Genomic DNA, 114,138 nt, shown 5'->3' on the forward strand with positions numbered 1-114,138 from the left:
GCCTACAAAGCGGGGCTTTATGGCCTCGACGATCAGCAGGGTTTCCTGGGCCTGATCGGCACCCGCGACGGTCAGGCCGCACAGCGCATCGAATCATTCAGACCGGACAGGGAACACTTACTGGAGTATGAAATCAGCCACCTGATCAGCCAGTTGCTCCACCCCACCCCTCCTGTTATCGGACTGCTATCAGGGCTGCCGGCAGGAGAGCTGATCGAGCCGCTCGTGCAAGAACTGCGTGGCCACTTTGACCTTATCGAGTTGGAGTCGAGTGCCCACCCTATCCCTGCGCGTATCAAAACCCTGATGCTTGTGCACCCGCGCATGCTGTCCGAACAAACCCTTTACGCGGTAGACCAGTTTGTACTGGGAGGCGGCAAGTTATTGATGTTTATCGATCCACTGAGCGATATGGATCCAGAGCCCCCCCCCACTGCCTCCAGGCTTGACGGGCTGCTTGTTGCGTGGGGTATCCATATGCAAAGCGACAAGATACTGCTCGATCGTACCTACGCCTCATCGGAGCATGAACCCGGCCTGCTGACGCTGCCGCGAGAAGCGATGAACGAGAGCGACGTCAGCACCTGGAAACTGGAATCGGTGACGGTGTCAAACAGCGGTGCCCTTCTTCCCCTGGACAACAGCCGGACCACCTTCACCCCGCTGTTGCAAAGCTCCAAGCAATCAGCCTTGCTGGAACCGGGCGCACCGGACAGCGAAATCGTCCCACCAGGCGAACATCACGTCATCGCGGCTCGCATTGAGGGGGCGGCTTATTCGGCGTTTCCTGACGGCATTGACGGGCGGCCACCCGGACTGCAAAAAGCCGCCCAGATCCATGTCGTGGTGGTTGCCGACACGGATGTACTCAGCGAGGAAATCAGCAGTTCGGCACCACACGGCAACAGCCTGTTTGTACTGAACACCCTGGATAACCTGGCAGCCCCTTCTGTACTTGCGGACATTCGACCACGCGTGATGACGCGTTCGTTGCAAACACTGGCCAACCTGCGCGAAACCACCGCACACGCCTATCAAACTCGGGCGAACGATCTTGAGCGACGACTGGCGCAAACCGAAAAGGAATGGCAGCGCCTGAACCCCGAGGCGACGGCCCTCGGCACCGAGGTGGTCGATACCAATACCCAGTTGCAAGCACTCAACAAAGAGCGCTTGCGCTTACCGATGGAACTGCATGCGCTGAGGATGGAGGCCTACGCGCCGCTGCATCGCCTGGAGCGCAAGGTGAAATGGTTGGTGATAGCACCCATGCCTGCATTGCTCTGCCTGCTTGCCGCGGGGCTGTTTCGATGGCAGCGTCGCCATCGGCCGATACCTGCCACCGCGCTGTACTGAAGGCTCAACGGCGCGCAATCAGGCCTTGTCGTGCAATGCGCGTCAACTGGCGAATCACCTCGGCAGCGTCGCCAGCAGTGGGGGCCTGGATCACCGCAAGGTCAAAACTGTTGTTGGCGAAGCGTGCGAGGGAATCGCCATCTTCGACAAATTGGATCAGGAATGCCGAAGGCCGGCCGGTGCGACGTGGCCAGCCGTCCAGGTAACGCAATAGCGTCGGCTGGTGCTTACCGCCCAGGAGTATTTTTGGATTGCGTTGGGTGAGGTCCGCGGTGATCGGGGCCAGGCGTATGAGGGGGCGTAGTGCATTCATCGTGTCGAGTCTCTGCCTCAAAAGTCTGCGGGCAGGTGAGAGGCAACACCGAACCAGCGCTTTAGCGGTATTTCGAAGCACGCTCCTTGAATGAGAGCTGACTTCTGTCGGGCTGCATCGAGTCCCAGTGGCGCCCCGCAATTAGCTGTTTAAATCGGCGCATGGGCAGCATCCTAGAGAAGCCGGTGGGGCGGTGTCAAGAATCCCAGGCAACGAAAAGGCCCGCACAGGCGGGCCTTTCCAGGGTTTTGCGCAAGGATCAATGGGCGATGGCGCGGTCGGCAGACAGTTTGCCAGCGCCTTCCAGCAGCACCGCCAGCGAGCCGCCCAACAGGGCCAGTGCGAACTCATAACCGTTGTTGGCCATGAACAGACCGTTGTGGATATGCACCGAGAAGATCGCCACCAGCGACAGGATGGTCAGGCCCAATGCCGCAGGGCGTGCCAACAGGCCAATGATCAACGCCAAGCCAGCGAAGAACTCGGTCCCTCCCGACAACAGCGCCATCAAGGTGCCTGGCGCCAGGCCAATACTTTCCATCCATTGGGCAGTGCCCGCCAAGCCGTAGCCACCGAACCAGCCAAAGAGCTTTTGCGATCCGTGGGCGGCAAAGATGATGCCGACGACGATGCGTAGAATGGTCAGGCCATAACCGGCACGGGTGGACAGGAGGTTTTTGATCAGTGGGCTCATGGTGCGAATCCTTTTTAAAGTAGGGGTTGGTTGGCCGCTATATTAATCAGTTTAGGCAATGATAAAAGCCGAAAAAATGCCTTATAAATATCGATATATTCGATTATTTTCGTGAGGCGATTTTTGGCCCCGACGGCTCCAGGGACTCCCGTTCCCGATCAAACGCCAGGTAGTACTTATTGACGCTATTAACATAGCTGACGCCGCTCATCCCCACCTGCTCCATGGCAATGCGTTCAACCTGGAAGAACCACTGGTTGGGGTTAAGCCCCCGGCGTTTCGCCTCGGTGCGCATGCCCTGCACCCGCTCCGGCCCCATGTTGTAGGCCGCCAGGACAAAAGCCATGCGTTCGCGCTCGTTAAGCTTGGGGCTGGCGAAAAACTTGCGGCGGATCATCGCCAGGTAGCGCGCCCCCGCCTGCACGTTGCTGTCGAGGCTTTCGATATTATTGACCCCCACCCGCTGCGCCGCCGAAGGCGTGATCTGCATCAACCCCGTGGGCCCGCCGCTGTTACGCGCGCCCGGGTCGAGTGCCGACTCCTTGAAGGCGAGTGCGGCGAGGTTCAGCCAATCCATGCCCTGCTCGCGCGCGTGTTTTTGCAGGATGGGGCGCAGTTTCTCCAGGCGCTGGCGGTCGATCCGGGCCAATGGGTTACGTACTTGATAAAGGCGACGATAGATCCGTTGGAACGCCACATCCTGATCGGAAGGGGTTCGGTAGCTCTTGAGGAAACGATCGATACTCGCCCGCAGCATCGAAGCATCCTGGCGCACGAACCAGTACTCATCACCCGGCTCGTTGATAACCACCTGTTTGTCGAAGCGCAATTTGGGCAGGATCTTTGACCAGCGCTCGGCAATCGGCTTCTCGACAATGGTCAGGTGGAATATCCCGGCCTGGACCATCTCCAGCACATCCTCCACGGCCAGCGTCGGGTCGACCCATTCCACCTTGATCGGCGGCTGCTTGTGCAGGGCCAGTTTCTGATTGACCTGGCTGATGGCATCCGCCGCTGCACTGCCGGTGGTCAGCGCCAGGGTGCGCCCGGACAGTTGCTCCAGCTTGGTAAACCGTCGCTCGCCCTTCACCCCGACCAGCCACAACGGCACACCGCTGGCGATCGGGTCACTCGTACTGATCCTGTGGGCCGCCTTCATATCCAGCAACTCACCTGGCGCCACCAGGTCGCCTTCGCCACGCGCCAGCGCACCGAGCAGTTGATCCTTGGCCTTGGGGATGATCTTGAGGTTGATTTCCTGGCCGTCACGGGCATGGCCATTGAGGTATTGCTCGAAGGCGCGCAGGCGATGGTATTCGACACCAATGGCCTGGCCCTGAATCTCACCGGAACTGTTGCGGCTTTGGTTGACCAGCACGCGCAGGGTGCGACTGGAGCGAATCTCCGCCAGGTCGCGGACCTTGCTGGGCTTGGTCACTTCCAGCGGCCCGTCCAGACGCGCGACCGCCGCCATGGGCAGCAGTAACGTCAGGCACAATATAAGCAACGCCGAGGGTCGGATCATCCGCTCTCCGGAAAGAATACTGGCCAGCACCTTCGCGAAAAACGCAGGACTGGAGGTCAGAAACAGAGCGCTTTATGCGCTGGCAAGGCACGCAACGGCGGCATCAGGCAGGGCGACTCGCCAACCACAATGTCGCTTGCGACGTTCAAAGACAGCTATAACTCGTTGTAGTTCTTCGTTTTTCTTATAAATCTACAGCTCTGATATGCTTTCCGGCCGCAGGCGGAGATAGCACCATGCAACTCATTGATATCGGCGTCAACCTGACCAACCCCAGTTTCGACGAGAAGCACCAGGCCGTTCTTGACCGAGCCTATGCCGCTGGCGTGCAACAATTGGTGCTCACCGGCACCAGCATCGAGGGTAGCGAACAAGCGTTGGAGCTGTGCGTAAAGCTCGATGAAAGCGGGCAACGCCTGTTCAGCACCGCCGGCATCCATCCCCACGCCGCCAGCGATTGGAACGGTGATAGCGACCAGCGCCTGCGCGGCTTGCTCAACGAAACGCGCGTTCGCGCCGTAGGCGAATGCGGGTTGGATTTCAATCGTGATTTTTCCCCGCGCCCGCAGCAGGAGAAAGTCCTGGAGGCGCACCTGGCCCTGGCCGTCGAACTGAAGTTGCCAGTGTTCCTGCACGAACGTGACGCCAACCAGCGCCTGCTGGACATCCTCAAGGACTACCGCGACCACCTGACTGCCGCCGTGGTGCATTGCTTTACCGGCGAACAGTCAGCGCTGTTCAGCTACCTCGACCTCGATTTGCACATTGGCATCACCGGCTGGATCTGCGACGAGCGCCGTGGCACACACCTGCACCCACTGGTCAGGGAAATACCCCGAAACCGCCTGATGCTGGAGAGCGATGCGCCCTACCTGCTGCCGCGCACGCTGCGCCCCAAGCCAAAAAACGGTCGCAATGAACCGGCCTACCTGCCAGAAGTGCTGCGCGAAGTTGCCCTGCACCGCAACGAAAGCATGGAAGACCTGGCCCGACACAGCACCGCCTGCGCCCGCGCCTTTTTCGGGCTGCCTGTCGTGGATTGATGCGGCGCATTGACCCACGTCAAAATGATTTTCCTCAATAGCGGCACTATAATGGCACCTTGCCAATGCTGTTTCCGCTATCAGAGAAAACCTTCCATGGGTGCCTGGCTTAGCAATATCTCGCTGAAGTACAAATTCTGGGCCGTCAACGCGGTCGCCTTTATCACCACCCTGCTCCTGGTGCTGTATGCAGTGCATCTGGAACAGCAGTCGCGCAGCCATGCATCCCAAGCCGCGGCACAAACCGAGGCGCGCCTGCTCGGTGCGTGGCCAGCCGACAAGGCGCTGCCCAAGGGTGAGTCTTGGCTGACATTTGCCCGTGGCCAAGCCCCACAAATGGCCGATCAAGACCTGTCAGCCCTGAACAGCGCCAGCGGCTGGGTCGAACTCAATCACCTGCCATTGTTCGGCGAAAACCCACTGATGGGCGCCGAAGTCATCACGCGCGCCGATGGGCAACAGGTCGCCGTGCTCGCCTACGCACCGAGCCTGAGCCAGGTGTTCAGTGAACGCTTCGCCAACTACGCCATCGCCGTGCTGATCCTGATGCTGGCGATGCTCTGCGCCTCGCAGTTGCTGATTCGCTTCCTGCTCAGCCAGCTCAACACCCTCAAGGATGTGATGCTGCACGTCGAAAAGACCGGCGACCTCTCAGCCCGCGTGCCTCTGGCCTGCAAAGATGAAGTCGGCCAGATGGCCAGCGCCTTCAACGCCATGCAAGCCGGCTACCAGCGGGTGGTCAACACCGTGGCGCGCACCGCCAAGCTCCTGGACGACGGCGCCGCACGGTTGGCCAGCAGCATGAACGAGGTGCAGCACGGCATGCTCGGCCAGCAAAGCGAAACCGACCAGGCCGCCACCGCGATCAACGAGATGACCGCCACCGTCTACCACATCGCCCAACATGCCGGCGCGACCCGTGACCTGTCCCAGACCGCCGACACCCTCGCCGGCAGCGGCCAGGAAGTCGTGACCCGGGTGCAACACTCGATTGCCGGGCTGTCCAGCGGCGTGCAGCAGACCGCCGAGATGATCCAGAAACTCGCCGAAGACAGCCAGAAGATCAACAGCGTGGTCGGCGTGATCCACAGCATTGCCGAACAAACCAACCTGCTCGCCCTCAACGCCGCCATCGAAGCCGCCCGCGCCGGTGAAATGGGCCGGGGTTTCGCCGTGGTCGCCGACGAAGTGCGTAACCTGGCCAAGCGCGTGCAGAGTTCCACCGACGAAATCACCCGCATGGTCTCGGCCCTCCAGGCCGGCACCCGCGACGCCGTAGACTTTATGCAGGAAAGCTCGTTCAAGGCCGACGACTGCGTACAGCAGGCCCAGGAAGCCGGCGCAGCACTGGCCGAAATCACCGGCGCCGTGGCGCAGATGCGTGAAAGCAACACCCAGATCGCCGTTGCCGCCGAGCAGCAAAGCCATGTGGCCGAAGAAATGAACCGAGCGGTAGTGAGCATTCGTGATGTGACCGAAAACACCGTGCAACAGACGGTGGATTCGGCGACCACCAGCAATGAGCTGGCGACCTTGGCTGGGGAGTTGAGCAAGGCGATTGGGCAACTGAAGCTGTAAGGCTTCTCCACCTGTAATCCGACTCCTACGATCGACTCCCCGTTTACCCGAAGTTTTGGCGAACCCTCCTAGCCGTCCTGGCGAATAGCGCCGACTTCTTTACCTGACGAACCTCTCCAAAGTCTCTCGCCTGATCATTCAGTGCGAGGGACCGCCGATGTACCCACCCGTTAATGCCCCGGTTGTCGGGGCTGCCTCTTGATTCCCGTCATTGCCAGTTTTGTCCTGGCCCCCATGGATGCCGAGGCGCCGGACGTTGAGCGCGTCTTTCGTGACTTGCGCGGTTGCCTGAACACCTTTGATGAGTGGGCCGAGAGCTTCTGGAGCGTTTCGGCACTGGCAGTGGAGCAGGTGTTCAAAGTTGGGGAAGAGGTGGCGTTGGTGGCGCCGGCTTCTTCCAACGCCCCAAGTAAAACGGTCGCCATGTGCAATACCCAGGGATCGTTGACTCTGGTGCATATGTTCGAAAGCACTCGGTTTGTGCCGATCGGCAATACGCCGGTGATGCTGCAAGCCATTACCCAGGACGGCGGCCCGCTCGGCGCACCACTCCATCGAACCATCGGTCCCAGCGGCATCCTCGAAATCACCGAGTGTGATCGCAACCAGCAGTACCAAATCACCTTCTATCCCAACGTTTCCAAGGATCACGTCAAGGCGCTGTATGCGTCTTATCAGTCGGTGATCGCGGGCTTGGAAGGTCACCTGCGTGACGAATGGACCAAGACCTTCCAGCCCCAGTGGGACGACTTCGCCAACGCTACGCGGTTCGAGCGCAGCGCGATGCAGCGCTTGGCCTTTTCCACCGGGATAGCCAAGGCGCTCTACAACCTGTGGGACAACATTACGCAGCTGTATGACTTGCTGGCGAACCTCAAAGCCAACGGCGAGAAATTGCTGCAGTACATCACCCAGGCCGAACTTGATGAACTGCTGAGACTGGGCAACGACACCCTCGCAAAGGGGCTGTTGGTGCTCAGCGATGAGCCGCTGCTGTTTATCTACGTGTCGGCCATGGTCAGTTGGATACGCCTGCTACCACCGCCCGAGATGTATGAAGTGCTGGGCGAGATCACCGGCGAGGTGTTGATCAATCTATTGCTGATCTGGGCGACCCGTGGCATGGGCGTGCAGATTCGCCTGGGCGCTCAGGTGCTGGGGCATATCAAATCCGGACGAGCGCGCCAGTGGCTGGAGATGCTGGCCGATCAGTTGCTGGGGCCAAAGTTGGACGCGCATGCCGAGGCGTTGAAGCCTTTGCTGCTCGGTGGCCCGGCGACAGCGATCAAGACTGTACCGGTTGCGCCGTTGAAGGCTGGGGAGCACGTGGTTTCGAACCCGGTGCCGGCGGTTCGTAACAAGACACAGAAGACCGTGTTGGTCAGGCAGGAGCCTGTCGATGATGTGCCTGTTTCGGGGAAAAACCCTGCGGGGGATGCTGCCGCGTCTTCGGACAAGACCGTCACCAACGGCTGCCCGGTGTCGATGTTGACGTTTTTCGCGAGCAAGCTCGCTCCTACAGAAGGCGATGTACGCTTAACTGAACGGCATTAGGGCAAGCCCGCTCGCCACAGTTACAGCGTGTCTCCTTAACTGACCGGCATTGGCGCTTGCCACCGGTTCAGTTGTCCATCCTAGCGTTTGACCTGTTTCAGTGTTTCGGCAATCAGGAACGCCAGCTCCAGCGACTGATCGGCATTCATCCGTGGGTCGCAGTGGGTGTGGTAGCGATCCGACAAGCCATCCTCGGTAATCGGCCGCGCACCGCCGATGCATTCGGTGACATTCTGTCCGGTCATCTCGATATGAATCCCGCCGGCATAGGTGCCTTCGGCTTCATGCACTTGGAAGAACTCCTTCACCTCACCCAGGATCTGCGCGAAATCGCGGGTCTTGTAGCCGCTGCTGGCCTTGATGGTGTTGCCGTGCATCGGGTCGGAGCTCCACAGCACCTGCTTGCCTTCGCGCTGCACCGCACGCAGCAGCGCAGGCAGGTGGTCACCGACCTTGTTGGCACCCATGCGCGCGATCAGGTTCAGGCGGCCGGGGTCGTTGTCCGGGTTGAGGATGTCGATCAAGCGGATCAGGTCATCCGGGTTCATGCTCGGGCCGACCTTGACCCCGATCGGGTTGTTGACCCCGCGCAGGAACTCGACATGGGCGCCATCCAACTGGCGGGTGCGATCGCCGATCCACAGCATATGGGCCGAGCAGTCGTAGTAATCGTTGGTCAGGCTGTCACGGCGCACAAAGGCTTGTTCGTAATTGAGCAGCAGGGCTTCGTGGGCGGTGAAGAAGCTGGTTTCGCGTAATTGCGGCGAACTGTCCATGCCGCAGGCGCGCATAAACGCGAGCGTTTCATCGATGCGGTCCGCCAGCTGACTGTACTTCTCGGCCAGGGCCGAGTTGGCGATAAAGTCCAGGTTCCACTTGTGCACCTGGTGCAGGTCGGCAAACCCACCCTGGGCAAATGCACGCAGCAGGTTGAGGGTGGAGGTGGACTGGTGGTAGGACTGCAGCAGGCGGTCCGGGTCCGGCACACGGCTTTTTTCGTCGAAGCCGATGCCGTTGACGATATCGCCACGGTAGGCGGGCAGGGTGATGCCGTCGATGGTTTCATCGTTGGATGAGCGCGGCTTGGCGAACTGGCCGGCCATGCGCCCGACTTTCACCACCGGGCAACCGGCGGCGAAGGTCATCACGATCGCCATCTGCAACAGCACCTTGAAGGTGTCGCGGATTTTCGCGGCGGAGAACTCGGCGAAGCTCTCGGCGCAGTCGCCGCCTTGCAGCAGGAATGCACGACCCTGGGTCACTTCGGCAAACTGACGGCGCAACTCGCGGGCTTCCCCGGCGAACACCAGCGGCGGGTAGCTGGCCAGGTTCTGCTCCACTTGCAGCAAGTGTGCGGCGTCCGGGTACTGGGGTTGTTGCTGGATCGGCAGGGCGCGCCAGCTGTCGGGGCTCCAGGGTTGGCTCATCATGAACTCGATTGGCTGATTGACGGTCGGACGCCAATGTTATCAGCAATTAGTGCGTGACCTGTTGCCGCCGGTTGGCTGACAATCGCGCCTTTGCCATGCGGTAAACCCTTTTAGGAGTAGTGATGACCGAGGAGCGTGTCGAGCGCCTGCTGGCCGAAGTCCATGATGATTTCGGCATGATCCGTGTGCTCGAAGTGGCCGATTACCGTTTTCTCGAGTTCGGCGATGCCATCGAGCAAAGCTGTGTGTTCACTGCCGACCCGAGCTGGCTGGAGTACGACTACACCCGCGCGATGCTGATTGGCGCGTTGTGCCATGAACAGCCGGAGAGCGCGTTGTTCCTCGGTTTGGGCGCCGGTACGTTGACCCAGGCCTGCCTCAGGTTCCTGCCGCTGGAGGATGTCGAAGCCATCGAGCTGCGCCCCGATGTGCCGCGCCTGGCCATCGAGTTCCTGGGGCTGGACGATGACCCGCGCTTGTACATCCGTATCGGCGATGCCCTGGAGTTGCTGGATACTGCCGAAACGGCAGACCTGATTTTCGTCGACCTGTACACCGATGTCGGTCCAGGTGTCGGGCACCTGGCCTGGACGTTCCTGGAAAACTGCCAGAAGAAACTCAACCCCGGCGGCTGGCTGGTCATCAACCAGTGGGCCACCGACGATGGCAAGCCGCTGGGTGCGGCCTTGCTGCGTGGGTTGTATCACCGGCATTACTGGGAACTGCCGGTGAAGGAGGGCAATGTGATCCTGCTGGTGCCGTCGGAGCTGGATCAGGCATTGGACATCGACGCACTGACGGCCCGCGCCGAAGCCTTGGCGCCGCGCTTGGGGTATTCGTTGCAGCCATTGATCAAGGCGATTCGGCCCGCGACGTAGTTGTTTGTACCGACGCCATCGGGGGCAAGCCGAATCGTCACACCACCCTCCCACATTTGAAATGAGTTCCAAATGTGGGAGGGGGCTTGCCCCCGATGGCGTCGCTACTACCAACTCAAATGCCCTTGAACACCCCCGGCCGCTTCTCGACCATCGCCCGCACGCCTTCCTTGGCGTCTTCACTGTTGAGTAGCTTCTCGACCATCGGCGGTAACGCAGCCGCCGCCACGGTTTCGCCTTCCATCCGCGCCAGGCGTGCCGACATCAAGGTGGCCTGCACGCCGAGCGGTGCCTGGCGCGCAATACGGCTGGCCAGTTCAATGGCGCGGGGCAGCAGGTCTTCGCTGGCCATGACCTCTTGCACCAACCCCAGGCGCAGGGCTTCGTGGGCGTCGAACTCATCGCCGGTGAGCAGCCAGCGCATGGCGTTCCCCCAGCCGGCGATCTGATGAAAGCGCAACGTCGCACCGCCAAAGGGAAAGATCCCCCGCTGGACTTCCATCTGCGCGAAGCGGGTGTTGCTGGCGCAGAGATTGATATCCGCTGCCAGCATCAACTCGATACCGATGGTCAGGCAGTAGCCCTGCGCGGCGACGATCACCGGTTTGCTGACCCTGGGGCCGGCGAATACCCCCCACGGATCACAGCCCCCCAGCGGGGGCTGCCAACCCCCCGCCATCACGCCGCTGACATTGGCTAGGTCCAGCCCGGCGGTGAAGTGGTCGCCATGGGCAAAGACCACCGCCACCCGAGCCTCATCGTTTCGATCAAATTCGCCATAGGCCAGGCTCAGCTCATTGAGCAGATCCAGGTCAAAGGCGTTGCGCTTGGCTACCCTGTCCAGGCCTAACAGCAGGACATGGCCCCGGAGTTCACGGCTGACGCGGCTGCTGCTGGCTTGATTCATCGGGTGTGCCCTCGGGCGCAGGGAAAGGTTTCAGACCAAAGGTCTCACGGGGGAGGTGAACCGTTTAAGTGTTCTGGCCAACAGGGCCGGGCCTTTGAAAAATAGACCCTGCCGCACTTAACTGCAAAGGCTGTGACGCGGTGCGGTTTATCGGCGCTTGGCGATAAAAAAAGCTCCCTTTTTCAGCTATTTCCGGTATAGTGCGCGCCGGCCTTTAACCGGGCCGCGTTTAGGTAGCGCAATTCCCCGAAGTCAGCTTCGGCTGCACGTCCGCACAGCGGACTCTTCCTTGACGAATCTTTTTCATTCATTCGTTTTCGCAAATCCCCGCCGACAAAGCAGCCAGGGCGACTCTTGAGTCTCAACACGGCATGCGCAGCTTTGGAGCATGGGTCTTTGCGGATGCACTTAGAGGCAGACCCATGACCCAGGAAACCGGCGGCTTCGCCGCTTTTAATCTTAACCCGAACATTCTTGCTGCCGTCATTGCGACCGGCTACGAAGAACCTTCGGCGATTCAGCAGCAATCGATCCCGATCATCATGGCCGGCCAGGACATGATTGGCCAGGCGCAAACCGGTACCGGTAAAACCGCCGCGTTCGCCCTGCCTATCCTGCACTGCATCGATCCTGCCAAGCGCGAACCGCAAGCCCTGATCCTGGCGCCAACTCGTGAGTTGGCGCTGCAAGTAGCAACCGCTTTTGAAACCTACGCCAAGCAAATGCCGGGCGTTACCGTTGTGGCCGTCTATGGCGGTGCGCCAATGGGCCCACAACTGAAAGCTATCCGTAATGGCGCACAGATCGTTGTCGCCACCCCGGGTCGCCTGTGTGACCACCTGCGTCGTGACGAGAAAGTCCTGTCGACCGTGAACCACCTGGTTCTGGACGAAGCTGACGAAATGTTGAAGCTGGGCTTCATGGATGACCTGGAAGTCATCTTCAAGGCGCTGCCACCGACCCGTCAGACCGTACTGTTCTCGGCCACCCTGCCACAGTCGATCCGTGCCATTGCCGAACGCCATCTGCGCGATCCGCAACACGTTAAGATCCAGACCAAGACCCAGACCGTTACCGCGATCGAACAGGCTCACCTGTTGGTTCACGCTGACCAGAAGACCTCGGCTGTATTGAGCTTGCTGGAAGTCGAAGACTTCGACGCCCTGATCATGTTCGTGCGCACCAAGCAAGCGACCCTGGACCTGGCCAGTGCCCTCGAAGCCAAAGGCTACAAAGCCGCTGCGCTGAACGGTGACATCGCCCAGAACCAACGTGAGCGCGTGATCGACTCCCTCAAGGATGGCCGCCTGGACATCGTTGTGGCGACCGACGTTGCTGCCCGTGGCCTCGACGTTCCACGTATCACCCACGTGTTCAACGTTGACATGCCTTACGATCCAGAGTCCTACGTTCACCGTATCGGCCGTACTGGCCGTGCCGGTCGCGAAGGTCGTGCACTGCTGCTGGTGACTCCGCGTGAGCGCCGCATGCTGCAAGTGATCGAGCGTGTCACCGGCCAGAAGGTTGCCGAGGTCCGCCTGCCGGATGCCCAGGCCGTTCTCGATGCCCGCATCAAGAAACTGACCAACAGCCTGGCGCCGCTGGTGGCTGACGCTGAATCGACCCACGGCGACCTGCTGGACCGCCTGACCGCCGATATCGGTTGCACCCCGCGTGCCCTGGCCGCAGCCCTGCTGCGCAAGGCCACCAACGGTCAGGCCCTGACCCTGGCAGCCATCGAGAAAGAACGTCCACTGGTTCCGAACAGCGCGCCACGCGGTGATCGTCCAGAGCGTTCGGGCGACCGTCCAGACCGTGGTGATCGTGGTGATCGTGAGCGTCGTGCTCCGGTCCCATTGGCTGAAGGTCGTGCTCGTTGCCGTACCGCGCTGGGCGCGCGTGACGGTATCGCGGCCAAGAACCTGCTGGGCGCTATCCTCAACGAGGGTGGCCTGGCACGTGAAGCCATCGGTCGCATCCAGGTCCGTGACAGCTTCTCCTTGGTGGAACTGCCGGAAGACGGTCTGGAAAAACTGCTGACCAAGCTGAAAGACACTCGCGTTGCCGGTAAGCAGCTCAAACTGCGTCGCTACCGCGAAGATTGATCCGCCCTTGGGCTGATTGATCGCACATAAAAAATCCCCGACTGGTTCGGGGATTTTTTTTGTCATGTGGAAAAGGGGTGGGCCCCCACATTTAGATCTCCATCAGCCAAAGCGATAGATGTCCATGCCCAGGGCCCCCAGGGTGAAGCCCTGGTGCGCCACGCTGAACGGCCCCCCGGCACCCCGCGCGAAGTACAGGGGCAACAAATGCTCATCGCTGGGATGGCTGCGCACTGCATGGGGCGCCTGGCGGCGATAATCGTGCAGCGCGGCTTCGTCATTGGCAGCGAGCTTGTCCACCACCCAATCGCGGAACTCCCGCGCCCACGGTTCGATGCTCTCGGGGCCGGCGTGCCAGTTCAGTTCACCCAGGTTGTGGGTGATGCTGCCGGAGCCGATCAGCAGCACACCTTGTTCGCGCAGGCTGGCCAGAGCATGCCCGACTCGTGTCTGCAGGGCAGGGCCCATGCGACTGGGGAGGGAGACCTGTACCACTGGAATATCCGCCGCCGGGTACATCAGCGACAACGGTACCCATGTGCCATGGTCGAACGGGCGATGCTCGTCGATGCGGGCATTCAGGCCATCGGCATGCAACAGTTCGACAATTTCGGCGGCCAGTTGCGGATCGCCCGGCGCTGGGTATTGGACCGCGAACAATTCGCGCGGGAAGCCGCCGAAGTCATGCCAGGTTTCGGGGGCGGCGCCGCCGCTGACCAGTAGTTCCTGGCTCTCCCAATGCGCCGACACCACCACGATCGCCTTGGGCCGTGGCAGCTCAGCGGCCAGGCGCTGCAGGGCCGGGCCGCTGGCACCCGGTTGCAGGGCGAGCATGGGCGAACCGTGAGAGATAAATAGGCTGGGGAACATAGGAGGGATCCTGAGCGTTAATATGGCGCTATCTTCAATCAGATCATTGATCTAAATCTAATATAAGTTTTAGCGCCTTTTGATCGAATTTTCAGGGTGATTTATGGAGCCTACATTTTGGCGGGAGCGCTGGGCGCGCAATCAGATCGGCTTTCACTTGCCGCAGGTCAATCCACATCTGCAACGGCATTGGCCGCAACTGGGTTTGGCGGATGGAGCAAAAGTGTTGGTGCCGCTGTGTGGCAAAAGCCTGGACCTGGTGTGGCTGGCCAGCCATGGGCACCCCGTGCTGGGGGTGGAGTTATCGGAGCAGGCGGTGCAAGCCTTCTTCAGCGAGCAGGGGCTGACGCCACGTATCAGCCAGCACGGCGTGTTCAGCGTGTATCAGGCTGATGTGATCGAGGTGTGGTGCGGCGACTTCTTCGCCCTCGATGCTGAGGCCGTGGCCGATTGCTGCGCGCTCTATGATCGCGCGGCGTTGATTGCACTGCCGCCGCTGATGCGGGCGCAATACACCGAGCATCTCAATCGCCTGCTGGGTTCGGGCTGCAAGGGGCTGCTGATCACCCTCGATTACGATCAGACGCAAAAGGCCGGCCCGCCCTTTGCGGTCACCGATGAAGAGGTGAAAGTATTGTTGGGCGCACATTGGACCTTGGACATCCTCGAGGAGCAGGACATCCTGGGCGATAGCTGGAAGTTCGTTCAGGACGGCGTCACGCGCCTTGAAGAGCGTGTCTATCGCTTGACCAAGGGGTAAATCGCACGCACAAAAAAAGGGCGATCAGATCGCCCCTTTTTGCGTGACTGCAGGTTATCAGCCGCGACGACGCAGTGCGTCGATCCGCTCTTCCAGCGGCGGGTGGCTCATGAACATGCGTGCCAGGCCCTGCTTGATACCGCCGTTGATGCCGAATGCGGTCAGGCTGTCCGGCATATGCACCGGCAGGCCCTGTTCGGAGCGCAGGTGTTGCAGGGCTGCGATCATCGCCCCGGTACCGGCCAGGCGGGCCCCCGCTTCGTCTGCGCGGAATTCGCGTTTGCGCGAGAACCACATCACGATCGCGCTGGCCAGGAAGCCCAGCACCACTTCGGCGAAGATGGTCGCCACGAAATAGGCAATGCCACGGCCTTCTTCGTTCTTGAAGATCACCTTGTCGACAAAGTTGCCGATGATCCGCGCGAAGAACATCACGAAGGTGTTCACCACGCCCTGGACCAGCGCCAGGGTGACCATGTCACCGTTGGCCACGTGGCCGATCTCGTGGGCCAGTACCGCCTTCACTTCATCGTACGAGAAGCGTTCCAGCATGCCCTGGCTCACTGCAACGAGCGCGTCGTTCTTGTTCCAGCCGGTGGCAAAGGCGTTGGCTTCATAGGCCGGGAAGATCCCGACCTCGGGCATCTTGATGCCTGCCTCGCGGGACAACTGCTCAACGGTTTGCAGCAGCCATTGCTCGTGGCGGGTACGTGGCTGGGTGATGACCTGGGTGCTGGTGCTCATCTTCGCCATCCACTTGGAAATGAACAGCGAGAACAGCGAGCCGGCAAAACCAAAGACCGCACAGAAAATCAGCAGCTGATTGAGGTTCAGATCAACCCCGTTGGCCGCCATGAACCCGTTGAAGCCGAAAAGGCTCAGGGTGATGCTGGCAATCAGCACGACCGCCAGGTTAGTGGCCAAGAACAGCAGGATGCGCATCATGGTTGTAGAGTTCTCCTCATGCTTAATATGTCGCGTACTGCGGGGTATATAAGGTGCGGCCTGGGGTGATTCAACCGAGCGACTATTTCAAACTGTGTCCTACAGCCTGAATGTAAAGCCTTGAAAGGATTTTCCGACAAGAAATCTCGCATGTTATCGGTCTCCCATCCCCTTGCCGCCCTGTAATTACAGGGGGTAGATGCTTTGCAGGGGGCAACGGACCTGCCGGGGAGAATGAAGGCAAAGAAGTGTTGCCAGATAATCGCTGTACGACCGAATGCCGGTCGTACAGCGCCATGGCCCTTACTGGCGATAGGACTTGAGGAAGTTGCCGATACGACCAATGGCCATTTCCAGGTCATCCACACGTGGCAAGGTCACCACGCGGAAGTGATCCGGCCACGGCCAGTTGAACGCAGTGCCTTGCACCACCAGCAGCTTTTCCGACAGCAGCAGGTCGAGCACGAACTTCTCGTCGTTGAGAATCGGGCAGACCTTCGGGTCGATCCGCGGGAAGGCATATAGCGCGCCCATTGGCTTCACACAACTGACTCCCGGGATATCGTTGAGCAGTTCCCAGGTACGGTTGCGTTGTTCGAGCAGGCGGCCCTGGGGCAATATCAGGTCGTTGATGCTCTGGTAGCCACCCAGCGCCGTCTGGATCGCGTGCTGGCTCGGTACGTTGGCGCACAGGCGCATATTGGCCAGCATATCGATGCCTTCGATGTAGCTCTGGGCATTGTGCTTGGGACCGGAGATGGCGATCCAGCCGGAGCGGAAGCCCGCCACGCGATAGGACTTGGACAGGCCATTGAAGGTCAGGCACAGCAGGTCCGGCGCCAGGGACGCGGTGCAGATATGCACGGCGTCGTCGTAGAGGATCTTGTCGTAGATCTCGTCGGAGAACACTACCAGGTTGTGCTGGCGTGCGAGTTCGAGCATGCCCTGCAACACTTCCCTGGAGTACACCGCGCCAGTGGGGTTGTTCGGGTTGATGATCACCAGGGCCTTGGTGTTCGGGGTGATCTTGGCCTTGATGTCGGCCAGGTCCGGGAACCAGTCGGCGCCCTCGTCGCATAGGTAATGCACCGGATGGCCACCGGCCAGGGTCACCGCAGCGGTCCACAGCGGGTAGTCGGGCGCTGGCACCAGCACTTCGTCGCCGTTGTTGAGCAAGGCCTGCATCGACATCACGATCAGCTCGGACACGCCATTGCCCAGGTAGATGTCTTCAATGCCAACACCTTCGACCTGCTTCTGCTGGTAGTACTGCATGACCGCCTTGCGCGCACTGAACAGTCCCTTGGAGTCGCTGTAGCCTTGGGCGGTGGGCAGGTTGCGGATCACATCCTGGAGAATTTCGTCCGGTGCTTCGAAACCAAAGGGCGCCGGGTTGCCAATGTTCAGCTTGAGGATGCGATGGCCTTCCTCTTCCAGGCGCTTGGCGTGCTTGAGCACTGGGCCGCGAATGTCGTAGCAGACGTTGGCGAGCTTGTTCGATTTGCTGACCTGCATGGCGATGTGATCCTGAAAATGAACGATCCAGACGGTGCGGAGCCTACCGTGCCGGGAATCCTGCGTTGGTGCACCCATAAATACGTTTGAATGCCGCTAACGCGGGTGCCAGACTGGCGTGTTGAAGAGGCGCAATCATACGTGCCGCCTGGTTCATGGAAAAGACACAGATCAGGCTTTTTAAGTTGCCGAGGTGTATCGATGGAAAAGTTGCAAAAAACGGTTGAAGAGTGGAAGGCAATGCTCGATCCAGAGCAGTACAACGTGTGCCGGCTCAAAGGCACCGAGCGGCCTTTCAGCGGTAAGTACAACGACACCAAGACGGACGGCGTGTACCACTGCATATGCTGCAATGAGCCACTGTTCGACTCCAAGGCCAAATTCGACTCCGGGTGCGGCTGGCCGAGCTTTTATGAGCCGATCGCCGACAGCGCGATGATCGAGATCCGCGATGTCAGCCACGGCATGATCCGCACCGAAGTCACCTGCGCCAAGTGCGATGCGCACCTTGGGCATGTGTTTCCCGACGGTCCGCCGCCGACGGGCCTGCGTTATTGCATCAACTCGGTGTGCCTGGACCTGGTGCCACGTTGAGCGTGAGGCGTCCCTGCGATGTCGGCAGGGACGATCTATGGCGAGGTATCAGTCCGATCAATTAAATTGCACGCAATTGAATTGAGCGCTATGTTTTCGCTTCTCTCCCGATTCGAGGCACTGCCATGAGCGACAACCTGCTGAGTATCCCTTGCACCACCATCAAGGGTGAGCAAAAGACCTTGGCCGATTACGCCGGCAAGGCCATCCTGGTGGTCAATACCGCCAGCAAGTGCGGTTTTACCCCGCAGTACAAGGGTCTGGAGCAGCTTTGGCAGACCTATAAGGACAAGGGCCTGGTGGTGCTGGGGTTCCCCTGCAACCAGTTCGGCAAGCAGGAACCGGGCAACGAAGGCGCGATTTCCGAGTTTTGCGAGCTGAACTTCGGCGTCAGCTTTCCACTGTTCAAGAAGATCGATGTCAACGGCAGCGCGGCCCATCCCCTGTTTGTGCAGTTGAAAAAACAGGCGCCGGGCCTGCTGGGCTCCAAGGGCATCAAGTGGAACTTCACCAAATTCCTGATCGGCCGCGACGGTCAGGTCGTCAAGCGCTTTGCCCCGACGACCAAGCCGCAGGACTTGACCCAAGAGATCGAAGCCCTGCTCAAATGACTGGCGTACCTTCCGTGTCCCTGGCCCTGGACGACCAGCTGTGTTTCAAGCTCTACGCGGCGTCGCGGGCGGTGACACGCGCCTACAAGCCGATGCTGGACCAGTTGGGCCTGACGTACCCGCAATACGTTGTGATGCTGGTGCTGTGGGAATGGCATGACGCAGCGGCGACCCAGGCCACGGTCAAGGCCCTGGGTGAGCGCCTGATGCTCGATTCGGGCACCTTGACGCCGTTGCTCAAGCGCCTGGAGCAGCTTGGCGCCGTGAAGCGCCAACGCAGCCTGCGCGATGAGCGTGAAGTGCATTTGAGTCTGAGCGAAGCCGGGGTGCAATTGCGCGGCCAGGCCCATCAATTGAAAACCCGATTGCTGTGCGACAGCGGCGTCGACCTCAACCAGGCCGACGCCCTGCGCGACGGCCTGGACCAATTGCTGGCTCAGATCAGAGCGTTGTCGCCTTAGGCACCCACAGGTCCAGCAGGGCGTTGAGTTCTTCCCGGCGGAACGGCTTGGCCAGGTAATCATTCATTCCCGCGGCACGGCAACGCTCGCGCTCTTCCGACAGCGCGTTGGCCGTCAAGGCGACAATGGGCAGGTCTGGCCAGCGTCCGCTGCGGCGAATCTGCCGGCTGGCTTCGTAACCGTCCATCACCGGCATGTTGCAGTCCATCAGCACCATGTCGAAGGGGCGTTCTTCGAGGCACTTGAGCGCCTCGCCACCATGGGCGGCGACGATCACTTCGCAACCCAGCTTGCTCAGCATGCCCTTGGCCACCAGTTGATTGACCGGGTTGTCCTCCACCAGCAGGATCCGCGCGCGGTTTGCAGGCGGCGCGGCGTCGAGCGGGATGGACTCAAGGATCAGTTGTGGATCACTGCGCAGGTTGCGTTGCAGGATCTGGTACAGCGCGGTACGGCTCAACGGGCGAGCCTGTTGCTGTAATGGCGCCAGCGCCGCGACTTCTTCGCTGGGCATGAAATTGCCATAAGCGGTCACCAGCAGGATCGGCGCCGTGATCGCCGGCCGCAGGCGAAACAGGCACTCCGGGCAGTCGGTGATCAGCAGGTCCGGGGCTTGCCCGCTCAAATCATCATCCAGGGCACGACAATGGGCGGTCAGCCCCCAGTGGGGCAGCAGGGTGGTGAGCAGTTCCGTCAGGCCGCTGCCGGCGTTGGTAATGACCAGCACTTCACCTTTGAGCGGCGGTTGCCGGGTGGCGGGCAAATGGGCTGGCAGGGGCAGGTCGGCGCAGAACTGGCTGCCAAAGCCGACCTCCGAACTGATGCTCAACCGCCCCTTCATTGCCTCGCACAGGTTATGGGTCAGTGCCAGGCCCAGGCCGGTGCCGCCAAACTGCCGGGTAATCCCCGCGCCGGCCTGGGTGAACGGTTGGAAGATCTTGACCTGTGCGTCCTGGGCAATGCCGATACCGGTATCGCATACATCAATTTTGACCCGGCCATCGTGGGCGCTGAGGCGAACATCCACACGGCCAAAGCGCGTGAACTTGAGGGCGTTGGACAGCAGGTTACTGACGATCTGCCGCACGCGCGTCGGATCGCCGAGCACCTGGGCCGGAAACTGCGGGTCGATCAGGCACGTCAGTTCGACACTGGGCGCGGCGTTCTGCGACAGCAGGTTGGCGGTGTCTTCCACCAGCGAGCCCAGGTCGAAGGGGATGCGTTCCAGCTCCAACTGGCCGGCGTCGAACTTGGACAGGTCGAGAATATCGTTGAGCAATTCCACCAGTACTTTGCCGGAGTCGTGGGCGATCGACAGTTGTTGGCGCTGTTCGGCGGTCAGCGGGCTGTCCAGGGACAGAGCGATCATGCCCAGCAAGCCATTGAGCGGTGTGCGGATTTCGTGGCTCATATTCGCCAGGAACGCCGCCCGCGCCTGGGCCATGTTCAGGGCGGTCAGCTTTGCCGCCTGCAGTTCCTCGTTGGACTGGCTCAGGCGCTGGTTGCTGGCCTTGAGCTCAAGGGTGCGGGCGGAGACGATGTCCTCGAGTTGCCCCAGGTACTCGGTGAGACGGTCCTCGGCGTGGCGACGCTGCTGTATCTCGGTTTCCATGTTTTCGAATTGCTGATTGGCGACGTTGACCAGCACACCGATTTCATCGTGTTCATGCCCTGGCGGGCAGTCCAGGCGTGCCTGTTTACGGGTGCTCAGCTCACGAATGATGCGCACCAGGGGCTGGGTCAGCATGGTGTAGAACAGGCCCAGCAAGATCCCCGTCAGCAGCAGGCTGCGCGCGAAGCCGTTGAGCAAGGTGATTTCGGCGCGACGCAGGAAGCGACTGCCAAAAGCGTAGGTGTCAACGTCCAGGCGCAACACGCCCAGGGCTTCGTTGGGCATATGGCTGAGGAAAAGGCGGTCTTCAAACTGGCGGTTGGCGCCGAACAGGAAGTCGCTGACGGGCCGATACGGGCTTTCCTTGCGCGGTCGGTCGACGTCGGCCAGCACCACGCCGTTGTTGTCGATCAACTGTGCGTGGATGATAGCGGGGGAATGCAACAAACCCAGGGTCAACTCCTGGGCCAGTTCGGCGTCAATGTTGTAGGCAATACGAGACGCGGGGTTATGGCTGATTTCGATCAGGGAACGAATTTCACGGTTGATGGATGCGTCTTCGCTGGCATAATCAATGCCGATTTGGATAAGGCTGAGCAAGGTTCCCAAGACGAAACCGACCAGCACCGTCAATCTGGCTTGTTTATAAGACAAGCGGTGGGCGAACTTGATATCCATCGAGTGTTGAACCACTTCACGTGTCCCTTCGCCCGGCAAGCATAGCTGAACATCCACAGGCTCTGGCTTGCCCGGCACGAATCGTTAGGTTTTATGGGGGCAGCCCCCAGCAGTCAGCCGTAGGGTTGCCAATACGCCATCTTTTGCAAGAACTTGCCAGAGGAATAGTCGTGGATTCTCGATTGAATGCCTTTCTTGAGCGTGCCGACGCTGTGCTCGCTCGCCTGGAACCCTTGTTACCCGCTCCGCGCCAAACCATCGACTGGAACCAGTGCCTCGCCGCCCGGTGGCAGCGTGACGGTCGCAGCGGCTTTTTGCTGCCCCTGGACGTGAGCCTGGACATGCGCTTGTCTGACTTGATCGGCGTCGACAAGCAGCGTGAACAACTGGCGCGCAACACCCAGCAGTTTCTCGACGGCTTGCCGGCCAACCATGCGTTGCTGTGGGGGTCGCGCGGCACCGGTAAATCGTCCATGGTGCGGGCCTTGCTCGCCCAGCACGCCAAGGCCGGCTTGCGCCTGATCGAGATCGAACGTGATCACCTGGCTGACCTGCCGCGCGTGGTCGAGCAATTGCTCAAGTTGCCGCAGCGTTTCATCCTGTTCTGCGATGATTTGTCGTTCGAGGCTGGCGAAGGCGACTACCGCGTACTCAAGAGCGTGCTCGACGGCTCCCTGGAGCAGGCCCCGGAGAACGTGTTGCTGTACGCCACGTCCAACCGTCGTCACCTGGTGCCGGAAAACCAGAGCGACAACGACAATTGGAAGCGCGTGGATGGCGAGCTGCACCCCAGTGAAGCGGTGGAAGACAAGATCGCCTTGTCCGACCGTTTTGGCCTGTGGTTGTCGTTCTACCCGTTTTCCCAGGAACACTTCCTTAACGTGGTCGAGCACTGGATCGGTGAGCTGGCGAACAAGGCCGGCTTGCCGTGGCAGCGCGATGAAGCCCTCGACATCCTCGCCGTACGCTGGGCCACCGGGCGTGGCAATCGCAACGGCCGGTGCGCGTATCAGTTCGCCCGTTACTGGGTGGGCCTTAAATTGCTGGAGCGTCAACCATGATCGATTTGCAACAGGCCGGTACCGGTCTGGATGGCTATGCCCTGTTGTGCGCGCAGCTGGAGTCGCTGCTGGCCGATGAGCGGGATTTCATCGCCAATAGCGCGCAGTTTTCTGCGTTCTTGTTCAACCAGCTGGACGACCTGAACTGGGCCGGCTTTTACTTCAACCGCAATGATGAATTGGTGCTCGGCCCGTTCCAGGGCCAGATCGCCTGCGTGCGTATCCCCTTCGGTCGTGGCGTATGTGGGGCGGCCGCGGCAACGCGGCAAACCCAGCGAGTGGAAGACGTGCACGCGTTCCCCGGGCATATCGCCTGTGACAGTGCCTCGAACAGTGAGCTGGTGGTGCCGCTGGTCAAGAACGGCCAACTGATTGGCGTCCTCGACCTCGATAGCCCTTCGCTGGCCCGCTTTACCGTGCAGGACCAGGCCGGTATCGAACAGTTGGCGGCGATTTTCCTGCGGTTGACCGACTGCTGATAGGTGGCGGCAGGCGCGAGCGGTCAAGCTCGCGTCTGCCTATCCCGATGAATTCAGGCTGTTGAGCTGCATGTGCAGCATTCTCTCCATTTCCAGCATGCATTTCTCCAGGGCCTTGATACCGGTTTCGATCACGCGGTGGTCATCGCCTCGGGCGCATGCCTGTTCCAGCGCTTCGCACTGACCGGCCAGCCCGACGGCCTGCACGATGCGGGCGGCGCCCTTGATCTTGTGGGCTTGCTCGATGATGTCCTGGGGCGAGGCCTGTCGAACCAACATCGCGACGAGTTCCTGGCGGTCATGGGCGCTGCTGCTCAATAACTCCTCAAGTAGGCGTCGACTCAACTGTGGGTCGCCTCCCGTCAGGGCATCGAGGCTGGTGAGGTCCAGCTGCATGGCCGGCCGTTGTGGCTCGATCTGCGCCAGTTGCCGCTCCAATGCCGTGAGGCTGATGGGCTTGAACAGGCAATCATTCATGCCCGCTTCGGCGCAGCGCAGTTTCTCTTCGGGCTGGGCATTGGCGGTAAAGCCCAGCACGACACAAGCGGGCAGTTGCTCTCGCTGCTCATATTCGCGGATCGAGCGGCAGAGCTCATAGCCGTTCATGATCGGCATGTTGCAGTCGGCGATGACCAGGTCGAAGTGTTCCTGGCGCCAGGCCTGGAACCCGGCCGCGCCGTGCTGGGCGGCGGTGAACTGATGGCCGAGGTAACCGAGTTGCTGGCACATCAGCAGGCGGTTTGCGGGGTGATCGTCCACCACCAGCACATTGAGCACCGGCGCCGGTGCCGCTGCTATGGGCTTGGATTCGTCCGCGGCCTCGACCGGCAGCAGGCGGTTCATCTTCAGGCTGACATGCACTTGGGTGCCCACCATCGGCACGCTGCTCAGGCTCAGTTGCCCGCCCATCATTGAACACAGGCTACGGCAGATGACCAGCCCAAGACCCGCGCCACTCCTGGCCAAGTGGCCGGAATTGTCGGCCTGGGCGAAGGGCTCGAACAGGCGTAGCTGGTCGTCCCGGCTGATGCCGATGCCGGTGTCCTCGACCACCAGCTTGAGCTCGACCTGCTGGGGCATTTCGGTGGCTTGAACGTCCACCTTGATCTTTACCTGGCCACGTTCGGTGAATTTGATTGCATTGCTCACCAGGTTGGACAGCACCTGCTTGAAGCGCAGTGGGTCGATCAGCACATCGGTGTCTTCGAGTTCAGGCTTGAACTCCAGCAACAGACTCAAGGTTTTCTGACGCGCCAGGCCGTCGAACACGCGGACCACCGATTCGATCACTTCCTTCAGGTTGACCCGCTCGGGGGCCAGGCTCAAGCGGCCGGATTCGATGCGCGCGATGTCGAGGATGTCGCCGATCAGCTCCAGCAAGTCCTTGGCCGAGTTGTAGGCGACCTCGATGGCCGGTCGATCGAGGTGACCCTGGTCGGCGCGCTTGAGGGTCAGCTCCAGCATGCCGATCACCGCGTTCATCGGCGTGCGGATTTCGTGGCTCATGGTCGCCAGAAACGTGCTTTTGGCCCGGTTGGCCTCGTCGGCCTGCTCCTTGGCGGCGCGTAGTTCATCGAACAGTTGGCGCCGTTCGCTGATGTCGATCCAGCCACCGATAATGCCTTGCACCTCACCGGTTGAGTCGCGGTAGGGCAGGATCCAGTGGTAGATCGTCAGTTTTTTTCCACGGATGTGCAGCGGGCGATCCAGGATCATTGGGTCGCCCTGTGCCACGACGCGCAAATAGTCCGCATGGTATTGCGCGGCCTCCGTTTCCAGCGCCGTACCGATCTGCACCACACTTTTGCCGATCACGTCCTCGCGCTTGGCGTCGAACACCTGCAGGTAGCTGTCGTTGCAGGTCTGCAGCAGGCCGTTGCGGTCGCGTACATAAATCGGGTGGGGCGTTTCGTTGACCAGCGCGCGCATGAACTCGAACTGATCGTTAAGGGCGCGCTCAGCCATTTGGCGGTGCTTGATCTGGCGACGCATGTAGGCGTTCCAGGTCAGGGAAATCAATAGCAGCAAGCCGGTGCCGATGATGATCTGGGCGATCAAGTGGTGGTAATTGCGCCAGTAGCTGTCGGAGGCCGCGGTGTAGCCCCGCCAGCGACTGTTGATCACGCCCAGTTCATCCGGGGCGATACTCAGCAGGGCCTTGTCGAGGATTGAACTCAGTTCGGTGGCATGGCGTGAGGTCGCCAGGGAAAAGGTGGCCGGAAGAGTGCCGATGCTGGTGCTGATTTGCAGTTTGTCCTGGAACATCGGCGATGACAGGAAATAGTTGGCGATCACCAACGAATTCACCGCACCCTCCACCTGGCCCTGGGCGAGCAGCTCCGAGGCTTTGAAGGTGTCACTGGTCTCCACCAGGCGGATCAGTGGAAAGTCCCTGCGCAGGACCGCATGCAGCGGGTTGCCCTGGGTAATCGCCAGGCGCTTGCCTGCCATCTGCTCCAGGTTCGAGGGGGCGCCGGGCTCTTTGCGTGTCAGCAGCACGTAGGAGTTTTCCAGGTAGGGCCGGCTGAAATCCAGTTGCGCTTCCCGTTCGACACTGGGCGTCATGGCCCCGATGATGTCGGCGTCGTGGTTGCTGACCTGTTCGATCATCGCGTGCACATCCCGCCCGCGCTGGATCTCGAAGCGCAGGCCGGTGCGCAGGCGGATCAGCTCCAGGAGGTCGGCGGTAATGCCGCGAAAATTGCCGTCCGCGTCGAAAAAGGTCAGGGGCGCGAAGGTTTCGTTCACCAGCACTTTCACCACGGGATGCTCTTTGAGCCAGCGCTCCTCGCGCGGGGTCAATTGCAGTTTCTTGTCGGTCAGCAAAATATCGCTGCCGGCGCTCCAGCGCTTGGCGATGCTCTCGCGTTCGTTGGTGGGCACGGCCGCCAGCACTGCGTTCACAATGCCCAGCAACACGTGCTGGTCTCGGCGCAGGGCAAAACTGAAGCCATAGGCTTCATGTTTGCCGAAGTTGGCCATGTGAATGTTCTTCAGGTAGCCCTTGTTGATCATGTAGTGGGTCGAGATGGTATCGCCGAGAAACACGTCTGCCTGGTCGAACGCCACCGCATTCAGGGCATTTTGATAAGAGGGATAGGTGCTGATGATTGCATCGGGGTACAGCTTCTCCACTTCGCTCAGGGGCAGGTAATGGTAGACCAGGCTCAGGCGCAGCCCAGCCAGGGCCTCGCTGAGGCTGCGTGTCTCACCCTCCCGAGTGACCAGCACCGGTTGATCCACGGCATAGGGGGCTGATAGGACCAGGTTCGGATTCGCGGCCTCGAAGCCGTTGGAGGAGCCCAACAAGTCAATCTCGCCTGCTTCGAGGGCCTGGATGGACTTTTCCCGTGACGGGTAGCGCATCACCTTGATCGGCAAGTCCAGCGCTTTGGCCAGCAACCCGGCGTAGTCGGCAGTCAGCCCTTCGTAGTCGCGACCACTGGAGGTGAGGTCGAAGGGCGGGTAGTCAGGTGCCGCAGTGCCTAACACCAGTTCGCGTTTGTTCTGTAGCCACTGCCGCTGGGCAGTGTCCAGTTGGGAGTCCAGTTGAACGCCGACTGCGCGACTCAACAAGGTGAAGTGTTCCGGTTCTGTTTGAACGGCGAGCACGGCGGTGCTCAAGCACATGCCTGCGCTCAATATGATCAAATAGTCCTTTATACGCCTGGGCATCCGCTTTCTCACACTAGCGCGTTTCGTTTTGCCAACTCGATAAGTTCTACCAAGGACTTGGCTTTGAGTTTTTGCATAAGCCTCTTTTTATAGGTGCTGACGGTCTTGTTACTTAGAAACATGCCTTTGGCGATTTCTTTATTGGTGCGGCCTTGTGCAAAAAGTTGCAAAACCATTAATTCCCGGTCATTAACGGCCTTGAACAGTTCCAGCTCTTCGGAATTACCTTCCGAGCCGCAAGCGTTCAATGCCTGGCTCGGGAAATAGTTATAACCCGATAATACCGCGCGAATCGCACTCAGCAATTCACTCAGGTCGCCCTCCTTGCACACATAGCCGTCGGCGCCAGAGCGCATACAGCGGGTGGCAAACAGGGTTGGGCATTGTGCCGTCAGGATGAGGGTTTTCATCGGGGTGTTCATGGCGTTGAAGCGACAGAGTACTTCGAGGCCATCAAGTTTCGGAATACTGATATCCAGAATGATCAAATCCGGAAGGCATTCGCGAACCATTTGTATCGCATCACAACCATTATCCGTTTCGCCGACGACCTTATAACCTTCATGTTCCAACAACATTCGAATCGCCAGCCTGATAACAGGGTGGTCATCGATGATGAAAACTGTGTTCATAATCACATTCCATGCAAGTGCAAATAAAGCGGGCACATTAGCTCAGAAGCTGAGGAAGGAGCATGAAGCTCAAGGGGAATAGGTACAAAACAGGAAAAATCCTACATTAAAAAAGGTATCGTCTTACGAGTTGCTGAGGCTTTGTGGGTGTTTGTGTCTGAGCATGGGGAGCGACGGGGCTCCTGTCGCTGCCAATGTTTTAGTAGCCGGGTTGTTGTAAGTTTTTCTTATATGAACATGTTTAGATTCCTACATTTAGAGTGGCGGGTATCAAGTCGATCAGTTCGTCGCGGTTTAACGGCTTTGCCAAGTAACCCAGCAATGGCAAGTTACGTTGCAGGGCTTGGGTATTCAGGTTTTCCAGTTCGAGTGCGGGCAAGCCGCTGAGCAAGATGGCTCCCACGATAAAACCTCCGCGACTGGCGATTTCGACCAACTCCAGCCCTGGCAGGTCGGGCAGGCATTGGTCGCACAGCATCAGGTCGAAGGGCTGTTCGCACTGCGTCATCAGCCGGATCGCCTGTTCGGCGTTTTCAGCCAGGGTCAACCGGTCGAAACCGAAGCTGTTGAGCAGGCACTGGGTCGCCAGCAGCTGAAAAGGGTGATCCTCCACCAACAGGAGGCGAAGGCGATATCTAGGCATAAGAAGGGCACACGGTGAGTCAAGCGGCGATTGGGCGGGGCGTAGGAACGTCTCGCCATGCCCCCTAAGAGGGTGCGTGATTATTCATCGGCGGTTTGTACGAATTCGATCAGGCCGCTCTGTTCCCATCGTAGGGAGATTCTTTTCAGGGAACAGACGCGTGATCGAAAACATTATTGAGGGCTTGAGCGCCCGGTCATTTCCCGCGCCATCTCAGTGGCGTAGCTGTCGGTCATGCCGGCGATGAAGTCAATCATTCGCAGGAACGAGGCGTGCAGCGACCAGGCCGGATCCGGTGCGCTATTGCCGAGCAGATCGAGGATGCGTCGGTTCTTGAACGACGGCGTGCGCCCGCCATGTTGCTCAAGGGCTGCACCACAGAAGGCGTTGAGGAGAATTTCCAGCGTGGTGTAGGCGCCGATTTCATGCAGGGTCTTGCGCTTGTCCTGGAAGATCTTCTTGCGCGCCATGTCTTTGGCATCCAACACACAACGCTTGGCGGGGCCGTGCATATGCTCGACCAAGTCACCAGGCAGCATGCCGGCCAGCAGGGCGTCCTGCTGTTCGACAAAGGCCCGCGCCGCCGCATTGGTCAGGTGTTCGATGGCCTTGCCGCGCAGGATCGCCAGTTTGCGTCGGCGCGAATCCTGGGCGCCGAGTTGCCGATAGGTCTGCGGCAGGTCGTCGCCCACCAGGTCGAGGAGCAGCGACTCGACCTCGGCGTATTGCAGCAAGTCCATTTCCAGGCCGTCTTCCAGGTCGATCAAGGCGTAGCAGATGTCGTCCGCCGCTTCCATGAGGTACACCAGCGGGTGGCGGGCCCAACGTTGTTCTTCGAGTTGCGGCAGGCCGAGCTTGTGGGCGATCTGTTCGAGGATCGGCAGTTCGCTTTGATAGCAGCCGAACTTGTGCTTCTTGTAGCCCAACGAGTCCGCGTGGCGCGCGGTCCAGGGGTATTTCAGGTAAGTGCCCAACGTGGCGTAGGTCAGCCGGGTACCGCCGTCGAACTGGTGGTATTCCAGCTGCGTGAGTACCCGAAAGCCCTGGGCGTTGCCTTCGAAATTGAGGAAGTCGTTGCGCTCGGCCGTGCTCATGTCGTCCAGCCAGCCGCGCCCGGCCGCCTGCTGGAACCAATGGCGAATCGCATCTTCGCCCGAATGCCCGAACGGCGGGTTGCCGATGTCATGGGCCAGGCAGGCTGATTGCACCACCATGCCCAGGTCGCTCGGGTCGCACCAGTCGGGCAGGGCGCTGCGTAGCGTTTCGCCCACGCGCATGCCCAGTGACCGTCCGACGCAGCTGACTTCCAGTGAATGGGTCAGGCGCGTGTGGATATGGTCGTTGCTCGACACAGGGTGCACTTGGGTCTTGCGGCCCAGGCGGCGAAACGCGCCGGAGAAAATGATGCGGTCGTGGTCTTTGTGAAACGGGCTGCGGCCCAGTTCTTCCGGGCTGTGCAGCGGTTTACCAAGACGTTCGCGGGTCAGCAGGGTGGGCCAATCCAAGGCGGGTACTCTCCGTGCGGTGAATGACCCGCCCAGCTTCCCGGTTCCGCCTTGGCGGGGCAAGTAAAAATCTACAGGCCGGCCGCGTCGATATCGATCAACAGCAAGCGCTGGCCATTATCGAAGAATTGTCCGGCGGTCAGGCAATACTGGTTGGTGGTGGCATCGCGGTAGGTCGAGGACAGCGTCAGGCGCCGCTCCTCCCAGCCTTCAGCCAGCAGATGATAGAAGTATGGGCGCCACGACCAGTTGTGGCCCAGATAGCGGCTGTCGGCTTGCCAGGCGTCCTGGCGCCATTCGAAGTTGGGCGTCAGTTGGGTGCCATGGCGGTCGCATTGGTAAAAGCGCAACAACCATGGATAGTCCGGCAGTTGCGGCAGCTGGCTCAGTGGCGCCTGGCCCTGGGCCCAGGCCTGCAGGATGCTCATCAGCTCGGCCAATTGCCGGCGCAGTTGCATGACGCGCCCGCGCTCCGCCAGTTTCTGCTGGACGTACGCGGCACGCAGTTGGGCAAAGCGCGGCACGAAGGCATCGGTGGCAAACCAGTCCAACTGGGCCTGGGCGAACAGATAACCCTGCACATAACGCGAGCCACACTCCAGGGCGAAGCTCAACTGCGCCTCGGTTTCAACCCCCTCGGCGATGATCCAGCAGCCGGTTTTTTCCGCCATTTGCGCCAGGGCGCGCACCACTTCGCTGCTGGGGCCTCCGCGGGCGGCTTCCTGGAACAGGCGCATGTCCAGCTTGAGAATGTCCGGCTGCAAGGCCAGTACCCGGTCGAGCTGGGAATAACCAGCGCCGAAGTCATCGATGGCAATGCGCGCGCCGGCCTCGCGATAGCGCGCCACCACATCGGCCAGGCGCTGGATATCGCCGCCCAGTTCAGTGATCTCGAACACGATACGGGCCGGGTCGACGTCATGGGCTTTGAGCTGTTGCAGGCTGGGCAAGGCCTGGCCGACGCGCAAGCGGTTGATCCAGCGCGGCGAGATGTTCAGGCTGAGGAACCAGTCCTGCGGCACCTCATGCAGGCGGCTCAAGGCGTTGTCACGAATCTGCCGGTCCAGGCGACGCAATGCTCCGCCTGGGGTGCGCGGGTCGGCAAAGAGCGGGCCGACGGAGAGCAGGCGGCCATCAGCCTGGCGCAGGCGGCCGAGGGCCTCAACGCCGGCAATGCGTCCGGTGGCGGTGTCGATAAACGGCTGGAAGCAGGCGAGCGGTTGCCCGTCAATCACGGGGCCTCCTTAAAAGCGTTGGCGAAAAAAGACCCGGCCCTCGCAGGAGGGCCGGGTCGTTTCTGTTTGCAAGAATGCAGCCAGCAGGGCTCAACCTTTGCGTGAAGCGCCTTGCATGGCCAGTTTGATCAGTGGAATCAAGCCAGCGCCCAGTCGCACCAGGCGGGTCAGGCTACTGATGCTGCCGCCCTTGGCACCCTTGCCGGTAAAGAAGCCGATCAGCGTCACCGCCGCCACGCCCCACAGCGGCGCGTGCTTGATGCCGAGGCTGTCCTGCCAGTTATGACTCATGTTGCGCACCTTAGTCAGGGGCAGCATCAGTTGCTGGGACTCGTGGCGGATTTCCTGGCGATGCATTTCCATGCGCAGGCGGATCAACGCCTTGCGCATTTCCCGACGGGTCGTGGAGGGCGGGATTTCATTCAGGCTCATGGCAACAGGCGCTCCCGATCATTGGCCAGCTCTTCGAGCGTGGCGTGGAACGGCGTGGACTCATCGAACACCGCTGCTTTCAGGCGCACGCCGCAAAAGGCTGCCGCCAGGGTATAGAACACGCAGAGGCAGACGATCCCGGTCAGGCGGTAGCCGGTGTCCCACACCAGGATCATCACCAGGGTCGACAACCCCACCAGCAACAACAGGGCAAACACCAGCGCCAGGCCGGCAAACAGCAGCAGGCTGACCGTGCGCGCCTTCTGTTCCTGCAATTCGATACCAAACAGTTCGACATGGCTGTGCAGCAAGCCCAGTACAGCCGCACCCAGGCGCCGTGAGGTAGAACTTGGGCCCGTTGACGAGCCGGATTCGCCGATAGACATGATTTAGCGCCTTGTAGCCAACAGGCCGATCAGAAAGCCCACGCCGGCGGCAATGCCCACCGACTGCCAGGGGGTGGCCTGCACGTAATCTTCCGTTGCCGTGACGGCGGCCTTGCTGCGCTCGCGCAGGGAATCTTCGGTCAGTTGCAGGGTTTCGCGGGCCTTGAGCAGGCTGTCGTGGATCTTGGCGCGCAGCTCGTCGGCCTGGTCGCCGGCCAGGATGGCGGTGTCGTCGAGCAACTTTTCGGTATCGCTGACCAGGGTTTGAAAATCCGCCATCAGTATTTCTTGAGCCGTCTTCGTCGTTTTGCTGGCCATGGTTATCTCCGTGAGTGGCTGATCTATGCGTGTGGTTTCGAGTCACCGGTGTCGGTGAAGGTTCATTGCAATTGTGTGGTACAGCTTTTGCTTTGCCTTGGTGCGCCTGCCCCTGGGCCTGCGCTGAATCTGGGCGGTCGGGGCTCAAGCCCACAAAAACCTTACCCAAAATAACTGAAACTCGCGGAAAAACCCTGTCGGGGATGGCCCGTTGTGCTGATCGCTGCGCTAAAGCGGTTCACACCCTCGCAAGAGGGGTGGGGCCGCTGGTGCCAATTTAGTGCGCGATTCGCTGGCTTGAACCGCTTTGGTGCTTTTTGCCTTTAATGCAGGCCTGCCAACCTCCATGGAAAATTTGCAAAGCGCGGTGGACACTCTTGTCCATAGCTCCAACACTCTGTTCATCCTGATTGGTGCGGTCATGGTCCTGGCCATGCATGCCGGTTTCGCCTTCCTCGAAGTCGGCACCGTGCGCCAGAAGAACCAGGTCAACGCCCTGTCGAAGATCCTCAGCGACTTCGCCATCTCGACCCTGGCCTATTTCTTTATAGGCTATTGGATCTCTTATGGCGTGAGTTTCATGCATCCGGCCGCGGTGATCAGTGTCGATCATGGCTATGGCCTGGTGAAGTTCTTCTTCCTGCTGACCTTTGCCGCCGCGATCCCGGCGATCATTTCCGGGGGCATTGCCGAGCGTGCAAAGTTCGCTCCGCAGTTGTGCGCGACGGCGTTGATCGTAGCCTTCATCTACCCGTTTTTCGAAGGCATGGTGTGGAACGGCAATTTCGGCCTGCAAGCCTGGTTGCTCGCGACCTTTGGTGCCCGCTTCCATGATTTTGCCGGGTCGGTGGTGGTGCATGCCATGGGCGGCTGGCTGGCGCTGGCGGCGGTGCTGTTGCTGGGGCCGCGCAATGGACGTTATCGCGAAGGGCGCCTGGTGGCGTTTGCGCCGTCGAGTATTCCGTTCCTGGCGCTGGGCTCGTGGATTCTGATCGTCGGCTGGTTCGGCTTTAACGTGATGAGCGCACAGACCCTGGACGGGGTCAGCGGCCTGGTGGCGGTCAATTCGTTGATGGCCATGGTCGGTGGCACCGTGGCGGCCCTGGTGATCGGTCGCAACGACCCCGGCTTCCTGCACAACGGCCCGCTGGCCGGGCTGGTGGCGATCTGCGCCGGTTCCGACCTGATGCACCCGGTGGGCGCTCTGGTCACGGGGGTGGTGGCCGGTGGCCTGTTTGTGTGGTGCTTTATCGCCGCCCAGGATCGTTGGAAAATCGACGATGTACTGGGCGTGTGGCCGCTGCATGGCCTGTGCGGCGTGTGGGGCGGCATTGCCTGCGGCATCTTCGGCCAGGCGGCCCTGGGCGGTTTGGGCGGCGTGAGCCTGCTCAGCCAGTTGATCGGTACGGCCCTCGGCGTGGTCGTGGCGCTGGGCGGCGGCCTGCTGGTGTATGGCGTGATCAAGCACGTACATGGGCTGCGCCTGAGCCAGGAAGAGGAGTATTACGGCGCGGACCTGTCGATCCACAAGATCGGCGCAGTCAGTCAGGATTGATCGGCGCCTCTTCGTCAGTGCCCGGGTGCGAATAAAAGCCATGCAGCAGGCGGTAGCGGTTATGTCGCACTTCATCCACCCGCGCCTGCACCTGATGGTCCGGCAGGCCCAGCAGGATCAAGGCGTGGGAGGCGAGCATCAGGCTCGACTCCAATAGCTCCGGCACCACTTCGCTGGCGCCGGCGGCTTTCAGCTCGGCCAGTTGGCTGTCGTCGCGGGTGCGCACCAGGATCGGTACCTGCGGGTTGATCCGGCGCGCCTCCTTCAGCACCGCCAGGGCCACATCGGTATTGTCCACCGCGATCACCACCAACCGCGCCCGCTCCAGGCCGACCGCGCTGAGCAAGGCGCCACGGCGGCAGTCGCCGTAGTGCACGCTGCTGTCTTCGGTGGCGGCTTCCTGCACCCGTTCCGGGTCATCATCCAGGGCGATGTAAGCCTGTTGTTCCCTACGCAGGAAGCGCCCGATGGATTGGCCGACCCGCCCGTAGCCACAGATCACCGCATGCCCGTGCAATTGGGCGTTGAGCGCGGTGATGGCTTCCAGTTGTACTTGCTGGTTGGGTTTACGGTGCAGACGCAGGGCGATGGCCGGTGCGGCGCGCAACAGCAGTGGGGTCAGCAGCATCGAGCAGAAGGTCGCGGCGAGCAGCAGGCCGTTGAATTCATCGGGTATCAGCCGGCCCTGTTGCATCTGCGCCATCAATGCAAAACAAAATTCGCCGCCCTGGGCCAGGGCCAGACCACTGCGCCAGGCGGTTTCGCTGTCGCTGCCACGCAGCTTGACCAGTGCGGCCACCACACACCCTTTGACCAGCATCAGCGTGAGGGTCAGGCCGAGGATCAGCAGGCTGTGGCTAAGGAACAGTTGCAGGTCGATCAGCATGCCGATGCTGACAAAAAACAGCCCCAGCAGGATGTCGCGAAATGGCCGGATATCCGCTTCGATCTGGTGCCGGTAGTGGCTTTCTCCCAGCAGCATGCCGGCCAGAAAGGCGCCGAGGGCAGGGGAGAGCCCAAGCAAATGGGTGAGCCAGGCCGTCAGCAGGACGATCACCAAGGCCAGCAGCACGAACAGCTCAGCCGAGTGGGAGGCGGCGACTTCATGGAACAGGCGTGGCAACAACCAACGGCTGGCGAGCAACAGGCCAATGAACAGCACCCCGGTCTTGCCCAGGGTCAGTGGCAGCGCCCAGTACCAGGCCTGTTCACTGCTGCCGGTAAACACCGGCACCAGCGTCAACAGCAGCACCGCGACCACATCCTGGAACAGCAACACGCCAATCGCATTCTGGCCATGGCTGCTGAAGATTTCTCCGAGGCTGGTCAGCTCCTTGCTGACGATGGCCGTGGAGGACAAGGCCAGCCCGGCGCCGAGCAACAGTGCGACGCCGGGCGCGAGCCCAAACCCCATCAACAGGCCTCCCAGCAGCATCCCGCAGCCCACTACCTGCAAGCTGCCCAAGCCAAACACCACGTGGCGCAGGGCGAGCATCTTGGTCAGGGAAAACTCCAGGCCCAGGGAAAACAGCAGGAACACCACGCCGAGTTCGGCCAGGTCGGGCAATGCTTCACTGTCATTCACCCAGTCGAGGGCGGTCGGTCCCACGGCCAGGCCCACGCACAGGTAGCCCAGCACCGGGGGCAATTGCAGCCGGCGAAACAGCGCAATCACCACCAGGGATGAGGCCAGAATGATCAGCAGGTTGGCGAACACAAGCATCTCCGTTGCGGGGCGAGCGGACAAAAGGCCGTGAGAGTGGCTGAGTCAGTTATAGGCCATGGTGATCTGGGTCAGGGTTTTATTGTGGTCGGCGGGCTTATTGTGGTTGATGAGCTGCCGTGGCAAGCGCGCCTATTGTGATGTTTGTGGCGAACGGGCTTGTTGTGGCGAGCGGGCTTGCCCCGCGTTGGGCTGCGTAGCGGCCCCAATAGAACCCCCACGTTCCCTCAGGCAGAAATACGGTGTTTGGTTTTGGGGCTGCTGCGCAGCCCAACGCGGGGCAAGCCCGCTCGCCACAGGCAGTTTGCTCAACGCAGTAAGCCTGCCACAACGGGCTGCCTCGCCACAGGTTTTCGTCAGGCTTAGAATGCTCGTCTACTTACTGATCAGGTCCATTCGCCATGCTTCCTGAATGCCAGCTGTTCGGCACCCTGGGTTGCCATCTTTGTGAAATTGCCGAGGCCGAAATCATTCCGCTCGTCGAACACGGGTTGCTGGTCGAGTTGGTTGATATCACCGACCCCGAAGACCTGACCGACGCCTACGGCCTAAGGATTCCGGTGCTTCGACGGGTAGATACCGGAGCTGAACTGGATTGGCCTTTCGACACTGAGCAGGTTGTCGCCTTCCTGCGCTGACGTTTATGCGATGGCGAGTTTCCGAATATTACGTTACTGTATGTTTGTACAGCGATTGAATAGAGGGAACGCCCGTGGTGAATGTTGAACAACTGAAAAGCAGCGTCAATCGCATGTCCGCCGATGTCGTGCGCGACGCGGTGAACGAGCTGCGCCTCGACGGCCTGGTCACGGAAGGCAAGACGCCGTTTAACAAAGTGCATTTCAATACCTGCTTTGCGGAGATCGAGGCGTTGTTCCAGCGCGCCGGTTACCACAAGCAGCTGGATGTGGTGGGTTACCAGGGCTTGCTCTACGCGTTGTACGACCCCGGCCGCTGGGAGGCGGTGGACGTGCTGCGCTGGCTCAAGGAGTTCACCGAGGCGGCCAGTGCCTCGCCGATCCTGCGCGCGGAATTGGCCAAGGCCTGAGATCCGCCCTAGGCTTGATCCCGCTCCATGCGGGATAATGCCGGCCTGTTTTTCCAGGTTTCGAGCATCGGCATGTCCACTTCCGGTTTTTCCGCGTCCCAGCACCAAGCCAGCACTTTGTATTTGCCTCCCGGCTCTTGGGCGACGGTCCTGGAGTGCCTGTGCGGGCATTTCCCGGCGATCAGTCGTGAACATTGGCTGGACCGCATTGCGCGTGGTCGGGTGCTGGATATCAACGGCCGCCCGATTCCGCTGGACCTGGCCTACAAGGAAGGCCTGTGCATCTATTACTTCCGTGAAGTGCCCAACGAAAAAGTGATCCCGGTGCAGGAAACCATCCTGTATGCCGACGAGCACTTGGTGGTGGCCGACAAGCCGCATTTCCTGCCCGTGACCCCGGCCGGTGAATATGTCGAGCAAACCCTGTTGCGTCGCCTGATTCGCCGTCTGGATAACCCGTCGTTGGTGCCCCTGCATCGCATCGACCGGCATACGGCGGGGCTGGTGCTGTTCTCGGCCAATCCCCACAGCCGTTCGGCCTACCAGCAACTGTTCCCCACGCGCCGGATCGATAAATTCTACGAAGCCATCGCCCCGGCCTTGCCGAACCTGACCTTCCCCCTCGTGCATAAAAGCCGCCTGGTCGATGGCGAACCGTTCTTCCGCATGCAGGAAGGCGAGGGTGCCAGCAACACCGAAACGGCGGTTGAAGTGCGTGAAAAACACGGCGACTTATGGCGCTACGGCCTGTTCCCTGTGACCGGTAAGAAGCATCAGCTGCGCGTGCACATGACAGCGCTGGGGGCGAGTATCTGCAACGACCCGTTCTACCCAGAGGTGATCAAGGATGCCGTGGACGACTACGCCAACCCCTTGAAACTGCTGGCCCAGGGGGTGCGTTTTATCGACCCGGTCAGCGGTGAGGCGCGCAGTTTCCGCAGCCAGATCACCCTCCACTGGTAACCCCCGGAAACGACAAGGCCCGCACGCGGCGGGCCTTGGGTGCAAGCGCTGGGCTTACAGGTCTTTAACGGTGCGAACCTGGTCTTTGTTGATGCGGGTGCGCTTGCCGTCAAGCTGCTCGAATTCGTAGAAACCCGTATCTTCATTGTATTTCGGGGTGTCGACGGCCTGGATTTCGCGACCGTCATTCAGGGTGATCACTGTTGGCGAGGCGCAACCGGCAAGGGTAGCGAGGCCCAGTGCAAGCATGAGAGCGGCGATGGTCCGTTGAGTCATGAGTGTGTCTCCGAGAGAATTCTTTTTGAGTGCTGACTCTGTGACGTGTAAGGCGTCGACAAAGTTCCTTGTGCGAGGTTCATTCTGACACGCCAGGCTGCGTGTGTAACAGCGCGGGTGTGTTCAGGTTGGCCAGGCGCGGGTCATCGGGCGGGCAGTCCAGCCCCACGCCACCCAGTTGCAGGAAGAGCTTGCGCGGACTGCGCTCACCGGCTTGCCAACCCCGTTCTACCTCGGTTTGCAGGCTGGTCGGGATGATGCAGATCAAGGGTTCCCAGAACTCACCGTGACGCACCATCACCGGCAGCTGTGGATGCTGTTGTGCAATCCTACGCAGGTCGGCGAGCAGTTGGGCATCGAGGTGCGGGACATCGCACGGCAAAACCAGCAAATGTTCATGGCGTGCGGCGGCTAATCCCGCGCGGACGCCCGCCAGCGGCCCGGGAAAGTCCGGGCTGTCGTCATTCACCAGTTGGTCGGCGTAGGGCGCATACCGGTCCTGGTTGCGATTGCACGAGATGATCAGGTCGTCGGTCAGCGGCCGGACCAGGCGCTGCAAGTGCGCGATCAACGGCGCGCCGTGCCATTGGAGCAGACCTTTGTCCTGGCCGCCCATGCGTTGGCCGCGGCCACCGGCCAGCAGCAGAATCGAACAGGGCAGGGGCGAAGAATCATCGGGCATGTGGGTTCCGCAGCGGCAGGTAAATGGGGGCCTGTGATATAACATCGGGCTGTTCCTTCGACAACCGGACCGTGCCATGAAAGCCAAGGCAGATGCGCCCTTCGTACCCCTGAATATCGCTGTACTGACCGTCAGCGACACCCGCACCCTGGACACCGACACGTCGGGCCAGGTGTTCGTCGACCGCCTGATCGCCGCCGGCCACCACCTTGCCGAACGCGTGCTGCTCAAGGACGACCTCTACAAGATCCGCGCCCAGGTCGCCCACTGGATCGCAGAAGACGTGGTGCAAGTGGTGTTGATCACCGGTGGCACTGGCTTCACCGGTCGCGACAGCACCCCGGAAGCCGTGAGCTGCCTGCTCGACAAACAGGTCGACGGCTTCGGTGAACTGTTCCGGCAGATCTCCGTGGCCGATATCGGCACCTCCACCGTGCAATCCCGCGCCCTGGCCGGCCTGGCCAATGGCACCCTGGTGTGCTGCCTGCCCGGCTCTACCAACGCCGTGCGCACCGGGTGGGACGGTATCCTCGCCGAGCAGTTGGACAACCGTCACCGCCCCTGCAACTTCGTGCCGCACCTCAAGCAGGCCGAACCCTGTGAATCCCGTGGATAAGCCGGGCAAGACCGGTGCCCTGATGCCGGTGGAAGACGCACTGCGGCAATTACTGGACATGGCTGAAGCGGCACCGATCCGCGAGCAGGAAGTATTGCCCCTGGCCGAGTGCGACGGTCGGGTATTGGCGCAAGACATGGTCTCGACCCTCGACCTGCCGCCCTGGCCCAACAGCGCCATGGACGGTTACGCCGTGCGCCTGGCGGACTGGACGGGAGAGCCGCTGGTGGTGAGCCAGCGCATTTTCGCAGGGGCCGCGCCGCAGCCCTTGGCCCTGGGGACCTGTGCGCGCATCTTCACGGGAGCGCCAGTGCCCGAAGGCGCGGACTGCGTTGAGATGCAGGAAAACGCGGAGGTCCATGCCGATGAGCGCGTCAGCTTTACTCAGCCGCTGCACGTCGGCCAGAACATTCGCCCCCAGGGCCAGGAAACCACGGTGGGCGAACGGGTACTGTCCGCTGGCACACGCCTGGGCCCGATCGAACTGGGCCTGGCGGCGTCGCTGGGCCACGACTGCTTGAGCATCGTGCGCCGTGTGCGCGTCGGGGTGCTGTCCACCGGCGACGAATTGATCGAGCCGGGTTTGCCGTTGGGCCCAGGCCAGATCTACAACAGCAACCGCCGCGTGCTATGCAGCTGGCTCGAACGCCTGGGCTGCGATGTGATCGATGCCGGTATTCTTCCCGATGACCTGGAGCAGACGCGTACCCGCCTGGCGGGCCTGGGCCATGTCGACCTGATTCTGTCGACCGGCGGAGTGTCGGTGGGCGAGGCGGACTTCCTTGGCATCGCCTTGCGTGAAGAGGGTGAACTGGCCTTGTGGAAGCTGGCGATCAAGCCGGGCAAGCCGCTGACCTTTGGTCACTTCCGCGGCGTACCGGTGATCGGCCTGCCGGGCAACCCGGCATCGACCCTGGTGACCTTTGCCCTGTTGGCACGGCCTTACCTGTTGCGCCGCCAAGGTGTGGCAGAAGTTGAGCCGCTGCGTTTCGAAGTGCCTGCGGGCTTCACCTGGCCCAAGCCGGGCAACCGCCGCGAATACCTGCGCGGGCGCATCGAGCAGGGCCGGGCGATCATCTATCGCAACCAGAGCTCCGGCGTGCTGCGCAGCGCGGCGTGGGCGCAAGGGTTGGTGGAGGTGTTGGAGGGTACGACGCTGGAGATGGGTGATCGCGTCAATTTCATCCCCCTGAGCGAAGTCCTGAATTGACCTCAAGCTGAATGTCGACTTAGCGCTGTCGCGCAGTAACCATGGACCCCCTGTGGTGAACGGGCTTGCTGTGGTGAACGGGCTTGTTGTGGCGAGCGGGCTTGCCCCGCGTTGGGCTGCGCAGCAGCCCTAAAACCAGGCACCGCGGTGTGTCAGTTAAAAACACATCGCCTGCAATGGGGCTGCTTCGCAGCCCAACGCGGGGCAAGCCCGCTCGCCACAACAAACCCGCTCGTCACAACAAATCCGCTGGCCACAACAAGTCCGCTGGCCACAAAGATGCGTACATTCAGTAATCGTCGCCACGCTCGGTCACATCCCGCTCCACGGGCCCGGCATCCGGGTCGTACCCCACCGGAAACTTGCCCTTCAACGTCCAGGCAAACGCAATGATCTCGGCGATCGTGCGGTACAACTCCTCCGGGATACTGTCCCCCAGTTCCATGCGCGCGAGCAGCTTTACCAGCTCGGCGTTTTCATAGATAGGCACTTCATTTTCCCGGGCCAACTTGAGTATCGCTTCGGCCAGGGCGTCGTCGCCCTTGGCGGTCAGGGTCGGCGCTTGCTGGCCGTCGTATTTGAGCGCAATTGCCTGGCGCGGCGGGTTGGAGTTTTTCATGCGGTTTCATCCACCCAGCGTTGTTCCAATCCGGTTTTGGGCCCGCGGGGTGGCGTGCCCAGGTGGCAATCCAGATCGCCGACGTTGAGCCCCGATGACACCAGGCGCTCGCGAAGGCTGCCCAGGTGGCTCTCGATCAGGCTGGCGGTGAAGGCGCGCGAGGCCCACAACTGGCTGGACAGCTTGCCTTGGGTCAGTTGCGCCTGGACCTGCAACGGCCCCAGCGGCTCCATATCGAAGGCCAATTCGACGCGCCAAAGCATCTGCTTGGGGTCCTTCTTTTCTTTACGTTCAGGCTGTTCCTTGTCCGGCGTCGGCTCTTCACGCTGGAACTTGACCTGCAACGGCACGATGTCTTGCAACGTGCGCATGGGGATTTCCAGTTGCCAGGTGGTTTGCAGCCGGCCATCGGCAGTGGTACCGGTTTGCTCCAGGCTCGACAGCTGGTGGCTCTGCAGGCGCGAGATCGCCCCGGCGGCCAGGCGCAGCAGGTTTTCCAAGTCGCCTTCACCCTCCAGCTTTGCCATGAGCCGTTCGGGCAGCGGGAAACTGGCGGGTATTTGTCGGGCGCTGACCTGGCCCAGGGTGTTCAGCGGGCTACGCACAAAGTTCGGTAAGACCTGAGCCAGGGTGTTGGCAGCGAGGATGGCACTCAAGTTGGTGTTGGCCGGCAGGGCCGGTACCAGGTCGGCGACCAGGCGCAGCAGCGCGCCCTTCATATCCAGCGGCGGTACCTGCGGGTTTTGCCCCGCGAGTAATTTGGCTTCGAGAAAGGCCCCGCTGTTCTGGATCACCTGCGCCAGCACCTTGGGGTTGCTGACCTGCGCCAGGTCGGGCAACGCGGCCAGCAAACGCTCGGCGGCCGCGCGCAGGTCGGCCGAGGTGCTGTCACTTTTCGGCAGGTTTTGCAGCGCGGTGAACACCACATCCAGCGAGCCCTGGCGACTTTGCTGGGTGGCGAGTTGCTGGGTGACCGCCAATTGATCCTTGAGCCCGCTCAACGGCACGAAGTTCAGGGTTTGCGCGTTCTGCACCACGGCGCTGAGCAAACTGCCCACGCGCAAGGGTTGCGGGCTTTCCACCGTCAGCGTCGCGCCAGCCAAGGCGTTATTGAGCACGGTCACCAGCGACCGATAGATCGCCGGCTGCGTGGTGCCCTGGGGCAGGGCCTGGGTGGTCAGCACCTTGGCCTGCAGCAGGGTGCCTTCCGGCAGCTTGGACGTATCGATACGGGTCAGTGCGGCGACATTGGCGCTCAAGGCTTGTTGCAGGCTGATGGCCAGGTTGCCGGCCGGGGTCTGGCTGACCGATACGTTAGTGCCCAGCGGCAAGGGCTGCGGGCTGCTGGCCTGCACCAGGGTCTGGCGGCCACCGTCCAGGGTCAATTTGAGCAACAGCTGAAACGCCTCGCCCCCTTGTTTCAGGGCGAGAACCTCGGCGTTCACGGTTTTACCCGGGTCGATCAGCCCGATTTGCGGCTCCAGCAGTTTGAGCAAGGCGCCTGGGGCAGGCGCGGGGCTTTGCCCGGCCACCGGGGCGGGAGGAAGCGTAGGAAGGTTGATCTCACCGGTCATCGCGCGCGTCGTCTCTGGGAAATTGCCCTCTTTAGCGTAGGGCATCGCATGTATAATGCCGCCCGTCTGCAAAGAGAGCGGTAAAAACCTCACAACTATTTGATCCAGCTCTCTAAAATCGGTCGCCAAAGCCGTTATTGTGCTTCTTTCTATAACGGCCGCTGCACCGCCGACTTGAACCGTAAAGGCCCGCGATCTCTTGACCAGCCCTCTTCTTGAAGCCGTAGCGCTTGCCTGTGAACGCGACCTGCGCCTGCTGTTCGAACACCTCGAATTGCGTCTGGCGGGCGGTGACATGGTGCAGATCAGCGGCCCCAATGGCAGCGGCAAGACCAGCCTGTTACGCCTGCTGGCCGGGCTGATGCAGCCGACGGCCGGTGAAGTCCGGCTCAATGGCAAGCCGTTGAACGAACAGCGCACCGAGCTGGCCCGCAACCTGGTCTGGATCGGCCACGCCGCCGGTATCAAGGACGTGCTCAGCGCCGAAGAAAACCTCAGCTGGCTCAGCGCCCTGCATCACCCTGCCTCCCGCGATGCCATCTGGCAGGCCCTGGCCGCAGTCGGCCTCAAGGGCTTTGAAGACGTTCCCTGTCACACCCTGTCCGCTGGCCAACAGCGTCGCGTGGCCCTGGCGCGCCTGTACCTGCCGGGCCCGCCGTTGTGGATTCTCGACGAACCGTTCACCGCCCTCGATAAACAAGGCGTCGCCCAGCTCGAAGAGCACCTGGCCCGTCACTGCGAGCAGGGTGGCATGGTGGTGCTGACCACCCACCACACGCTGGTGCGTATGCCCGCCGGCTACCGTGACCTTGACCTGGGCCGGTGGTCGCTATGAGTGTGTTCGCCCTGCTGGTCGCACGCGAAGCGCGGTTGTTGTGCCGCCGCCCGGCGGAACTGGCCAACCCGCTGGTGTTCTTCGCGATTGTGATCGCATTGTTCCCGTTGGCCGTCGGCCCCGAGACTAAACTGTTGCAAACCTTGTCGCCGGGGCTGGTGTGGGTGGCGGCGCTTTTATCCGTCCTGCTCTCGCTGGATGGGCTGTTTCGCAGTGATTTCGAAGACGGTTCCCTCGAACAGTGGGTCCTTTCGTCGCACCCCCTGCCACTTCTGGTACTGGCCAAGGTACTGGCACACTGGGCTTTTTCCGGCCTGGCGCTGGTGCTGCTCTCGCCGTTGCTGGCGATGATGCTAGGGTTGCCCACTGAGTGCCTGCCGGTGTTGCTGCTTTCCTTGTTGCTCGGCACGCCGACCCTCAGCCTGTTGGGGGCGGTAGGCGCGGCGCTGACGGTAGGTTTGAAGCGCGGAGGCCTGTTGCTGGCGCTGTTGATTCTGCCGTTGTATATCCCGGTGTTGATCCTGGGCAGCGGCGCTTTGCAAGCCGCGCTCATGGGCATGCCGGCGACCGGTTACCTGCTGTGGCTGGGTAGCCTGACCGCCCTGGCGGTAACCCTGACACCCTTTGCTATAGCGGCCGGCCTGAAGATCAGCGTCGGCGAATAATGAGGTCTGGCCAAGCGTTCTAAACCTTAGCCAGTAAAGACCCTGAGCTTCCCGTGACGACGGGCAGCAACCGTGATGGAAACAGCAATGAACTGGACCTGGTTTCACAAGCTCGGCTCGCCTAAGTGGTTTTACGGCATCAGCGGCAAGCTGCTGCCGTGGTTGAGCGTCGCCGCCATTTTGCTGATCGGCATCGGCCTGGTCTGGGGCCTGGCCTTCGCGCCGCCGGACTACCAGCAAGGCAACAGCTTTCGCATCATCTATATCCATGTGCCCACCGCGATGCTGGCCCAGTCCTGCTACGTGATGCTGGCGGTGTGCGGCATCGTCGGCCTGGTGTGGAAGATGAAGCTGGCGGACGTCGCCCTGCAATGCGCCGCGCCCATCGGCGCGTGGATGACCGCCGTGGCGCTGGTCACGGGCGCGATCTGGGGCAAACCCACCTGGGGGTCGTGGTGGGTGTGGGATGCACGACTAACGTCCATGTTGATCCTGCTGTTCCTGTACTTCGGTCTGATTGCCCTGGGCAACGCGATCAGCAATCGTGACAGCGCCGCCAAGGCCTGCGCGGTGCTGGCGATTGTCGGCGTGATCAATATCCCGATCATCAAATACTCGGTGGAGTGGTGGAACACCCTGCACCAGGGCGCCACCTTCACCCTCACCGAAAAACCGGCCATGCCCGTGGAAATGTGGGCACCGCTGCTGCTGATGGTGCTGGGGTTCTACTGCTTCTTCGGCGCCGTGCTGCTGATGCGCATGCGCCTCGAAGTGCTCAAGCGTGAAGCCCGCACCACGTGGGTCAAGGCCGAAGTGCAAGCCAGCCTGGGAGCGCGTGGATGAGTTTTGCTTCTTTCAGTGATTTTCTCGCCATGGGCCACCATGGCCTGTATGTCTGGACGGCCTATGGCATCTGCCTGGCGGTGCTGGCCCTCAACGTCGCCGCGCCGATCCTGGCTCGCAAGCGTTACCTGCAACAAGAGGCGCGTCGTCTGCGCCGGGAGACCGAAAAGTGAATCCGCTGCGTAGAAAGCGTCTGTTGATCATCCTTGCCATCCTGGCGGGCGTCGGCATTGCCGTCGGCCTGGCCTTGAGTGCCCTGCAACAGAACATCAACCTGTTCTACACCCCGACCCAGATCGCCAATGGCGAAGCCCCGCAGGACACGCGCATCCGCGCCGGCGGCATGGTGGAGAAGGGCTCGCTCAAACGCTCCGGTGATTCCCTTGACGTCACCTTCGTGGTCACCGACTTCAACAAGGCCGTGACCATCACCTATCGCGGCATCCTCCCGGACCTGTTCCGCGAAGGCCAGGGCATTGTCGCCCTGGGCAAGCTCAACGCCGACGGCGTGGTGGTGGCCGATGAAGTGCTGGCCAAGCACGACGAGAAGTACATGCCGCCCGAGGTCACCAAGGCGTTGAAAGACAGCGGCCAACCCGCTCCAGCACCCGTCAAGGAGGGCTAAGTGATGACGTCCGCACTGTTTATTCCAGAGTTGGGCCAGTTGGCGATGATTCTCGCCCTGTGCTTTGCCATCGTGCAGGCCGTGGTGCCGTTGCTCGGCGCCTGGCGCGGCGATCGCCTGTGGATGAGCCTGGCGCAGCCGGCCGCCTGGGGCCAATGTGCATTCCTGGTCTTCGCGTTCGGCTGCCTGACCTACGCCTTTATGACCGACGACTTTTCTGTCGCCTACGTGGCCAATAACTCCAACAGCGCCTTGCCCTGGTACTACAAATTCAGCGCCGTGTGGGGCGCCCACGAAGGGTCGTTGCTGCTGTGGGCCTTGATTCTCGGCGGCTGGACGTTCGCCGTGTCGATCTTCTCGTGGCAATTGCCACAAGTGATGCTGGCGCGGGTGCTGGCGGTGATGGGCATGATCAGCATCGGCTTCCTGCTGTTCCTGATCATGACCTCCAACCCGTTTACCCGCATCCTGCCGCAGATCCCGGCGGACGGGCATGACCTCAACCCGTTGTTGCAGGACATCGGCCTGATCGTGCATCCACCGATGCTCTACATGGGGTACGTGGGTTTCTCGGTGGCCTTTGCCTTCGCCATTGCCGCCTTGCTCGGCGGGCGCCTGGATGCGGCCTGGGCGCGCTGGTCGCGGCCCTGGACCATCGTGGCCTGGGCCTTCCTCGGCATTGGCATCACCCTCGGCTCCTGGTGGGCCTACTACGAGCTCGGCTGGGGCGGCTGGTGGTTCTGGGACCCGGTGGAAAACGCCTCGTTCATGCCGTGGCTGGTGGGCACCGCGCTGATTCACTCCCTGGCCGTCACTGAAAAACGCGGCGTGTTCAAGAGCTGGACCGTGTTGCTGGCCATCGCGGCATTTTCCCTCAGCCTGCTCGGCACCTTCCTTGTGCGTTCGGGCGTACTGACTTCGGTGCATGCGTTCGCGTCTGATCCTGCGCGCGGCGTGTTTATCCTGATCTTCCTGCTGTGTGTGGTGGGGGGCTCACTGACCCTGTTCGCCCTGCGCGCGCCCGTGGTCAAGAGCCAGGTGGGCTTTAACCTGTGGTCGCGGGAAACCCTGTTGCTGGGCAATAACCTGGTGCTGGTGGTGGCCGCCTCGATGATCCTGCTCGGCACCCTGTACCCGCTGGTGCTGGATGCGCTGAGCGGCGCCAAGCTGTCCGTCGGCCCGCCGTACTTCAACGCGTTGTTTATCCCGTTGATGGGCCTGTTGATGGTGGTGATGGCGGTCGGCGTGCTGGTGCGCTGGAAAGACACCCCGGTCAAATGGCTGGCGGGCATGCTGATGCCAGTGCTGCTGGGCAGCGTCGCCTTGGCGGTGATCGCCGGAATCGCCTATGGCGATTTCAACTGGGCGGTACTGGCCACCTTCCTGCTCGCCGCCTGGGTGTTGCTGGCCGGTGTGCGCGATATTGTCGACAAGACCCGGCACAAGGGCCTGATCAATGGCCTGCCGACCCTGACCCGCAGCTACTGGGGCATGCAGATCGCCCACATCGGCATCGCCGTGTGCGCCCTGGGCGTCGTGCTCTCCAGCCAGAACAGCGCCGAGCGCGACCTGCGCCTGGCACCGGGCGAGTCCATGGACCTGGCCGGTTATCACTTCATCTTCGAAGGCGCCAAGCACTTCGAAGGGCCGAACTTCACCTCCGACAAAGGCACCATCCGCGTCGTGCGCAACGGTAAGGAAGTGGCCGTGCTGCACCCGGAAAAACGCTTGTATACCGTGCAGAGCTCGATGATGACCGAAGCCGGGATCGACGCCGGTTTCACCCGTGACCTCTACGTCGCCCTGGGTGAGCCACTGGGTGATGGCGCCTGGGCGGTGCGCGTGCATGTCAAACCGTTCGTGCGCTGGATCTGGTTCGGTGGGTTGATCACGGCGGTCGGTGGTTTGCTCGCGGCGCTGGACCGGCGCTATCGGGTCAAGGTCAAGAGCCGGGTGCGTGAAGCCCTCGGTCTGCAAGGAGCGGCGGTATGAAACGTTGGTTGATGGTCGTGCCGCTGGCGGTGTTCCTGCTGATGGCGGTGTTCCTGTATCGCGGGTTGTACCTGAACCCGGCCGAGTTGCCCTCGGCCATGATCGGCAAGCCGTTCCCTACCTTCAACCTGCCGACGGTACAGGGCGATAAAACCCTGACCCAGGCCGACCTGCTGGGCAAACCGGCGCTGGTCAACGTGTGGGGCACCTGGTGCATCTCCTGCCGCGTCGAACACCCGGTGCTGAACAAGCTCGCCGAGAAGGGGGTGGTGATCTACGGCATCAACTACAAGGACGACAACGCGGCGGCCTTGAAATGGCTGGCCGAGTTCCACAACCCATACCAGTTGGATATCCGCGATGAAGACGGCAACCTCGGTTTGAACCTCGGCGTCTACGGTGCCCCGGAAACCTTCTTTATCGACGCCAAGGGTGTGATTCGCGACAAATACGTCGGCGTGATCGACGAGGTGGTGTGGCGTGAGCAACTGGCCGCCAAGTACCAGGCACTGGTCGACGAGGCCAAGCCATGAAGCGTCTGTTAGCCGCTGCCGTACTGGCGCTGGGCTTGGCCGGTGTGGCCCATGCCGCCATCGACACGTACGAATTTGCCAAGGACGCTGACCGCGAACGTTTCCGCGAATTGACCAAGGAACTGCGCTGCCCCAAGTGCCAGAACCAGGACATTGCCGATTCCAACGCGCCGATCGCCGCCGACCTGCGCAAAGAGATCTTCCGCATGCTGGGGGAGGGCAAGGACAACCAGCAGATCATCGACTTCATGGTCGACCGCTACGGTGATTTCGTGCGCTACAAACCGGCCCTCACCGGCAAGACCGCGCTGCTCTGGTTCGGCCCCGCCGGGCTGCTGCTGACCGGGGTGGTCGTCATGGCCGTGATTGTCCGCCGTCGCCGCGCCGCGCCTACCGATGGCTCCGACGCGCTATCCCCCGAAGAGCGTAAACGCCTCGACCAATTGCTGGACACCAAGACTGATGATTGATTTCTGGCTCGCAGCCGGGTTGCTGCTTCTGATTGCCCTGAGTTTCCTATTGATCCCTGTGTTGCGCGGCCGCCGTGCCCAGCGTGAAGAGGACCGCACCGCGCTGAACGTGGCGCTCTACCAAGAACGCGTGGCCGAGCTGCAAGTGCAGCAGGACGAAGGCGTACTCAACGCCGCGCAACTCGACACCGGCCGCGCCGAAGCTGCCCGCGAGCTGCTGGCCGACACCGAAGGCGTGGAAAAACCCCGCGAGTCGCGCCTGGGCAAACCCTTGCCATTGTTGGCGGCGTTCCTGGTGCCGGTGCTGGGCGTTGTGCTTTACCTGCATTATGGCGCCAGCGACAAGGTCGAACTGACTCGCGAATTCTCCCAGCCGCCGGTGTCCATGCAAGACATGACCCGCCGCCTGGAACGCGCTGCCGCCGCGCAACCGGACTCTGCCGAAGGCCTGTACTTCCTCGGGCGTGCCTACATGGCACAAGACCGTTCGGCCGATGCCGCCAAAGTCTTCGAGCGCACCGTGGCCCTGGCCGGGCGCCAGCCTGAGCTGTTGGGGCAATGGGCCCAGGCCCAGTACTTCGCCGACAACAAACAGTGGTCGCCCAAAATCCAGGCCCTGACCGACGAAGCCCTGAAGCTGGACCCCAAGGAAGTCACCAGCCTCGGCCTGCTCGGTATTGCCGCGTTTGAAGGCCAGCGCTATCAGGAAGCGATCGACTACTGGAGCCGCCTGCTGGCCCAACTGCCCCCGGAAGATAATTCCCGTGTTGCCCTGCAAGGCGGGATTGACCGCGCGGCAGAGAAGCTGAAAGAGAGCGGTGGCACCGTCGCCCAAGCGCCTAAGGCGACGCTGAAAGTTCGCGTGGATCTGTCCGCCGACGTGAAGGCCAAATCCCTGCCGGGCGACAGCGTTTTCATCTTCGCCCGCGCGGTCTCTGGCCCGCCGGCGCCTTTGGCGGCCAAGCGCGTGACCGTCGCCGACTTGCCCGTCACCGTCGAACTGGGCGATGCCGACGCGATGATGCCGCAGTTGAAACTGTCCAACTTCCCCGAAGTCCAACTGGTTGCGCGCATATCCCGGGCCGGTCAACCGACCACAGGCGAATGGATCGGCCGCAGCCAACCCCTGGCCAGCAGCACCACTGCGCTGCAGCAGCTGACCATCGACAGTCCGGACCAGTAATTCGAGGAAACGCCTATGACCGCATTTGCACGTATCACCTTGCTCAGCCTGGTACTGGGGCTGAGCGCTTGTGCGGTCCACCGACCTCCCGCGCCCACCGGCCCGACCATCCCCCCGGGCCCATCGACCCAGCCGAGCACCAGGCCCTCCGGCCCGGTGACCCCGGCACCGAAACCTGTGCCAACCTCGTCACCCACCTTCGCCCCGCCCCCCGGCGCCGCCAGCCACTGGGACGGCAAGATGCAGGTATACGTACTGGACGACCAGCCTGACACCTTCTACCGCCAGCGCACCTACTACCGCTGGAGCAACGGCTGGAGCCGTTCCATCAGCCCGAACGGGCCTTGGGAAGACACCGACGTGCACGGCGTGCCGCCGGGGTTGAGCAGGCAGTACGCCCAATGACAAAAGGCGACCTTCGGGTAATGCCAGTCATTACCCTGTAACTGTGCCGAGCGTGCTTGTCGTGGCGAGCGTGCTTGTTGTGGCGAGCGGGCTTGCCCCGCGTTGGGCTGCGAAGCAGCCCCCAAAACCTGGCGATTTAATATGCCTGGAGAAACGCGGTGGCCTTATTGGGGCCGCTTCGCAGCCCAACGCGGGGCAAGCCCGCTCGCCACAACAAGCCCGCTCGCCAAACGCGGTGGCCTTATTGGGGCCGCTTCGCAGCCCAACGCGGGGCAAGCCCGCTCGCCACAACAAGCCCGCTCGCCACAGGTTACTCTTTGTTCGTTCTATCTCTTGACTGACTGGCATCAGGGTTTAGATCTGCGCGCTATCAAGCCACGGCGCGGTGAGGTGATCGAACGCCACCCGAAATCTGTGTAGGGCCGGTCCTAACGATGAGGCGGCATAAGAAAGAACGAGCCGTACGCAGATTGGGCGCCGGGGGATGGAAACCCGGCAGGGGCATGCCCTCCTGCGTACAGCTCGCTCGACATCATGCGTGCCCGATCCAGGGTGAGCCGTAGGAAAAGTCTTGTTTTGCCTCAGCCCAGGCTATATCGGCGGATGTGCCGGCATTCCCTCGCTGCTGGGTCGGTATGGAATCGACCGTTTTCGCCCAATGATGGCCGCGTCGAACGTGATGCGCGGTGGGGCGTACTCGGGTAGTGTGGCCACCTCCGGCCTGGCGACCCAACGGTTGCTGGATAGACTTTCCAGTGATGACGACGCGAGCAACTGACGGCAAGCCCAGAGCTGTAAAGGCGTCCTGTAGTGCAACACATATGGCGACAAGCAAAGAGGGTGTTTTCATGGCAGGCAGGTTGATCTATCTCATCGGGCCATCGGGTTCGGGCAAGGACAGCCTGCTGGATGCGGCACGACCCCGCTTGGCCGAGCGCGGCTGCCGCTTGGTGCGCCGCGTGATTACCCGTTCGGCGGAAGCCGTGGGCGAGGCCGCGCAAGGGGTAAGCCCCGAACAGTTTGCCGCGATGAAGGCCGAGGGCGCGTTTGCCCTGAGCTGGCAGGCCAATGGGCTGTCCTACGGGATTCCCAGGCAAATTGACGAGTGGCTGGCGGCGGGGGAGGACGTGTTGGTCAATGGCTCCCGTGCGCACCTGGCGCAAACCCGTGAGCGCTACCCGACGTTGCTGGTGTTGTTGCTGACGGTTGACCAGGTCGTGTTGCGCCAGCGCCTGATTGCGCGTGGGCGTGAGTCTTTGCCAGATATTGAAGAACGCCTGGCGCGCAATGCGCGGTTCACCGCGCAACTGATCGCCGGCAATGAGGCAGGACTGTTTGTGCTGGATAACTCCGGCCCATTGGAGCACACCGTCGAGCGTCTGCTGTGCTGCCTCGACCAAGGGCACTCGGCGTGTGCTTGACCCTGCTGGGCCGGTAACGCGCGGCAAATCCCGGTCGAGTGCGCCGGCGCGTACCGGGGGTTTTCAGGGTGTGCCCCATGCCGACCCTTACGACTATTACGCACGTTTGCGCCGCGTCGACGAGCTGCTATTCGACACCGATCTCCGGATGTGGATCGCCAGCCGCACCAGGAGCGTCGAGGCAGTGCTGGCACATCCTGATAGTGGTTGAATGGACCTATCCCACGGTTCAAGCGTGCAGTGCTAAGCCAATAACCCTTCCACATATTCCACAAACGCCCGCGCCTTGGCGCTCGTCATCCTGCCTGTGGGGAACACCGCCCATAGATCCCGTGCGCATCCCAAGAAGGATCTGCCGCTGGGCACCGTCAGAAGCATCAGGAAACGCGCCGGGCTGTTTCAGTTTTAAGGAGAGCATTCATGCAATACCCAATCTGTATCGAATGGGGCGATGACTTCACCGCTACCGGTATCCAGATCCCCGATATTCCAGGCGCCGTCACTGCCGGGGACAGTTTTGAAGAAGCGTACAACGCTGCTGTGGAGGTCGCGCACATCCGGCTGCAGGAGATCGCCGCAGAGGGTGGGGTGATTCCGATGCCCACGTCGGTGGCCGATCATTACGCCCACGCAGACTATGCGGGGATGGGCTGGGGGATGCTGGAGTTGGACATCTCGCCCTATCTGGGCAAGACCGAGAAGGTCAATGTGACCTTGCCCGGCTATGTCATCCAGCGCATCGACCGGTATGTGCGCGAGCACAAGGTCAAAAGCCGCTCGTCATTTCTGGCGGACGCGGCTTTGGAGAAGTTGGTGCGCTCTTAGGCGGTGGCGACCGCCGCCTGCCGCGATGCACTGAGGAAGCGCAGTAACGCCAGCAACGGAAACGCGCTGCCTACCAGCATCACGCCCAGCCAGCCGCCGTGTTCGTACACGCTGCTGGCAATCGCCGAACCGAAGGCGCCGCCGATGAAAATGCTGGTCATGTACAGCGCGTTCAGGCGGCTGCGGCTGTTGGCGTCAAGGGCGTAGATGGCGCGTTGGCCGAGGACCATGTTCATCTGTACGCAGAAGTCCAGGACCACGCCGGTCACCGCCAGGCCGATCACGCTGTACAGCGGGTGGACGAAGGCCGGCAGGAAGCTCAACACCGCAAAGATCATGGCCAGCAGCGAAGCACGGTGGGTGTGGCCGGCATCGGCCAGGCGCCCGGCGATGGGGGCGGCGATGGCACCGATGGCGCCGACCAGGGCGAAGATCGCAATCTGGGTCTGGCTCAGGCCGTGGTTGCGCACCAACTCCAGCGGGGCGGCGGTCCAGAACAGGCTGAAGGTGGCGAACATGCAGCCTTGATAAAAGGCGCGTTGGCGCAGCAGCGGTTGATCACGCAGCAAGGTGCCGAGGGAGCGCAGCAGTTGGCCGTAACTGGCGGAGTGATCCGGTTGACGCTTGGGGATGGTCAGCATCAGCACCACGCTGATAAACGCCATCAACGCTGCCGCCGCCATGAACATCGCCCTCCAGCCAAAATGATCCGCCACCACGCTGGACACCGGCCGTGCCAGCAGGATGCCCAGCAGCAGGCCGCCCATGATGCTGCCCACCACCCGTCCCCGCGACTCGGCCGGCGCCAGGTGCGCGGCCAATGGGATCAGGATCTGCACCGACACCGAACTGAAGCCGATCAGCAGCGACACCAGCAGGAACAAGTTCGGCTGCTCGGTGAACGCCGCGCCCAACAGGCTGGCAATGGCTACCACGGTGGTGGCGATCATCAGCTTGCGGTTCTCCAGCAAGTCACCCAGGGGGACCAGGAAAAACAGGCCCAGGGCGTAGCCGATTTGCGTCAGCGATACGATCAGGCTGGCCATCGCCGGCGTCAGGCCGATGTCCGGTGCGATGAGTTCGATGATCGGTTGTGCATAGTAGATATTGGCGACGATGGCGCCGCAGCAAAACGCAAACAGCATCACCATCCCGCGGGTCATGGTGCTTGCAGCGTGTGAGGTAGCGTTCATGGTGTTCTCATAAAAGCGAAGGAAGATGGCGAGCGAGAATAAAGACAAGGCCCGGCGGGCAGTAGGCCGTTTGTGGTGATAACACTCATGCCGGGCATTAATGACTGAAACGTTAATTTTCGGGTCGAAGGGCAATGATACATTCAGTCATAACTGCCGAAACAGGAAATCCAGTGCCATGAAGATCACGCTGAACAAGATGCTCCTGGCGTCAAGCCTGGCCGCCGCGATGGCCGTCGGCCTCGCCCACGCCGCGGAGGCGCCGCGGGTAGGCGTGCGCGGCGCCATCACCGCGATGGACGGCGACGCCATGCACGTCAAGGTCAACAGTGGTGAAGAGGTGACTGTGCACCTGACCCAGGCCACCCAGGTCCGCGCCGTGACCCTGGCCAAGATCGATGAGATCAAACCGGGCAGCTACATCGGCTCGGCCGCCATGCCCAACGCCGACGGCACCCTGACCGCCCTGGAAGTCCACGTGTTCCCACCGGCGATGGCCGGCACGGGTGACGGGCATCGGGCGTTCGACCTGAAGGAAGGCAGCAGCATGACCAACGGCACCGTCGGCGACCTGGTCGTCAGTAACGGGCGCACGTTGACGGTGAAGTACAAGGGCGGCGAGCAGAAGATTGTGGTGCCGGAGGATGTGCCGATCGTCAACCTTGAGCCAGGAGACCGTAGCTTGCTTAAACCGGGGGTCAAGGTGGTGTTGTTCGCGGCACAGGGCAAGGACGGAACGATCACGGCCCAGGCGATTTCCGCCGGCAAGGATGGCGTGACACCGCCGATGTAACACCAACCACAAAACTAAATGTGGGAGGGGGCTTGCCCCCGATGGCGGAGTGTCAGTCGACAGATGTCTCACTGATGCACTGCCATCGGGGTGCAAGCCCCCTCCCACATGTTTACCGCGTTTCTTCAGTTATTGACCGGAATAGATCTGGTCGAACACCCCACCATCATTGAAGTGGGTCTTCTGCACGGTACGCCAGTCACCAAAAGTCTTCTCCACCGACAGGAAGTCGACTTTCGGGAAGCGGTCGGTGTACTTGGCCAGCACCTTCGGGTCACGTGGGCGCAGGTAGTTGTTGGCCGCGATTTCCTGGCCTTCTGGCGACCACAGGTACTTCAGGTAATCTTCAGCGGCCACGCGGGTGCCTTTTTTCTCGACCACTTTGTCGACCACGGACACCGGCGGCTCGGCCTCGGCGGAGACGCTTGGGTAGATCACTTCGAATTGATCACGGCCGAATTCACGGGCGATCATTTCCGCTTCGTTTTCAAAGGTCACCAGCACGTCGCCGATCTGGTTGGTCATGAACGTGGTGGTGGCTGCACGGCCGCCGGTATCCAGCACTGGCGCTTGCTTGAACAGCTTGCCGACAAACGCCTTGGCCTTCTCTTCATCACCGCCGTTCTTGAGCACATAACCCCAGGCCGACAGGTAGGTGTAGCGGCCGTTACCCGAGGTTTTCGGGTTGGGCACGATCACTTGCACGCCATCCTTGAGCAGGTCAGGCCAGTCTTTCAGGGCTTTGGGATTGCCCTTGCGCACGATAAACACGGTGGCGGAGGTGAACGGCGCGCTGTTGTTCGGCAGGCGCGTTACCCAGTTGTCCGGTACCAGCTTGCCGTTGTCGACCAGGGCGTTGATGTCAGTGGCCATATTCATGGTGATCACGTCAGCCGGCAGGCCGTCGATCACCGAGCGCGCTTGTTTGCTGGAACCGCCGAAGGACATCTGCAACGTCAGCTTGTCGTTCGGGTGCTCGGCTTCCCAGTGCTTCTGGAAGGCGGCGTTGTAGTCCTTGTAGAAGTCGCGCATCACGTCATAGGAGACGTTGAGCAGGGTGACCGGTGCAGCCTGGACGGCGCCCGCCAGGGCAAGGCCGGCGGCCAGGAGAGAGGCGCTAACGAATTTTTTCACTGCTCATTCCTTGTTGTTCGAGAAGAGGGGGAGGCACATTGCCAGCGACTATAGCTGGGGCGGCATAGTCGTTTAAAGATTAAAAAGAACTTTGCTTATTCCACTTTCTTAAAAAGATTGCTGCCGCAGCGCGAGCAAAATGCTGCGTTGGGCTCGTGGCTGTCCTTCTTGCACACCGGGCAGTCGGTGTGCAGTTGCTCGCCACGCATGGCACTGGCCAGCTCCGCGGTAAAAATACCCGTGGGCACGGCAATGATTGAGTAACCGGTGATCATCACCAGCGAGGAAATCACCTGGCCCAGCGGTGTCTTTGGCACGATATCGCCGAAGCCCACGGTGGTCAGGGTCACGATCGCCCAATAGATGCCTTTGGGGATACTGGTAAAGCCGTGTTCCGGGCCTTCGATCACGTACATCAAGGTGCCGAACACCGTCACCAGGGTGCACACGCTCACCAGGAACACCACAATCTTCTGCTTGCTGCCGCGCAGCGCCGCCATCAGGTAGTTGGCCTGCTTGAGGTAGGGGCTGAGCTTGAGCACGCGGAAAATCCGCAGCATGCGGATGATGCGGATGATCAGCAGGTACTGCGCGTCGCTGTAATACAGCGCAAGGATGCCGGGCACGATGGCGAGCAAATCCACCAGCCCGTAAAAGCTGAAGGCGTAGCGCAACGGCTTGGGCGAGCAGTACAGGCGCAACCCGTACTCGATCAGGAAGATCAGCGTAAAGCCCCATTCAATGTAGGCCAGCACATCGGCATAGTTCTGGTGGATCTGGTCGATGCTGTCGAGCATCACGATCACCAGGCTGGCGAGGATGATCAACAGCAGGATGCCGTCGAAGCGCCGTCCGGCGACGGTGTCGCTCTGAAAAACCATGACGTAGAGTCGCTGACGCCAGTCGTTGTTGCTGTCCATAAAGCCCGCCTGAATCGAATATCGAGCAAGCCTAGGGGGATTCAAAGGGGCTGTCCATGCGCGGTTTCCGAAGCACGCGAAGGCTGGCGCGCACCAGCCAGCAGGCGAGGATGAACGGCGCGGTCAGCGCTGGCAGGTGCAGGGCGGCAAAGCCGGGCGTGAGGATGATGGTCAGCAGGATGCCAAGCAGCGGCAGCCACGCTTGGCAACGCACCTGGCTGAGCGCCAACGCCGCCAGCGCAGGGTTGTAGCTGTGCAGGCCGAGCAGGGCGCTGGTGGGCTCCTTCAGCCACAGCGCAAGCAGCACGCCGGCACTGGTGCCGGTCAAGGCCCATATCGCGGAGCGTCGATTCGCCAGCCACAGGCCGAGGGCAATCAGGGCGCCGGCCTGGGGCTGATCCAACAGCATGATTTGCGCGAGCCCGGTCAACGGCGCGGCGCTGAGGGAAACGATGTCGGGTTGGGCCGGGGTAAGCGTGCTCGCGGGGACTGTTCCCAGCAGCAACCAACCCAGGCCGACAAAAGGCGCGGTATAGGCCGGCAAGTCATCGGGCTGGCTGGCGCGTTTCAACCATTGCCGCATCAGGATCGCACTCAAGCCGCCGCACGCCAGGATCAACGGTGGCAGCACGGCCGTCCAGGCGAACTGCTGACTGATCAACACGCCCACTAACACGCCGTTGTAGCTATAAAGCCCGGCCTGGCGCTCAGCCTTGGGATAACCGCGACGCTGGGCCGTGAGCAAGCCCGCCACGCCACCCAGCAGCGCGCCACCGAGCAAAGCCGGGGCGCCGATCAGGATTGCCAGCAGGCACAGCAGGCCGCACAGCGGATGGCGTTGCAGGACAATCTGGCTGAAGCCGTTGAGCAGGGCTTCGGCCCAGTCGGGGCAGGTTGGGTTGGGCATGGTGGGTATTCAGTGGGACCGAGTTGCCCCCGATGGGGCCCTGACAGGCGCTAGATCAGCGTCTCGATGCGCAGCGAGTTGGTCGACCCCGGCTGCCCAAATGGCACCCCGGCGGTAATCACCAAGGTATCCCCGCGTTGCGCCATGCCCTGGGCCTGGGCGATCTCCAGCGCCGTCGAGCACACTTCATCCACCTGGCGCAGCCGGTCATTGACCACCGAGTGCACGCCCCACGCCACGCTCAAGCGTCGCGCGGTCGAGAGGTTCGGCGTGAGGTTGAGGATCGGCGCCACCGGCCGTTCCCGCGCCGCGCGCAAGCTGGAGCTGCCCGACTCGCTGTAGTTCACCAGCACCGCCACCGGCAGGATGCTGCTGATGCGCCGGATCGCGCAGCTGATGGCATCCGACACCGTGGCATCCGCCTTGGGCCGGCTGACGTCGAGTTGGGCCTGGTAGTCCGGGCCGTTTTCCACCTGGCGGATGATCTTGCTCATCATCTGCACGGCTTCCAGTGGGTACTCGCCCGACGCCGTCTCCGCCGACAGCATCACCGCATCTGCGCCTTCGGCTACCGCATTGGCAACATCGGTGACTTCGGCGCGGGTCGGCGCCGGGGAGAAGCGCATGGATTCAAGCATCTGCGTGGCCACCACCACCGGTTTGCCCAACTGGCGGCAGGTGCTGATGATGTCCTTCTGGATTTGCGGCACGCTTTCGGCCGGTACCTCCACGCCCAAGTCGCCTCTGGCCACCATGATCGCATCGCTCAGTTCGGCAATTTCGTGCAGGCGCTGCACGGCCGAAGGCTTCTCGATCTTGGCCATCAGGAAGGCTTTGTCGCCAATCAGCTCGCGGGCTTCGCGGATGTCTTCCGGGCGCTGTACGAATGACAGTGCCACCCAGTCCACGCCCAGCTCCAGGCCGAAACTCAGGTCACGACGATCCTTGGCGGTCAGCGGGCTGAGTTCCAGCAGCGCCTGTGGGACGTTCACGCCTTTGCGGTCAGACAGTTCGCCGCCATTGAGTACGGTAGTGTCGATGGCATCGGTGTGCCTGGTGATCACCCGCAGGCGCAGTTTGCCGTCGTCCAGCAGCAGGTCCATGCCCGGTTCCAGGGCCTTGATGATTTCCGGGTGGGGCAGGTTGACCCGGCACTGGTCGCCCGGCGTCGGGTCCAGGTCCAGGCGCAACGCCTGGCCACGCACCAGTTGCACTTTGCCCTCGGCAAAACGCCCGACCCGCAGCTTCGGCCCTTGCAGGTCCATGAGGATGCCCAACGGGTAATTGAGCTGGCGCTCCACCTGGCGAATCCATTGGTAGCGCTGGGCGTGATCGGCATGCTCGCCGTGGCTGAAGTTGAGGCGGAAGATATTCACCCCGGCTTCCACCAGTTCGCGGATGTGATCGATACCGTCGGTGGCCGGGCCCAGGGTGGCGAGGATTTTGACTTTCTTGTCAGGCGTCATGTTGGGCAGTCTCAAGAATCAGAATGGCGCGAAAATCGTTGACGTTGGTGCGGGTCGGTTCTGTGATGATCAAGCCGTCGAGGGCGGCGAAGTAGCCGTAGCCGTTGTTGTCATCCAACTCATCGCTGGCTGAAAGGCCCAGCGCTTCGGCACGCGCGTAACTGCACGGGGTCATGATGGCGCCGGCGTTGTCTTCCGAGCCGTCGATGCCGTCAGTGTCGCCGGCCAGGGCGTACACGCCGGGCAAGCCCTTGAGGCTATCGGTGAGGCTCAGCAGGAATTCCGCATTGCGCCCGCCACGGCCATCGCCACGTACGGTGACGGTGGTTTCGCCCCCCGAGAGGATCACGCACGGCGCCGCCAGCGGTTGGCCGTGCTGCACGATCTGCCGCGCGATACCGGCGTGCACCTTGGCCACCTCCCGCGCTTCGCCTTCGAGGTCGCCGAGGATCAGCGGGCTGAAACCGGCCTGGCGCACTTTAACCGCGACGGCTTCCAGGGATTGCTGGGGGCGGGCGATCAGTTGGAAGTGGCTGCGGGTCAGTATCGGGTCGCCGGGCTTGATGGTTTCTGACGCCGGGTTCTGCAACCAGCTGCGCACGGATGCCGGCGTGTCGATGCCGTAGCGGTTGAGGATCGCCAGGGCCTGTTGTGACGTACTTGGGTCGCCAACGGTCGGGCCGGAAGCGATGACCGTGGCCTGGTCACCCGGCACATCGGAAATTGCATAGGTATAGACCGTCGCCGGCCAGGCGGCCTTGGCCAGCCGCCCGCCCTTGATCGCCGAGAGATGCTTGCGTACGCAGTTCATCTCGCCGATGGTCGCGCCGGACTTGAGCAGGGCCTTGTTGACGGCCTGTTTGTCGGCCAGGCTGATGCCTTCGGCGGGCAGGGCCAGCAGGGCAGAGCCGCCGCCAGAGAGCAGGAAGATCACGCGGTCGTCTTCGCCAAGGTGGCTGATCAGTTCGAGCACTCGCTTGGCCACGGCCAGTCCGGCCGCATCCGGGACCGGATGTGCGGCTTCGACCACTTCGATTTTCTGGCACGGCGCGCCGTGGCCATAGCGGGTGACCACCAGGCCGCTGACTTCACCTTGCCAGCAATTTTCCACCACCAGCGCCATGGCGGCCGCGGCTTTGCCGGCGCCGATCACGATCACCCGACCGCTGCGGTCGGCGGGCAGGTAGGGTTCAAGGACTTGCCGGGGGTGGGCAGCGTCGATGGCTGTGGCAAACAGCTCGCGAAGCAGGTGTTGCGGATCGACCGACATAAGCGGGCTCCGGGGAATTTTTATTATTGGAAAGGTGGTGCAACCTGTAGGAGCGAGCTTGCTCGCGAAGGTCGTTAACGATAACGCGGGTAACCTGATACCCAGTGGCGCTCTCGGGTTTTTCGCGAGCGCGCTCGCTCCTACAGGGGGCTGTGTAGAGGGGTTATTTATCGCGAATCGAGAAATTCGCCATATGCTCCAACCCCTTGATCAACGCCGAGTGATCCCAGTTACCGCCGCCAATCGCCGTGCAGGTGCTGAATACCTGTTGGGTGCCGGCGGTGTTCGGCAGGTTGATCCCCAGTTCCTTGGCCCCGGCCAGCGCCAGGTTCAGGTCCTTCTGATGCAGGTTGATGCGAAAGCCCGGATCGAAGGTGCCCTTGATCATGCGTTCGCCGTGCACTTCGAGGATCTTCGACGAGGCAAAGCCACCCATCAGCGCTTCACGTACCTTGGCCGGGTCGGCGCCGTTTTTGGCCGCAAACAGCAGCGCTTCGGCCACCGCCTGGATATTCAGCGCGACGATGATCTGGTTGGCCACCTTGGCGGTCTGGCCATCGCCATTGCCACCGACCAGGGTGATGTTCTTGCCCATGGCCTGGAACAGCGGCAGGGCACGCTCAAAGGTCTGCGGTTCGCCGCCGACCATGATGCTCAAGGTGCCGGCCTTGGCGCCGACTTCACCGCCGGACACCGGGGCATCCAGGTACTGTGCGCCGGTCTCGTTGATCTTGGCGGCGAACGCTTTGGTCGCAGTGGGCGAGATCGAGCTCATGTCGATCACCACCTTGTTCGGCGACAACCCGGCAGCCACGCCGTCGGCGCGGAACAGCACGTCATCGACCTGCGGGGTGTCGGGCACCATGACGATGATGAACTCGGCTTCCTGGGCAACTTGCTGCGGGTTGGCCAGGGCCACGGCACCGGCTGCGATCAGTGCTTCTGGCGCCTTGCCGTGATGCTCGGACAGGAACAGTTGGTGACCGGCTTTTTGCAGGTTGGCAGCCATGGGTTGGCCCATGATGCCGGTGCCGATAAATCCGATTTTAGCCATGATGAAATCCTCTTTTTATTAGCGCGGTCCGCCAGACACCGCAGATTCAAGGTGGGAGGGGGCTTGCTCCCGATAGCGGTGTGTTAGACGAAATGGTGTTGACTGACTCGCCGCCATCGGGGGCAAGCCCCCTCCCACATTTTGGTTTTGGGTGGTGCCTGTCAGATGGCGTTATGGGTTTTGAGCCAACCCAAACCCGCTTCGGTGGTGGTCAACGGCTTGTACTCACAGCCCACCCAACCCTGGTACCCAATCCGATCCAGATGTTCGAACAGGAAGCGATAGTTGATCTCCCCAGTCCCCGGCTCATTACGCCCCGGGTTATCCGCCAGCTGGATATGGTTGATCTCACTCAGGTGCGCGGCCATGGTGCGGGCCAGATCACCTTCCATGATTTGCATGTGATAGATGTCGTATTGCAGGAACAGGTTGGCGCTGCCCACCTGCTCGCGGATCGACAGGGCCTGGGCGGTGTTATTCAGGTAGAAGCCTGGAATATCACGGGTATTGATCGCCTCCATCACCAGCTTGATGCCCACTGCTTGCAGTTTGTCGGCGGCGTACTTGAGGTTGGCGACAAAGGTTTTTTCCAGGGTTGCATCATCAACGCCCTGGGGCCGGATACCCGCCAGGCAGTTGACCTGCGTATTACCCAGCACCTGGGCATAGGCGATGGCCAAGTTGACCCCCGCGCGGAATTCCTCGACCCGATCCGGGTGGCAGGCCAGGCCGCGTTCGCCCTTGGCCCAGTCACCGGCCGGCAGGTTGAACAGCACTTGGGTCAGGCCATGGGCATCCAACTGTGCCTTGATGTCGGCTGAGCTGAACTCGTAGGGGAACAGGTATTCCACCCCACTGAAGCCTGCCTCGGCAGCGGCTTTGAAGCGAGCAAGAAAGTCCTGTTCGGTAAACAGCATGGACAGGTTGGCGGCGAAGCGCGGCATAGGGTTCTCCTTAATCGAGCAGGGAAATGGCGGTCGGCGCATCATTGCCGACCAGGGCCAGGTCTTCGAATTCATTGACGGCGTTGATCTCGGTGCCCATGGAAATATTGGTCACGCGCTCCAGAATAATCTCAACGATCACCGGGACCTTGAATTCTTCGATCATCGTCTCGGCCTTGCGCAACGCCGGCGCAATCTGGCTCGGCTCGAACACGCGCAGGGCCTTGCACCCCAGGCCTTCGGCAACCGCGACGTGGTCCACGCCATAGCCGTTGAGTTCCGGGGCGTTGAGGTTGTCGAAGGACAGCTGCACGCAGTAGTCCATTTCAAAGCCACGCTGGGCCTGGCGGATCAGCCCCAGGTAGGAATTGTTCACCACCACGTGGATGTACGGCAGCTTGAACTGCGCACCCACGGCCAGCTCTTCGATCATGAACTGGAAGTCATAGTCGCCGGACAGCGCCACCACTTTGCGGCTCGGGTCGGCCTTGACCACGCCCAGCGCTGCCGGGATGGTCCAGCCCAATGGGCCAGCCTGGCCGCAGTTGATCCAATGGCGTGGCTTGTAGACGTGCAGGAATTGCGCGCCGGCAATCTGCGACAGGCCGATGGTGCTGACGTAGCAGGTGTCTTTGCCGAACACCTGGTTCATCTCTTCGTACACCCGTTGCGGCTTGACCGGCACGTTGTCGAAGTGGGTCTTGCGGTGCAGGGTGGCTTTGCGCTGCTGGCAATCATGCAGCCAGGCGCTGCGGTCCTTGAGTAAGCCTGCGGCTTTCCACTCGCGGGCCACTTCGATAAACATCGTCAGGGCGGCGCCCGCGTCGGAAACAATACCCAGGTCGGGGGTGAAGACGCGGCCGATCTGCGTCGGCTCAATGTCGACGTGAATGAATTTACGCCCCTGGGTGTACACCTCCACCGAGCCCGTGTGGCGGTTGGCCCAGCGGTTGCCGATGCCCAGCACCACATCTGACTTGAGCAGCGTGGCGTTGCCGTAACGGTGGGAGGTTTGCAGGCCGACCATGCCCACCATCAGCGGGTGATCGTCCGGGATGGTGCCCCAGCCCATCAGGGTCGGGATCACTGGAATGCCGGTCAGCTCGGCGAACTCCACCAGCAGCTCGCTGGCGTCGGCGTTGATCACGCCGCCACCGCTTACCAGCAGCGGGCGTTCGGCCTGGTCCAGCAGTGCCAGGGCTTTCTCCACCTGGATGCGTGTGGCCAGGGGTTTGGCCAGGGGCAGTGGCTGGTAGGCGTCGATATCGAATTCGATCTCGGCCATCTGCACGTCGAACGGCAGGTCGATCAGCACCGGACCGGGGCGGCCGGAGCGCATTTCGTAGAAGGCTTTCTGGAACGCGTAGGGCACCTGGCCGGGTTCCAGGACGGTGGTTGCCCATTTGGTCACCGGCTTGACGATGCTGGTGATGTCCACGGCCTGGAAGTCTTCCTTGTGCATGCGTGCCCGCGGCGCCTGGCCGGTGATGCACAGGATCGGGATCGAGTCGGCCGAGGCGCTGTAGAGGCCGGTGACCATATCGGTGCCCGCCGGGCCCGAAGTGCCGATGCACACGCCGATATTGCCGGCCTTGGTGCGGGTGTAGCCCTCGGCCATGTGCGAGGCGCCTTCAACGTGGCGAGCAAGGACGTGATCGATGCCACCCACTTTCTGCAAGGCCGAATACAGTGGGTTGATCGCGGCGCCTGGGATACCGAAGGCGGTGTCCACGCCTTCACGGCGCATCACTAAAACGGCGGCTTCGATTGCTCTCATTTTGCTCATTGTTTTGGTGCCTCTTGCGTTTTGTAATTGTATACAAGTGGTGTTTGTCCAAAGTGTATTCACGGCGAGCGACATAGGTCAATGCATTTTATGTGCGGTCCTTTGCGTTCGTCGGAAGGCAGTTTTTCGACGGATGGAGGGTTTGTTAAGAAATATTGTATACAATAAATAAAATAATTGTGTTCTATTTGTTTGATCGAGCATCTGATCAAACAGACCTCCACGGCGTTACCCATAACAAGATAAGGACGGCACCATGAGCGCTTTAACCTTGAAAATTGCCACCCAACTGGCCAGCCAGGCCCTTACCGCTGGCCGTACGATTTCAGCCGCGCCGCTGACCATCGCGGTACTGGACAGCGGCGGTCACTTGATCACCTTGCAACGGGAAGACGGTGCCAGCCTGCTGCGCCCGCAAATCGCCATCGGCAAGGCCTGGGGGGCGATCGCCTTGGGCAAAGGCTCACGCCTGCTGGCGCTGGATGCGCAGCAGCGCCCGGCGTTTATCGCCGCGTTGAACAGCCTGGGGCAGGGCAGCGTGGTGCCGGCACCGGGCGGGGTGTTGATTCGCGATCAGGCGGGGTTGGTGTTGGGGGCGATCGGGATCAGTGGGGATACGTCGGATATTGACGAGCAGTGTGCGATCACGGCGATCGAGGGGGTGGGGTTGATGGCGGATGCGGGGGTGTCAGCTTGAGGATTGGGTGACTGTCAGGGCCTCATCGGGGGCAAGCCCCTCCCACATTTTGAACTGCGAACATGGTCAAAATTGTGGGAGGGGGCTTGCCCCCGATTGGCCCAGGCCCCCCGGTGTATCAGTCCGGCTCACACCCCTTGAGCACCAACCGAATAATCGTCTGCGCCGCGGCTTCATAATCGGCCTCATCCAGCTTGGCTTTGCCGGTCACCGCCGAGATCTGCCAGTCAAAATCCGCATATGTCTGCGTCGCCGCCCAGATGCTGAACATCAGGTGATTTGGATCGATCGGTGCAATCAACCCGCGATCCACCCAGCTCTGGATGCAGTCGATATTGTGCTTGGCCTGGGCGTTGAGCTGTTCAACCTGCTCGGTGCTCAGGTGCGGGGCGCCATGCATGATTTCGCTGGCGAACACCTTGGAGGCGAACGGCAGGTCGCGGGAGATACGGATTTTCGAGCGGATGTAGTTGCTGAGCACCACCGAAGGCTCACCCTCGGGGTTGAACGGCGTGGAAGCCGCCAGGATCGGCTCGATAATGCTCTCGAGCACCTCGCGGTAGAGGTTGTCCTTGGACTTGAAGTAGTAATAGACGTTGGGCTTGGGCAACCCGGCCTTGGCGGCGATGTCGCTGGTCTTGGTCGCGGCGAAGCCCTTGTCGGCAAACTCCTCGCTGGCCGCCCGCAGGATCTTTTCTTTGTTGCGCTCGCGAATGGTGCTCATAAAGTGCTCAGTCTCACAGATACTGTTTTTTTTTGACGGCGTCTGTTGCCGCCATTCTGCGTCGCCGCTCCTCCCCCTAGCGAGCTATGAGTCGTCGCGGCTCCTTGCCTGACGACAACAGCCACTCGCCAAAAGAGAAACGTATCTATGAAACTGAGCACGGGATGTTTCCTTGCCAGGACAGGCGGTCGGGCATGGTAGCACCGGCTTCGCGCGAGCCTCAAGAATGCGCCATTGCCGCGCTTTCCCTGGGCTGCGTTTGCCATTACCGTATCGGCTCTTTTGCAGTGGGCGATTGCCGATGGACACCTCTGAAAAAAACGTGATTACGTCCCTGGATGTGGCCCGGCATGCCGGTGTTTCGCGCTCGGCGGTGTCGCGCACGTTCACCCCGGGTGCCAGCGTGGCCCCCGCCACCCGCGAAAAGGTGCTGGCCTCGGCCAAGGCCCTGGGTTATCAGGTCAATATGATTGCCCGCACCATGAACAAGGGCAGCAGCAACTTTGTCGGTGTGGTCACTGCCGGTTTCGACAGTGCGTTTCGCGCCAGCCTCTTGAGCCCCATCGCCCATAGTCTGAGCCGTCGTGGCTTGATGCCCTTGTTGATGAATGCCGATGACCCGGCGCAGCTTGAGCAGTCGTTGCATGCGTTGCTCAGCTACCAGATTGCCGGGGTGATCCTGACCTCGGCCTCGCCGCCGTTGTCGGTGGTCCAGCATTACCTGGATCGGCAGATTCCGGTGGCGATGATCAACCGTGGCCATGAACTGGCCGGGGCTGAAGTGGTGGGCAGTGATAACCGCGCCGGTGGGCGTATGGCTGCCGATGCCTTGCTCAAGGGCGGCGCGCGGCGCCTGGCGTTTGTGGGCCAGGGCGCGCATAACTTCAGCAGCCGCGAGCGCTGGCTGGGGTTTTCCCAGCGCCTGGCCGAGGTGGGGGTCGAGGCGCAGACGGTGTTTAATGAAACCCCGGGTTATCAGGGCGGCATGCAGGCGTTGCTGGCGTTGTTCAGCCAGGGGGAGGGACCGGACGCGATCTTCTGTGCAACTGATATGCTGGCACTCGGGGTGATGGACGCATTGCGCTTTACGTTGCACCTCCAGGTGCCGCAACAGGTGCAGGTGATCGGCTTTGACGATATCGCCCAGGCTGCGCAATTGGCCTACGACCTGACCACCGTGCGCCAGGACAGTGTGCAACTGGCGCAACGCGCCGTCGGTGCTATCGTCGCGCGGGGGGAGAACTTCATGCGGGTCGCTGAATTCGAGCCGGTGCCTGTGACCTTGATCGAACGCGGCACGACGAAAATTCAGAAATAAAATTTCAATAATAGCTTGAAGAGAAAATTTATTTCGTGTTGTATGGGCAGTAATCGGTGAATGGCCGGCCTCCCCAAAAAGGCGTGCCTTCACTTTTTTTTCCCGAACGATTGCACACGTGTGCAATCGACGCTGAAGGTAAGGCTTATGACACAAGCAGAGACATTACCGCGCCTCGATCATCTGGCCGCGCGTTACGCGCTGGTGCGTCAGGTCGCGATGGAAGCCGCGCGGCGTGGCATGACGTATTACCAGCAGCGCGAGCAATTGCATGTTGAACATAAAGGGGCTGTCCCCCAGGACGTGGTCAGCATCGCCGACCGCGAGTTGGAGGTGTTTATCAAGGCGCGCCTGGCCGAGCAGTTTCCCGAGGATGGCTTCGTGGGCGAGGAGGGCGGCGCGGCCGGCTTGCAAGCGCGTTGTGTGTGGGTGGTCGACCCCATTGACGGTACCAGTTGCTTCGTCAATGGCCTGCACACCTGGTGCGTGTCCATCGGCCTGCTGGTGGACGGTCAACCCTGGCTCGGTGCCGTGGCCGACGCCAACCACAACGAGCTGTTCCACGCCTGCCGCGGCCTGGGCGCCTATGTGAATGACACGCCGATCCGGGTCAGCCCGGCCGCCGATATTCGATACGGTGTGACCGGCGTCGGCACCTCCCACCGGCGTGGCAAGGAGCACTTCATCCCGTTTCTCACTGGCTTGCTGGAGGGCGGCGGCATGTTTATTCGCAATGGTTCCGGCGCGCTGATGATCGCCTACGTCGCGGCTGGGCGCCTGGTGGGCTACTACGAAACCCATATCAACAGTTGGGATTGTGCGGCGGGGTTGGTGCTGGTCAGTGAAGCCGGTGGCCGTTGCAGCGATTTCCTGCGCGGTGATGGTCTGCTCGGCGGCAACCCGTTGCTGGTGGCCAGCGCCCAGGTGTACCCGCAACTGGCCGAGTTGATCGGCCCGTCACTGGAGGCTTGAGCCCTTTTTACGATCTGCGTTTGAACGTACAGCGAATAATAACAATAGGAGACTGTCCGCCATGAATTCCCTGCTGTCCTTGTTCCATGCCGCGCCTGCGCGACCTCTGGTGGCCGACCCCGATGGGCGACGTTTTCGCCGGGTGCGTTGGCTGACCTTTTTATCCATGTCCCTGAGCTATGCGCTGTTCTACGTGTGCCGGCTGTCCTTCAATGTGGCCAAGCCGGCGCTGGTGGGGCAGAACCTGCTCAGCCCAACGCAACTGGGCATGATCGGTTCCGCGCTGTTCTTCACCTATGCCGTGGGTAAGCTGGTCAACGGCTTCCTGGCCGACCATGCCAATGTGCGGCGCTTCATGATGCTCGGGTTGTTGATCAGCGCGGTGGTCAACGCCTGCATGGGCCTGACCACCAACGCGATCATTCTCACCCTGGCCTGGGGTCTGAACGGTTGGGCCCAGTCCATGGGCGTGGGGCCGTGCGTGGTGTCGTTGTCGCGCTGGTACGCCGACAAGGAGCGCGGCACGTTCTATGGCTTCTGGTCGATTGCCCACAGCCTGGGCGAGGCGTTGACCTACATCGCAGTCGCCGCCGTGATCGTCACCTGGGGCTGGCAGTACGGCTATTTCCTGGCGACTGCCATGGGCGTGCTCGGTATGTTGCTGATCTACCTGTTCATGGCCGACTCGCCGCAGAGCGCAGGCTTTGCAGAAGTGGACGGTGGCCGCGAAGAAGTGCTGTTGAAGACCGTCGGCAAGTGGGGCGCGCAATTGGCACTCCTGAAAAATCCGGCGCTGTGGCTGCTGGCCCTGGCCTCCTGCCTGATGTATATCGGCCGCTATGCGGTGATTTCCTGGGGCGTGTTCTTCCTTGAAAACGCCAAGGGCTACAACACATTGTCGGCTTCGGCGCTGATCTCCATCACCGGTGTATTCGGCATTGTCGGCACGGGCCTCAGTGGGCTGGTGTCCGATCGCTTCTTCGATGGCCGGCGTCATGGCCTGGCGATCCTGTTCGGCTTGATGAACAGTGCGTCGCTGGGGATGTTTCTGTTCCTGCCTGGGGGCCACTACTGGCTGGATGCGCTGGCCATGATGTTGTTCGGCCTTTCCATGGGCGCGTTGCTGTGTTTTCTCGGCGGCTTGATGGCCGTGGACATTGCCGCCAAAAGCGCAGCCGGTGCAGCGCTGGGCATGATCGGCATTGCCAGCTACGCCGGGGCAGCGGCGGGCGAGATTCTCACCGGGGTGTTGATCGAACACGGCACCACCCTGGCCCAGGACGGCAGCAAGCTGTACGACTTCCATACCCTGTCGCTGTTCTGGCTGGGCGCTTCGCTGATTTCGGTATTGATGACCGCGCTGTTTTCCGGGCAAGTTCACCGCCGTAAACGAAAACAACAGCTTTTGATCGATACCCCGTTAACTAACTGACTACCTCTTGGTTTCACCCGTTCCGAGTCATCGGAAGCCGTACCGCTGTGCGCGTAAAACAGCAAAGTTGTCGTGTCATCCACAATAAAAATAACAGGTAAAAACATGAAGAAATTGAGCGCTGGACATCATAAGAAAGCATTAAGGCGATATTCGTTTATTGGTCTGGTCATTGCCTCTAGCACCACCCAGGCGCTGGAACTGGACTACCAGCACCAGTATTCGGAAGTGGAGCGTGAGCATAAGGACAAGGTGATGCTGACCCAGGCCCTGGACAATGGCCTGGCGTTCTCCTTCGAAGCGGTGATGGCCACCGCGCCTGACAGCGACGGCCAGCCGGGCAAGGCGTTTTCGCGGCTGACCAAGGACGAACTCAAGGCCAAGGTCAAGTACAGCCACAAGTTGGGGGCCAAGTGGAAGGTCAAGCCCAAGTTCACCTATGCCGACGGCAAGGATAAGAAATCCTATAAGCCGTCGTTGAAAGTATCCTATGCCATCACTGATAAGTTCTCCATTACCCCGGGGTATTACCACAAACTCACGCGGTATGACGAAGAGGGCAAGGCGGATAAACACGACGATGCGCTGGAGTTGGGCGCCAAGTACAAGTTTGGCCTGTTGTCGGTCGGTGTCGGGCGCAAGCAGATATACAGCAATCAGATTGTCTTCGACGGTACACGCCAGAATTACAGCAATAAGCTGCTGTTCGAATACAAACTCACCAACTACTTGACCCCATACCTGGAAGTGGCCGACGTGTATGTCGACAAGAACACTGACCAGCGCCAGGCCCGCTACCGCGTGGGCTTCTCCTACGAATTCTGATGAAAGGAACCTGAGCATGACCCTATTCAATCGTATGGGCCTGGCTGCGGCTGCGCTGACGCTATGCACCGGCCTCCAGGCTGCCGAAGCCAGCCATTACGTGCTGGAAAAAGCCGTGCAGGTCAGCCGCCATGGCGTGCGCTCACCCACCGATACCGACAAGCTGGTCAAAGCTACCGGCCGTGCCTGGACCCCATGGCTGGTGCAGGATGGCGAACTGACCGGCCATGGCTACCTGGCCGCCAGTTACATGGGCGCCTGGCAAGCGGCGTATTACCGCGATGCCGGCCTGTTGGCCAGTGGCTGTCCGCAAGCTGGGAGCCTGGTCGCCGTGGCCAGTCCCAAGCAGCGCACGCGTTCCACCGCCGCCGCGCTGCTCGATGGCATGTTCCCCGGCTGCGGCGAAAAAGCCCTTGCACGCAACAAGCCAGACCCGTTGTTCCAGACAGATGAAATGCCTTTCGCCAAGATCGACCCGGCCATCGCCAAGGCCCAGATCCTGCAAGCCCTGGGCGGTAACCTGCAAGCCGCCGAGGAGCGCCTGCGCCCGGACCTGGAGCGCCTGAAAAACGCGGTGTGCGAAGTGGGCAAGGCGTGCCCGTTCTTCGACACGCCATGGGCCTTGAAAGAAGGGGATGGCGGGCGGTTCAAGATCAAGGGGCTGGATAAGGCGTCGTCGATGGCCGAGACCATTCGCCTGCAGTACAGCGAGGGCATGCCCCTGACCGATGTCGCCTTCGGCCATGCTCGCGATGCTGCGCAAGTCTCGGCCCTGGGGCGTCTGCACCGGGCCAAATACGACTTCATCAACGACACGCCGCACATTGCCAGCCGTGGCGGCTCGCAGTTGATGAACCAGATTGTGCTGGCCCTGGAACAGGGCACTCCCTTGGAGAAAAATGATCCGCTGGGCAACCCGCCGCCGGCGCGCCTGTTGATGCTGGTGGCCCACGACACCAATATCTCGCACCTGCGCACGATGCTCGGGTTTACCTGGCAACTTGGCGAGTATCAGCCGGGCAATATCCCGCCCACCGGCACCTTGGCGTTCGAGCGCTACCGCGACACCCAGACCGGTGAGCGCTTTATCCGCACGCGGTTTATCACCCAGGGCATGGATCAGATACGCGCCCTGCAACGTCTGGGGCCTGAGCATCCACCGTTGCAAGCCGACTTCGATCAGCCAGGCTGCCAGCACACCGCTGTTGGTACCCTGTGCCCGATGGCGCAGTTTGTCGAGCGCACGGGTCGCGCCATTGACCGCACGGCGCTGACCGCTTACCGCTATCCCTGATCCGGCATGGCCATTCCCGTTCGTCCAGCGTGGGAATGGCCCTCCGTAGACCCGACACAGGACACCGTTATGTTCGCTTGCTTCGTACGATTGACCCCCTTGTTACTGGCCGGTCTGGTTTCACTCCAGACCCAGGCCGCGCCCGCCGACGGTTTTGTGCTGGACAAGGTGGTGCAGGTCAGCCGCCACGGCGTACGCCCGCCCACCGACAGTGCGAAACTGGCCAAGGTCACCGGTCGCGGGTTGCCCAATTGGTCGGTGCCGGATGGGCATTTGACCGGCCACGGTTACGCAGCGGCCGTGGAGATGGGCCGCTATCGTGGCCAGGTCTTGCGCGCCGCCGGCCTGCTGCCCAATGGCTGCCCGGCGCCCGGTGAAGTGTTTGTGCGCGCCAGCCCCCTGCAACGCACCCAGGCCACGGCGTCGGCGTTGCTCGATGGCCTGTTTCCTGGCTGCGGGTTGCAACCGAGCGTGGTGCAGGGCGATAAGGATGCGCTGTTCCAGGCCGACAAAATGCCTTTCGCTCGCCTGGACCCGCAGCGCGCTGAAGACAGCGTGCTGGCCCGCATGGGCGGTAGCGTGGCCGGTGCTCAAGCCCGTTACCACGAGGCTGAACAGCAATTGCGCAAGGTGATCTGCGGTACGTCCGGCGCGTGTGCCTACGCGGCTGAGCCTTGGCAATTGACCCAGGATGAAGACGGTCGCCTGGCGATCAAGGGGTTGAACACCCAAGCCAACCTCGGCGAGACCTTTCGCCTGGAGTACAGCGAAGGCTTGCCGCTGGATCAAGTCGCCTTTGGCCATGGGCGCAGTGCGCAGCAGGTGTCTCAACTGACTGCGCTGACCAAGGCCAAGTACGACTTCATCAACGACAGCCTGTACATCGCCAGCCGCGGTGGTTCGCAACTGATGAACCAGATTTCCCTGGCGCTCAAACAAGGCACGCCACAGGCCGCCCCGGACCCCTTGGGCATGCCGCCCGACGCGCGTTTCACCCTGCTGGTGGCCCATGACACCAATATTTCCTACCTGCGCACGCTGCTGGGGTTTCGCTGGACCCTGGGGGACTACCTGGAGGGCAATATCCCGCCGGTGGGCAGCCTGCAATTCGAGCGCTACAAGCAGGTCGCGAGCGGGCGCTATTTCCTGCGGGTGGCGTTCGAGGCGCAGTCCCTGGAGCAGATTCGTCAGTTGACGCCGTTGTCGATGTCTCAGCCGCCGTTACACGCCGATATGGCCGGTGCTGAGGGCTGTGTCGACACAAACGCGGGCGTACTGTGTCCATTAGCCAGTGCCTTGCAACGGCTGGATCGAAACATCGATCGCACCGCGCTGACGCCTTACCACTATCCATAACCCCCCGAGCCTCCTATCCTCGGCAAAACTTTTCCGAGGAGCGGAACATGGCAGGAAGCAGCTTACTGGTACTGATCGACGACATCGCCGCCGTCCTCGACGATGTCGCCCTGATGACCAAGATGGCCGCCAAGAAGACCGCCGGCGTGCTCGGCGATGACTTGGCGCTCAACGCCCAGCAAGTTTCCGGTGTGCGCGCCGAACGGGAAATTCCGGTGGTGTGGGCGGTGGCCAAGGGCTCGTTTATCAACAAGTTGATCCTGGTGCCCACTGCGCTGTTGATCAGTGCCTTCGCGCCCTGGGCGGTGACGCCGTTGTTGATGCTCGGCGGCGCCTACCTGTGTTTCGAAGGCTTTGAGAAACTCGCGCATAAATTCCTGCACAGCAAAGCTGAAGACCAGGCCGAACACACGCAATTGGTCGAAGCCGTGGCCGACCCGGCAACCGATCTGGTGGCCTTTGAAAAGGACAAGATCAAAGGGGCGATCCGCACCGACTTTATCCTCTCGGCGGAAATCATCGCTATTACCCTCGGCACCGTGGCCGATGCGCCCTTGATGCAACAGGTGATCGTGCTGTCGGGCATTGCCATTGTCATGACCATCGGCGTCTACGGACTGGTGGCCGGTATCGTCAAGCTGGATGACTTGGGCCTGTGGCTCACCCAGAAGCCCGGCCAGATGGCGCGCAGTATCGGCGGCGGGATCCTGCGGGCGGCGCCGTACATGATGAAGAGCTTGTCGGTGATAGGGACGGCGGCGATGTTCCTGGTCGGCGGCGGCATCCTGACCCATGGCGTGCCGGTGGTGCATCACTGGATCGAGGGCGTGAGCCAGAGCACCGGTGGATTGGCGTGGTTGATGCCGACGTTACTGAATGCGGTGGCGGGGGTTATCGCTGGGGCGCTCGTATTGGCGCTGGTCAGCGTGGTGGGCAAGATCTGGAAAGCGCTCAAGGCATAAATCGCCGACACAAAAAAAGGCCATTCAATCGAATGGCCTTTTTTGTCGGCGTTATTTACTCGGCAATCTGCAACTTGCGTGATTCGGTATAGATGTAGCGCACCTTCTCGTACTCGAACGGCGAGTTCATCTGACCGTAGCGGAAGCTGGTCTGGTAGCGCTTGTCCACGGCACGCAGGGCCCAGATTTCCGGGTGGTTGGAGCTGACTTCGGAGACGTTCAGGAAGTTGATCTCGGTTTCGGCACCGTAGTCGACGATCAGGCCGGTGGTGTCGCGCAGGTTCGACGGGCCGAAGATCGGCAGCACCAGGTAGGCGCCGCCGGGTACGCCGTAGAAGCCCAGGGTCTGGCCGAAGTCTTCGCTCTGGCGCGGCAGGCCCATGGCGGTAGCCGGGTCCCACAGGCCGGCGATGCCGATGGTGGTGTTGAGCAACAGGCGCCCGGTGGTTTCCAGGGAGCGATGGCCCTTGAGCTGCAACAGGCTGTTCAACAGATTGGGGACGTCGCCCAGGTTGTTGAAGAAGTTGCTCACGCCGGTCCGCAGGAAGCTTGGCGTGACGTAGCGGTAACCGTCGACCACCGGCAGGAACACCCATTGGTCGAAGCGGTAGTTGAAGTGGTAAACGCGGCGGTTCCACGACTCCAGCGGGTCATACACGTTGAGTGCGGTGAGCGACGAACGCTCGAACTCGCGTTGGTCCAGGCCCGGGTTGAACTTGAGTTTGGTCAGCGGTTCCTTGAAACCGTCGGAATCTACTACGGTCGGTGTGTGGGCCTTGCTGTTGTCGGCATTGGCCACGCCTGCGCACATTAAAGCGGCGAGCAGAAGAAGATATTTAGCCACGGAAGAACTCCAGCATGGCGTCGGCGTTGACGCGGTAATTGAGGTTGCCGCAGTGGCCGCCCAGTGGGTAGACGGTCAAGCGATCGCCGAAGGTTTTACGTAGGAAACCGAGGTCGCCGGGGCCCAGGATCACGTCGTCGGCATTGTGCATGACGGCAATTTTCGGGCTGTCGTGCAGGTAGTCCTTGAGGGCGTACAGGCTGACCTGGTCAACCAGTTGCAACAGACTGCCGCCATCGGAGCGGGCGCGCCACATCGGGATTACCTGCTCAGTGAGGTAGCAGTCGAAGTCGCATTGCAGCGCACGCTTGAGGAATGGCGTGAGGCTGGTGCCTTCGGTGATCGGGTACTTCGGCGGGATGATCAGGCCGCGGCGGTTGATCAGGTCCGAGGTGAAGGCGATGTCGGCCGCCGAGAAGCGAAACGAGGTGCCGATCAGCATGGCCATCTGTTCGTTGGTCAGGTGCTGCTTGGAGTTCTGGAAGTCGTAGAGCAGGGCATCGTTGAGGTCGATGTAGCCCTTTTGCTGGAAGTAGCGGGTCAGTTTATTCAGCACCAGCTCATAGAAAGTGGTGGTGTTGTTGATGCCCTTGACCTCGGTCTGTACCAGCTTGTCGAGGTTGGTGACCGAGGTATACAGGTTGACCGGTGGGTTAAGCAGCAGCACTTTCTTGAAGTTGAAGCTGCGACGGGTCTCGTCGAGCTTGCTGACAAACGCCGCGTCCAGGGCGCCAAGGCTGTAGCCGGTAAGGTAGAAGTCGGTCACCGGCAGCGAGGCGTTCTGTGCGCGCACGGCCTGCATCACGCGGTACATATCTTCGGCATCTTCCTGGCTGATGCCGGGGGTGGCGAAGCGCGAAGCCGAGGCGATGAAGTCGAAGCTGGTCGGCGAAGACAATTGCACCACGTGGTAGCCGGCCTGGTAATACAGCTTTTTCAGGTACTCGTTGATGCTGCTGTCAAAGCGCGCGCCGGTGCCGGCGATCAGGAAGATCAGCGGCGCGGCGCGATCCTGCTTGGCGATGCGGTAGGTCAGTTTCTTCACCGCCCAGAAATTGTCGGGCAGGCTGAATTCGCGCTCGGGGCGCATGTTCAGGGTGTAGTCGGACTGGTTGATCTCGTCGTCGGTCGGCAGTTTGGGCCGAAGGTCAGGCGGGGTGGTGGCGATGGTCGCTTCGAACGGGTTCGTCAAAGGGAAGCCATAGCTGGCTTGGTCAATGTCGACGGCCAGTGCTGACGCACTCAAAAATAGGCTGCCCAGCAAGGCAGCACAGCGCAAGGAACGGAGCATGACTTAATCCCTAAGAGGAAACGTGCTGAATGAAGTTCGCAGGCTATGACCACCGCGTTGCCACCGAAGTGCCAGCCTTCGGCACGAAAAGTCGGAAAAAAACGTCGGAATCGGGGTAATAGTCGGCAGACGATACACTTTGCCACGTATTGGTGAACACTAATTGTGTGTATGTATCTTGCTAACGGCCGCTGGCGCATTAAGCTGAGCGCCGTTTTTGCCTTTCGGAGTGCTCCATGTCCCGCCGCTTGCCGTTGATCCTGCTGCTTATCGCCCTGCCGTTATGGCTGGCTGCCAGTTATGCCGCACGTTACGGCTTCATGGAGGATGGCCAGTGGGTTGGCATCTGTGCCGATGAGGCCAGCCGTTGGGAATGCCAGGTGCGGTCGAACCTGGGCTTGATGATTCACTTCAAAGTGATGGGCTGGGCTGCGTTGGTGACCTCGGTGCTGGCGTTTTTCGTGCCGGGTCGTGCGGGGTGGGGCTTGGCCGTGTTGGGCCTGGTGTTCGGGTTCCCGGCCCTGGCGTTGTACAACACCACGTTTGCGGTGTTTGCGGTAGTGATTGCGGGGTTGCGGTTGGTCAGGCAGCCGCGGGGCGCCTGATAGGGCTGATCCGAAGCGTAGCCCCCTCCCACATTTGTAAGGAGAGGGCGACAGCCGATGGCGGTCTTAAGCCTTGCGCATCCGCAAGCACCGCCACAAGGCCACTACCATCAACACGCTGACCAGCGCCCAGCCCCATGCCTGCTGGTTGAACAGCCCTTCGCGGTACAGCTGCGGCGCAATGCCGGCACCGATGATAAAGGTCAGCAGGGCAATTTCCCGGCGCGGCCCGGTCACCGGGCGAACCAGATAGACCAAGGCGGGCAGTACCAGCGCGGCACTTGGGAAGCTGCGATAACGGGGGTCGAACACCAGTGCCAGCATCATCACCGCGCCCGCGAACCCGGCCGTCGCCACCAGCCAACCGGCGCGGTGCTCCAGCCAGTCGAAGGCACGCGCGCGCCAACCATGGCGAGTGCTCAGGGCCAGGGTAGCATGGGCCAGCACCAGCAGGTTCAGCGCCACCAGCAAGCCGGCCCATACCCACTCATCATTAAAGCGTGCGGTCACGCGGGTGAGTTCGGCCCAGGTGCCGATAGAGCAGGCCGCGACGCCCCCCAGCAGCGGCAACAACCAGGCAGCGCAGGTGCTGCGGACGCGGCCACCGAGCACCAGGGTGCCCAGCAGGATAAGCCCGCCCATGCCCAGCCATAGTGGCCAGTACGGCACATTGGTCACCGGGCCAGCAAGGATGCCCTTGTCCTGGCGATCCGCATCGAACAGGCCCCAGTAACCGCCTACGGCGCCTTCGCTGGCGCGCTTCCACGGTTGGTCGAAGGCTTCGATCAGGTTGTAGCGCCAGCCGTTGGCCTCAGCCATGGCGACAAAACCACGCATGAACTTGGCTTCATTGACTCGGCTCGGCACGGCGGTTTCGCGCTGGCGGCCTTCGCTCGGCCAGCCGGTCTCGCCGATCATCACGTCCTTGGGGGCGAACTTATTGCCGAAGGTCTGGCGCACATCCCCTACATGCTTGAGCGCCTGGTCGATGCCCGACGGGTCATCTTCCCAGTACGGCAGCAGGTGAATGGTCAGGAAATCCACCGCCGGGGCGATTTCCGGGTGTTGCAGCCAGAACTCCCAGACATCGGCGTAGGTGACCGGCTGCTTGATCTGGCTTTTGACTTTATGGATCAGCTTCACCAACTGCGCGGCGGTGACTTCCTTGCGCAGCAGGGTTTCGTTGCCGACGATCACCGAGGTCACCACGTCGGCGTTGGCATTGGCCGAGGCGATCAGGGCGTCGACTTCTTTCTCGGTGTCGACGGGGTTGCTGTTGACCCAGGCGCCGATCATCAACTTCAACCCATGCTTGCGCGCCAGGTCCGGCAAGGCTTCCAGGCCGGTCATGGAATAGGTACGGATGCATTCGAAGCGGGTGGCGAGCAGGGCCAGGTCGGCGTCCATGCGCTCGGGGCGCAGCGTGAACGGCTGGTCGAACGGCGATTGGTCCTTGTCGAATGGCGTGTAGGACGCACATTGCAGCTTGTGGCTGGCGCTGGCGACGTCCGGCAGGACCACCGGCCGGCCGAGGCCATACCAGTAGCCGACAAGGGCAAGCACGGCAAGGATCAGGGCGAAGCAATAGGGCAGGGCAGGGAAGCGGGCATTGGCGGGCATGGTCGGCTTATCTGGGGGAGCAAAGGCGCGCATCTTACCCGGATTTAGCCCGTCCCAGTGCAGCAGCATAATTTTGACATGCAAAGTTCGGGCGGGATTGTGGCGCTATGTCCTACAAAATGACTTGCTGGCGATGTGATGTCGTTTCTTGCTTACCTGAGGTCGCGGACAGAGCAGGTCGAAGATTGGCGCAGGTTGATGATCGAAGTGTCAGCACTCCACTGATGTCGCAACAGCCGAATCGATGCGCGTGAAGGGGGCGCGGTGCACCACATAACAACAGGTTGACGTCGCTCGGCATCCGTCGGGCGCAGCACTTTCGGGGAAGTACTATGAAGATGCGACGACTCTTGGGCGCAGCTGCCACTCTGGTAGTTGCGATGGGCTCCACACTGGCCAGCGCCGACAGCAAGACCCTGAGCATCGGCTACGTGGACGGCTGGTCCGACAGCGTTGCCACCACCCATGTGGCGGCAGAGGTCATCAAGGAAAAGCTCGGTTATGACGTGAAACTGCAAGCGGTCGCCACCGGGATCATGTGGCAGGGTGTGGCCACCGGCAAGCTCGACGCCATGCTCTCCGCCTGGCTGCCCGTGACGCACGGTGAGTACTGGGCCAAGAACAAGGACAAAGTGGTCGACTACGGCCCCAACTTCAAGGATGCGAAGATCGGCCTGATCGTGCCGGAGTACGTCAAGGCCAAGTCCATCGAAGACCTCAAGACCGATACCACCTTCAAGAACAAGATCGTTGGGATTGACGCCGGTTCAGGCGTGATGCTCAAGACCGACGAAGCCATCAAGGCTTATGGCCTGGACTACAAGCTGCAAGCCAGCTCCGGCGCCGCAATGATCGCCGAACTGACCCGTGCCGAAGACAAGCAGGAATCCATCGCGGTCACCGGTTGGGTGCCACACTGGATGTTCGCCAAGTGGAAACTGCGTTTCCTGGACGATCCAAAAGGGATTTATGGTGCTGCTGAAACCGTCAACAGCATCGGCAGCAAGGGCCTGGAGAAGAAAGCGCCGGAAGTCGCGGCCTTCCTGAAGAAATTCCAGTGGGCCTCCAAGGACGAAATCGGCGAAGTCATGCTGGCCATTCAAGAGGGCGCCAAGCCTGATGCAGCGGCCAAGGATTGGGTTGCAAAGCACCCTGAGCGTGTAGCCGAGTGGATCGGTAAGTAACAGACCCTGATATACCTTTGTGGGAGGGGGCTTGCCCCCGATGGCAATCTGTCAGCTATCGATGTGCTGGCTGACACACTGTCATCGGGGGCAAGCCCCCTCCCACATTAATTTCATCCCTTGCAAATCCTCCTGCATTCTCCCGATCCCTCGCTACACTCGATCTAAGACTAAGGTCGTCTGGAACCTCTACGGCAGCCGCATACAGTGGATACGTTCCAATAATAAAAAAGCTGTGCTGCGAGGATAAAAACAATGAACGACAGCATTTACCTCTCGATTCAAAACAGCCCGCGCTTCAAGGAGCTGGTGAGAAAAAGGGAAAGGTTCGCCTGGATTCTCTCGGCGATCATGCTAGGGCTTTACTCCGGATTCATCCTGTTGATCGCCTACGGGCCGCAAATACTGGGCGCTAAACTCAGCCCCGGTTCATCCATCACCTGGGGAATCCCCATCGGTGTCGGGCTGATTGTCTCGGCCTTTGTGCTCACCGGCATCTACGTGCGACGCGCCAACGGCGAATTCGACGACCTGAACAATGCGATTCTCAAGGAGGCTGCGCAATGATCCGTCGTCTATTGGCTGTATTCGGCGCTTCGGTCTTCGCGCCCGCTGTCTGGGCGGCGGATGCATTGACCGGTGAAGTGCACAAACAACCGCTGAATATTCCAGCGATCCTGATGTTCGTGGCCTTTGTCGGCGCGACATTGTGCATTACCTATTGGGCATCCAAGCGCAACAAGTCGGCGGCCGACTACTACGCGGCCGGCGGCAAGATCACCGGTTTCCAGAACGGCCTGGCGATTGCCGGCGACTATATGTCGGCCGCGTCCTTCCTGGGGATTTCCGCACTGGTCTATACCTCTGGCTACGATGGCCTGATCTACTCGATCGGCTTCCTGGTGGGCTGGCCGATCATTTTGTTCCTGATCGCCGAGCGCCTGCGTAACCTGGGCAAATACACGTTTGCCGACGTGGCGTCCTACCGCCTCGGGCAAACCCAGATCCGCAGCCTGTCGGCGTGTGGCTCGCTGGTGGTGGTTGCGTTCTACCTGATTGCGCAGATGGTTGGCGCGGGCAAGCTGATCCAACTGCTGTTCGGCCTGGATTACCATGTGGCGGTGATCCTGGTGGGTATCCTGATGTGCATGTACGTGCTGTTCGGCGGCATGCTGGCAACCACCTGGGTGCAGATCATCAAGGCCGTGCTGCTGTTGTCCGGTGCCTCGTTCATGGCGCTGATGGTGATGAAGCACGTCAACTTCGACTTCAACATGCTGTTTTCCGAGGCGATCAAGGTTCACCCTAAAGGTGAGGCGATCATGAGCCCCGGCGGTTTGGTGAAAGACCCGATCTCGGCATTGTCCCTGGGCCTGGCGCTGATGTTCGGTACTGCCGGCCTGCCGCACATCCTGATGCGCTTCTTCACGGTGAGCGATGCCAAGGAAGCGCGTAAGAGCGTGCTGTATGCCACTGGCTTTATCGGCTACTTCTACATCCTGACCTTCATCATCGGCTTCGGCGCGATCCTGCTGGTCAGTACCAACCCGGCGTTCAAGGATGCGGCAGGTGCCTTGCTGGGCGGTAACAACATGGCGGCGGTGCACCTGGCCAATGCGGTGGGCGGCAGTATCTTCCTGGGCTTCATCTCGGCCGTGGCGTTTGCCACCATCCTGGCAGTGGTAGCCGGCTTGACCCTCGCGGGTGCCTCGGCGGTGTCCCATGACCTGTACGCCAGTGTGATCAGGAAAGGCAGGGTCAACGAGAAGGACGAGATCCGCGTCTCGAAGATCACCACCATCGCCCTGGCGGTGCTGGCTATCGGCCTGGGTATCCTGTTCGAAAGCCAGAACATTGCGTTCATGGTCGGCCTGGCGTTCTCCATCGCCGCCAGCTGTAACTTCCCGGTGTTGCTGCTTTCCATGTACTGGAAGAATCTCACCACCCGTGGCGCGATGATCGGCGGCTGGTTGGGCCTGGTCAGCGCGGTGGGCCTGATGATCCTGGGGCCAACCATTTGGGTCTCGATCCTGCACCATGAGAAAGCGATCTTCCCGTATGAATATCCGGCGTTGTTCTCGATGATCATTGCGTTCATCGGTATCTGGTTCTTCTCCATCACCGACAAGTCGGCGGCGGCAGTCAAGGAACGTGCGCTGTACTTCCCGCAGTTTGTGCGTTCGCAGACTGGCCTGGGGGCGAGTGGGGCGGTTTCTCACTAAGGTAGTCGCTGGATAAGGAAATGCCCCGGTCGAAAGGCCGGGGCATTTTTTTTCTGGGGTTCCGGGTTGTCTGTACCAATGTCATCGGGGGCAAGCCCCCTCTCACCGTTAACCGAGTACATCATTTGGAATGCAGTTCAATGTGGGAGGGGGCTTGCCCCCGATGGCGGTAGACCAGGCGGCACAAACAAAAACGGCCTCCACTGAGGGAGGCCGTTTTCGGTGCAACTAAGCGATGCTTACTTGCGATCTTCCAGCTTGGTGATGTCACGCGACTCGTAGCCGGTGTACAGCTGGCGCGGGCGGCCAATCTTGTACGGGCTGGAGAGCATTTCTTTCCAGTGGGAGATCCAGCCCACGGTCCGCGCCAGGGCGAAGATCACGGTGAACATGCTGGTTGGAATGCCGATCGCCTTGAGGATGATCCCCGAGTAGAAGTCGACGTTCGGGTACAGCGAGCGTTCGATGAAGTACGGGTCGGTCAGGGCGATCTCTTCCAGGCGCATGGCCAGTTCGAGTTGCGGATCGTTGTTGATGCCCAGTTCCTTCAGCACTTCGTCGCAGGTCTGCTTCATGACGGTGGCGCGTGGGTCGCGGTTCTTGTAGACCCGGTGACCGAAGCCCATCAACTTGAACGGATCGTTCTTGTCCTTGGCCTTGGCGATGAACTTGTCGATGTTCGAGACATCGCCGATTTCATCGAGCATGGTCAGTACGGCTTCGTTTGCACCGCCGTGGGCAGGGCCCCACAGTGCGGCGATACCGGCGGCAATACAGGCGAACGGGTTGGCACCCGAAGAGCCCGCCAGGCGCACGGTAGAGGTGGAGGCGTTCTGCTCGTGGTCGGCGTGGAGGATGAAGATCCGGTCCATTGCCTTGGCGAGTACCGGGCTGATCGGTTTGATCTCGCACGGGGTGTTGAACATCATGTGCAGGAAGTTTTCCGCGTACGTCAGGTCGTTGCGCGGGTACATCATGGGTTGCCCCATGGAGTACTTGTAAACCATTGCGGCCAGGGTCGGCATCTTGGCAACCAGGCGGATCGCGGAAATTTCGCGATGCTGCGGGTTATTGATGTCGAGGGAGTCGTGATAGAAGGCAGACAGGGCGCCAACCACACCGCACATGACGGCCATCGGGTGGGCGTCGCGGCGGAAGCCGTTGAAGAAGGTCTTCAACTGCTCGTGAACCATGGTGTGGTTCTTGACGGTGCTGACGAACTGGGCTTTTTGCTCGGCTGTTGGCAGTTCGCCATTTAGCAGCAGGTAGCAGGTTTCCAGGTAGTCCGATTTTTCAGCCAGTTGCTCGATCGGGTAGCCCCGGTGCAGCAAAATGCCATTATCGCCATCGATATAGGTGATCTTCGACTCGCAAGAGGCGGTCGACATGAAGCCTGGGTCGAAAGTGAAACGGCCCGTGGCCGTCAGGCCCCGTACGTCGATAACATCGGGACCAACGGTGCCGGTTAAAATGGGCAGCTCGACGGGGGCTGCGCCCTCGATGATCAACTGCGCTTTTTTGTCAGCCATGTGGCCTCCTATTTATGCTTCAAATCATCAGACAGACCCCCCACGCAGGGCCCGCACCACTATAGTGAGATAAATTCAGATGTCAATTTGCCTAAAGTCTTGCTCCAGAAGGCTTTAACCGTACTTTTTCCTCGAAATTGACTGCCATTTACGCCTTTTATCCCTCCAGCGCAATCCGCTATTAGGGTGAGGTGCGCGCGTTGTCATTAGTAACCTAACTGTCTATACTCGGCCACCGACCGCCAAGGGCTTTTGGGCTTGCTTTCATTGGGGGTCGCACTCCCTGGGTGGTGCTTACCTGACCAGTGCACTCCCCTACAACTTTGCCCTGATTGTTAGGGGCTCTTCAGTGTGAAAAAAAAGCCGTGAAGAATAGCCAACGACCTGTAAACCTTGACCTAAGGACCATCAAACTCCCCATCACCGGCGTTACGTCGTTCCTGCACCGTGTTTCCGGCATCATCCTGTTCCTGGGCCTGGGCATCATGCTTTATGCATTGAGCAAATCCCTGGGTTCCGAGGAAGGTTATGCCGAGGTGAAGGCATGCTTGACCAGCCCGCTGGCCAAGTTCGTAGCATGGGGCCTCCTGTCCGCTCTGCTTTATCACCTGGTAGCCGGCGTGCGCCACTTGATTATGGATATGGGCATCGGTGAGACGCTGGAAGGCGGCCGCCGCGGCTCGAAAATCGTCATCGCCATTTCCGTGGTGCTGATCGTTCTGGCAGGAGTTTGGATATGGTAACCAGCGTAACGAATCTGTCGCGTTCGGGCCTCTATGACTGGATGGCACAGCGTGTGTCTGCGGTCGTTCTCGCGGCTTATTTCATTTTCCTGATCGGATACCTCGTCGCAAACCCGGGCATTGGCTATGAGCAATGGCACGGGTTGTTTTCCCACAATGCGATGCGAATCTTCAGTCTGCTGGCCCTTGTAGCCCTGGGCGCTCACGCCTGGGTCGGCATGTGGACCATCGCGACCGACTACCTGACGCCGATGGCGCTGGGCAAGCCCGCGACCGCAGTACGGTTTCTCTTCCAGGCAGTATGCGGCGTCGCGATGTTCGCTTACTTCGTCTGGGGTGTGCAGATTCTTTGGGGTATCTGATCCATGGCTAACATTCCAACTATTTCCTTCGACGCCATCATTATTGGTGGTGGCGGTGCTGGCATGCGCGCAGCGCTGCAGCTGGCTCAGGGTGGTCACAAGACTGCCGTGATCACCAAGGTGTTCCCGACGCGTTCCCATACCGTATCGGCCCAGGGTGGCATCACCTGCGCCATCGCGTCTGCCGACCCGAACGATGACTGGCGCTGGCACATGTACGATACCGTCAAGGGTTCCGACTACATCGGTGACCAGGATGCTATCGAATACATGTGTCAGGAAGGCCCGGCCGCGGTGTTCGAGCTGGACCACATGGGCCTGCCGTTCTCCCGTACCGAGCAGGGCCGTATCTACCAGCGTCCATTCGGCGGCCAGTCGAAGGATTACGGTAAAGGCGGCCAGGCTGCCCGTACATGCGCCGCCTCCGACCGTACCGGTCACGCGTTGCTGCACACCCTTTATCAGGGCAACCTGAAAGCCGGCACCACGTTCCTGAACGAGTACTACGCGGTTGACCTGGTGAAAAACCAGGACGGCGCATTCGTCGGCGTGATCGCCATCTGCATCGAAACCGGTGAAACCACCTATATCCGCGCCAAGGCGACTGTTCTGGCGACCGGTGGTGCAGGCCGTATCTACGCTTCGACTACCAATGCCCTGATCAACACCGGTGACGGCGTCGGCATGGCACTGCGTGCAGGCGTGCCGGTACAGGACATCGAAATGTGGCAGTTCCACCCGACCGGTATTGCCGGCGCTGGTGTACTGGTTACCGAAGGTTGCCGTGGTGAAGGTGGCTACCTGATCAACAAGAACGGCGAGCGTTTCATGGAGCGCTATGCTCCGAACGCGAAAGACCTTGCCGGTCGTGACGTTGTAGCCCGTTCGATGGTCAAGGAAATCATTGCCGGTAACGGCTGTGGCCCGAATGGCGACCACGTGCTGCTCAAGCTCGATCACCTTGGCGAAGAAGTGCTGCACAGCCGCCTGCCAGGTATTTGCGAGCTGTCCAAGACGTTCGCGCACGTTGATCCGGTCGTTGCCCCGGTTCCGGTTGTTCCGACTTGCCACTATATGATGGGCGGTGTTCCGACCAACATTCATGGCCAGGCGATCACCCAGAACGCAGACGGTGTGGACGAGATCATCCATGGTCTGTTCGCCGTGGGCGAAGTGGCTTGCGTATCGGTTCACGGCGCCAACCGCCTGGGCGGCAACTCGCTGCTCGACCTGGTGGTATTCGGTCGTGCTGCTGGCCTGCACCTGGAAAAGGCGCTGACCGACGGCATCGAATACGATGACGCTACCGACGCCAACATCGAAGCGGCCCTGGCACGTCTGACCGCTCTGAACGAGCGTACTGATGGCGAGGACGTGGCTACCCTGCGTCGCGAGCTGCAAAGCTGCATGCAGAACTACTTCGGTGTATTCCGTACTGGCGAATACATGCAGAAGGGTATTGCCCAGCTGGCTGACCTGCGCAAGCGTATCGCCAACGTCAAGATCAACGATAAGAGCCAGGCGTTCAACACCGCTCGTATCGAAGCCCTTGAGCTGCAAAACCTGCTGGAAGTGGCCGAAGCGACTGCGATTGCCGCTGAGGTTCGTAAGGAATCCCGTGGTGCTCACGCTCGTGAAGACTATGAAGATCGCGACGACGAGAACTGGCTGTGCCACACCCTGTACTTCCCGGGTGAAAAGCGCGTTGCCAAGCGTGCCGTGAACTTCTCGCCGAAGACGGTTCCGACGTTTGAACCGAAGATTCGGACTTACTAAGGGTGGCTGCCATGTTGAAAGTCAGTGTTTATCGCTACAACCCTGATCAGGACGCTGCGCCGTTCATGCAGGAGTTCCAGGTCGATACCGGTGGTAAAGACCTGATGGTGCTGGATGTATTGGCCCTGATCAAAGAGCAGGACGAAGGTTTCTCCTATCGTCGCTCTTGCCGTGAAGGTGTGTGCGGGTCCGACGGCATGAACATCAACGGCAAGAACGGCCTGGCGTGCATCACGCCGCTGTCCGCCGTTGTTAAAGGCAACAAGCTGATCGTTCGTCCACTGCCAGGTTTGCCGGTTATCCGTGACCTGGTCGTCGATATGAGCATCTTCTACAAGCAATACGAGAAAGTTAAGCCATTCCTGCAGAACGACACGCCGGCTCCGGCCATCGAACGTCTGCAGTCCCCGGAAGAGCGTGAAAAGCTCGATGGCCTGTACGAGTGCATCCTGTGCGCTTGCTGCTCGACGTCGTGCCCATCCTTCTGGTGGAACCCGGACAAGTTCCTGGGCCCAGCCGCTCTGCTGCAAGCGTACCGCTTCCTGGCAGACAGCCGTGACACCAAGACTGCCGAGCGTCTGGCTTCACTGGATGACCCGTTCAGCGTATTCCGCTGCCGCGGGATCATGAACTGCGTCAACGTATGTCCCAAAGGCTTGAACCCGACTAAAGCCATTGGTCACATCCGTAACATGTTGCTGCAAAGCGGCGTGTAACTGACGTTGTAGCAAAGCAGGACCGTTGTGCCCGTAAATGCTGCGGCGCAGGCTTCAACCGGCGCCGTAGTTTTAACTTGAGCAGCGACTTACAAAGCCGCGGCTCTTATTTTGAAGAAATGAGACAAGCAGGGGCATTCGGGTTGGTACCCGAACTATCAGCGTGATCCTAAGTGGCTTGTTTTGGTCGCTGCACTTGGCCTTTTGCAAGCAAACTCGGTGTTTTCGCCGGTGGTGTCCCCAAATCGAGGGTGACCAAGCATGCAAGAAAGCGTGATGCAGCGCATGTGGAACAGCGGCTATCTTTCAGGTGGTAACGCTGCCTATGTGGAAGAGCTTTATGAGCTCTACCTGCACGACCCTAACGCTGTGCCAGAAGAATGGCGCACCAAATTTCAGACGTTGTCTTCAGACGGCAACGCTGCCACCGATGTATCGCACGCAACAATTCGCGATCAGTTCGTGCTGCTGGCAAAGAACCAGCGCCGCGCCCAGCCGGTTTCCGCCGCAAGCGTGAGCAGTGAGCACGAGAAGAAGCAAGTTGAAGTACTGCGACTGATCCAGGCCTACCGTATGCGTGGCCACCAGGCGGCCCAGCTCGACCCGCTGGGGCTCTGGAAGCGTCCTGCACCTGCAGACCTGTCGATCAATCATTACGGCTTGACCAATGCCGATCTTGATACGACCTTCCGTGCCGGCGACCTGTTCATCGGCAAAGAGGAAGCGAGCCTACGCGAAATTCACGAAGCGTTGCAGCAGACATATTGCCGCACCATCGGCGCTGAGTTTACGCACATCACCGATTCCGAACAGCGCCACTGGTTCCAGCACCGCCTCGAAGGCGTGCGTGGCCGTCCGGTGTTGTCCGCCGATGTGCGCAGCCACCTGCTTGAGCGTGTGACCGCAGCCGAAGGTCTCGAAAAATACCTGGGCACCAAATACCCGGGCACCAAGCGTTTCGGCCTGGAAGGCGGCGAGAGCCTGATTCCGATGCTCGATGAGCTGATCCAGCGTTCCGGTTCCTACGGCACCAAGGAAATCGTGATCGGCATGGCCCACCGTGGCCGCTTGAACGTGCTGGTCAACACCTTTGGCAAGAACCCGCGCGAGCTGTTCGACGAGTTCGAAGGCAAGAAGAAGGTCGAGCTGGGTTCCGGTGACGTTAAATACCACCAGGGCTTCTCGTCCAACGTGATGACCACCGGCGGTGAAGTTCACCTGGCCATGGCCTTCAACCCATCCCACCTGGAAATCGTTTCTCCAGTGGTCGAGGGTTCTGTCCGTGCTCGCCAGGATCGTCGTAACGATTCCACCGGTGAAAAGGTCCTGCCGATTTCCATCCACGGTGACGCGGCATTCGCCGGTCAAGGCGTGGTCCTGGAAACCTTCCAGATGTCGCAGACTCGCGGCTTCAAGACCGGCGGCACCGTTCACATCGTCATCAACAACCAGGTGGGCTTCACCATCAGCAACCCGTTGGACGCGCGTTCCACCGAGTACGCCACCGACGTTGCCAAGATGATCCAGGCGCCGATCCTCCATGTGAATGGTGATGATCCGGAAGCCGTGCTGTTCGTGACCCAACTGGCTGTCGACTACCGCATGCAGTTCAAGCGTGACGTGGTGATCGACCTGGTTTGCTACCGCCGTCGCGGTCACAACGAAGCCGATGAACCAAGCGGCACCCAGCCGTTGATGTACCAGCAGATCACCAAGCAGCGCACCACCCGTGAGCTGTATGCCGAAAGCCTGATCAAGGCCGGTATCGTTGATGATGCGCGTGTTCAGGCGAAGATCGATGAATACCGCAACGCGCTGGACAATGGTCTGCATGTAGTAAAAAGCCTGGTCAAAGAGCCGAACAAAGAGCTGTTCGTTGATTGGCGTCCGTACCTGGGTCACACCTGGACGGCGCGTCACGACACCTCGTTCGATCTGAAGACCCTGCAGGAACTGTCCGCCAAGCTGCTGGAAATCCCGGATGGCTTCGTGGTTCAGCGCCAGGTTGCGAAGATCTACGAAGACCGTCAGAAGATGCAAGCCGGCGGCCTGCCGATCAACTGGGGTTATGCCGAAACCATGGCGTACGCGACCCTGGCGTTCGAAGGTCACCCGATCCGCATGACCGGCCAGGACATCGGCCGTGGTACGTTCTCGCACCGTCACGCGGTATTGCACAACCAGAAAGACGCGGGCACCTACATCCCGTTGCAGAACCTGTACGAAGGCCAGCCACGTTTCGACCTGTACGATTCGTTCCTGTCCGAAGAAGCTGTACTGGCGTTCGAATACGGTTACTCGACCACTACGCCTAACGCGCTGGTGATCTGGGAAGCCCAGTTCGGCGACTTCGCCAACGGCGCACAAGTGGTGATCGACCAGTTCATCACCAGCGGTGAGCACAAGTGGGGCCGTCTGTGCGGTCTGACCATGCTGCTGCCACACGGTTATGAAGGTCAGGGCCCGGAGCACTCCTCGGCCCGTCTGGAGCGTTACCTGCAGCTGTGCGCCGAGCACAACATCCAGGTGTGCGTGCCGACCACCCCGGCGCAGATCTACCACTTGCTGCGTCGCCAGGTGATCCGCCCGCTGCGCAAGCCGCTGGTAGTGCTGACCCCGAAATCGCTGCTGCGTCACAAATTGGCCATCTCGACCCTGGAAGATCTGGCGGATGGTTCGTTCCAGACCGTGATTCCAGAAATCGATACGCTGGACGCCGCCAAGGTCACTCGCCTGATCCTGTGCAGTGGCAAGGTCTACTACGATCTGCTGGAAAAACGCCGTGCCGAAGGCCGCGAAGACATCGCCATCGTGCGTATCGAGCAGCTTTACCCGTTCCCGGAAGATGACCTGATGGAGATCATCGCGCCTTACACCAACCTCACGAATGTCGTGTGGTGTCAGGAAGAACCGATGAACCAGGGCGCGTGGTACAGCAGCCAGCATCACCTGCGTCGCAGCATCGGTAACCACAACAAGGCCCTGGGCCTGGAGTATGCCGGTCGTGATGCTTCTGCTGCACCTGCTTGTGGTTATGCGTCGATGCACGCCGAGCAGCAGGAAAAACTGCTGCAAGATGCTTTCACTGTTTAACGCCTTCGCGCTGACTGAAACCGAATTTTAAGGACCCACAGATAATGGCTATCGAAATCAAAGCCCCGTCATTCCCGGAATCGGTTGCCGATGGCACCGTTGCCACCTGGCACAAGAAACCGGGCGAGGCCGTCAAGCGTGACGACCTGATCGTCGACATCGAGACTGACAAAGTCGTACTGGAAGTGTTGGCCGAAGCCGACGGCGTCCTGGGCGCAATCGTTGCCAACGAGGGCGACACCGTCCTGTCCAACCAGGTCCTGGGCTCGATCGAAGAGGGCAGTGCCGCCGCCGCTCCAGCCGCCGCTGCACCGGCTGTCGCTGCTTCGGCTCCAGCTGCCGCACCGGCTGCTGGTGGTGAAGACCCAATCGCTGCCCCGGCTGCGCGTCAGCTGGCGGAAGAAAACGGCATCAACCTGGCTTCCATCAAAGGCACTGGCAAAGACGGCCGTGTGACCAAGGAAGACGTGGTTGCTGCAGTTGAAGCCAAGAAAAACGCTCCGGCTGCCGCGCCTGCCAAGGCTGCTGCCCCAGCTGCCGCTGCGCCTGTGTTCGCTGCCGGCGACCGCACCGAGAAGCGCGTACCGATGACCCGCGTGCGTGCCACCGTGGCCAAGCGCCTGGTTGAAGCCCAGTCGAACATGGCGATGCTGACCACGTTCAACGAAGTCGACATGACCGAAGTCATGGCCCTGCGTTCGAAGTACAAGGATCTGTTCGAGAAGTCCCACAACGGCGTGCGCCTGGGCTTCATGTCGTTCTTTGTGAAAGCGGCCACCGAAGCGCTGAAGCGCTTCCCGGCAGTCAACGCTTCCATCGACGGCAGCGACATCGTCTACCACGGCTATGCAGACATCGGCGTTGCCGTGTCCAGCGACCGTGGCCTGGTGGTTCCGGTTCTGCGTAACGCCGAGCTGATGAGCCTGGCTGAAATCGAAGGCGGCATCGCCGGCTTCGGCAAGAAGGCCCGTGACGGCAAGCTGACCATCGACGAGATGACCGGTGGTACCTTCACCATCACCAACGGTGGTACCTTCGGTTCGATGATGTCGACACCGATCGTCAACCCGCCACAAGCCGCAATCCTGGGCATGCACAACATCATCCAGCGTCCGATGGCCATCAACGGCCAAGTCGTGATCCGCCCAATGATGTACCTGGCGCTGTCGTACGATCACCGCCTGATCGATGGTAAAGAAGCCGTGACTTTCCTGGTGACCATCAAGAACCTGCTGGAAGACCCGGCTCGTCTGCTGCTGGATATCTGATAGAAGCAGCTGCAGGCCTCGAGTGACAGGCTGCCGGAGAAGGCAGCCGGGCTTGGGGCTTGCGGCTTGAAAGCTTGCTGCTAAATAGAGGAACTATTTTCATGTCGCAGAAATTTGACGTTGTAGTGATTGGTGCAGGCCCTGGCGGCTATGTTGCCGCCATCAAGGCCGCACAATTGGGCCTCTCGACTGCTTGCATCGAAAAATACACCGACAAGGAAGGCAAACTGGCATTGGGCGGTACCTGCCTGAACGTTGGTTGCATTCCTTCCAAGGCGCTGCTGGACAGCTCCTGGAAATTCCACGAAGCGCAAAGCGGTTTTGCCATCCACGGCATCAACCACGCTGGCGTGACCATGGACGTACCCGCGATGGTCGGCCGTAAAGCCAACATCGTCAAAGGCCTGACCTCTGGCGTTGCGACCCTGTTCAAGGCCAACGGCGTCACTTCCCTGCAAGGCCACGGCAAACTGCTGGCCGGCAAGAAAGTTGAAATCACCAAGCCAGATGGTTCGGTAGAAATCATCGAAGCCGAGAACGTGATCCTGGCGCCAGGTTCGCGTCCAATCGACATTCCACCGGCACCTGTTGACCAGAAAGTCATCGTTGATTCGACTGGCGCCCTGGAATTCCAAGCCGTGCCTAAGCGCCTGGGTGTGATCGGCGCTGGCGTGATCGGCCTGGAGCTGGGTTCCGTCTGGTCCCGCCTGGGTTCCCAGGTCACCGTGCTCGAAGCCCTGGACACGTTCCTGCTGGCCGCCGACACCGCGGTGTCCAAGGAAGCGCTGAAAACCCTGACCAAGCAAGGTCTGGACATCAAGCTGGGCGCTCGCGTGACCGGCTCGAAGGTTAACGGCGAAGAAGTCGTTGTGACCTACACCGACAAGGATGGCGAACAGACCATCACGTTCGACAAGCTGATCGTCGCCGTGGGTCGCCGTCCAGTGACCACCGACCTGCTGGCTTCCGACAGCGGCGTGAACATCGACGAGCGTGGCTTCATCCACGTTGACGATCACTGCGCTACCACCGTTCCTGGCGTCTACGCCATTGGCGACGTGGTTCGCGGCATGATGCTTGCGCACAAGGCTTCCGAAGAAGGCATCATGGTTGTCGAGCGCATCAAGGGCCATAAAACCCAGATGAACTACGACCTGATCCCATCGGTTATCTACACCCACCCGGAAATTGCATGGGTCGGCAAGAACGAACAGCAGTTGAAAGCTGAAGGCGTTGAAGTTAACGTCGGCACCTTCCCGTTTGCCGCTTCTGGCCGTGCCATGGCAGCCAACGACACCGGTGGTTTTGTCAAAGTCATCGCTGATGCCAAGACTGACCGCGTATTGGGCGTCCACGTGATTGGCCCAGGCGCAGCAGAGCTGGTTCAGCAGGGCGCAATCGGTATGGAATTCGGCACCAGTGCCGAGGACATCGGCATGATGGTCTTCTCCCATCCGACCCTGTCCGAAGCGTTGCACGAAGCCGCGCTGGCAGTGAATGGCCATGCCATCCACATCGCCAACAAGAAGAAGCGCTGAACGAGATAATAAGAAACCACGGCGGTTGCCCGTCGTGAGCCTTGCGCGCAAGACTCACCGCGGAATATCCGCTGGACGCAGTCTTGCGCAGCTTGACCGGGCCCAAGTCCGGCAAGTTGCGTAAGCAGCAGTCACAGGTGGCGCGGCACTCATAATGAGCGCAGCGCCGAATGCGCAGTACCTAACGAAGACGGTAAAAAGCATGAATCTTCACGAGTATCAGGGTAAGCAGCTGTTCGCTGAATACGGCCTGCCAGTTTCCAAGGGCTACGCAGTAGACACCCCGGAAGCAGCAGCAGAAGCTTGCGACAAAATCGGCGGCACTGAATGGGTTGTCAAAGCCCAGGTCCACGCTGGTGGTCGCGGTAAAGCGGGCGGCGTTAAGCTGGTTCGCAGCAAAGAAGACGCCAAGGCCTTCGCACAGCAGTGGCTGGGCAAGCGTCTGGTGACTTACCAGACTGATGCCAATGGCCAGCCAGTCACCAAGATCCTGGTTGAATCGTGCACTGATATCGCTAAAGAGCTGTACCTGGGCGCTGTCGTTGACCGTTCGAGCCGTCGCATCGTGTTCATGGCTTCCACCGAAGGTGGCGTGGACATCGAGAAGATCGCTCACGAAACCCCAGAAAAAATTCTGAAAGCCACGATCGATCCACTGGTTGGCGCTCAGCCATTCCAGGGTCGCGAGCTGGCTTTCCAGCTGGGCCTGGAAGGCAAGCAAGTTGCCCAGTTCGCCAAGATCTTCGTAGGTCTGGCCAAACTGTTCCAGGATCACGATCTGGCCCTGCTGGAAGTGAACCCGCTGGTGATCAAGGCTGACGGCGATCTGCACTGCCTCGACGCCAAGATCAACATCGACGCCAACGCCATGTACCGTCAGCCTAAGCTGAAGACTTTCCACGATCCGTCGCAGGACGATCCGCGCGAAGCGCACGCTGCCAAGTTCGAACTGAACTACGTAGCCCTGGAAGGTAACATCGGTTGCATGGTCAACGGTGCCGGCCTGGCCATGGGTACCATGGACATCGTCAACCTGCATGGCGGCAAACCAGCCAACTTCCTCGACGTAGGCGGTGGTGCTACCAAAGAACGCGTAACCGAAGCCTTCAAGATCATCCTGTCCGACTCCAACGTCGCTGCAGTACTGGTCAACATCTTCGGCGGCATCGTTCGTTGCGACATGATTGCCGAAGGCATCATCGGTGCAGTGAAAGAAGTCGGCGTTAAAATCCCGGTTGTTGTTCGCCTTGAAGGCAACAACGCTGAACTGGGCGCTAAAGTACTGGCAGAAAGCGGTTTGAACATCATCGCGGCTACCAGCCTGACCGACGCTGCTCAACAAGTTGTCAAAGCTGCGGAGGGCAAATAATGAGCGTCCTGATCAATAAAGACACCAAAGTTATCTGCCAGGGTATTACCGGTTCGCAAGGTAGTTTCCACACCCAGCAAGCCATCGAATACGGCACCAAGATGGTTGGCGGCGTAACGCCGGGCAAAGGCGGCACCGAGCACCTGGGCCTGCCCGTGTTCAACACCGTGAAAGACGCTGTAGCTGCCACTGGCGCCACCGCCAGCGTGATCTACGTTCCAGCTCCTTTCTGCAAGGACTCGATCCTGGAAGCGGCATTCGGCGGCATCAAGCTGATCGTGTGCATCACCGAAGGCATTCCTACCCTGGACATGCTGGACGCTAAAGTTAAGTGCGACGAGCTGGGCGTAGTCCTGATCGGCCCTAACTGCCCAGGCGTGATCACTCCAGGCGAATGCAAGATCGGCATCATGCCAGGTCACATTCACTTGCCAGGTAAAGTCGGTATCGTTTCCCGTTCCGGCACCCTGACCTACGAAGCTGTGAAGCAGACCACTGACGCCGGTTTCGGTCAGTCGACTTGCGTCGGCATCGGCGGTGACCCGATTCCAGGTTCGAACTTCATCGACATCCTGAAATTGTTCCAGGAAGACCCGAAGACCGAAGCGATCGTGATGATCGGTGAGATCGGCGGTTCGGCTGAAGAAGAAGCGGCTGCCTACATCAAGGCACACGTGACCAAGCCGGTTGTTTCCTACATCGCTGGTGTGACTGCCCCTGCTGGCAAGCGCATGGGCCATGCTGGCGCAATCATCTCTGGCGGCAAAGGCACTGCAGACGAGAAATTCGCTGCACTGCAAGACGCAGGTGTTAAAACCGTGCGTTCGCTGGCAGACATCGGCAAGGCCCTGGCCGAGCTGACCGGTTGGGCTGTCAAGTAAGCCTCGCGCTTAACTGACGCTTTACCAGGCAAAGGCCACCTTCGGGTGGCCTTTGTGCGTTCTGAGTTTGTTCATTTGCCTGTATTGCCAAATTTGGTATGAAAACGCGACATGAAAGTGTCGCTTATCGGACAGTCCGCCCCGCAACAGTGCGTTCGTCAGGCTAATTCTGTACCCTAGCCGCCTCTTTATGCGCCGACATCCCAAAAGGAAGCCGCGCGCTAGACCCGTCGGTCCCCATAAGGGCCGGCCGTATTTCCCTCATCCATAGGGAATCCCTCTCTAAATTCCGATTCAGTAGTGTGGTATTTCCTCAAATGAAAGTGTTGAAAAGCCAGGATATCCTGGCGTTGGGCTTCATGACTTTTGCCCTGTTCGTGGGCGCTGGCAACATCATTTTCCCGCCTATCGTTGGTTTGCAGTCCGGGCCTCATGTCTGGATGGCGGCGCTGGGCTTCCTGATCACTGCGGTCGGCTTGCCGGTGGTCACCGTGATTGCCCTGGCCAAGGTCGGTGGCGGCATGGATGCATTGAGCAGCCCGATCGGCAAGATCGCCGGTGGCCTGCTCGCGGCGGCGGCGTACCTGGCGGTAGGGCCGCTGTTCGCCACCCCGCGTACCGCGACCGTGTCTTTTGAAGTAGGCCTGGCGCCGCTGACCGGCGAGAGCCCGCTGGCGTTGTTCCTCTACAGCTCGGTGTATTTCCTGGTGGTGTTCTTTGTCTCCCTGTACCCAGGCCGGCTCCTGGACACCGTGGGTCGCTTCCTGGCGCCGCTGAAGATCATCGCGCTGGCCATCCTCGGCATTGCCGCGTTTGCCCTGCCGGCCGGTGAGGTGGGTGTCGCCACCCCGGAATACGTTGCTGCACCGTTCTCTCAAGGCTTTATCAATGGTTACCTGACCATGGATACCCTGGGGGCGCTGGTGTTTGGCATTGTGATCGTCAATGCGATCCGTTCCCGTGGTGTTGAATCGCCCAAGTTGATCACCCGCTACGCGATCATTGCCGGGTTGATTGCTGGCGTAGGTTTGGCGCTGGTGTACATCAGTTTGTTCCGCCTCGGGGCGGGCAGCCATGAAGTCGCTGCTGGCGCAGCCAATGGCGCGGCTGTATTGCACGCCTATGTGCAACACACCTTCGGCTCCCTGGGCAGTGGTTTCCTGGCGGTGTTGATTTCGCTCGCGTGCCTGGTCACCGCCGTCGGCCTGACGTGCGCTTGCGCCGAGTACTTCAGCAAAATCCTGCCCCTGTCCTACAAGACCCTGGTAGTGATCCTGGCGCTGTTCTCGCTGTTCGTGTCGAACCTGGGGTTGACCAAGCTGATTGCGTTCTCGATCCCGGTACTCACCGCGATCTACCCGCCGTGCATCGTGCTGGTGGCCTTGAGCTTCTGCAAAGACTTCTGGCAGGAGCAGGGCCGTATCGTCGGGCCGGTGATGCTGGTGTCGTTTATCTTTGGCTGCATCGACGCGCTCAAGGGCGCCGGCCTGGCGGGCTGGATGCCTTCGCAGCTGGCGAACCTGCCGCTGAGCGAGCAAGGCCTGGCCTGGCTGGTGCCGTCGGTGATGACGCTGGGTGTGGCGGTCGTCATTGATCGCATGCTGGGTAAGCGCAGCGAAGCCATCGCGTAACACGCGGGTTTCATGCAATACAGAAATGCCCCGTATCAATCGATACGGGGCATTTTTTATGCTTTATGAAACTACACCTTCTAAAGTTGGAACTGGATCAGTGTGGGAGGGGGCAAGTCCATCCCACCTTTGAACCGCATTCCGCCATCATTCACCCTGTAATAGGACCCGCATGTCGTTCGTCGAAGCCAATCAGATCCACCTGCTTGCTGCCCTCTGGTTCATCCTGTGTTGGGGTGGCTACACCCGTTATGCCACCTGGAAAGCCCGAGACACCGCGTGCCTGGCCAGCGTGCTGCATTTGTATCGCGAGGACTGGATGCGCCGCATGCTGCTGCGTGACAACCGGATCGCCGACGCCAGCGTGATCGGCAATCTGGAGCGTAATGCCTCATTTTTCGCCTCCAGCACCTTGATCATCCTCGCCGGCATTCTCACGGTGCTCGGTGCTTCCGAGCGGGCGGTGTCATTGCTGGCGGACATCCCCATGGTGCAGCAGGCCTCCCAGGGCATGTCGGAGATCAAGCTGCTCTGCCTGGCGCTGGTCTTCGTCTATGCCTTCTTCACCTTCAGTTGGTGCATGCGTCAGTACAACTTTGCAGCGGTGCTGGTAGGTTCGGCACCGATGATCGGCGAGCGGCATGTGTCCGAGCAGGAGCGAAAGGCATTTGCCTTGCGAGCGGCACGGGTTATCTCGATGGCAGCCAATCAGTTCAACTTCGGCCTGCGTTCTTATTACTTCGGCATGACCATGCTGGCGTGGTTTGTCAGCCCGTGGTTATTCATGTTGATGAGCGGCGGGGTGGTGCTGGTGCTGTATCGCCGAGAGTTTCATTCCGACGTACTGCAAGTGATGGTGTATACCCAGACGGATACGCCACCTCCGGAAGCGCTCAAAGAAGTGGCTTAGGCTGGATCAGCGTATTAATACGGAGAGTAAAGAACAGCAGACAAAGTAAAGCCCGCTATTTAAGCGGGCTTTCTTTTTGCAGCGAAGCTAATTCAAGCCGCGGTCTCAAGAACCGGTGGCTGGGGTAGCGGGTGCAGCTTCTTTCGCAGCGGCGGCGTTCGATTCAGCCTGAGCTTTGGCAGCATCGGCGTTTTCTTTCGCAGCGTCGTTCACTTTATCCTGAGCTTTGGCCATATCTTTCTGAGCTTGCTCAGAATGCGCGGCGGCATCTTGGGCTTTGTCTTCGGATTTTTTATCGCAGGCAGCGAGACCGAGGGCAGCGGCCAACATCATGGAAATAGCTAAAGTCTTGCGCATGGGGTGTTTCTCCTTATTGAAGATATCTACTGGCCTTTCGAACGTGGGGGGCCAGCATTAGTTCCTTTTATTGCGTAGATATATAAACCTCGCGCGCCAAGGAACTTTCGCCCGTGGCGCCCACTCCGCGGATCAACACTAATAAGAGTCTGGAACGAATGACCGAAAATCCACTGTTAGCGCGTGCCACACGCTTTGTATCGGCGTTGCGCCATTGTCAGGTCCTGGGTATTACCGTTCATCACGCAGATGGAGAGGGTATGACGCTGGTCCTGCCCTACGGGCCGCACATAGTCGGAGACCCCCTGAGCGGGGTGATCCATGGCGGCGCCTTGACCTCGTTGATGGACACTGCCTGCGGCATGGCCACCCTGTGTGTCTTGCCGGAATTCGAGGTGTGTCCGACCCTGGATCTGCGTGTGGACTACATGCATCCGGCCGAACCGCACAAGCCGGTGTACGGCTTCGCCCAGTGCTACCGGGTGACCAGCGACGTGATCTTTACCCGTGGCTTCGCCTATCAGGACGACCCCCAGCAGCCCATTGCCCATGTGGTGGGCACGTTCATGCGCATGGGTAAACGCCTCAAGGGCACGCAGGGATTGGGCAGCACTGTCCAGGGAGAGAAAGCATGACGCACCGGTTCAAAACCCGACTCGAACAAGCCCATCAGCGCGGTAACTACGCGGTGCTGCTCGACCTGATCCCCTACGCCAGGCTGATCGGCATCGAGTGCACCCGCCTGGGCGATGAATTGTTGTTCCGCATGCCGGCCAACCAGGACAACATTGGTAACCCCATATTGCCGGCACTGCACGGTGGCGTGATTGCCGGCTTTATGGAGCTGTCGGCGGCGTTGCACCTGCTGGTGTTTACCGGTGCGCCGGGGCTGCCGAAGATTATCGATTTCTCCCTGGATTACCTGCGCGCCGGGCAGTTTCGCGACACCTATGCCAAATGCCAGGTATGGCGCCAGGGCCGTCGCGTGGCCAATGTGGCGATCACCGCCTGGCAAAGCACCCCAGCGGAACCGATTGCCACTGCGCGTGCGCATTTCAAGATTGAGGAAGTGGCCCGCCCTTGAAATCCTGGTCTTAGCCCCCAACTTTGATGACAACCCGCCGCCAACCCTCTAGGGCGCGGCCACTGCCATCCAATTGGAGTTTGATGACCATGAGTGTGGAAACTCAAAAGGAAACCCTGGGCTTCCAGACCGAGGTGAAGCAACTGCTGCACCTCATGATCCATTCGCTGTATTCCAACAAGGAAATTTTCCTTCGCGAATTGATCTCGAACGCCTCTGACGCTGTCGACAAATTACGTTTCGAAGCCCTGTCCAAGCCAGAGTTGCTGGAAGGTGGCGCGGAACTGAAAATCCGTGTGAGCTTCGACAAGGACGCCAAGACCGTCACCCTCGAAGACAACGGTATCGGCATGAGCCGCGAAGAAGCGATTACCCACCTGGGGACCATCGCCAAATCCGGCACCGCTGACTTCATGAAAAACCTCTCGGGCGACCAGAAGAAAGATTCGCACCTGATCGGCCAGTTCGGCGTGGGCTTCTACTCCGCCTTCATCGTCGCCGACAAGGTCGAAGTGTTCAGCCGTCGAGCCGGCCTTGACGCCAGCGAAGGCGTGCATTGGGCTTCGAAAGGCGAGGGCGAGTTTGAAATCGCCACGATCGACAAGGCTGACCGCGGTACCCGCATCGTGCTGCACCTCAAGCCCGGTGAAGACGAGTTCGCCGATGGCTGGCGCCTGCGCAACATTATCAAGAAGTACTCCGACCACATCGCTCTGCCGATCGAATTGCCGAAAGAGCAGGCTGCTGCCGAAGGCGAAGAAGCGCCAGCGGTTGAGTGGGAAACCGTCAACCGCGCCAGCGCGCTGTGGACCCGTCCGCGTACCGAGATCAAGGACGAGGAATACCAGGAGTTCTACAAGCACATCGGTCACGACTACGAAAACCCGCTGAGCTGGAGCCACAACAAGGTTGAAGGCAAGCTGGAATACAGCTCGCTGCTGTACGTGCCGGCCCGTGCGCCGTTCGACCTGTACCAGCGTGAAGCGCCGAAGGGCCTGAAGCTCTACGTGCAGCGGGTGTTCGTGATGGACCAGGCAGAGTCGTTCCTGCCGCTGTACCTGCGCTTTATCAAGGGCGTGGTCGACTCCAATGACCTGTCGTTGAACGTGTCGCGGGAAATCCTGCAGAAAGATCCGATTATCGACTCCATGAAGTCGGCGCTGACCAAGCGCGTGCTCGACATGCTGGAAAAACTGGCGAAGAACGAGCCTGAGCAATACAAGGGCTTCTGGAAAAACTTCGGCCAGGTCATGAAAGAAGGCCCGGCAGAAGACTTCGCTAACAAGGAAAAAATCGCCGGCCTGCTGCGCTTCGCATCCACCCAGGGTGACGACGGCGAGCAAGTGGTGTCCCTGGCCGAGTACCTGGCGCGCGCCAAGGAAGGCCAGGACAAGATCTACTACCTGACTGGCGAAACCTACGCTCAGGTCAAGAACAGCCCGCACCTGGAAGTCTTCCGCAAGAAAGGCATCGAAGTGCTGCTGCTGACCGACCGCATCGATGAGTGGCTGATGAGCTACCTCAACGAATTCGACGGCAAATCTTTCGTCGATGTGGCGCGTGGCGACCTGGACCTGGGTAACCTGGACTCTGAAGAAGAGAAGAAAGAAGCCGAAGAAGTCGCCAAGGCCAAAGAAGGCCTGGTTGAGCGGATCAAGGCGTCCTTGGGGGATGCGGTCAGTGAAGTGCGGGTCTCCCACCGTCTGACCGACTCCCCGGCGATCCTGGCTATTGGTGAGCAGGACCTGGGCATGCAGATGCGCCAGATCCTCGAGGCCAGCGGCCAGAAGGTGCCGGATTCCAAGCCGATCTTCGAATTCAACCCGGCTCACCCGCTGATCGAGAAACTCGACGGCGAGCAGAGCGAGGAGCGGTTTGGCGACCTGTCGCACATCCTCTTCGACCAGGCGGCCCTGGCCGCTGGCGACAGCCTGAAAGACCCGGCCGCCTATGTGCGCCGACTGAACAAGCTGTTGGTTGAACTGTCGGTTTAACACCGTTGTAGAAAAACCCGCTTCGGCGGGTTTTTTCGTTTGGAGGCGCGAGCAAGCTCGTTCCTACAGCCCATTTCCGTTCTAGTGATCTTCAACTGGAGAAAATGATGAGCCAAGTCACCGTGCGTTCCGTGGTCTATCAGATTGATGGCCAGTCTTATGAAAGCCGCCTGGCGTTTGATGCCAGCCACAAAGGTCCGTTGCCAGGCCTGCTGATGGCGCCGAACTGGATGGGTGTGAGTGCGGGTGCCGAGGAGATCGCCAAGCGCGTTGCCGCCAAGGGCTACGTGGTGCTGATCGCCGACCTGTATGGGCAAAAGGTTCGCCCATCGAATGGTGATGAAGCCGGCGCGGCGATGATGCCATTGAAAAACGACCGCCCGTTGCTGAATAAGCGTATGCAGGCAGCCTTGGAGCAGTTGCAGGGCCAGGCCGAAGCCGCCGTGGATACCTCGAAGCTGGCGACCTTCGGTTTCTGCTTTGGTGGTTGCTGCTCGTTGGAACTGGCGCGTACCGGTGCGCCGTTGAAGGCTGCCGTGTCGTTCCACGGCACCCTCGATACGCCGAACCCGGCGGATGCCAAGAACATCAAGGGCTCGGTGCTGGTGTTGCATGGCGCTAGCGACCCGTTGGTGCCCAAGGAGCAGTTGCCGGCCTTCGAAGATGAAATGAACGCGGCCGGTGTGGATTGGCAACTGCTGAGCTATGGCGGCGCGGTGCATTCGTTCACCGATCCGCACGCCAATGTGCCGGGCATGATGATGTACGACGCGAAGACCGCTGCGCGGGCTTTCCAGTCGATGCACAACTTGCTGGATGAAGTGTTCAAGGGCTAAATCTTCAACGTCTGTTCCGGCCTGATCGGGGGCACGCGCCTTCCCACACTTGATTGGATTCACACGGTCAAAATGTGGGAGGGGCGGTGCGACGATTCGACTTGCCCCCGATAGCTATTTCACAGGCAACTCAATTCTTTCTGACTCTCCGGGCACCGTCGGCCAATCCCCTGCGGCCCAGCGCTGCCTGGCCTGCTCAATCCTGGCCGGGTCGCTCGCGACAAAATTCCAGTTGATCCTTCGCGGCCCATCCAGCGGCGCGCCGCCAAACACCACCAGGTGGCAATCGCTCTCGACAGACAGCGTCATTTCCTGGCCGGCTGGCAATACCACCAGGCTGTGCACCTCAAGTGGCTCACCGTCCAACTGAGCTTCACCCGCCAGCACGTACACCGCGCGTTCCTCGTGTTCATCCGGGATCAGCAAGGTAGTGGCCGGCTGCATCTGCACCTCGGCATACAACGTGGGCGATAGCACCGGTACCGGCGATGTGAGGCAGAAGCCACTGCCGGCGATCAAGCGGATCTGTACGCCCAGATTGTCACTCACTGGCAGGCTTGCCGCGGGGTGATGGCTGTAATGGCCAGGTCCGCTCTCATGATCCTTGGGCGAGGCCAGCCACACTTGCAGGCCGTGCAGGTTGGATCCCTTGGTCTTGAGCGGCTCCGGCGTGCGTTCGATGTGGGCAATCGCGCTGCCGGCGGTCATCCAGCTGACATCGCCAGCTTGCACCACCTGGTCCGACCCTAGGCTGTCCTTATGCTGCAATGCGCCGTCGAACAGGTAGGTGAGGGTGGACAGCCCGATATGCGGGTGCTGGCGGACATTCATGCCGCTGCCCGGTGCATAGTGGGTGGGCAGCATATGGTCGAAGAACACAAAGGGCCCGACACTGCGGCATTCGCGCGACGGCAGCGGGCGCAGGATGGGTTGGCCTTCGACATCTTCGGCGCGAGGGCGGATCACGGTGAGGGTGGTCATGGTGCGTCCCAGTCTGAGCGGGTTAGATGATGCAGAGCATAACCCGCTCGACGGGAGGTTGCTGCTATTGGCTGAAGGCGCCTTCGGACAATTGAGTCTCAATGGTGACTTCGGCGGTAGTCATCAGCTTGTGTACCGGGCAACGGTCGGCAACACGGTGCAATTCGTTGCGCTGCTCGTCGGTGAGCACGCCCTTGAGGGTCAGCTTGACGTTGAGCTTGTACTTGCCCTTTTGCTCCTCGGTCGCATCGTGGGTGACTTCCACGGTGACGCCCGTCAGCGGGATGTCCTTTTTCTGTGCATAGAGCTTGACGGTCAAGGCCTTGCAGGACGCCAGTGCGGCATCGAAATAATCGTGGGGAGAGGGCGCTGAATCGTCGCCCCCAAGGCTTTTGGGCAGGTCGGTGAACAGCTCATGGTTATTGATATTGACGCTGTGACGAAAGTTATCGTGGTTCAGCGTGTTGACGGTAACAGGCATGGCAAACCTCACTAAGGGGGCAGGATGAAGGTCTTGCAGTTATAGAGCATGCTGGCACTTAGGTGTTCCGTGTTTTTCGTGATGAACCCGGATGTATCACCCAAGGTCTACCCGTATCAGCCCCTATCGAGGTGTTACCGTGCCCTGGACCCGCCTGAGTCTAGCCCTGTTGCTCGCTGCCAGCAGCCTTGCCGTACAGGCTCGCGATTATGCCTACAGCGATGCGCACCTGCATTACGTGGACTTCTTCCAGGAAACGGCGGGCATGGACAAGCTGCTCAAGGCGATGGCGGATAATCGCATTGAGCATGTGATGATTTCCGGCATCCCTGTGGCGAAGAAATGGCATGAAGACGAACCCAAGCGCCCGCGCTACTACGCCGGCGATGACGCGGATGCCTACTGGTACAGCGCCACCGATGTCATCGTCGCGGCAGCGATCAATGCACTGACGCCGGAGCAACGCTCGCGCTTTCATCCGTTTCTTTCCGGCTTCAACCCCAACGACAAGAATTCCGCCGCCCATATCCAGCGTATGCTCGACCTCAACCCGGGGCTGTGGCAAGGCATTGGCGAAGTGTTTACCCGGCATGATGACCTGACCGCGCTGACTTCCGGTGATACACCGCGGGCCAATAACGAAGCCATGACGCGCATCTATCACCTGGCCGCCGAAAATGACCTGCCGGTGATGTTGCATTCCAACATCACCTCCAAGCGCGAGCGCAACCCGCTGTACCTCGCTGAAGTCGAACAACCGCTGCGTAATCATCCGCACACTCGGTTTATCTGGGCCCATGCCGGCACCAGCAAGGAAATCCATCGCCATCAGGTGCAGATGGATTTTTTGCTGCCCACGCTGAGCCGCCTGCTGGAGGCGTACCCCAATCTGTATATCGACCTGTCCTGGAGCATGCTCACGCCGTATTTGCTCGATGAGGCGGGTAAGCCCCGGCCGGAATGGGTTGCGCTGGTAGAGCGCTTCCCGGAGCGCTTTATGCTGGGGTCGGATGTGGTAGGGCGTTTCAACAAGCTGGGTAAGGAAATGCGGGGCTTTGATCCCTTCCTGAATGCGTTGCCTGAGAAGGTTGCGCACAAGGTGGCGCGGGATAACTTTCTGGCCATCCTGCCCAAGTCCCGTCGCGGCGGTTAGATTGAGGCGGGCGTGCTCGCGATGCAGTCGACACCGTCTGAGATTTCATCAGCCAAAAAAAAGCCCCGAACCAGTCGGGGCTTTTTCATGTGATCAACCTGCGGGGCTTACTTGCCCAGCCAGCGTTTCAGCACCAGGGTGGCGTTAGTGCCACCGAAGCCGAAGCTGTTGCTCATCACGGTGTCGACTTTTACGTTTTCCACGGTCTTGGTCAGGATCGGCATATCGGCCACGACCGGGTCGATCTCTTCGATATTGGCCGAACCGGCCATGAAGTTGCCTTCCATCATCAGCAGGCAGTAGATCGCTTCGTGAACGCCGGCGGCACCCAGGGAGTGACCGGACAGGCTCTTGGTCGAGCTGATGGCCGGGGCCTTGTCACCGAATACCGCACGTACGCCTTCCATTTCCTTGGCATCGCCGACCGGAGTCGAGGTGCCGTGGGTGTTCAGGTAGTCGATCGGGGTATCCACGGTTGCCATTGCCATCTGCATGCAGCGGATGGCGCCTTCGCCGCTTGGCGCAACCATGTCGTAACCATCGGAAGTGGCGCCGTAGCCGACGATTTCCGCGTAGATCTTCGCACCACGGGCCAGGGCGTGTTCCAGCTCCTCGACTACGACCATGCCGCCGCCGCCGGCGATGACGAAACCGTCACGCTTGGCGTCATAGGCGCGGGAGGCTTTTTCCGGGGTGTCGTTGTACTGGGTGGACAGGGCGCCCATGGCGTCGAACAGGAACGACTGGCTCCAATGTTCTTCTTCACCGCCACCGGCGAACACGATGTCCTGCTTGCCCAGTTGGATCTGCTCGACGGCAGTACCGATGCAGTGAGCACTGGTCGCGCATGCGGAGGAGATCGAGTAGTTCACGCCCTTGATCTGGAACGGCGTGGCCAGGCAGGCGGAAACGGTGCTGCCCATGGTCCGCGTAACGCGGTACGGGCCAACGCGCTTCACGCCTTTTTCGCGCAGGATGTCCAGCGCTTCCATCTGGTTCAGGGTGGACGCGCCGCCGGAGCCGGCGATCAGGCCGGTGCGCACGTTCGAGACCTGGTCAGGGCTCAGGCCGGAGTCGGCGATCGCATCTTTCATGGCCAGGTAGGCGTAGGCGGCAGCGTGGCCGACGAAGCGGTAGATCTTGCGATCAATCAATTCTTCGAGGGGCAGGTCGATGGAGCCGGAAACCTGGCTACGCAGACCCATTTCGGCATATTCCGGGTTGAATCGGATGCCAGGGCGACTTGCACGCAGGTTAGCGGTGACGGTCTCTTTGTCATTGCCCAGGCAAGAAACGATGCCCAGACCAGTGATAACGACGCGGCGCATGCGGATAACCCTTAAAAGTTGTCAGTGGAAGTGAATACGCCGACCCGAAGGCCTTCGGCAGTATAGATCTCGCGACCGTCGACGCTCACCGAACCATCGGCGATGGCCAGGTTCAGCTTGCCCCGGAGGACGCGCTTGATCTGAATGTTGTAGGTGACTTTCTTGGCGGTCGGCAGGACCTGGCCAAAGAACTTCACTTCGCCCGAACCCAGGGCGCGACCGCGGCCCGGCAGACCTTGCCAGCCGAGGAAGAAACCGACCAGCTGCCACATGGCGTCAAGGCCCAGGCAGCCCGGCATGACAGGATCGCCTTCGAAATGGCAGGCGAAGAACCACAGGTCCGGGGTGATATCCAGCTCGGCGACCAATTCACCTTTGCCGTACTTGCCACCCTCTTCGCTGATATGGGTGATGCGATCCACCATCAGCATGTTCGGGGCGGGCAGTTGCGCGTTACCTGGGCCGAACAGCTCACCGCGACTGCAGCGCAGCAGGTCTTCCCGAGTAAAGGCGTTTTGTTTGGTCATGCGAGCTCCTCAATAATCCCATGCGGCAGGGTAGGGCAAATCTTCCCGAACCGACTGAAGCGTTCATGCCTCATCTCGGCAGCCTACACATAGACTATTGCGTTGTAGTGAAAGTCACAGCGTCAAGGCACTGAATGTACACTTGTTCACTGAAATTTTAAACCGGACCCGTTTATAGGCCCGTTCGGGTGCCTAAGACTGCCGCACTTTCGTGTTTCACGCCAGTCGGACTTGGCTGATGGCGCTGCGCTATTGCACCCAGCGCTGCAGGATTTGCTGCAAATCCGTGCGTTTGAACGGCTTGGCCAGGTAATCGTTCATTCCGGCAGCGAGGCAGGCTTCACGGTCGCCCTGCAAGGCATTGGCGGTGAGGGCGATTATCGGCAGGTCGGCGCAGCCCGGCAGTTGGCGAATCTGCCGGGTGGCCTCGTAGCCGTCGATCAGCGGCAGTCGGCAATCCATCAGGATCGCGGTGAATATGAGGCTCTCGGCGCTGCGGATCGCTTCGGCGCCGTCGGTGGCCAGGCTCACCTCAAATCCGAGGCTGCGCAGCATGGCTTCGACCACCGTGCGGTTGACCGGGTTGTCCTCTACCAGCAGCACGTGCCGGCCTTCGCCGGCGCCGGCTTTGCCTTCGGCATCCTGGGCAATGGCCGGCAGGCTGTGCTGGTCGATGGCCAGGGGGATTTCCAGGGTAAACACCGAGCCACGGCCTTCTTCGCTCTGGGCCCGCAGGGTGCCCCCCATGCGTTCGGCCAGGGTCCGGGCGATTGGCAGGCCCAGGCCGGTGCCGCCGTAACGTCTTGAAATGGAACTGTCAGCCTGCTGGAACGCGTCGAACATCAACTCCAGGCGCTCGGCAGAAATGCCGATGCCGCTGTCGCGCACGGTGCAGGTAAACCACAGCAGTTCATGGTCGAGGGTTTGCCATTGGGGTTCGACGCTGACCGTGCCGTGCTCGGTGAACTTCAGGGCATTGCCGATCAGGTTCACCAGGATCTGGCGGATACGCGTGGGGTCGCCCAGCACCCGCAACGCCCCCATGCCTGGCGGAATCGGCAGGGTCAGGGCCAGCCCGCGCTGTTGGGCGCTGTGCTGGAAGGCCTGGGCACAGCTATTGATCAGGTCCGCCAGGTTGAATGGAATATGTTCCAGCTCCAGGGCGGCGCGTTCGATGCGCGAGAAGTCGAGGATGTCATTGATGACCTTGAGCAAATGCTCGGTGGACTCGGACGCCAGCGCCGCGTATTCGGTCTGCTCCTCGGTCATTTCGGTGGTTTCCAGCAGTTGCAGCATGCCCAGCACCCCGTTCATGGGCGTGCGCAGCTCATGGCTCATCATTGCCAGGAATTCCGACTTGGCGTTGTTTGCCCGTTCAGCTTCCTCCCGGGTCTGGATCAACTGGGCCATGGCCTGCTGCTGTTCGCGACTGGCCTGGTTGAGGCCTGCGGCCAGGTTGTTGATATGCCGCGACAGGTCGCCCAGCTCCGAATCATCCACAATCGGCAGCGGCGTCTTGTAGTCGCCTTGCTGGATGGCTTTTACCGCGTTGCCCATCGCGCTGATCGGTTGCGACAGGCTCGCCGCCAGGCGCCTGGCGAGCAGGAAGGTAAACAGCAGGGCGAAGAGGGCCAGGATGCCGGCCTTGAACAGGATCTCCTGCTGGCGCTGGCTGAAGGCGTCATTGGACATGCCGACGATCACCCGACCCAGGTAGTCGGCGCGGGGAGCCTTGGGTTCGTTGAGGTTGTCCTGGAAAAAGTCATTGCCCAGCTGGATATGTTGCAGGCGAATCGGTGCCTGGAACACTTTTACCGACAGCGAGCGGTCGTGTTTTTCCGAGGGTTGTTCGACGTACACCAGGATGTTCTCAGCGCTGTCCTGGATCTCCAGAAAGCGCACATGGGGGGTGGCCAGCGTCGCGCGCAGCAGGCTGTCGAGCACGTCGTTGTTGCCGGAGATCACCCCGTATTCGGTGGCGGGGGCCAGTTGGTTGGCGATCAATTGGCCGGTGTGGTCCAGTTCCTGGCGCAGGTCCTGGATACGCACGAAGGTGAAGAAACTGATCAGCAGCAATGTCAGCAACAGCGCCGGGCCCAGGGTGATGAGCTGGGTGCGGGTGTTGATGTCCCAACGACGACGCAGAGTCATGGGCGTTTTTCTCCTTCGGCCAGGCGGGCGGCGACGTTGGCTTCGTCGACCTGTTCGATGCCCAGTGAGCGTGCGACTTGCGGGTTGCCCACCACTTTGAAGTGTTCCGGGTACAGCGCGCGTGGCCAATTGGCCGGCGAATGGTCAAGCAGGCGGTCGAGCACGGCGAGCCAGTCGGCCTGGTCACTGTAGGTGCTGGACAGGCTGCCAGCCTTGACGAACCCGGCGTTGGGGCCCACCAGCGGCAATTGCCGGGCGTAGCTGCTCAGCAGCAGGTTCTTCGCGGTTTTCGGGTTATACAGCTGCGGGTCGTCGAGGCCGAGCAGCACGTCACTGTTCTTGAACAGGTTCAACAACGGCCGGCTGTCATTAATGTTGTCCCACCGCTGCGGCACGATCTCCAGGCCCAGGGGCGCTGCGTACTGGGTCAGCTCAGGGAGCAGGAATTCGCTGTCGGTGCCGTAGAGCACGCCGATGCGCCGCGCCTGAGGCAGGATGCCGGTGATCAGGCGTAACTGACGATCCAGGGGCGGGTCGCTCCAGAGCAGGCTGATCCTGGCGGGCAGGTTGCTGCCCAGGCGTTGCCGGGCTTGCAGGCGGCTGATACGCAAGACCAGGGTCGGCGGGCCCTGGGTGTCCTGCAGGCGCCAGTCGAGGCCGGGCAGGTCCAGCAGGATCAGGCGGGTGCCGGCGGGCAAACGGTTTGGCGCCGGCAGGTCCTTGAGGGGAGTAAAGGTCACGTGGTCTTCGGGACGCTGGCGGGCCAGTGCCTGGGCGAAGGCCTGGACGCCCGCGCCGTCTTCGGCGGCGGTCAGCAGGATGTCGGCACCCCAGGCCGACCCGGTCAGCAGCAGGCATGCCAGCAGCACACAGCGCTGGCAAAACCTTGAGATAAAAAAGAGGGTCATCCTTGACTGATCGCCCATGTCAGAACTCTAACTCCGCGCTGAAGTAGAGTACGTGGCGATGGTCATAATTGTTATCGGCCCAGGTGGTGGGCTGGTTGTCGAGGCGTGTTTGCAACATGCCGGCCAGCTCCACGTTGGCTTTGCCCAGGGCAAGGCGCTTGGCCACCCGCAGGTCGACCCGTTCGAAGCGATATTGGTTGAGTGCGTCGTCGCCATAGTAGAACAGCGCGCTGGACCAGCCTTGCCCCCATTCGCGCAGCCAGCCGGCCGAGCCGCTGTTGCGCGCGGTCTGTGCCTTGTCCCGCGGGTTGCTGGTGGTGGCGTCGACGTAAGCGTAGGTGAGCCGCAGGCGGTCGGCGTTGCTCATGCGCCAGTCGAACTGTGATTCGGCGCCGGTAAACCGCGAACTGTTGGCGTTGCTGGCAATGTATTGGTTATTGCGCAACGGCGAGCTGATCATGTCGGTGATTTCGTCGTAGAACAGTTTCACGTCCATGTTCAGTCCGAGGTCGGCAAAAAAGCCGTTATAGCCCAGTTCCCGTGATTTCATCAGCTCTTTATCGAGGTTTCCGGGGCCGCGTGTCACTACAAAGTATTGCCCGGAATTCTGCCCGTAGGTCGGGGAGCTGAGGTTGGTGACGCGGTAGCTCCAGTTGACGTTGTTCTCGAACATGTCCGGGGAACGGATGGCTTCGGAGTACACCGCGCGCAGGCCGTGGCGCGGGTTGATCAGGTAGTTGACCGCCACCCGTGGCGTCAGCGAGTTGCCGCTCAGGTGGGTGTCTTCATACATGGCACCGCCTTGCAGCAACCAGTGTTCGCTGGCGCGCCATTCCAGTTGGCCGAACAGGCGCCAGGTGGTGTCGTCCAGGGTGCCATTGAAATAGGTGTCGGAGTCGGCGCGGTCGTAGCGATAGTTCATGCCGCTGACCAGGCGCAGGCTGTCGGAGAGGCTCAGGGTGTCCTGGACCTCCAGGTCGTAGCGGCTTTCGCGGGTGCTCTGGTCGATATTGCCGCATACGCTCTGGTTGGCGCCGTTGCGCCACTGGTTCAGCACTTCGTTGGCCAAGGCTTGCTCGGCGGCGCTACCGGGCGGAGCGGTGCCCTGGCTGTAGGTGTCCATGTGCCGGGCCAACTGTTCGGCGTAGTTGGGGTTCAGTTGCCACAGGCGGGTCAGCTCCGGGCTGAACGACACCTTGGCGTCACAGGCTTTCCAGACCTGCCGGCGGTCCCATTGTTGCGCTGAGCCCTGGACGTAGAGGCTGTGCTCGGGGTTGAAATCGAAGTTCCAGCGCAGCGAGCCGGCATAGTCCTTGGCAGTGACGTCGGAGTTGTCACCGCCTTCGGTAATCCCGGCAAATACAGGTGTGTAGGTATAGGGACGCTGGTTGGTCCCTTCCTTGGCGTTCAGTTGCCAGTCGATACTCTGTTGCGCGTTCAATGTCTGGCTGACCGCCAGGCTGAAGCGGTTAAGACGCCGACCGTCACGGCGGTCGGCGCCCACGGCATCGCTGTCGAAGCCATCGTCCTGCTGCCCGGACATGGACAGGCGCAAGTCACCGGTTTCCCAGCCCACGCCCTGGCTGGCATAGAAATCGTTGATCCCCCGTTCGCCACGAACCACTTTCACCCGCGTGCCATGGCTATTGGCCGGCGCGCGCGTGAGGATATTGACCACGGCCATCAACGCGTTGGCGCCGTAACTGACCGTATTGGGCCCACGGAACACTTCGATGCGCTCGATATCCTCCATGGCCACCGGGATATCGCTCCAGTCCACGGTTGCCAGGCCCGCGCGGTACACCGAGCGTCCGTCGATCAGCACTTGCATGCGTCGCGCATCGCTGGCGCTGGTGCCGTGGTAGTTCACTGCCGCCTGGTTACCGGTGGTGTAGCCCACCATCATCCCCGGCACCAGCCGCAGCAGCTCGGCGATGTCCCGCGCACCACTGGCCTTGATCAGCTCGCTGTCGATCACGGTCATGCTGCCGGGCACGGCGGCGGCCGATTGCTTGAGGCGCGTGGCGGTGAGGACCTGGGGCAGCGGCTGGCTGTCGAGGAACAGGTCGTCGGCACACACAGCGCCGCTGAACAGCAGCAACCACCACAGGGATGAACGGGGAGGAGGGCCCAAATACACGGCACGGCCTTGATAATTACGGATAGCCGCCCATGTTAACTGAGGCGGGGCCATTTGCCAGTCGCCACCCTTGCAATTACTTCACACAGGCATGGCATTTTCCGACAGGCGTGCGAATTGACACGGGGGCTGGCCGCAAGCGGGTCGGCCCGTATAATGCCGCCATCGCCACTGGTATGGATTAACGGATTGCATATGACTGAACAGCGCCCTATTGCGGTCCTGGGAGGCGGAAGTTTTGGTACCGCCGTGGCTAACCTGCTGGCTGAGAACGGTCACCCGGTGCGTCAGTGGATGCGTGATCCCGAGCAGGCCGAGGCCATTCGCGTGCATCGGGAAAACCCCCGTTACCTCAAAGGCATCAAGATTCATCCGGCGGTCGAGCCGGTGACCGACTTGCAGGCCACGCTGGAGGCGTGCGAGCTGTGCTTCGTCGCGCTGCCTTCCAGCGCCTTGCGTTCGGTGCTGGCGCCGCATGCCGAGCGCCTGGCGGGCAAGCTGCTGGTCAGCCTGACCAAGGGCATCGAAGCGCACACCTTCAAGCTGATGAGCGAAATTCTCGAGGAGATCGCTCCGCAGGCGCGCATTGGCGTGTTGTCCGGGCCGAACCTGGCGCGGGAAGTGGCGGAGCACGCGCTGACCGCCACGGTGATCGCCAGTGAAGACGAAGCGCTCTGCGAGCGTGTCCAGGCGGTACTGCATGGCCGGACCTTCCGGGTCTATGCCAGTGGCGACCGCTTCGGTGTCGAACTGGGCGGTGCGCTGAAAAACGTCTACGCCATCATCGCCGGCATGGCGGTGGCCCTGGGCATGGGGGAAAACACCAAGAGCATGCTGATCACTCGCGCCCTGGCGGAAATGACCCGTTTTGCGGTGAACCAGGGGGCCAATCCGATGACCTTCCTGGGCCTGGCGGGCGTGGGCGACTTGATCGTCACCTGTTCGTCGCCCAAGAGCCGTAACTACCAGGTTGGCTTTGCGCTCGGCCAGGGTTTGAGCCTGGAAGACGCCGTCACACGCCTGGGTGAAGTGGCCGAAGGGGTCAATACCCTCAAGGTGCTGAAGGCCAAGGCCCAGGAAGTCGGGGTGTATATGCCGCTGGTGGCCGGCTTGCATGCGATCCTGTTTGAGGGGCGCACCTTGAACCAGGTCATCGAGTTGCTGATGCGCGCCGAGCCGAAAACCGATGTCGACTTTATTTCCACCAGTGGTTTCAACTGAGGAACGCGTCATGAACGATCCGAAAGCAGCTCCCAAGTACGAATCCATTGCCTTGCGCATCCTGTGGATGCTGGTGTTTGCCCTGGTGTGGCAAGTGGCGCAGTTCCTGCTCGGCGCGCTGGTGGTGGTGCAGTTGGTTTACCGCCTGGTCTACGGCGCACCGAACCTGGGCCTGATGAACTTTGGCGATAGCCTCAGCCAGTTTCTCGCGCAGATCGGCCGCTTTGGCAGCTTCCACACCGAACAAAAGCCATGGCCGTTCGCCGATTGGCCAACCCCGCGCGCGCCGGAAGGTGAAGCCGCCCACAGCGTGCCGCCGGCACCGCACCCGGTGCGCGACGAGGAGCCGAAGCTATGAAGTTGTGGGTGTTGCGTCACGGTGAGGCCGAGGGCCATGCCCGTACCGATGCCGAGCGCGAACTCACCGAGCATGGCCGTGCCGAGGTGTTGCGCAGTGCGGCGCACCTGATCGGCCAGCCTGTGGACGCGATCATTGCCAGCCCGTACGTGCGGGCGCAGCAAACTGCACAGTTGGTGCGGCAGGCGTTGGGTTTTGAAGCGGACATCCGCACGGTGCCTTGGCTCACGCCGGAGGGCAATCCGCTGGAGGTTCTGAACAAGCTCGACAGCGATGACAATGTGCTGCTGGTCAGCCATCAGCCCCTGGTCGGCAGCTTGATCAGCTTTCTGCAGCATGGTCATCAGCGTCAGCCGCAGCCCATGCACACCGCCAGCCTGGCGGAGCTAGAGGGCGACTTCCCGTTGGCGGGGCTGATGAGCCTGGTCAGTGTGAAGAATCCGTAGGCTTTCTCGCGGCTTTGTGTGTGCTATATAGTCAACCAAGCAAGTGCTTGGTTGGCTATCGCCGGATCACAAAGGAGCGCGTCCCATGCCTGTCGCTTTTCGTTTGCCGTTGCAAGTCTTCTACGAACGTGAAGCGCGGCACCCGCGCCAACCTTTTCTTGTCCAGCCCATCGGGGGTGGTGCGGTACAGACCCTCACCTGGGGCGATGTCGGCCACCAGGCACGCTGCGCTGCGCATTGGCTGCGCGCCAGGGAGCTGCCCCAGGGCTCGCATATCGCTCTGATCTCGAAAAACTGCGCGCACTGGATCATCGCTGACCTCGCGATATGGATGGCGGGGCATGTCTCGGTGCCGCTCTATCCCAACCTCACCGCCGATTCCGTTACCCATGTGCTGCAGCATTCCGAGGCCGTGCTGGTATTCATCGGCAAGCTCGATGACTGGCCGACCATGGCTCCCGGCGTGCCTGCCGGCATGCCCACCATCAGCCTGCCGCTTTGCCCGGCCGGCGCCTTTGATTACCACTGGGCCGACCTGCAAGGCTGTTCACCGATCCAGGATGACCCGCTACCGCCGGCCTCGGCCCTCGCCACCATCATTTATACCTCCGGCACCACCGGCCTGCCCAAAGGCGTGATGCACAGCTTCGGCGCCCTGGGCTTTGCCGCTACGCACGGCACTGAGTTGTTTGGCCTGGGGGAGGGCGACCGGCTGTTGTCCTACCTGCCGCTGTGCCATGTGGCGGAGCGGATGTTTGTGGAAATGGCTTCTATCTATACCGGGCAAACCGTTTATTTCGCTGAAAGCCTCGATACTTTTCTGACGGATCTGCGTCGGGCGCGGCCCACGGCATTGTTTGGCGTACCGCGTATCTGGACCAAATTCCAGATGGGCGTCTATGCCAGGATCCCGGGAAAGCGCCTGGACAGGTTGTTGCGCCTGCCATTTATCGGTAAGCGCGTGGGCCATAAAGTCCTCGCCGGCCTGGGGCTCGACGCGCTGCGCATTGCACTCTCCGGCGCGGCGCCGGTGCCTGAGGCCCTGCTGCGCTGGTATCAGCGCCTGGGCCTGGATGTGCTGGAGGTGTATGGCATGACCGAGAACTGTGGCTACTCCCATGTGTGCCGCCCTGGCCAGCAGAAGATCGGCTGGATCGGCCTGCCTTGCCCCGGCGTTGAAGTGCGCATTGACCAGGCCGGTGAAGTGCAGGTGCGTAGTGGCGCGACCATGCTGGGCTACTTCAAGGACGCGCAAAGAACGGCTGAAGTGCTGACCGAAGATGGCTTCCTGCGCACTGGCGACAAGGGGGAGCAGGACGCCGACGGCCGCCTGCGCCTGACCGGACGGCTCAAGGAAATCTTCAAAACCAGCAAAGGCAAATACGTAGCCCCGGCACCGATTGAAAACCGCCTGGCCGAACATGCGCGCATCGAACAGGTATGTGTGGTCGGTGACGGCCTTACCGCGCCCATGGGCCTGTGCGTGCTGTCAACGGTGGGCCAGCCCGATGCGCGCCATGCCTTGCAGGACAGCCTCGAGCGTTGGCTGGAACAGGTCAACGCGGCCTTGGACAAACATGAGCGTTTGCGGCAACTGGTGGTGGTAAAAGACACCTGGGCGGTAGAAAACGGCTTTCTGACGCCGACCCTGAAGATCAAGCGCAACGTGATTGAATCGACTTACGG

Annotated in this window: 107 protein-coding genes and 2 pseudogenes (2 of these 109 cut by a window edge); 65 read left to right on the top strand and 44 right to left on the bottom strand. The window is 60.9% G+C overall.

The features are described from left to right. Positions 1–1,356, top strand: partial view of a Gldg family protein gene (locus A7317_RS08270; RefSeq protein ID WP_069075557.1) — the 3' portion only. 333 nt of this gene lie to the left of the window's left edge; only the last 1,356 of its 1,689 coding nucleotides appear in the window; the start codon falls outside the window, past its left edge; it ends in the stop codon at positions 1,354–1,356. 4 nt (positions 1,357–1,360) lie between these two features. On the opposite strand, the gene A7317_RS08275 is transcribed toward A7317_RS08270, so the two are convergent. The 3 genes from A7317_RS08275 to A7317_RS08285 form a co-directional block, all read right to left on the bottom strand. After that, positions 1,361–1,669, bottom strand: a complete 309-nt coding sequence (locus tag A7317_RS08275) for a hypothetical protein (protein ID WP_069075558.1) — start codon at positions 1,667–1,669, stop codon at positions 1,361–1,363. A 259-nt stretch (positions 1,670–1,928) separates the two neighbouring features. After that, complete coding sequence (locus A7317_RS08280; RefSeq protein WP_024074198.1) at positions 1,929–2,363, bottom strand: DoxX family protein; 435 nt, start codon at positions 2,361–2,363, stop codon at positions 1,929–1,931. Between the two features lie 103 nt (positions 2,364–2,466). Continuing rightward, positions 2,467–3,888, bottom strand: a complete 1,422-nt coding sequence (locus A7317_RS08285) for a transglycosylase SLT domain-containing protein (RefSeq protein WP_024074197.1) — start codon at positions 3,886–3,888, stop codon at positions 2,467–2,469. 236 nt (positions 3,889–4,124) lie between these two features. Here A7317_RS08285 and A7317_RS08290 point away from each other — a divergent pair, with 236 nt between their 5' ends. The 3 genes and pseudogenes from A7317_RS08290 to A7317_RS08300 form a co-directional block, all read left to right on the top strand. After that, positions 4,125–4,931, top strand: coding sequence for a TatD family hydrolase (locus A7317_RS08290; RefSeq protein WP_069075559.1), 807 nt, complete (start codon positions 4,125–4,127; stop codon positions 4,929–4,931). A 96-nt stretch (positions 4,932–5,027) separates the two neighbouring features. Continuing rightward, complete coding sequence (locus A7317_RS08295) at positions 5,028–6,509, top strand: methyl-accepting chemotaxis protein (RefSeq protein WP_024074195.1); 1,482 nt, start codon at positions 5,028–5,030, stop codon at positions 6,507–6,509. Between the two features lie 198 nt (positions 6,510–6,707). Beyond that, positions 6,708–8,003 (top strand): annotated as a pseudogene (locus tag A7317_RS08300) (type IV secretion protein Rhs); the annotation flags it as partial. Between the two features lie 140 nt (positions 8,004–8,143). Here A7317_RS08300 and A7317_RS08305 read toward each other — a convergent pair. Further along, positions 8,144–9,490, bottom strand: coding sequence for a class II 3-deoxy-7-phosphoheptulonate synthase (locus A7317_RS08305; protein WP_069075561.1), 1,347 nt, complete (start codon positions 9,488–9,490; stop codon positions 8,144–8,146). A gap of 125 nt (positions 9,491–9,615) precedes the next feature. Between A7317_RS08305 and A7317_RS08310 the strand changes: the two genes are divergently transcribed. After that, positions 9,616–10,371 (top strand): spermidine synthase, encoded by a 756-nt coding sequence (locus A7317_RS08310; protein ID WP_069075562.1) that lies wholly within the window; start codon positions 9,616–9,618, stop codon positions 10,369–10,371. Between the two features lie 115 nt (positions 10,372–10,486). Here the strand turns inward: A7317_RS08310 and A7317_RS08315 are convergent, their stop codons facing one another. Continuing rightward, a complete protein-coding gene (locus A7317_RS08315; protein ID WP_069075563.1) occupies positions 10,487–11,278 on the bottom strand; it encodes a crotonase/enoyl-CoA hydratase family protein in 792 nt (263 codons plus the stop codon). Positions 11,279–11,700: 422 nt separating this feature from the next. On the opposite strand from A7317_RS08315, the gene A7317_RS08320 reads away from it, so the two are divergent. Beyond that, complete coding sequence (locus A7317_RS08320; protein WP_069075564.1) at positions 11,701–13,383, top strand: DEAD/DEAH box helicase; 1,683 nt, start codon at positions 11,701–11,703, stop codon at positions 13,381–13,383. 102 nt (positions 13,384–13,485) lie between these two features. Here the strand turns inward: A7317_RS08320 and A7317_RS08325 are convergent, their stop codons facing one another. Further along, positions 13,486–14,253, bottom strand: a complete 768-nt coding sequence (locus A7317_RS08325; RefSeq protein WP_024074234.1) for a DODA-type extradiol aromatic ring-opening family dioxygenase — start codon at positions 14,251–14,253, stop codon at positions 13,486–13,488. A 103-nt stretch (positions 14,254–14,356) separates the two neighbouring features. Here A7317_RS08325 and A7317_RS08330 point away from each other — a divergent pair, with 103 nt between their 5' ends. Further along, entirely contained in the window at positions 14,357–15,013 is a 657-nt protein-coding gene (locus tag A7317_RS08330; RefSeq protein WP_024074235.1) for a thiopurine S-methyltransferase, read from the top strand. A gap of 57 nt (positions 15,014–15,070) precedes the next feature. Here the strand turns inward: A7317_RS08330 and htpX are convergent, their stop codons facing one another. After that, positions 15,071–15,958 carry a protease HtpX gene (gene htpX, locus A7317_RS08335; RefSeq protein WP_024074236.1) on the bottom strand — a complete coding sequence of 296 codons (888 nt, stop codon included), beginning with the start codon at positions 15,956–15,958 and terminating at the stop codon, positions 15,071–15,073. A gap of 303 nt (positions 15,959–16,261) precedes the next feature. Then, positions 16,262–17,473, bottom strand: a complete 1,212-nt coding sequence (locus tag A7317_RS08340; RefSeq protein WP_069075565.1) for a pyridoxal phosphate-dependent aminotransferase — start codon at positions 17,471–17,473, stop codon at positions 16,262–16,264. A 201-nt stretch (positions 17,474–17,674) separates the two neighbouring features. Between A7317_RS08340 and msrB the strand changes: the two genes are divergently transcribed. The 3 genes from msrB (at position 17,675) to A7317_RS08355 (ending at position 19,139) form a co-directional block, all read left to right on the top strand. Continuing rightward, a complete protein-coding gene (gene msrB, locus A7317_RS08345; RefSeq protein ID WP_024074238.1) occupies positions 17,675–18,067 on the top strand; it encodes a peptide-methionine (R)-S-oxide reductase MsrB in 393 nt (130 codons plus the stop codon). A gap of 125 nt (positions 18,068–18,192) precedes the next feature. Then, the gene (locus tag A7317_RS08350; protein WP_024074239.1) at positions 18,193–18,678 is read left to right on the top strand and encodes a glutathione peroxidase; all 486 of its coding nucleotides are present in this window, start codon (positions 18,193–18,195) and stop codon (positions 18,676–18,678) included. Beyond that, complete coding sequence (locus A7317_RS08355) at positions 18,675–19,139, top strand: MarR family winged helix-turn-helix transcriptional regulator (RefSeq protein WP_024074240.1); 465 nt, start codon at positions 18,675–18,677, stop codon at positions 19,137–19,139. Before A7317_RS08350 ends, A7317_RS08355 begins: the two co-directional genes overlap by 4 nt. Here the strand turns inward: A7317_RS08355 and A7317_RS08360 are convergent. Continuing rightward, on the bottom strand, positions 19,120–21,429 hold the full coding sequence (locus A7317_RS08360; RefSeq protein WP_069075566.1) for a hybrid sensor histidine kinase/response regulator: 2,310 nt from the start codon (positions 21,427–21,429) through the stop codon (positions 19,120–19,122). The two genes, A7317_RS08355 and A7317_RS08360, sit on opposite strands and share 20 nt — an antisense overlap. Positions 21,430–21,599: 170 nt before the next feature. Here A7317_RS08360 and A7317_RS08365 point away from each other — a divergent pair, with 170 nt between their 5' ends. Beyond that, complete coding sequence (locus A7317_RS08365; protein ID WP_024074242.1) at positions 21,600–22,490, top strand: ATP-binding protein; 891 nt, start codon at positions 21,600–21,602, stop codon at positions 22,488–22,490. Next, positions 22,487–22,969 carry a GAF domain-containing protein gene (locus A7317_RS08370; protein ID WP_024074243.1) on the top strand — a complete coding sequence of 161 codons (483 nt, stop codon included), beginning with the start codon at positions 22,487–22,489 and terminating at the stop codon, positions 22,967–22,969. Before A7317_RS08365 ends, A7317_RS08370 begins: the two co-directional genes overlap by 4 nt. A gap of 39 nt (positions 22,970–23,008) precedes the next feature. Here A7317_RS08370 and A7317_RS08375 read toward each other — a convergent pair whose 3' ends face one another. The 8 genes from A7317_RS08375 to A7317_RS08410 form a co-directional block, all read right to left on the bottom strand. Beyond that, complete coding sequence (locus tag A7317_RS08375; RefSeq protein WP_041160876.1) at positions 23,009–26,644, bottom strand: transporter substrate-binding domain-containing protein; 3,636 nt, start codon at positions 26,642–26,644, stop codon at positions 23,009–23,011. An 8-nt stretch (positions 26,645–26,652) separates the two neighbouring features. Continuing rightward, positions 26,653–27,276, bottom strand: coding sequence for a response regulator transcription factor (locus A7317_RS08380; RefSeq protein WP_024074245.1), 624 nt, complete (start codon positions 27,274–27,276; stop codon positions 26,653–26,655). 241 nt (positions 27,277–27,517) lie between these two features. Beyond that, the gene (locus A7317_RS08385) at positions 27,518–27,919 is read right to left on the bottom strand and encodes a response regulator (RefSeq protein WP_024074246.1); all 402 of its coding nucleotides are present in this window, start codon (positions 27,917–27,919) and stop codon (positions 27,518–27,520) included. Positions 27,920–28,092: 173 nt separating this feature from the next. Beyond that, entirely contained in the window at positions 28,093–29,424 is a 1,332-nt protein-coding gene (locus tag A7317_RS08390; RefSeq protein WP_024074247.1) for a deoxyguanosinetriphosphate triphosphohydrolase, read from the bottom strand. 71 nt (positions 29,425–29,495) lie between these two features. Then, on the bottom strand, positions 29,496–30,659 hold the full coding sequence (locus A7317_RS08395; RefSeq protein ID WP_024074248.1) for an EAL domain-containing protein: 1,164 nt from the start codon (positions 30,657–30,659) through the stop codon (positions 29,496–29,498). A 90-nt stretch (positions 30,660–30,749) separates the two neighbouring features. Beyond that, the gene (locus tag A7317_RS08400; RefSeq protein WP_024074249.1) at positions 30,750–31,091 is read right to left on the bottom strand and encodes a hypothetical protein; all 342 of its coding nucleotides are present in this window, start codon (positions 31,089–31,091) and stop codon (positions 30,750–30,752) included. Then, entirely contained in the window at positions 31,088–31,477 is a 390-nt protein-coding gene (locus A7317_RS08405) for a phage holin family protein (RefSeq protein WP_024074250.1), read from the bottom strand. Before A7317_RS08405 ends, A7317_RS08400 begins: the two co-directional genes overlap by 4 nt. A 3-nt stretch (positions 31,478–31,480) precedes the next feature. Continuing rightward, positions 31,481–31,795, bottom strand: a complete 315-nt coding sequence (locus A7317_RS08410) for a DUF883 family protein (RefSeq protein WP_069075567.1) — start codon at positions 31,793–31,795, stop codon at positions 31,481–31,483. A 346-nt stretch (positions 31,796–32,141) separates the two neighbouring features. On the opposite strand from A7317_RS08410, the gene A7317_RS08415 reads away from it, so the two are divergent. After that, the gene (locus A7317_RS08415; protein WP_041161126.1) at positions 32,142–33,350 is read left to right on the top strand and encodes an ammonium transporter; all 1,209 of its coding nucleotides are present in this window, start codon (positions 32,142–32,144) and stop codon (positions 33,348–33,350) included. Here the strand turns inward: A7317_RS08415 and A7317_RS08420 are convergent. Then, the gene (locus A7317_RS08420; RefSeq protein ID WP_024074253.1) at positions 33,337–35,073 is read right to left on the bottom strand and encodes a cation:proton antiporter; all 1,737 of its coding nucleotides are present in this window, start codon (positions 35,071–35,073) and stop codon (positions 33,337–33,339) included. The genes A7317_RS08415 and A7317_RS08420 overlap by 14 nt on opposite strands. Positions 35,074–35,474: 401 nt before the next feature. Here A7317_RS08420 and A7317_RS08425 point away from each other — a divergent pair, with 401 nt between their 5' ends. The 3 genes from A7317_RS08425 to A7317_RS08435 all read left to right on the top strand — a co-directional run bounded on the left by A7317_RS08425 (position 35,475) and on the right by A7317_RS08435 (position 37,084). Further along, positions 35,475–35,711: a glutaredoxin family protein gene (locus tag A7317_RS08425; RefSeq protein ID WP_024074254.1), complete on the top strand. Its 237-nt coding sequence runs from the start codon at positions 35,475–35,477 to the stop codon at positions 35,709–35,711. Positions 35,712–35,785: 74 nt separating this feature from the next. Next, the gene (locus A7317_RS08430) at positions 35,786–36,121 is read left to right on the top strand and encodes a hypothetical protein (protein ID WP_010565034.1); all 336 of its coding nucleotides are present in this window, start codon (positions 35,786–35,788) and stop codon (positions 36,119–36,121) included. 72 nt (positions 36,122–36,193) lie between these two features. Then, complete coding sequence (locus A7317_RS08435; RefSeq protein ID WP_069077378.1) at positions 36,194–37,084, top strand: pseudouridine synthase; 891 nt, start codon at positions 36,194–36,196, stop codon at positions 37,082–37,084. Positions 37,085–37,138: 54 nt separating this feature from the next. Here A7317_RS08435 and A7317_RS08440 read toward each other — a convergent pair whose 3' ends face one another. Together A7317_RS08440 and mobA are read right to left on the bottom strand one after the other, a co-directional pair. Next, positions 37,139–37,360, bottom strand: coding sequence for a YgdI/YgdR family lipoprotein (locus A7317_RS08440; RefSeq protein WP_024074256.1), 222 nt, complete (start codon positions 37,358–37,360; stop codon positions 37,139–37,141). Positions 37,361–37,439: 79 nt separating this feature from the next. Next, a complete protein-coding gene (gene mobA / locus A7317_RS08445) occupies positions 37,440–38,042 on the bottom strand; it encodes a molybdenum cofactor guanylyltransferase MobA (protein ID WP_024074257.1) in 603 nt (200 codons plus the stop codon). Positions 38,043–38,118: 76 nt separating this feature from the next. Between mobA and moaB the strand changes: the two genes are divergently transcribed. Both moaB and glp read left to right on the top strand, forming a co-directional pair. Beyond that, positions 38,119–38,658 carry a molybdenum cofactor biosynthesis protein B gene (moaB, locus tag A7317_RS08450; protein WP_024074258.1) on the top strand — a complete coding sequence of 180 codons (540 nt, stop codon included), beginning with the start codon at positions 38,119–38,121 and terminating at the stop codon, positions 38,656–38,658. After that, positions 38,642–39,868 carry a gephyrin-like molybdotransferase Glp gene (glp, locus tag A7317_RS08455; RefSeq protein ID WP_069075568.1) on the top strand — a complete coding sequence of 409 codons (1,227 nt, stop codon included), beginning with the start codon at positions 38,642–38,644 and terminating at the stop codon, positions 39,866–39,868. Before moaB ends, glp begins: the two co-directional genes overlap by 17 nt. Before the next feature lie 289 nt (positions 39,869–40,157). Here the strand turns inward: glp and A7317_RS08460 are convergent, their stop codons facing one another. Then, positions 40,158–40,487: an EscU/YscU/HrcU family type III secretion system export apparatus switch protein gene (locus A7317_RS08460; RefSeq protein ID WP_024074260.1), complete on the bottom strand. Its 330-nt coding sequence runs from the start codon at positions 40,485–40,487 to the stop codon at positions 40,158–40,160. Further along, positions 40,484–42,061, bottom strand: coding sequence for a flagellar hook-length control protein FliK (locus A7317_RS08465; RefSeq protein ID WP_069075569.1), 1,578 nt, complete (start codon positions 42,059–42,061; stop codon positions 40,484–40,486). The genes A7317_RS08460 and A7317_RS08465 overlap by 4 nt, the downstream gene beginning before the upstream one ends. A gap of 199 nt (positions 42,062–42,260) precedes the next feature. Here A7317_RS08465 and ccmA point away from each other — a divergent pair, with 199 nt between their 5' ends. From ccmA to A7317_RS08525, 14 genes and pseudogenes are all read left to right on the top strand, one after another. Continuing rightward, a complete protein-coding gene (ccmA, locus tag A7317_RS08470) occupies positions 42,261–42,896 on the top strand; it encodes a cytochrome c biogenesis heme-transporting ATPase CcmA (RefSeq protein ID WP_024074262.1) in 636 nt (211 codons plus the stop codon). Next, positions 42,893–43,561, top strand: a complete 669-nt coding sequence (gene ccmB / locus A7317_RS08475) for a heme exporter protein CcmB (RefSeq protein WP_024074263.1) — start codon at positions 42,893–42,895, stop codon at positions 43,559–43,561. Before ccmA ends, ccmB begins: the two co-directional genes overlap by 4 nt. Before the next feature lie 87 nt (positions 43,562–43,648). After that, positions 43,649–44,404: a heme ABC transporter permease gene (locus A7317_RS08480; RefSeq protein ID WP_024074264.1), complete on the top strand. Its 756-nt coding sequence runs from the start codon at positions 43,649–43,651 to the stop codon at positions 44,402–44,404. Then, positions 44,401–44,577: a heme exporter protein CcmD gene (gene ccmD, locus A7317_RS08485; protein WP_003172771.1), complete on the top strand. Its 177-nt coding sequence runs from the start codon at positions 44,401–44,403 to the stop codon at positions 44,575–44,577. Before A7317_RS08480 ends, ccmD begins: the two co-directional genes overlap by 4 nt. Continuing rightward, positions 44,574–45,029 carry a cytochrome c maturation protein CcmE gene (gene ccmE / locus A7317_RS08490; protein WP_069075570.1) on the top strand — a complete coding sequence of 152 codons (456 nt, stop codon included), beginning with the start codon at positions 44,574–44,576 and terminating at the stop codon, positions 45,027–45,029. Before ccmD ends, ccmE begins: the two co-directional genes overlap by 4 nt. A 3-nt stretch (positions 45,030–45,032) precedes the next feature. Continuing rightward, positions 45,033–47,021: a heme lyase CcmF/NrfE family subunit gene (locus A7317_RS08495; protein WP_069075571.1), complete on the top strand. Its 1,989-nt coding sequence runs from the start codon at positions 45,033–45,035 to the stop codon at positions 47,019–47,021. Further along, positions 47,018–47,554: a DsbE family thiol:disulfide interchange protein gene (locus tag A7317_RS08500; RefSeq protein WP_069075572.1), complete on the top strand. Its 537-nt coding sequence runs from the start codon at positions 47,018–47,020 to the stop codon at positions 47,552–47,554. The genes A7317_RS08495 and A7317_RS08500 overlap by 4 nt, the downstream gene beginning before the upstream one ends. Beyond that, positions 47,551–48,024, top strand: coding sequence for a cytochrome c-type biogenesis protein (locus A7317_RS08505; RefSeq protein ID WP_024074268.1), 474 nt, complete (start codon positions 47,551–47,553; stop codon positions 48,022–48,024). The genes A7317_RS08500 and A7317_RS08505 overlap by 4 nt, the downstream gene beginning before the upstream one ends. After that, positions 48,017–49,207, top strand: a complete 1,191-nt coding sequence (gene ccmI, locus A7317_RS08510; RefSeq protein WP_024074269.1) for a c-type cytochrome biogenesis protein CcmI — start codon at positions 48,017–48,019, stop codon at positions 49,205–49,207. Before A7317_RS08505 ends, ccmI begins: the two co-directional genes overlap by 8 nt. 15 nt (positions 49,208–49,222) lie before the next feature. Further along, positions 49,223–49,612, top strand: a complete 390-nt coding sequence (locus A7317_RS08515) for a hypothetical protein (RefSeq protein WP_024074270.1) — start codon at positions 49,223–49,225, stop codon at positions 49,610–49,612. Positions 49,613–50,183: 571 nt separating this feature from the next. Then, the gene (locus tag A7317_RS30580; protein WP_155766385.1) at positions 50,184–50,390 is read left to right on the top strand and encodes a hypothetical protein; all 207 of its coding nucleotides are present in this window, start codon (positions 50,184–50,186) and stop codon (positions 50,388–50,390) included. Between the two features lie 70 nt (positions 50,391–50,460). Next, positions 50,461–51,033: a phosphonate metabolism protein/1,5-bisphosphokinase (PRPP-forming) PhnN gene (gene phnN / locus A7317_RS08520; protein ID WP_069075573.1), complete on the top strand. Its 573-nt coding sequence runs from the start codon at positions 50,461–50,463 to the stop codon at positions 51,031–51,033. Positions 51,034–51,370: 337 nt separating this feature from the next. After that, positions 51,371–51,442, top strand: a pseudogene (locus tag A7317_RS31365) (addiction module toxin, HicA family); the annotation flags it as partial. An 11-nt stretch (positions 51,443–51,453) separates the two neighbouring features. Continuing rightward, positions 51,454–51,858, top strand: coding sequence for a type II toxin-antitoxin system HicB family antitoxin (locus A7317_RS08525; RefSeq protein WP_069075574.1), 405 nt, complete (start codon positions 51,454–51,456; stop codon positions 51,856–51,858). Here A7317_RS08525 and A7317_RS08530 read toward each other — a convergent pair. Then, on the bottom strand, positions 51,855–53,051 hold the full coding sequence (locus tag A7317_RS08530) for an MFS transporter (protein ID WP_024074273.1): 1,197 nt from the start codon (positions 53,049–53,051) through the stop codon (positions 51,855–51,857). The genes A7317_RS08525 and A7317_RS08530 overlap by 4 nt on opposite strands. A gap of 178 nt (positions 53,052–53,229) precedes the next feature. On the opposite strand from A7317_RS08530, the gene A7317_RS08535 reads away from it, so the two are divergent. Further along, on the top strand, positions 53,230–53,844 hold the full coding sequence (locus A7317_RS08535) for a DUF5666 domain-containing protein (RefSeq protein WP_024074274.1): 615 nt from the start codon (positions 53,230–53,232) through the stop codon (positions 53,842–53,844). A 129-nt stretch (positions 53,845–53,973) separates the two neighbouring features. On the opposite strand, the gene A7317_RS08540 is transcribed toward A7317_RS08535, so the two are convergent. From A7317_RS08540 to gcl, 8 genes are all read right to left on the bottom strand, one after another. Continuing rightward, complete coding sequence (locus tag A7317_RS08540; RefSeq protein WP_024074275.1) at positions 53,974–54,978, bottom strand: sulfate ABC transporter substrate-binding protein; 1,005 nt, start codon at positions 54,976–54,978, stop codon at positions 53,974–53,976. 95 nt (positions 54,979–55,073) lie between these two features. After that, positions 55,074–55,898 carry an ion transporter gene (locus tag A7317_RS08545; RefSeq protein ID WP_024074276.1) on the bottom strand — a complete coding sequence of 275 codons (825 nt, stop codon included), beginning with the start codon at positions 55,896–55,898 and terminating at the stop codon, positions 55,074–55,076. Positions 55,899–55,929: 31 nt separating this feature from the next. Then, positions 55,930–56,805: an urea transporter gene (locus tag A7317_RS08550; RefSeq protein WP_069075575.1), complete on the bottom strand. Its 876-nt coding sequence runs from the start codon at positions 56,803–56,805 to the stop codon at positions 55,930–55,932. Positions 56,806–56,855: 50 nt separating this feature from the next. Then, positions 56,856–58,271, bottom strand: a complete 1,416-nt coding sequence (gene pyk, locus A7317_RS08555; protein WP_024074278.1) for a pyruvate kinase — start codon at positions 58,269–58,271, stop codon at positions 56,856–56,858. Beyond that, the gene (locus tag A7317_RS08560; RefSeq protein ID WP_069075576.1) at positions 58,261–59,541 is read right to left on the bottom strand and encodes a glycerate kinase type-2 family protein; all 1,281 of its coding nucleotides are present in this window, start codon (positions 59,539–59,541) and stop codon (positions 58,261–58,263) included. Before A7317_RS08560 ends, pyk begins: the two co-directional genes overlap by 11 nt. A gap of 163 nt (positions 59,542–59,704) precedes the next feature. Beyond that, positions 59,705–60,595, bottom strand: coding sequence for a 2-hydroxy-3-oxopropionate reductase (locus A7317_RS08565; protein ID WP_024074280.1), 891 nt, complete (start codon positions 60,593–60,595; stop codon positions 59,705–59,707). Positions 60,596–60,756: 161 nt separating this feature from the next. After that, the gene (hyi, locus tag A7317_RS08570; RefSeq protein WP_069075577.1) at positions 60,757–61,539 is read right to left on the bottom strand and encodes a hydroxypyruvate isomerase; all 783 of its coding nucleotides are present in this window, start codon (positions 61,537–61,539) and stop codon (positions 60,757–60,759) included. Between the two features lie 10 nt (positions 61,540–61,549). Continuing rightward, positions 61,550–63,325, bottom strand: a complete 1,776-nt coding sequence (gene gcl, locus A7317_RS08575; protein ID WP_069075578.1) for a glyoxylate carboligase — start codon at positions 63,323–63,325, stop codon at positions 61,550–61,552. Positions 63,326–63,581: 256 nt separating this feature from the next. On the opposite strand from gcl, the gene A7317_RS08580 reads away from it, so the two are divergent. Beyond that, on the top strand, positions 63,582–64,022 hold the full coding sequence (locus A7317_RS08580) for a GlcG/HbpS family heme-binding protein (protein ID WP_024074283.1): 441 nt from the start codon (positions 63,582–63,584) through the stop codon (positions 64,020–64,022). A gap of 118 nt (positions 64,023–64,140) precedes the next feature. Here the strand turns inward: A7317_RS08580 and A7317_RS08585 are convergent, their stop codons facing one another. Continuing rightward, a complete protein-coding gene (locus tag A7317_RS08585) occupies positions 64,141–64,746 on the bottom strand; it encodes a TetR/AcrR family transcriptional regulator (protein ID WP_024074284.1) in 606 nt (201 codons plus the stop codon). Positions 64,747–65,047: 301 nt separating this feature from the next. On the opposite strand from A7317_RS08585, the gene A7317_RS08590 reads away from it, so the two are divergent. The 7 genes from A7317_RS08590 to A7317_RS08620 all read left to right on the top strand — a co-directional run bounded on the left by A7317_RS08590 (position 65,048) and on the right by A7317_RS08620 (position 72,905). Beyond that, complete coding sequence (locus tag A7317_RS08590; RefSeq protein ID WP_024074285.1) at positions 65,048–66,064, top strand: LacI family DNA-binding transcriptional regulator; 1,017 nt, start codon at positions 65,048–65,050, stop codon at positions 66,062–66,064. Positions 66,065–66,211: 147 nt separating this feature from the next. After that, a complete protein-coding gene (locus A7317_RS08595; RefSeq protein WP_024074286.1) occupies positions 66,212–67,036 on the top strand; it encodes an inositol monophosphatase family protein in 825 nt (274 codons plus the stop codon). A gap of 61 nt (positions 67,037–67,097) precedes the next feature. Next, positions 67,098–68,468 (top strand): MFS transporter, encoded by a 1,371-nt coding sequence (locus tag A7317_RS08600; RefSeq protein WP_024074287.1) that lies wholly within the window; start codon positions 67,098–67,100, stop codon positions 68,466–68,468. A gap of 105 nt (positions 68,469–68,573) precedes the next feature. Beyond that, complete coding sequence (locus A7317_RS08605; RefSeq protein ID WP_024074288.1) at positions 68,574–69,293, top strand: oligogalacturonate-specific porin KdgM family protein; 720 nt, start codon at positions 68,574–68,576, stop codon at positions 69,291–69,293. A gap of 16 nt (positions 69,294–69,309) precedes the next feature. Further along, the gene (locus tag A7317_RS08610) at positions 69,310–70,587 is read left to right on the top strand and encodes a histidine-type phosphatase (protein ID WP_024074289.1); all 1,278 of its coding nucleotides are present in this window, start codon (positions 69,310–69,312) and stop codon (positions 70,585–70,587) included. A 69-nt stretch (positions 70,588–70,656) separates the two neighbouring features. After that, positions 70,657–71,943, top strand: a complete 1,287-nt coding sequence (locus tag A7317_RS08615; RefSeq protein WP_041160877.1) for a histidine-type phosphatase — start codon at positions 70,657–70,659, stop codon at positions 71,941–71,943. Positions 71,944–71,990: 47 nt separating this feature from the next. Then, positions 71,991–72,905, top strand: a complete 915-nt coding sequence (locus tag A7317_RS08620) for a DUF808 domain-containing protein (protein WP_069075579.1) — start codon at positions 71,991–71,993, stop codon at positions 72,903–72,905. A 55-nt stretch (positions 72,906–72,960) separates the two neighbouring features. Here the strand turns inward: A7317_RS08620 and A7317_RS08625 are convergent, their stop codons facing one another. Together A7317_RS08625 and A7317_RS08630 are read right to left on the bottom strand one after the other, a co-directional pair. Continuing rightward, positions 72,961–73,749, bottom strand: coding sequence for a VacJ family lipoprotein (locus A7317_RS08625; protein WP_024074292.1), 789 nt, complete (start codon positions 73,747–73,749; stop codon positions 72,961–72,963). Continuing rightward, positions 73,742–75,040: a serine protein kinase PrkA gene (locus tag A7317_RS08630; protein ID WP_024074293.1), complete on the bottom strand. Its 1,299-nt coding sequence runs from the start codon at positions 75,038–75,040 to the stop codon at positions 73,742–73,744. The genes A7317_RS08625 and A7317_RS08630 overlap by 8 nt, the downstream gene beginning before the upstream one ends. Positions 75,041–75,276: 236 nt before the next feature. On the opposite strand from A7317_RS08630, the gene A7317_RS08635 reads away from it, so the two are divergent. Next, on the top strand, positions 75,277–75,645 hold the full coding sequence (locus tag A7317_RS08635) for a hypothetical protein (protein ID WP_024074294.1): 369 nt from the start codon (positions 75,277–75,279) through the stop codon (positions 75,643–75,645). Between the two features lie 66 nt (positions 75,646–75,711). Here A7317_RS08635 and A7317_RS08640 read toward each other — a convergent pair whose 3' ends face one another. Beyond that, a complete protein-coding gene (locus tag A7317_RS08640) occupies positions 75,712–77,265 on the bottom strand; it encodes a glycosyl hydrolase family 17 protein (RefSeq protein WP_069075580.1) in 1,554 nt (517 codons plus the stop codon). A gap of 332 nt (positions 77,266–77,597) precedes the next feature. On the opposite strand from A7317_RS08640, the gene A7317_RS08645 reads away from it, so the two are divergent. The 3 genes from A7317_RS08645 to A7317_RS08655 all read left to right on the top strand — a co-directional run bounded on the left by A7317_RS08645 (position 77,598) and on the right by A7317_RS08655 (position 80,671). Further along, positions 77,598–78,449, top strand: a complete 852-nt coding sequence (locus tag A7317_RS08645; protein WP_024074296.1) for a glycine betaine ABC transporter substrate-binding protein — start codon at positions 77,598–77,600, stop codon at positions 78,447–78,449. A 255-nt stretch (positions 78,450–78,704) separates the two neighbouring features. Then, positions 78,705–79,016 (top strand): DUF485 domain-containing protein, encoded by a 312-nt coding sequence (locus tag A7317_RS08650; RefSeq protein ID WP_024074297.1) that lies wholly within the window; start codon positions 78,705–78,707, stop codon positions 79,014–79,016. Further along, on the top strand, positions 79,013–80,671 hold the full coding sequence (locus A7317_RS08655; protein WP_024074298.1) for a cation acetate symporter: 1,659 nt from the start codon (positions 79,013–79,015) through the stop codon (positions 80,669–80,671). Before A7317_RS08650 ends, A7317_RS08655 begins: the two co-directional genes overlap by 4 nt. 239 nt (positions 80,672–80,910) lie before the next feature. Here A7317_RS08655 and gltA read toward each other — a convergent pair whose 3' ends face one another. Beyond that, positions 80,911–82,200, bottom strand: a complete 1,290-nt coding sequence (gltA, locus tag A7317_RS08660) for a citrate synthase (RefSeq protein ID WP_003222994.1) — start codon at positions 82,198–82,200, stop codon at positions 80,911–80,913. Between the two features lie 332 nt (positions 82,201–82,532). Here gltA and sdhC point away from each other — a divergent pair, with 332 nt between their 5' ends. The 11 genes from sdhC to A7317_RS08715 all read left to right on the top strand — a co-directional run bounded on the left by sdhC (position 82,533) and on the right by A7317_RS08715 (position 96,487). Further along, on the top strand, positions 82,533–82,943 hold the full coding sequence (gene sdhC, locus A7317_RS08665) for a succinate dehydrogenase, cytochrome b556 subunit (protein WP_172831341.1): 411 nt from the start codon (positions 82,533–82,535) through the stop codon (positions 82,941–82,943). Beyond that, on the top strand, positions 82,937–83,305 hold the full coding sequence (gene sdhD, locus A7317_RS08670) for a succinate dehydrogenase, hydrophobic membrane anchor protein (protein ID WP_024074300.1): 369 nt from the start codon (positions 82,937–82,939) through the stop codon (positions 83,303–83,305). The genes sdhC and sdhD overlap by 7 nt, the downstream gene beginning before the upstream one ends. Positions 83,306–83,308: 3 nt before the next feature. Continuing rightward, a complete protein-coding gene (gene sdhA, locus A7317_RS08675; protein ID WP_024074301.1) occupies positions 83,309–85,081 on the top strand; it encodes a succinate dehydrogenase flavoprotein subunit in 1,773 nt (590 codons plus the stop codon). Positions 85,082–85,092: 11 nt separating this feature from the next. Then, positions 85,093–85,797, top strand: coding sequence for a succinate dehydrogenase iron-sulfur subunit (locus A7317_RS08680; RefSeq protein WP_024074302.1), 705 nt, complete (start codon positions 85,093–85,095; stop codon positions 85,795–85,797). A gap of 261 nt (positions 85,798–86,058) precedes the next feature. Continuing rightward, complete coding sequence (locus A7317_RS08685) at positions 86,059–88,890, top strand: 2-oxoglutarate dehydrogenase E1 component (protein WP_024074303.1); 2,832 nt, start codon at positions 86,059–86,061, stop codon at positions 88,888–88,890. 44 nt (positions 88,891–88,934) lie between these two features. Then, on the top strand, positions 88,935–90,158 hold the full coding sequence (odhB, locus tag A7317_RS08690) for a 2-oxoglutarate dehydrogenase complex dihydrolipoyllysine-residue succinyltransferase (protein WP_024074304.1): 1,224 nt from the start codon (positions 88,935–88,937) through the stop codon (positions 90,156–90,158). A 101-nt stretch (positions 90,159–90,259) separates the two neighbouring features. Continuing rightward, on the top strand, positions 90,260–91,696 hold the full coding sequence (lpdA, locus tag A7317_RS08695; RefSeq protein WP_024074305.1) for a dihydrolipoyl dehydrogenase: 1,437 nt from the start codon (positions 90,260–90,262) through the stop codon (positions 91,694–91,696). A 202-nt stretch (positions 91,697–91,898) separates the two neighbouring features. Further along, positions 91,899–93,065: an ADP-forming succinate--CoA ligase subunit beta gene (sucC, locus tag A7317_RS08700; RefSeq protein WP_003233235.1), complete on the top strand. Its 1,167-nt coding sequence runs from the start codon at positions 91,899–91,901 to the stop codon at positions 93,063–93,065. Then, positions 93,065–93,946, top strand: a complete 882-nt coding sequence (sucD, locus tag A7317_RS08705) for a succinate--CoA ligase subunit alpha (protein ID WP_003172813.1) — start codon at positions 93,065–93,067, stop codon at positions 93,944–93,946. The genes sucC and sucD overlap by 1 nt, the downstream gene beginning before the upstream one ends. Positions 93,947–94,263: 317 nt before the next feature. After that, entirely contained in the window at positions 94,264–95,577 is a 1,314-nt protein-coding gene (gene brnQ, locus A7317_RS08710; RefSeq protein ID WP_024074306.1) for a branched-chain amino acid transport system II carrier protein, read from the top strand. 172 nt (positions 95,578–95,749) lie between these two features. Continuing rightward, positions 95,750–96,487 carry a DUF599 domain-containing protein gene (locus tag A7317_RS08715; protein ID WP_024074307.1) on the top strand — a complete coding sequence of 246 codons (738 nt, stop codon included), beginning with the start codon at positions 95,750–95,752 and terminating at the stop codon, positions 96,485–96,487. A 105-nt stretch (positions 96,488–96,592) separates the two neighbouring features. Here A7317_RS08715 and A7317_RS08720 read toward each other — a convergent pair whose 3' ends face one another. Then, entirely contained in the window at positions 96,593–96,844 is a 252-nt protein-coding gene (locus A7317_RS08720) for a hypothetical protein (protein ID WP_012723095.1), read from the bottom strand. 158 nt (positions 96,845–97,002) lie between these two features. Between A7317_RS08720 and A7317_RS08725 the strand changes: the two genes are divergently transcribed. The 4 genes from A7317_RS08725 to A7317_RS08740 all read left to right on the top strand — a co-directional run bounded on the left by A7317_RS08725 (position 97,003) and on the right by A7317_RS08740 (position 100,758). Continuing rightward, on the top strand, positions 97,003–97,479 hold the full coding sequence (locus A7317_RS08725; RefSeq protein ID WP_024074308.1) for a PaaI family thioesterase: 477 nt from the start codon (positions 97,003–97,005) through the stop codon (positions 97,477–97,479). Continuing rightward, a complete protein-coding gene (locus tag A7317_RS08730) occupies positions 97,476–97,928 on the top strand; it encodes a PaaI family thioesterase (protein ID WP_024074309.1) in 453 nt (150 codons plus the stop codon). The genes A7317_RS08725 and A7317_RS08730 overlap by 4 nt, the downstream gene beginning before the upstream one ends. An 89-nt stretch (positions 97,929–98,017) precedes the next feature. Beyond that, positions 98,018–99,922 carry a molecular chaperone HtpG gene (gene htpG / locus A7317_RS08735; RefSeq protein ID WP_041161130.1) on the top strand — a complete coding sequence of 635 codons (1,905 nt, stop codon included), beginning with the start codon at positions 98,018–98,020 and terminating at the stop codon, positions 99,920–99,922. A gap of 107 nt (positions 99,923–100,029) precedes the next feature. Beyond that, complete coding sequence (locus A7317_RS08740) at positions 100,030–100,758, top strand: dienelactone hydrolase family protein (protein WP_024074311.1); 729 nt, start codon at positions 100,030–100,032, stop codon at positions 100,756–100,758. A 114-nt stretch (positions 100,759–100,872) separates the two neighbouring features. Here the strand turns inward: A7317_RS08740 and A7317_RS08745 are convergent, their stop codons facing one another. After that, the gene (locus tag A7317_RS08745) at positions 100,873–101,739 is read right to left on the bottom strand and encodes a pirin family protein (protein WP_069075581.1); all 867 of its coding nucleotides are present in this window, start codon (positions 101,737–101,739) and stop codon (positions 100,873–100,875) included. A gap of 64 nt (positions 101,740–101,803) precedes the next feature. Then, complete coding sequence (locus A7317_RS08750; RefSeq protein ID WP_024074313.1) at positions 101,804–102,220, bottom strand: OsmC family protein; 417 nt, start codon at positions 102,218–102,220, stop codon at positions 101,804–101,806. A gap of 139 nt (positions 102,221–102,359) precedes the next feature. Here A7317_RS08750 and A7317_RS08755 point away from each other — a divergent pair, with 139 nt between their 5' ends. Then, a complete protein-coding gene (locus A7317_RS08755; protein WP_069075582.1) occupies positions 102,360–103,373 on the top strand; it encodes an amidohydrolase family protein in 1,014 nt (337 codons plus the stop codon). 107 nt (positions 103,374–103,480) lie between these two features. Here the strand turns inward: A7317_RS08755 and fabB are convergent, their stop codons facing one another. The 5 genes from fabB to A7317_RS08780 all read right to left on the bottom strand — a co-directional run bounded on the left by fabB (position 103,481) and on the right by A7317_RS08780 (position 110,427). After that, positions 103,481–104,701: a beta-ketoacyl-ACP synthase I gene (gene fabB / locus A7317_RS08760; RefSeq protein ID WP_069075583.1), complete on the bottom strand. Its 1,221-nt coding sequence runs from the start codon at positions 104,699–104,701 to the stop codon at positions 103,481–103,483. Positions 104,702–104,712: 11 nt separating this feature from the next. Beyond that, complete coding sequence (gene fabA, locus A7317_RS08765) at positions 104,713–105,228, bottom strand: 3-hydroxyacyl-[acyl-carrier-protein] dehydratase FabA (RefSeq protein ID WP_024074316.1); 516 nt, start codon at positions 105,226–105,228, stop codon at positions 104,713–104,715. Positions 105,229–105,477: 249 nt separating this feature from the next. After that, complete coding sequence (locus tag A7317_RS08770; protein WP_024074317.1) at positions 105,478–107,379, bottom strand: ATP-binding protein; 1,902 nt, start codon at positions 107,377–107,379, stop codon at positions 105,478–105,480. Further along, a complete protein-coding gene (locus A7317_RS08775) occupies positions 107,376–108,305 on the bottom strand; it encodes an ABC transporter substrate-binding protein (RefSeq protein ID WP_069075584.1) in 930 nt (309 codons plus the stop codon). The genes A7317_RS08770 and A7317_RS08775 overlap by 4 nt, the downstream gene beginning before the upstream one ends. Position 108,306: 1 nt before the next feature. Beyond that, the gene (locus A7317_RS08780; RefSeq protein WP_069075585.1) at positions 108,307–110,427 is read right to left on the bottom strand and encodes a TonB-dependent receptor plug domain-containing protein; all 2,121 of its coding nucleotides are present in this window, start codon (positions 110,425–110,427) and stop codon (positions 108,307–108,309) included. A gap of 195 nt (positions 110,428–110,622) precedes the next feature. Between A7317_RS08780 and A7317_RS08785 the strand changes: the two genes are divergently transcribed. From A7317_RS08785 to A7317_RS08800, 4 genes are all read left to right on the top strand, one after another. Beyond that, complete coding sequence (locus A7317_RS08785; protein ID WP_024074320.1) at positions 110,623–111,648, top strand: NAD(P)H-dependent glycerol-3-phosphate dehydrogenase; 1,026 nt, start codon at positions 110,623–110,625, stop codon at positions 111,646–111,648. Between the two features lie 10 nt (positions 111,649–111,658). Next, positions 111,659–112,006: a DUF4389 domain-containing protein gene (locus tag A7317_RS08790; RefSeq protein ID WP_024074321.1), complete on the top strand. Its 348-nt coding sequence runs from the start codon at positions 111,659–111,661 to the stop codon at positions 112,004–112,006. Further along, the gene (gene sixA, locus A7317_RS08795) at positions 112,003–112,452 is read left to right on the top strand and encodes a phosphohistidine phosphatase SixA (protein WP_024074322.1); all 450 of its coding nucleotides are present in this window, start codon (positions 112,003–112,005) and stop codon (positions 112,450–112,452) included. The genes A7317_RS08790 and sixA overlap by 4 nt, the downstream gene beginning before the upstream one ends. 85 nt (positions 112,453–112,537) lie before the next feature. Beyond that, positions 112,538–114,138 carry the 5' portion of an AMP-binding protein gene (locus A7317_RS08800; RefSeq protein WP_069075586.1) on the top strand. It continues 55 nt past the right edge of the window, so 1,601 of the gene's 1,656 nt are visible here — the first part of the coding sequence; the start codon lies at positions 112,538–112,540; its stop codon lies beyond the right edge, outside the window.

Origin of the sequence: Pseudomonas fluorescens, from assembly GCF_001708445.1 — a bacterium.
GTDB classification, from domain to species: Bacteria; Pseudomonadota; Gammaproteobacteria; order Pseudomonadales; family Pseudomonadaceae; genus Aquipseudomonas; species Aquipseudomonas gorinensis.

Coding starts and splice junctions, on each gene's coding strand:
- lpdA (WP_024074305.1), top strand. CDS start 90,260: ATGTCGCAGAAATTTGACGTTGTAGTGATTGGTGCAGGCCCTGGCGGC.
- gcl (WP_069075578.1), bottom strand. CDS start 63,325: ATGAGCAAAATGAGAGCAATCGAAGCCGCCGTTTTAGTGATGCGCCGT.
- A7317_RS08400 (WP_024074249.1), bottom strand. CDS start 31,091: ATGAGCCTGAATGAAATCCCGCCCTCCACGACCCGTCGGGAAATGCGC.
- gltA (WP_003222994.1), bottom strand. CDS start 82,200: ATGGCTGACAAAAAAGCGCAGTTGATCATCGAGGGCGCAGCCCCCGTC.
- A7317_RS08315 (WP_069075563.1), bottom strand. CDS start 11,278: ATGAATCAAGCCAGCAGCAGCCGCGTCAGCCGTGAACTCCGGGGCCAT.
- A7317_RS08515 (WP_024074270.1), top strand. CDS start 49,223: ATGACCGCATTTGCACGTATCACCTTGCTCAGCCTGGTACTGGGGCTG.
- phnN (WP_069075573.1), top strand. CDS start 50,461: ATGGCAGGCAGGTTGATCTATCTCATCGGGCCATCGGGTTCGGGCAAG.
- A7317_RS08750 (WP_024074313.1), bottom strand. CDS start 102,220: ATGCCTGTTACCGTCAACACGCTGAACCACGATAACTTTCGTCACAGC.
- A7317_RS08790 (WP_024074321.1), top strand. CDS start 111,659: ATGAACGATCCGAAAGCAGCTCCCAAGTACGAATCCATTGCCTTGCGC.
- sdhD (WP_024074300.1), top strand. CDS start 82,937: ATGGTAACCAGCGTAACGAATCTGTCGCGTTCGGGCCTCTATGACTGG.
- sucC (WP_003233235.1), top strand. CDS start 91,899: ATGAATCTTCACGAGTATCAGGGTAAGCAGCTGTTCGCTGAATACGGC.
- A7317_RS08685 (WP_024074303.1), top strand. CDS start 86,059: ATGCAAGAAAGCGTGATGCAGCGCATGTGGAACAGCGGCTATCTTTCA.
- brnQ (WP_024074306.1), top strand. CDS start 94,264: ATGAAAGTGTTGAAAAGCCAGGATATCCTGGCGTTGGGCTTCATGACT.
- htpX (WP_024074236.1), bottom strand. CDS start 15,958: ATGATGCGCATCCTGCTGTTCTTGGCCACTAACCTGGCGGTCGTGCTG.
- A7317_RS08590 (WP_024074285.1), top strand. CDS start 65,048: ATGGACACCTCTGAAAAAAACGTGATTACGTCCCTGGATGTGGCCCGG.
- A7317_RS08330 (WP_024074235.1), top strand. CDS start 14,357: ATGGAGCCTACATTTTGGCGGGAGCGCTGGGCGCGCAATCAGATCGGC.
- A7317_RS08565 (WP_024074280.1), bottom strand. CDS start 60,595: ATGGCTAAAATCGGATTTATCGGCACCGGCATCATGGGCCAACCCATG.
- A7317_RS08620 (WP_069075579.1), top strand. CDS start 71,991: ATGGCAGGAAGCAGCTTACTGGTACTGATCGACGACATCGCCGCCGTC.
- A7317_RS08615 (WP_041160877.1), top strand. CDS start 70,657: ATGTTCGCTTGCTTCGTACGATTGACCCCCTTGTTACTGGCCGGTCTG.
- fabB (WP_069075583.1), bottom strand. CDS start 104,701: ATGCGCCGCGTCGTTATCACTGGTCTGGGCATCGTTTCTTGCCTGGGC.
- A7317_RS08530 (WP_024074273.1), bottom strand. CDS start 53,051: ATGAACGCTACCTCACACGCTGCAAGCACCATGACCCGCGGGATGGTG.
- A7317_RS08775 (WP_069075584.1), bottom strand. CDS start 108,305: ATGGGCGATCAGTCAAGGATGACCCTCTTTTTTATCTCAAGGTTTTGC.
- A7317_RS08525 (WP_069075574.1), top strand. CDS start 51,454: ATGCAATACCCAATCTGTATCGAATGGGGCGATGACTTCACCGCTACC.
- A7317_RS08435 (WP_069077378.1), top strand. CDS start 36,194: ATGTCCACTTCCGGTTTTTCCGCGTCCCAGCACCAAGCCAGCACTTTG.
- A7317_RS08500 (WP_069075572.1), top strand. CDS start 47,018: ATGAAACGTTGGTTGATGGTCGTGCCGCTGGCGGTGTTCCTGCTGATG.
- A7317_RS08645 (WP_024074296.1), top strand. CDS start 77,598: ATGAAGATGCGACGACTCTTGGGCGCAGCTGCCACTCTGGTAGTTGCG.
- A7317_RS08295 (WP_024074195.1), top strand. CDS start 5,028: ATGGGTGCCTGGCTTAGCAATATCTCGCTGAAGTACAAATTCTGGGCC.
- A7317_RS08610 (WP_024074289.1), top strand. CDS start 69,310: ATGACCCTATTCAATCGTATGGGCCTGGCTGCGGCTGCGCTGACGCTA.
- A7317_RS08325 (WP_024074234.1), bottom strand. CDS start 14,253: ATGTTCCCCAGCCTATTTATCTCTCACGGTTCGCCCATGCTCGCCCTG.
- A7317_RS08340 (WP_069075565.1), bottom strand. CDS start 17,473: ATGCAGGTCAGCAAATCGAACAAGCTCGCCAACGTCTGCTACGACATT.
- A7317_RS08290 (WP_069075559.1), top strand. CDS start 4,125: ATGCAACTCATTGATATCGGCGTCAACCTGACCAACCCCAGTTTCGAC.
- A7317_RS08730 (WP_024074309.1), top strand. CDS start 97,476: ATGACGCACCGGTTCAAAACCCGACTCGAACAAGCCCATCAGCGCGGT.
- A7317_RS08630 (WP_024074293.1), bottom strand. CDS start 75,040: ATGCTCCGTTCCTTGCGCTGTGCTGCCTTGCTGGGCAGCCTATTTTTG.
- A7317_RS08460 (WP_024074260.1), bottom strand. CDS start 40,487: ATGAAAAACTCCAACCCGCCGCGCCAGGCAATTGCGCTCAAATACGAC.
- A7317_RS08375 (WP_041160876.1), bottom strand. CDS start 26,644: ATGCCCAGGCGTATAAAGGACTATTTGATCATATTGAGCGCAGGCATG.
- A7317_RS08580 (WP_024074283.1), top strand. CDS start 63,582: ATGAGCGCTTTAACCTTGAAAATTGCCACCCAACTGGCCAGCCAGGCC.
- A7317_RS08480 (WP_024074264.1), top strand. CDS start 43,649: ATGAACTGGACCTGGTTTCACAAGCTCGGCTCGCCTAAGTGGTTTTAC.
- A7317_RS08360 (WP_069075566.1), bottom strand. CDS start 21,429: ATGGATATCAAGTTCGCCCACCGCTTGTCTTATAAACAAGCCAGATTG.
- A7317_RS08535 (WP_024074274.1), top strand. CDS start 53,230: ATGAAGATCACGCTGAACAAGATGCTCCTGGCGTCAAGCCTGGCCGCC.
- A7317_RS08425 (WP_024074254.1), top strand. CDS start 35,475: ATGCTTCCTGAATGCCAGCTGTTCGGCACCCTGGGTTGCCATCTTTGT.
- A7317_RS08385 (WP_024074246.1), bottom strand. CDS start 27,919: ATGCCTAGATATCGCCTTCGCCTCCTGTTGGTGGAGGATCACCCTTTT.
- A7317_RS08320 (WP_069075564.1), top strand. CDS start 11,701: ATGACCCAGGAAACCGGCGGCTTCGCCGCTTTTAATCTTAACCCGAAC.
- A7317_RS08440 (WP_024074256.1), bottom strand. CDS start 37,360: ATGACTCAACGGACCATCGCCGCTCTCATGCTTGCACTGGGCCTCGCT.
- mobA (WP_024074257.1), bottom strand. CDS start 38,042: ATGCCCGATGATTCTTCGCCCCTGCCCTGTTCGATTCTGCTGCTGGCC.
- A7317_RS08370 (WP_024074243.1), top strand. CDS start 22,487: ATGATCGATTTGCAACAGGCCGGTACCGGTCTGGATGGCTATGCCCTG.
- A7317_RS08635 (WP_024074294.1), top strand. CDS start 75,277: ATGTCCCGCCGCTTGCCGTTGATCCTGCTGCTTATCGCCCTGCCGTTA.
- A7317_RS08650 (WP_024074297.1), top strand. CDS start 78,705: ATGAACGACAGCATTTACCTCTCGATTCAAAACAGCCCGCGCTTCAAG.
- A7317_RS08740 (WP_024074311.1), top strand. CDS start 100,030: ATGAGCCAAGTCACCGTGCGTTCCGTGGTCTATCAGATTGATGGCCAG.
- fabA (WP_024074316.1), bottom strand. CDS start 105,228: ATGACCAAACAAAACGCCTTTACTCGGGAAGACCTGCTGCGCTGCAGT.
- sixA (WP_024074322.1), top strand. CDS start 112,003: ATGAAGTTGTGGGTGTTGCGTCACGGTGAGGCCGAGGGCCATGCCCGT.
- ccmD (WP_003172771.1), top strand. CDS start 44,401: ATGAGTTTTGCTTCTTTCAGTGATTTTCTCGCCATGGGCCACCATGGC.
- A7317_RS08725 (WP_024074308.1), top strand. CDS start 97,003: ATGACCGAAAATCCACTGTTAGCGCGTGCCACACGCTTTGTATCGGCG.
- A7317_RS08350 (WP_024074239.1), top strand. CDS start 18,193: ATGAGCGACAACCTGCTGAGTATCCCTTGCACCACCATCAAGGGTGAG.
- A7317_RS08380 (WP_024074245.1), bottom strand. CDS start 27,276: ATGAACACAGTTTTCATCATCGATGACCACCCTGTTATCAGGCTGGCG.
- pyk (WP_024074278.1), bottom strand. CDS start 58,271: ATGACGCCTGACAAGAAAGTCAAAATCCTCGCCACCCTGGGCCCGGCC.
- odhB (WP_024074304.1), top strand. CDS start 88,935: ATGGCTATCGAAATCAAAGCCCCGTCATTCCCGGAATCGGTTGCCGAT.
- A7317_RS08275 (WP_069075558.1), bottom strand. CDS start 1,669: ATGAATGCACTACGCCCCCTCATACGCCTGGCCCCGATCACCGCGGAC.
- A7317_RS08545 (WP_024074276.1), bottom strand. CDS start 55,898: ATGGACAGCAACAACGACTGGCGTCAGCGACTCTACGTCATGGTTTTT.
- A7317_RS08720 (WP_012723095.1), bottom strand. CDS start 96,844: ATGCGCAAGACTTTAGCTATTTCCATGATGTTGGCCGCTGCCCTCGGT.
- A7317_RS08305 (WP_069075561.1), bottom strand. CDS start 9,490: ATGAGCCAACCCTGGAGCCCCGACAGCTGGCGCGCCCTGCCGATCCAG.
- sucD (WP_003172813.1), top strand. CDS start 93,065: ATGAGCGTCCTGATCAATAAAGACACCAAAGTTATCTGCCAGGGTATT.
- hyi (WP_069075577.1), bottom strand. CDS start 61,539: ATGCCGCGCTTCGCCGCCAACCTGTCCATGCTGTTTACCGAACAGGAC.
- ccmI (WP_024074269.1), top strand. CDS start 48,017: ATGATTGATTTCTGGCTCGCAGCCGGGTTGCTGCTTCTGATTGCCCTG.
- A7317_RS08745 (WP_069075581.1), bottom strand. CDS start 101,739: ATGACCACCCTCACCGTGATCCGCCCTCGCGCCGAAGATGTCGAAGGC.
- A7317_RS08655 (WP_024074298.1), top strand. CDS start 79,013: ATGATCCGTCGTCTATTGGCTGTATTCGGCGCTTCGGTCTTCGCGCCC.
- ccmB (WP_024074263.1), top strand. CDS start 42,893: ATGAGTGTGTTCGCCCTGCTGGTCGCACGCGAAGCGCGGTTGTTGTGC.
- A7317_RS08680 (WP_024074302.1), top strand. CDS start 85,093: ATGTTGAAAGTCAGTGTTTATCGCTACAACCCTGATCAGGACGCTGCG.
- msrB (WP_024074238.1), top strand. CDS start 17,675: ATGGAAAAGTTGCAAAAAACGGTTGAAGAGTGGAAGGCAATGCTCGAT.
- A7317_RS08310 (WP_069075562.1), top strand. CDS start 9,616: ATGACCGAGGAGCGTGTCGAGCGCCTGCTGGCCGAAGTCCATGATGAT.
- A7317_RS08505 (WP_024074268.1), top strand. CDS start 47,551: ATGAAGCGTCTGTTAGCCGCTGCCGTACTGGCGCTGGGCTTGGCCGGT.
- A7317_RS08715 (WP_024074307.1), top strand. CDS start 95,750: ATGTCGTTCGTCGAAGCCAATCAGATCCACCTGCTTGCTGCCCTCTGG.
- A7317_RS08495 (WP_069075571.1), top strand. CDS start 45,033: ATGACGTCCGCACTGTTTATTCCAGAGTTGGGCCAGTTGGCGATGATT.
- A7317_RS08560 (WP_069075576.1), bottom strand. CDS start 59,541: ATGTCGGTCGATCCGCAACACCTGCTTCGCGAGCTGTTTGCCACAGCC.
- A7317_RS08405 (WP_024074250.1), bottom strand. CDS start 31,477: ATGTCTATCGGCGAATCCGGCTCGTCAACGGGCCCAAGTTCTACCTCA.
- A7317_RS08605 (WP_024074288.1), top strand. CDS start 68,574: ATGAAGAAATTGAGCGCTGGACATCATAAGAAAGCATTAAGGCGATAT.
- A7317_RS08420 (WP_024074253.1), bottom strand. CDS start 35,073: ATGCTTGTGTTCGCCAACCTGCTGATCATTCTGGCCTCATCCCTGGTG.
- A7317_RS08410 (WP_069075567.1), bottom strand. CDS start 31,795: ATGGCCAGCAAAACGACGAAGACGGCTCAAGAAATACTGATGGCGGAT.
- A7317_RS08785 (WP_024074320.1), top strand. CDS start 110,623: ATGACTGAACAGCGCCCTATTGCGGTCCTGGGAGGCGGAAGTTTTGGT.
- A7317_RS08600 (WP_024074287.1), top strand. CDS start 67,098: ATGAATTCCCTGCTGTCCTTGTTCCATGCCGCGCCTGCGCGACCTCTG.
- A7317_RS08550 (WP_069075575.1), bottom strand. CDS start 56,805: ATGCCCAACCCAACCTGCCCCGACTGGGCCGAAGCCCTGCTCAACGGC.
- A7317_RS08285 (WP_024074197.1), bottom strand. CDS start 3,888: ATGATCCGACCCTCGGCGTTGCTTATATTGTGCCTGACGTTACTGCTG.
- A7317_RS08770 (WP_024074317.1), bottom strand. CDS start 107,379: ATGACTCTGCGTCGTCGTTGGGACATCAACACCCGCACCCAGCTCATC.
- A7317_RS08280 (WP_024074198.1), bottom strand. CDS start 2,363: ATGAGCCCACTGATCAAAAACCTCCTGTCCACCCGTGCCGGTTATGGC.
- A7317_RS08585 (WP_024074284.1), bottom strand. CDS start 64,746: ATGAGCACCATTCGCGAGCGCAACAAAGAAAAGATCCTGCGGGCGGCC.
- A7317_RS08465 (WP_069075569.1), bottom strand. CDS start 42,061: ATGACCGGTGAGATCAACCTTCCTACGCTTCCTCCCGCCCCGGTGGCC.
- moaB (WP_024074258.1), top strand. CDS start 38,119: ATGAAAGCCAAGGCAGATGCGCCCTTCGTACCCCTGAATATCGCTGTA.
- htpG (WP_041161130.1), top strand. CDS start 98,018: ATGAGTGTGGAAACTCAAAAGGAAACCCTGGGCTTCCAGACCGAGGTG.
- A7317_RS08415 (WP_041161126.1), top strand. CDS start 32,142: ATGGAAAATTTGCAAAGCGCGGTGGACACTCTTGTCCATAGCTCCAAC.
- A7317_RS08355 (WP_024074240.1), top strand. CDS start 18,675: ATGACTGGCGTACCTTCCGTGTCCCTGGCCCTGGACGACCAGCTGTGT.
- A7317_RS08640 (WP_069075580.1), bottom strand. CDS start 77,265: ATGCCCGCCAATGCCCGCTTCCCTGCCCTGCCCTATTGCTTCGCCCTG.
- A7317_RS08595 (WP_024074286.1), top strand. CDS start 66,212: ATGACACAAGCAGAGACATTACCGCGCCTCGATCATCTGGCCGCGCGT.
- sdhA (WP_024074301.1), top strand. CDS start 83,309: ATGGCTAACATTCCAACTATTTCCTTCGACGCCATCATTATTGGTGGT.